The organism is Burkholderia sp. AU28863, assembly GCF_002223195.1.
Lineage (GTDB): Bacteria > Pseudomonadota > Gammaproteobacteria > Burkholderiales > Burkholderiaceae > Burkholderia > Burkholderia sola.
Genome location: NZ_NKFE01000003.1, coordinates 1,023,169 through 1,136,600, shown reverse-complemented (window position 1 = coordinate 1,136,600; position 113,432 = coordinate 1,023,169). Strand labels below are relative to the sequence as shown.

At 65.4% G+C, this 113,432-nt stretch carries 105 protein-coding genes, 7 tRNA genes and 1 pseudogene (2 of these 113 only partly in view); 39 read left to right on the top strand and 74 right to left on the bottom strand.

Annotation, left to right across the window (positions count from 1 at the left end; all coding sequences use genetic code 11):
• Positions 1-61: the 3' portion of a diguanylate cyclase gene (locus CFB81_RS07695; RefSeq protein WP_089434970.1), read on the top strand. Its footprint begins 911 nt before the window's first position; the window shows 61 of its 972 coding nt (coding positions 912-972); its start codon lies beyond the left edge, outside the window; its stop codon occupies positions 59-61.
• A gap of 72 nt (positions 62-133) precedes the next feature.
• On the opposite strand, the gene CFB81_RS07690 is transcribed toward CFB81_RS07695, so the two are convergent.
• The 4 genes from CFB81_RS07690 to CFB81_RS07675 form a co-directional block, all read right to left on the bottom strand.
• On the bottom strand, positions 134-607 hold the full coding sequence (locus CFB81_RS07690; RefSeq protein ID WP_069621427.1) for a VOC family protein: 474 nt from the start codon (positions 605-607) through the stop codon (positions 134-136).
• Between the two features lie 161 nt (positions 608-768).
• Positions 769-1,311, bottom strand: a complete 543-nt coding sequence (locus CFB81_RS07685; protein WP_069621426.1) for an aspartyl-tRNA synthetase — start codon at positions 1,309-1,311, stop codon at positions 769-771.
• A gap of 103 nt (positions 1,312-1,414) precedes the next feature.
• Positions 1,415-1,657, bottom strand: coding sequence for a hypothetical protein (locus CFB81_RS07680; RefSeq protein WP_089434969.1), 243 nt, complete (start codon positions 1,655-1,657; stop codon positions 1,415-1,417).
• A gap of 46 nt (positions 1,658-1,703) precedes the next feature.
• Positions 1,704-2,012: a hypothetical protein gene (locus CFB81_RS07675; RefSeq protein ID WP_011545327.1), complete on the bottom strand. Its 309-nt coding sequence runs from the start codon at positions 2,010-2,012 to the stop codon at positions 1,704-1,706.
• A 184-nt stretch (positions 2,013-2,196) separates the two neighbouring features.
• Here CFB81_RS07675 and CFB81_RS07670 point away from each other — a divergent pair, with 184 nt between their 5' ends.
• Positions 2,197-2,940, top strand: a complete 744-nt coding sequence (locus tag CFB81_RS07670) for a DUF695 domain-containing protein (RefSeq protein WP_089434968.1) — start codon at positions 2,197-2,199, stop codon at positions 2,938-2,940.
• A gap of 680 nt (positions 2,941-3,620) precedes the next feature.
• Here the strand turns inward: CFB81_RS07670 and CFB81_RS07665 are convergent.
• A complete protein-coding gene (locus tag CFB81_RS07665) occupies positions 3,621-4,031 on the bottom strand; it encodes a hypothetical protein (RefSeq protein WP_089434967.1) in 411 nt (136 codons plus the stop codon).
• A 280-nt stretch (positions 4,032-4,311) separates the two neighbouring features.
• On the opposite strand from CFB81_RS07665, the gene CFB81_RS07660 reads away from it, so the two are divergent.
• Positions 4,312-4,776, top strand: coding sequence for a hypothetical protein (locus tag CFB81_RS07660; RefSeq protein ID WP_069621422.1), 465 nt, complete (start codon positions 4,312-4,314; stop codon positions 4,774-4,776).
• Positions 4,777-4,870: 94 nt separating this feature from the next.
• Here CFB81_RS07660 and CFB81_RS07655 read toward each other — a convergent pair whose 3' ends face one another.
• From CFB81_RS07655 to ssuD, 9 genes are all read right to left on the bottom strand, one after another.
• On the bottom strand, positions 4,871-5,386 hold the full coding sequence (locus CFB81_RS07655) for a GNAT family N-acetyltransferase (protein WP_069621421.1): 516 nt from the start codon (positions 5,384-5,386) through the stop codon (positions 4,871-4,873).
• A gap of 716 nt (positions 5,387-6,102) precedes the next feature.
• Positions 6,103-6,178 (bottom strand) — tRNA-His (locus CFB81_RS07650).
• Between the two features lie 54 nt (positions 6,179-6,232).
• On the bottom strand, positions 6,233-7,219 hold the full coding sequence (dusA, locus tag CFB81_RS07645; protein ID WP_069621420.1) for a tRNA dihydrouridine(20/20a) synthase DusA: 987 nt from the start codon (positions 7,217-7,219) through the stop codon (positions 6,233-6,235).
• A 129-nt stretch (positions 7,220-7,348) separates the two neighbouring features.
• Positions 7,349-7,594, bottom strand: a complete 246-nt coding sequence (locus tag CFB81_RS07640) for a hypothetical protein (protein WP_069621419.1) — start codon at positions 7,592-7,594, stop codon at positions 7,349-7,351.
• A gap of 56 nt (positions 7,595-7,650) precedes the next feature.
• Entirely contained in the window at positions 7,651-7,848 is a 198-nt protein-coding gene (locus CFB81_RS07635) for a hypothetical protein (RefSeq protein ID WP_050012556.1), read from the bottom strand.
• A 145-nt stretch (positions 7,849-7,993) separates the two neighbouring features.
• Positions 7,994-8,209 carry a molybdopterin-binding protein gene (locus tag CFB81_RS07630; RefSeq protein ID WP_006476104.1) on the bottom strand — a complete coding sequence of 72 codons (216 nt, stop codon included), beginning with the start codon at positions 8,207-8,209 and terminating at the stop codon, positions 7,994-7,996.
• A gap of 57 nt (positions 8,210-8,266) precedes the next feature.
• Positions 8,267-9,226 carry an ATP-binding cassette domain-containing protein gene (locus CFB81_RS07625; RefSeq protein ID WP_089434966.1) on the bottom strand — a complete coding sequence of 320 codons (960 nt, stop codon included), beginning with the start codon at positions 9,224-9,226 and terminating at the stop codon, positions 8,267-8,269.
• Positions 9,223-10,035, bottom strand: a complete 813-nt coding sequence (gene ssuC / locus CFB81_RS07620; protein WP_059584307.1) for an aliphatic sulfonate ABC transporter permease SsuC — start codon at positions 10,033-10,035, stop codon at positions 9,223-9,225. Before ssuC ends, CFB81_RS07625 begins: the two co-directional genes overlap by 4 nt.
• A gap of 16 nt (positions 10,036-10,051) precedes the next feature.
• Positions 10,052-11,209: an FMNH2-dependent alkanesulfonate monooxygenase gene (gene ssuD, locus CFB81_RS07615; RefSeq protein ID WP_069621417.1), complete on the bottom strand. Its 1,158-nt coding sequence runs from the start codon at positions 11,207-11,209 to the stop codon at positions 10,052-10,054.
• Positions 11,210-11,550: 341 nt separating this feature from the next.
• Between ssuD and CFB81_RS07610 the strand changes: the two genes are divergently transcribed.
• Positions 11,551-11,979: a hypothetical protein gene (locus tag CFB81_RS07610; protein ID WP_006484223.1), complete on the top strand. Its 429-nt coding sequence runs from the start codon at positions 11,551-11,553 to the stop codon at positions 11,977-11,979.
• Positions 11,980-12,115: 136 nt separating this feature from the next.
• Here the strand turns inward: CFB81_RS07610 and CFB81_RS07605 are convergent, their stop codons facing one another.
• The 3 genes from CFB81_RS07605 to CFB81_RS07595 are packed head-to-tail and all read right to left on the bottom strand — an operon-like array spanning position 12,116 to position 14,141.
• Positions 12,116-13,270: an enoyl-CoA hydratase/isomerase family protein gene (locus CFB81_RS07605; protein ID WP_069621416.1), complete on the bottom strand. Its 1,155-nt coding sequence runs from the start codon at positions 13,268-13,270 to the stop codon at positions 12,116-12,118.
• Positions 13,271-13,301: 31 nt separating this feature from the next.
• Positions 13,302-13,634 (bottom strand): multidrug efflux SMR transporter, encoded by a 333-nt coding sequence (locus tag CFB81_RS07600; protein ID WP_371090929.1) that lies wholly within the window; start codon positions 13,632-13,634, stop codon positions 13,302-13,304.
• 9 nt (positions 13,635-13,643) lie between these two features.
• Positions 13,644-14,141 carry a heme-degrading domain-containing protein gene (locus tag CFB81_RS07595; protein WP_069621415.1) on the bottom strand — a complete coding sequence of 166 codons (498 nt, stop codon included), beginning with the start codon at positions 14,139-14,141 and terminating at the stop codon, positions 13,644-13,646.
• Positions 14,142-14,338: 197 nt separating this feature from the next.
• On the opposite strand from CFB81_RS07595, the gene CFB81_RS07590 reads away from it, so the two are divergent.
• The 7 genes from CFB81_RS07590 to CFB81_RS07560 all read left to right on the top strand — a co-directional run bounded on the left by CFB81_RS07590 (position 14,339) and on the right by CFB81_RS07560 (position 19,628).
• Positions 14,339-14,415 (top strand) — tRNA-Met (locus CFB81_RS07590).
• 183 nt (positions 14,416-14,598) lie between these two features.
• On the top strand, positions 14,599-15,144 hold the full coding sequence (locus CFB81_RS07585) for an NUDIX hydrolase (protein WP_006476111.1): 546 nt from the start codon (positions 14,599-14,601) through the stop codon (positions 15,142-15,144).
• Between the two features lie 10 nt (positions 15,145-15,154).
• Positions 15,155-15,919, top strand: a complete 765-nt coding sequence (gene aat, locus CFB81_RS07580; RefSeq protein WP_069621414.1) for a leucyl/phenylalanyl-tRNA--protein transferase — start codon at positions 15,155-15,157, stop codon at positions 15,917-15,919.
• Between the two features lie 33 nt (positions 15,920-15,952).
• Entirely contained in the window at positions 15,953-16,783 is an 831-nt protein-coding gene (locus CFB81_RS07575; RefSeq protein ID WP_050012550.1) for an arginyltransferase, read from the top strand.
• Between the two features lie 98 nt (positions 16,784-16,881).
• Positions 16,882-17,919 (top strand): quinone-dependent dihydroorotate dehydrogenase, encoded by a 1,038-nt coding sequence (locus CFB81_RS07570; protein ID WP_089434965.1) that lies wholly within the window; start codon positions 16,882-16,884, stop codon positions 17,917-17,919.
• A 99-nt stretch (positions 17,920-18,018) separates the two neighbouring features.
• Entirely contained in the window at positions 18,019-18,813 is a 795-nt protein-coding gene (locus tag CFB81_RS07565) for a cystine ABC transporter substrate-binding protein (RefSeq protein ID WP_089434964.1), read from the top strand.
• 122 nt (positions 18,814-18,935) lie between these two features.
• On the top strand, positions 18,936-19,628 hold the full coding sequence (locus CFB81_RS07560) for an amino acid ABC transporter permease (RefSeq protein ID WP_006484207.1): 693 nt from the start codon (positions 18,936-18,938) through the stop codon (positions 19,626-19,628).
• A 61-nt stretch (positions 19,629-19,689) separates the two neighbouring features.
• Here CFB81_RS07560 and CFB81_RS07555 read toward each other — a convergent pair whose 3' ends face one another.
• The 6 genes from CFB81_RS07555 to rnr form a co-directional block, all read right to left on the bottom strand.
• Complete coding sequence (locus CFB81_RS07555) at positions 19,690-20,676, bottom strand: Gfo/Idh/MocA family protein (protein WP_089434963.1); 987 nt, start codon at positions 20,674-20,676, stop codon at positions 19,690-19,692.
• A 101-nt stretch (positions 20,677-20,777) separates the two neighbouring features.
• Entirely contained in the window at positions 20,778-21,494 is a 717-nt protein-coding gene (locus CFB81_RS07550; protein WP_069621410.1) for a FadR/GntR family transcriptional regulator, read from the bottom strand.
• A gap of 282 nt (positions 21,495-21,776) precedes the next feature.
• Complete coding sequence (gene rpiA, locus CFB81_RS07545; protein WP_069621409.1) at positions 21,777-22,472, bottom strand: ribose-5-phosphate isomerase RpiA; 696 nt, start codon at positions 22,470-22,472, stop codon at positions 21,777-21,779.
• A gap of 92 nt (positions 22,473-22,564) precedes the next feature.
• Positions 22,565-23,437 carry an N-acetylmuramoyl-L-alanine amidase gene (locus CFB81_RS07540; RefSeq protein WP_089434962.1) on the bottom strand — a complete coding sequence of 291 codons (873 nt, stop codon included), beginning with the start codon at positions 23,435-23,437 and terminating at the stop codon, positions 22,565-22,567.
• Between the two features lie 114 nt (positions 23,438-23,551).
• Complete coding sequence (gene rlmB / locus CFB81_RS07535) at positions 23,552-24,295, bottom strand: 23S rRNA (guanosine(2251)-2'-O)-methyltransferase RlmB (protein ID WP_050012544.1); 744 nt, start codon at positions 24,293-24,295, stop codon at positions 23,552-23,554.
• 148 nt (positions 24,296-24,443) lie between these two features.
• A complete protein-coding gene (rnr, locus tag CFB81_RS07530; RefSeq protein ID WP_069621407.1) occupies positions 24,444-26,921 on the bottom strand; it encodes a ribonuclease R in 2,478 nt (825 codons plus the stop codon).
• A gap of 249 nt (positions 26,922-27,170) precedes the next feature.
• Here rnr and CFB81_RS07525 point away from each other — a divergent pair.
• The 4 genes from CFB81_RS07525 to CFB81_RS07510 all read left to right on the top strand — a co-directional run bounded on the left by CFB81_RS07525 (position 27,171) and on the right by CFB81_RS07510 (position 29,102).
• A tRNA-Leu gene (locus tag CFB81_RS07525) sits at positions 27,171-27,257 on the top strand.
• A gap of 180 nt (positions 27,258-27,437) precedes the next feature.
• A complete protein-coding gene (locus CFB81_RS07520) occupies positions 27,438-28,427 on the top strand; it encodes an aliphatic sulfonate ABC transporter substrate-binding protein (RefSeq protein WP_089434961.1) in 990 nt (329 codons plus the stop codon).
• 105 nt (positions 28,428-28,532) lie between these two features.
• Positions 28,533-28,619, top strand: a tRNA-Leu gene (locus CFB81_RS07515).
• Positions 28,620-29,015: 396 nt separating this feature from the next.
• Positions 29,016-29,102, top strand: a tRNA-Leu gene (locus CFB81_RS07510).
• A gap of 82 nt (positions 29,103-29,184) precedes the next feature.
• Here CFB81_RS07510 and CFB81_RS07505 read toward each other — a convergent pair.
• Positions 29,185-29,562 carry an OsmC family protein gene (locus CFB81_RS07505; RefSeq protein WP_089434960.1) on the bottom strand — a complete coding sequence of 126 codons (378 nt, stop codon included), beginning with the start codon at positions 29,560-29,562 and terminating at the stop codon, positions 29,185-29,187.
• Between the two features lie 298 nt (positions 29,563-29,860).
• On the opposite strand from CFB81_RS07505, the gene CFB81_RS07500 reads away from it, so the two are divergent.
• The 5 genes from CFB81_RS07500 to CFB81_RS07480 all read left to right on the top strand — a co-directional run bounded on the left by CFB81_RS07500 (position 29,861) and on the right by CFB81_RS07480 (position 35,832).
• Positions 29,861-31,108: an ROK family protein gene (locus CFB81_RS07500; protein ID WP_089435346.1), complete on the top strand. Its 1,248-nt coding sequence runs from the start codon at positions 29,861-29,863 to the stop codon at positions 31,106-31,108.
• The gene (locus tag CFB81_RS07495) at positions 31,095-32,648 is read left to right on the top strand and encodes a sugar ABC transporter ATP-binding protein (RefSeq protein ID WP_089434959.1); all 1,554 of its coding nucleotides are present in this window, start codon (positions 31,095-31,097) and stop codon (positions 32,646-32,648) included. Before CFB81_RS07500 ends, CFB81_RS07495 begins: the two co-directional genes overlap by 14 nt.
• A gap of 43 nt (positions 32,649-32,691) precedes the next feature.
• A complete protein-coding gene (locus CFB81_RS07490; RefSeq protein ID WP_089434958.1) occupies positions 32,692-33,729 on the top strand; it encodes a ribose ABC transporter permease in 1,038 nt (345 codons plus the stop codon).
• Positions 33,730-33,815: 86 nt separating this feature from the next.
• Entirely contained in the window at positions 33,816-34,760 is a 945-nt protein-coding gene (locus CFB81_RS07485) for an ABC transporter substrate-binding protein (protein ID WP_089434957.1), read from the top strand.
• A 133-nt stretch (positions 34,761-34,893) separates the two neighbouring features.
• Entirely contained in the window at positions 34,894-35,832 is a 939-nt protein-coding gene (locus CFB81_RS07480) for a carbohydrate kinase (protein ID WP_069621400.1), read from the top strand.
• Between the two features lie 22 nt (positions 35,833-35,854).
• Here CFB81_RS07480 and CFB81_RS07475 read toward each other — a convergent pair whose 3' ends face one another.
• From CFB81_RS07475 to CFB81_RS07465, 3 genes are all read right to left on the bottom strand, one after another.
• Complete coding sequence (locus CFB81_RS07475; RefSeq protein WP_089434956.1) at positions 35,855-37,585, bottom strand: SulP family inorganic anion transporter; 1,731 nt, start codon at positions 37,583-37,585, stop codon at positions 35,855-35,857.
• Between the two features lie 24 nt (positions 37,586-37,609).
• On the bottom strand, positions 37,610-38,236 hold the full coding sequence (locus CFB81_RS07470; RefSeq protein WP_069621398.1) for a ParB-like protein: 627 nt from the start codon (positions 38,234-38,236) through the stop codon (positions 37,610-37,612).
• Positions 38,237-38,361: 125 nt separating this feature from the next.
• Positions 38,362-38,904, bottom strand: coding sequence for a GNAT family N-acetyltransferase (locus tag CFB81_RS07465; RefSeq protein ID WP_089434955.1), 543 nt, complete (start codon positions 38,902-38,904; stop codon positions 38,362-38,364).
• 280 nt (positions 38,905-39,184) lie between these two features.
• Between CFB81_RS07465 and CFB81_RS07460 the strand changes: the two genes are divergently transcribed.
• The 4 genes from CFB81_RS07460 to CFB81_RS07445 all read left to right on the top strand — a co-directional run bounded on the left by CFB81_RS07460 (position 39,185) and on the right by CFB81_RS07445 (position 44,302).
• Positions 39,185-40,405 carry an MFS transporter gene (locus CFB81_RS07460; RefSeq protein ID WP_089434954.1) on the top strand — a complete coding sequence of 407 codons (1,221 nt, stop codon included), beginning with the start codon at positions 39,185-39,187 and terminating at the stop codon, positions 40,403-40,405.
• A gap of 216 nt (positions 40,406-40,621) precedes the next feature.
• Positions 40,622-41,443: a TetR/AcrR family transcriptional regulator gene (locus CFB81_RS07455; protein ID WP_069621395.1), complete on the top strand. Its 822-nt coding sequence runs from the start codon at positions 40,622-40,624 to the stop codon at positions 41,441-41,443.
• Between the two features lie 157 nt (positions 41,444-41,600).
• Positions 41,601-43,355 carry an AMP-binding protein gene (locus tag CFB81_RS07450; protein WP_089434953.1) on the top strand — a complete coding sequence of 585 codons (1,755 nt, stop codon included), beginning with the start codon at positions 41,601-41,603 and terminating at the stop codon, positions 43,353-43,355.
• A gap of 29 nt (positions 43,356-43,384) precedes the next feature.
• Entirely contained in the window at positions 43,385-44,302 is a 918-nt protein-coding gene (locus tag CFB81_RS07445) for a DUF1571 domain-containing protein (RefSeq protein ID WP_069621393.1), read from the top strand.
• Between the two features lie 27 nt (positions 44,303-44,329).
• On the opposite strand, the gene CFB81_RS07440 is transcribed toward CFB81_RS07445, so the two are convergent.
• Positions 44,330-44,611, bottom strand: coding sequence for a hypothetical protein (locus tag CFB81_RS07440; RefSeq protein WP_069621392.1), 282 nt, complete (start codon positions 44,609-44,611; stop codon positions 44,330-44,332).
• Between the two features lie 295 nt (positions 44,612-44,906).
• Here CFB81_RS07440 and hfq point away from each other — a divergent pair, with 295 nt between their 5' ends.
• Complete coding sequence (gene hfq, locus CFB81_RS07435) at positions 44,907-45,485, top strand: RNA chaperone Hfq (protein WP_069621391.1); 579 nt, start codon at positions 44,907-44,909, stop codon at positions 45,483-45,485.
• An 81-nt stretch (positions 45,486-45,566) separates the two neighbouring features.
• On the opposite strand, the gene CFB81_RS07430 is transcribed toward hfq, so the two are convergent.
• The 14 genes from CFB81_RS07430 to CFB81_RS07365 all read right to left on the bottom strand — a co-directional run bounded on the left by CFB81_RS07430 (position 45,567) and on the right by CFB81_RS07365 (position 59,472).
• Complete coding sequence (locus CFB81_RS07430) at positions 45,567-46,274, bottom strand: DUF2968 domain-containing protein (RefSeq protein WP_069621390.1); 708 nt, start codon at positions 46,272-46,274, stop codon at positions 45,567-45,569.
• A gap of 54 nt (positions 46,275-46,328) precedes the next feature.
• A complete protein-coding gene (locus CFB81_RS07425) occupies positions 46,329-47,720 on the bottom strand; it encodes a sigma 54-interacting transcriptional regulator (protein WP_069621389.1) in 1,392 nt (463 codons plus the stop codon).
• 108 nt (positions 47,721-47,828) lie between these two features.
• Complete coding sequence (locus CFB81_RS07420; protein WP_089434952.1) at positions 47,829-49,802, bottom strand: pilus assembly protein TadG-related protein; 1,974 nt, start codon at positions 49,800-49,802, stop codon at positions 47,829-47,831.
• Between the two features lie 96 nt (positions 49,803-49,898).
• A complete protein-coding gene (locus CFB81_RS07415; protein WP_069621388.1) occupies positions 49,899-50,252 on the bottom strand; it encodes a DUF3613 domain-containing protein in 354 nt (117 codons plus the stop codon).
• A complete protein-coding gene (locus tag CFB81_RS07410) occupies positions 50,249-51,091 on the bottom strand; it encodes a tetratricopeptide repeat protein (protein WP_069621469.1) in 843 nt (280 codons plus the stop codon). The genes CFB81_RS07415 and CFB81_RS07410 overlap by 4 nt, the downstream gene beginning before the upstream one ends.
• 18 nt (positions 51,092-51,109) lie before the next feature.
• Positions 51,110-52,102: a type II secretion system F family protein gene (locus tag CFB81_RS07405; RefSeq protein ID WP_089434951.1), complete on the bottom strand. Its 993-nt coding sequence runs from the start codon at positions 52,100-52,102 to the stop codon at positions 51,110-51,112.
• 4 nt (positions 52,103-52,106) lie between these two features.
• The gene (locus CFB81_RS07400) at positions 52,107-53,099 is read right to left on the bottom strand and encodes a type II secretion system F family protein (RefSeq protein WP_069621468.1); all 993 of its coding nucleotides are present in this window, start codon (positions 53,097-53,099) and stop codon (positions 52,107-52,109) included.
• A complete protein-coding gene (locus CFB81_RS07395; RefSeq protein WP_069621386.1) occupies positions 53,092-54,465 on the bottom strand; it encodes a CpaF family protein in 1,374 nt (457 codons plus the stop codon). Before CFB81_RS07395 ends, CFB81_RS07400 begins: the two co-directional genes overlap by 8 nt.
• 3 nt (positions 54,466-54,468) lie before the next feature.
• Complete coding sequence (locus tag CFB81_RS07390) at positions 54,469-55,743, bottom strand: fimbrial protein (RefSeq protein WP_089435345.1); 1,275 nt, start codon at positions 55,741-55,743, stop codon at positions 54,469-54,471.
• Between the two features lie 60 nt (positions 55,744-55,803).
• Positions 55,804-57,135: a type II and III secretion system protein family protein gene (locus CFB81_RS07385; protein WP_069621385.1), complete on the bottom strand. Its 1,332-nt coding sequence runs from the start codon at positions 57,133-57,135 to the stop codon at positions 55,804-55,806.
• Positions 57,136-57,200: 65 nt separating this feature from the next.
• The gene (gene cpaB / locus CFB81_RS07380) at positions 57,201-58,124 is read right to left on the bottom strand and encodes a Flp pilus assembly protein CpaB (RefSeq protein ID WP_069621384.1); all 924 of its coding nucleotides are present in this window, start codon (positions 58,122-58,124) and stop codon (positions 57,201-57,203) included.
• Positions 58,125-58,214: 90 nt separating this feature from the next.
• Positions 58,215-58,661, bottom strand: coding sequence for a TadE/TadG family type IV pilus assembly protein (locus CFB81_RS07375; RefSeq protein ID WP_069621383.1), 447 nt, complete (start codon positions 58,659-58,661; stop codon positions 58,215-58,217).
• A complete protein-coding gene (locus CFB81_RS07370; protein WP_069621382.1) occupies positions 58,658-59,158 on the bottom strand; it encodes a prepilin peptidase in 501 nt (166 codons plus the stop codon). The genes CFB81_RS07375 and CFB81_RS07370 overlap by 4 nt, the downstream gene beginning before the upstream one ends.
• 92 nt (positions 59,159-59,250) lie before the next feature.
• Positions 59,251-59,472: a Flp family type IVb pilin gene (locus tag CFB81_RS07365; RefSeq protein WP_089434950.1), complete on the bottom strand. Its 222-nt coding sequence runs from the start codon at positions 59,470-59,472 to the stop codon at positions 59,251-59,253.
• Between the two features lie 677 nt (positions 59,473-60,149).
• On the opposite strand from CFB81_RS07365, the gene CFB81_RS07355 reads away from it, so the two are divergent.
• From CFB81_RS07355 to CFB81_RS07340, 4 genes are all read left to right on the top strand, one after another.
• A complete protein-coding gene (locus tag CFB81_RS07355) occupies positions 60,150-61,739 on the top strand; it encodes a collagen-like triple helix repeat-containing protein (RefSeq protein ID WP_089434949.1) in 1,590 nt (529 codons plus the stop codon).
• Between the two features lie 40 nt (positions 61,740-61,779).
• Positions 61,780-63,120: a collagen-like triple helix repeat-containing protein gene (locus tag CFB81_RS07350; protein ID WP_069621379.1), complete on the top strand. Its 1,341-nt coding sequence runs from the start codon at positions 61,780-61,782 to the stop codon at positions 63,118-63,120.
• Positions 63,121-63,264: 144 nt separating this feature from the next.
• The gene (locus CFB81_RS07345; protein ID WP_089434947.1) at positions 63,265-64,950 is read left to right on the top strand and encodes a ShlB/FhaC/HecB family hemolysin secretion/activation protein; all 1,686 of its coding nucleotides are present in this window, start codon (positions 63,265-63,267) and stop codon (positions 64,948-64,950) included.
• A 174-nt stretch (positions 64,951-65,124) separates the two neighbouring features.
• Positions 65,125-65,586, top strand: coding sequence for a DUF2147 domain-containing protein (locus tag CFB81_RS07340; RefSeq protein WP_089434946.1), 462 nt, complete (start codon positions 65,125-65,127; stop codon positions 65,584-65,586).
• Between the two features lie 102 nt (positions 65,587-65,688).
• Here the strand turns inward: CFB81_RS07340 and CFB81_RS07335 are convergent, their stop codons facing one another.
• The 6 genes from CFB81_RS07335 to typA form a co-directional block, all read right to left on the bottom strand.
• Positions 65,689-66,099: a transposase gene (locus CFB81_RS07335; RefSeq protein ID WP_179234868.1), complete on the bottom strand. Its 411-nt coding sequence runs from the start codon at positions 66,097-66,099 to the stop codon at positions 65,689-65,691.
• Between the two features lie 149 nt (positions 66,100-66,248).
• Positions 66,249-67,346, bottom strand: a complete 1,098-nt coding sequence (zapE, locus tag CFB81_RS07330; RefSeq protein WP_059499047.1) for a cell division protein ZapE — start codon at positions 67,344-67,346, stop codon at positions 66,249-66,251.
• 100 nt (positions 67,347-67,446) lie between these two features.
• A complete protein-coding gene (lpdA, locus tag CFB81_RS07325) occupies positions 67,447-68,877 on the bottom strand; it encodes a dihydrolipoyl dehydrogenase (protein ID WP_089434944.1) in 1,431 nt (476 codons plus the stop codon).
• An 81-nt stretch (positions 68,878-68,958) separates the two neighbouring features.
• Positions 68,959-70,236 carry a 2-oxoglutarate dehydrogenase complex dihydrolipoyllysine-residue succinyltransferase gene (odhB, locus tag CFB81_RS07320; protein WP_059785457.1) on the bottom strand — a complete coding sequence of 426 codons (1,278 nt, stop codon included), beginning with the start codon at positions 70,234-70,236 and terminating at the stop codon, positions 68,959-68,961.
• A gap of 135 nt (positions 70,237-70,371) precedes the next feature.
• On the bottom strand, positions 70,372-73,236 hold the full coding sequence (locus CFB81_RS07315; protein WP_069621374.1) for a 2-oxoglutarate dehydrogenase E1 component: 2,865 nt from the start codon (positions 73,234-73,236) through the stop codon (positions 70,372-70,374).
• Positions 73,237-73,553: 317 nt separating this feature from the next.
• Positions 73,554-75,380 carry a translational GTPase TypA gene (gene typA / locus CFB81_RS07310; RefSeq protein ID WP_006490690.1) on the bottom strand — a complete coding sequence of 609 codons (1,827 nt, stop codon included), beginning with the start codon at positions 75,378-75,380 and terminating at the stop codon, positions 73,554-73,556.
• 304 nt (positions 75,381-75,684) lie between these two features.
• On the opposite strand from typA, the gene CFB81_RS07305 reads away from it, so the two are divergent.
• The 4 genes from CFB81_RS07305 (at position 75,685) to CFB81_RS07290 (ending at position 80,614) form a co-directional block, all read left to right on the top strand.
• Positions 75,685-76,176 carry a MarR family winged helix-turn-helix transcriptional regulator gene (locus CFB81_RS07305; RefSeq protein ID WP_069621373.1) on the top strand — a complete coding sequence of 164 codons (492 nt, stop codon included), beginning with the start codon at positions 75,685-75,687 and terminating at the stop codon, positions 76,174-76,176.
• Between the two features lie 87 nt (positions 76,177-76,263).
• The gene (locus CFB81_RS07300; protein WP_089434943.1) at positions 76,264-77,760 is read left to right on the top strand and encodes an efflux transporter outer membrane subunit; all 1,497 of its coding nucleotides are present in this window, start codon (positions 76,264-76,266) and stop codon (positions 77,758-77,760) included.
• Positions 77,761-77,811: 51 nt separating this feature from the next.
• Positions 77,812-79,026 (top strand): HlyD family secretion protein, encoded by a 1,215-nt coding sequence (locus CFB81_RS07295; RefSeq protein ID WP_069621371.1) that lies wholly within the window; start codon positions 77,812-77,814, stop codon positions 79,024-79,026.
• 28 nt (positions 79,027-79,054) lie between these two features.
• On the top strand, positions 79,055-80,614 hold the full coding sequence (locus CFB81_RS07290) for a DHA2 family efflux MFS transporter permease subunit (RefSeq protein WP_089434942.1): 1,560 nt from the start codon (positions 79,055-79,057) through the stop codon (positions 80,612-80,614).
• Between the two features lie 90 nt (positions 80,615-80,704).
• Here the strand turns inward: CFB81_RS07290 and truB are convergent, their stop codons facing one another.
• The 9 genes from truB to CFB81_RS07245 all read right to left on the bottom strand — a co-directional run bounded on the left by truB (position 80,705) and on the right by CFB81_RS07245 (position 92,809).
• Positions 80,705-81,637, bottom strand: a complete 933-nt coding sequence (gene truB / locus CFB81_RS07285) for a tRNA pseudouridine(55) synthase TruB (protein ID WP_089434941.1) — start codon at positions 81,635-81,637, stop codon at positions 80,705-80,707.
• 13 nt (positions 81,638-81,650) lie between these two features.
• On the bottom strand, positions 81,651-82,049 hold the full coding sequence (rbfA, locus tag CFB81_RS07280) for a 30S ribosome-binding factor RbfA (protein WP_050012484.1): 399 nt from the start codon (positions 82,047-82,049) through the stop codon (positions 81,651-81,653).
• Positions 82,050-82,163: 114 nt separating this feature from the next.
• Complete coding sequence (infB, locus tag CFB81_RS07275; RefSeq protein ID WP_089434940.1) at positions 82,164-85,085, bottom strand: translation initiation factor IF-2; 2,922 nt, start codon at positions 85,083-85,085, stop codon at positions 82,164-82,166.
• Positions 85,086-85,176: 91 nt separating this feature from the next.
• Positions 85,177-86,652 (bottom strand): transcription termination factor NusA, encoded by a 1,476-nt coding sequence (gene nusA / locus CFB81_RS07270; RefSeq protein WP_006476166.1) that lies wholly within the window; start codon positions 86,650-86,652, stop codon positions 85,177-85,179.
• Entirely contained in the window at positions 86,652-87,110 is a 459-nt protein-coding gene (gene rimP, locus CFB81_RS07265) for a ribosome maturation factor RimP (protein ID WP_089434939.1), read from the bottom strand. The genes nusA and rimP overlap by 1 nt, the downstream gene beginning before the upstream one ends.
• A gap of 434 nt (positions 87,111-87,544) precedes the next feature.
• Complete coding sequence (gene rluB, locus CFB81_RS07260) at positions 87,545-89,296, bottom strand: 23S rRNA pseudouridine(2605) synthase RluB (RefSeq protein WP_089434938.1); 1,752 nt, start codon at positions 89,294-89,296, stop codon at positions 87,545-87,547.
• Between the two features lie 60 nt (positions 89,297-89,356).
• The gene (gene scpB / locus CFB81_RS07255) at positions 89,357-90,367 is read right to left on the bottom strand and encodes an SMC-Scp complex subunit ScpB (RefSeq protein WP_089434937.1); all 1,011 of its coding nucleotides are present in this window, start codon (positions 90,365-90,367) and stop codon (positions 89,357-89,359) included.
• A gap of 272 nt (positions 90,368-90,639) precedes the next feature.
• A complete protein-coding gene (locus CFB81_RS07250; protein WP_089434936.1) occupies positions 90,640-91,842 on the bottom strand; it encodes a pyridoxal phosphate-dependent aminotransferase in 1,203 nt (400 codons plus the stop codon).
• 64 nt (positions 91,843-91,906) lie between these two features.
• Complete coding sequence (locus CFB81_RS07245) at positions 91,907-92,809, bottom strand: LysR family transcriptional regulator (protein ID WP_069621365.1); 903 nt, start codon at positions 92,807-92,809, stop codon at positions 91,907-91,909.
• Positions 92,810-93,240: 431 nt separating this feature from the next.
• Here CFB81_RS07245 and CFB81_RS07240 point away from each other — a divergent pair.
• Positions 93,241-93,636, top strand: a pseudogene (locus CFB81_RS07240) (transposase); the annotation flags it as partial.
• A gap of 202 nt (positions 93,637-93,838) precedes the next feature.
• Positions 93,839-94,090 carry a hypothetical protein gene (locus CFB81_RS36475; protein WP_069621364.1) on the top strand — a complete coding sequence of 84 codons (252 nt, stop codon included), beginning with the start codon at positions 93,839-93,841 and terminating at the stop codon, positions 94,088-94,090.
• A gap of 193 nt (positions 94,091-94,283) precedes the next feature.
• Here CFB81_RS36475 and CFB81_RS07230 read toward each other — a convergent pair whose 3' ends face one another.
• A complete protein-coding gene (locus tag CFB81_RS07230; RefSeq protein ID WP_069621363.1) occupies positions 94,284-94,601 on the bottom strand; it encodes a hypothetical protein in 318 nt (105 codons plus the stop codon).
• A gap of 160 nt (positions 94,602-94,761) precedes the next feature.
• Between CFB81_RS07230 and CFB81_RS07225 the strand changes: the two genes are divergently transcribed.
• The 3 genes from CFB81_RS07225 (at position 94,762) to CFB81_RS07215 (ending at position 96,366) form a co-directional block, all read left to right on the top strand.
• The gene (locus CFB81_RS07225) at positions 94,762-95,478 is read left to right on the top strand and encodes a YdcF family protein (RefSeq protein ID WP_089434935.1); all 717 of its coding nucleotides are present in this window, start codon (positions 94,762-94,764) and stop codon (positions 95,476-95,478) included.
• A gap of 221 nt (positions 95,479-95,699) precedes the next feature.
• Positions 95,700-95,972, top strand: coding sequence for a hypothetical protein (locus CFB81_RS07220; RefSeq protein ID WP_069621361.1), 273 nt, complete (start codon positions 95,700-95,702; stop codon positions 95,970-95,972).
• 136 nt (positions 95,973-96,108) lie between these two features.
• Positions 96,109-96,366 (top strand): hypothetical protein, encoded by a 258-nt coding sequence (locus CFB81_RS07215; RefSeq protein WP_006476176.1) that lies wholly within the window; start codon positions 96,109-96,111, stop codon positions 96,364-96,366.
• Between the two features lie 47 nt (positions 96,367-96,413).
• On the opposite strand, the gene CFB81_RS07210 is transcribed toward CFB81_RS07215, so the two are convergent.
• The 4 genes from CFB81_RS07210 to CFB81_RS07195 all read right to left on the bottom strand — a co-directional run bounded on the left by CFB81_RS07210 (position 96,414) and on the right by CFB81_RS07195 (position 99,513).
• Positions 96,414-96,704 carry a putative quinol monooxygenase gene (locus tag CFB81_RS07210; protein ID WP_089434934.1) on the bottom strand — a complete coding sequence of 97 codons (291 nt, stop codon included), beginning with the start codon at positions 96,702-96,704 and terminating at the stop codon, positions 96,414-96,416.
• A 534-nt stretch (positions 96,705-97,238) separates the two neighbouring features.
• Complete coding sequence (bamC, locus tag CFB81_RS07205) at positions 97,239-98,447, bottom strand: outer membrane protein assembly factor BamC (RefSeq protein ID WP_069621359.1); 1,209 nt, start codon at positions 98,445-98,447, stop codon at positions 97,239-97,241.
• A 140-nt stretch (positions 98,448-98,587) separates the two neighbouring features.
• Positions 98,588-98,664: transfer RNA gene (locus CFB81_RS07200), tRNA-Pro, on the bottom strand.
• Positions 98,665-98,799: 135 nt separating this feature from the next.
• Positions 98,800-99,513: a bifunctional 2-polyprenyl-6-hydroxyphenol methylase/3-demethylubiquinol 3-O-methyltransferase UbiG gene (locus CFB81_RS07195; RefSeq protein WP_089434933.1), complete on the bottom strand. Its 714-nt coding sequence runs from the start codon at positions 99,511-99,513 to the stop codon at positions 98,800-98,802.
• A 392-nt stretch (positions 99,514-99,905) separates the two neighbouring features.
• Between CFB81_RS07195 and CFB81_RS07185 the strand changes: the two genes are divergently transcribed.
• On the top strand, positions 99,906-102,116 hold the full coding sequence (locus tag CFB81_RS07185) for a hypothetical protein (RefSeq protein ID WP_089435344.1): 2,211 nt from the start codon (positions 99,906-99,908) through the stop codon (positions 102,114-102,116).
• 83 nt (positions 102,117-102,199) lie between these two features.
• Here CFB81_RS07185 and CFB81_RS07180 read toward each other — a convergent pair whose 3' ends face one another.
• The 12 genes from CFB81_RS07180 to CFB81_RS07120 all read right to left on the bottom strand — a co-directional run.
• On the bottom strand, positions 102,200-102,613 hold the full coding sequence (locus CFB81_RS07180) for a MerR family transcriptional regulator (protein WP_089434931.1): 414 nt from the start codon (positions 102,611-102,613) through the stop codon (positions 102,200-102,202).
• 52 nt (positions 102,614-102,665) lie between these two features.
• Positions 102,666-103,052, bottom strand: coding sequence for an integration host factor subunit alpha (locus tag CFB81_RS07175; protein ID WP_006486093.1), 387 nt, complete (start codon positions 103,050-103,052; stop codon positions 102,666-102,668).
• Positions 103,053-103,123: 71 nt separating this feature from the next.
• Positions 103,124-105,553: a phenylalanine--tRNA ligase subunit beta gene (pheT, locus tag CFB81_RS07170; RefSeq protein WP_089434930.1), complete on the bottom strand. Its 2,430-nt coding sequence runs from the start codon at positions 105,551-105,553 to the stop codon at positions 103,124-103,126.
• A gap of 95 nt (positions 105,554-105,648) precedes the next feature.
• Positions 105,649-106,662, bottom strand: coding sequence for a phenylalanine--tRNA ligase subunit alpha (gene pheS, locus CFB81_RS07165; RefSeq protein ID WP_006486107.1), 1,014 nt, complete (start codon positions 106,660-106,662; stop codon positions 105,649-105,651).
• Between the two features lie 149 nt (positions 106,663-106,811).
• On the bottom strand, positions 106,812-107,171 hold the full coding sequence (rplT, locus tag CFB81_RS07160) for a 50S ribosomal protein L20 (RefSeq protein ID WP_004192938.1): 360 nt from the start codon (positions 107,169-107,171) through the stop codon (positions 106,812-106,814).
• A 30-nt stretch (positions 107,172-107,201) separates the two neighbouring features.
• Positions 107,202-107,399, bottom strand: a complete 198-nt coding sequence (gene rpmI / locus CFB81_RS07155; protein ID WP_004191477.1) for a 50S ribosomal protein L35 — start codon at positions 107,397-107,399, stop codon at positions 107,202-107,204.
• 190 nt (positions 107,400-107,589) lie between these two features.
• Positions 107,590-108,114, bottom strand: coding sequence for a translation initiation factor IF-3 (infC, locus tag CFB81_RS07150; RefSeq protein ID WP_071734130.1), 525 nt, complete (start codon positions 108,112-108,114; stop codon positions 107,590-107,592).
• A 49-nt stretch (positions 108,115-108,163) separates the two neighbouring features.
• The gene (gene thrS, locus CFB81_RS07145; protein ID WP_069621354.1) at positions 108,164-110,071 is read right to left on the bottom strand and encodes a threonine--tRNA ligase; all 1,908 of its coding nucleotides are present in this window, start codon (positions 110,069-110,071) and stop codon (positions 108,164-108,166) included.
• 271 nt (positions 110,072-110,342) lie between these two features.
• Positions 110,343-110,419, bottom strand: a tRNA-Val gene (locus tag CFB81_RS07135).
• An 84-nt stretch (positions 110,420-110,503) separates the two neighbouring features.
• Complete coding sequence (locus tag CFB81_RS07130; RefSeq protein WP_089434929.1) at positions 110,504-112,738, bottom strand: bifunctional (p)ppGpp synthetase/guanosine-3',5'-bis(diphosphate) 3'-pyrophosphohydrolase; 2,235 nt, start codon at positions 112,736-112,738, stop codon at positions 110,504-110,506.
• Between the two features lie 39 nt (positions 112,739-112,777).
• The gene (locus tag CFB81_RS07125; protein ID WP_069621352.1) at positions 112,778-113,131 is read right to left on the bottom strand and encodes a RidA family protein; all 354 of its coding nucleotides are present in this window, start codon (positions 113,129-113,131) and stop codon (positions 112,778-112,780) included.
• A gap of 78 nt (positions 113,132-113,209) precedes the next feature.
• A protein-coding gene (locus tag CFB81_RS07120; protein ID WP_069621351.1) for an alpha/beta fold hydrolase crosses the window boundary here: on the bottom strand, positions 113,210-113,432 show its final stretch. 674 nt of this gene lie beyond the right edge of the window; 223 of the gene's 897 nt are visible here — the last part of the coding sequence; its start codon lies beyond the right edge, outside the window; its stop codon occupies positions 113,210-113,212.

The window sequence follows — 113,432 nt, the reverse complement described above, 5'->3', positions numbered from 1 at the left end:
TGCCTCGGCCGATCGGAGGATGTACGAACACAAGCAGCGCGGCAGGACGGCCGGCGCATGACCGTCGACGAGCCAGGCCGACGCGGCGCAATCAAGCCGCCGCGCCGCCGCCCGGCCGCGCTCGTGTGTCGGTTCAACTGCCGCAGGGCGGCGCGCTGGCCATTGCGTCCGCGATCTGCTCGGGTGTCAGATCGCGCTGATGCGTCGCCAGCGACCAGCGATGCCCGAACGGATCCTCGACCTGCCCGTAACGATCGCCCCAGAACATGTCGGCGGCCGGAATCGTGACCGTCGCGCCGGCCGCGACCGCCTTCTCGATCGCCGCATCGGTGTCGGGCACGTACAGATGCAGGCAGACGGGCGTGCCTTTCAGCGCCTTCGGCCCCAGCGCACCGTGCTCGGGCATTTCATCGACCAGCATCAGCGTCGAATCGCCAATCGCGAGGCACGCATGCGCGAGCCGGCCATCGGGCATCGCGAGGCGAAATTGTTCAGTCGCATTGAATGCACGCTTGTAGAAGTCGATGGCTGCGGTTGCGCCCGCACAGATCAGATGCGGGGTCAGCGTACGCATCCCTTCCGGGATCGGCTTGACGGACGTGGGCATGGTGTCGCTCCTTGAGTCGGTTGTCGTATCGAAAATCGGGACGGACGCGCGATGCGCACGCCTCCGATGCTACGACGGACGACTCCCGCGGAAATCGACACGGTGCCCGGGATTTTTTTGTTTGCTCAAGTGACGCGGCGCGCCGGACGCCGCGTCGGGCATCATCGGCCCGTTCGGTCGGCCGGTTCGTCCGGCGGGCCGAACTGCCGACGGCAAGTCTCCAGCAACGCGGCGACCGCGTCGAGCGGAAGATCGGCAAACCGGGCGATCGGCAGCATCACGCCGCCCGGCACCTTCGTACGGGAAGAATGTACGGAGAACTGGTAGCCGATGTAACGATTACCGGCGACGCTGACGATCCGGAATTCAGCGACGTCGCGCCACGGCGTGACGGTTTTTTCGCGGGCGGAACCGATCAGCCGGAAGCCCGTCTCGTCGACCTGCAGCGCCAGCTTGCGCCGCGACGAGACGAACAACGCGGCACTGGCAAGCCCCAGCAACGCGGCCATCGCCGCTACCGGCCAGAGCGTCGGGGCGGCCACGTAACCGCACAGGCTCGCCGCGGCCAGCCCCGCACATCCTGCCGCCCTGCTTTTCAGGCTTCGGCTGTCGACCGCAAGCGTCACCGGCAACGCGCCGATGACCGTTCCCGCAACGGGATCGACGTGCCAGCCGGAATCCGTCGTTTCGCGTTCGTCGTTCATTGCACGCCGGCTCGTGTCGACGGCCGCCGGTCCATCGACGCGGGCGGCATGTCGGGACTTCGATTCCGTTTGCACGCATCAGGCGTCATTGCGCCGACGTCGGTCAATGGCATACGTTGACGGTACCGTTGGTCGTGCATTGACCGACGGCCCAGTGGCTCTGCCCGGCCAGACGGGGCGCGACGCCCATGCCGCGAATCGGCGCGGCCGGCGGCGACGATGCGGGAACGGTCGTCGACGCAGTCTCGGGCGACGGTTGCACGGGCGTCGGCCCGGACGCGGTCTGGCAGGCGGCAAGCGCCAGACAAAGCGCGAATGCCGGCGGGAAGATGGCGAATCTGGACATGGTCGTGGGCGCGTTCGCGCGATTCGGTTTGGGTAACGGCTTGCGGTCAGATCTGCGGCAGATCGCGCAACGTGCGCGACTCGCTCGTTGCGTCGATGTCGAGCTCGATGCCTTCCGATGCATCGCGATACAGCACGCGTTTCAGCCTGGGCCCGATCGCCGTGGTGTCCGATGCCGAGAAGATCGCGCGGACATCGTTACCGGATGCGAGCGCGCGCGCCACGTCCGCCACCGGGGCCTCGCGGGGCGTCGCCGCCCACGAGCGATCGGCCGGGTTCACGGCCGCCCAGCGCACGTGCGTCACGCGCGCGCTGAGCGGATCGATTCGGACACCATTCACCGCGAACGTCGACATCGGCATCTCCTTTGAATTTTTTACGGCCGGCCGCATGCATGCGGCGCGCTGCGAACAGCCCGGATCCAGCGTGCGCGGCGCGCACGGCCCGCGATCAGGGGCGCGGGTCCGGCCAACGGGATTTTCGATGATACATTGGGACGCTTTGCAACCGTCAACAGACAATCGTGTACGGGAGAAACACATGAGCGACGCCTGGGGAACCTTCCCTGCCAGAATGGGCGACCATCAGGCTTTCATCAGCTTCAACCACGGCTTTGCGGAAATCGCCGAAGGCGATCCGCGCACGTCGCTGCTCAGCGTGCGCGTCCCCTTTGCGCGTCCGTCGCCCGAAGGTCTGCCGGCCGGCGACGAATTCGCCGATCTCGCGAAGATCGAGGATCTGCTCGACGCCGCGATCGTCGCGAAAGGCGGCGTGCAGGTCGGCCGTATCACCGTCGACGGCAACCGGGATTTTCTCTTCTACGTACCGTTCGACGAAGAGGCGGCCGCGGAGATCGTCGACTCGCTGGCCGACCAGACGACCTATGCGCTTCAGTACGCCCATCAGGACGACCCGGACAAGACGACATACTGGCAGACGCTCTACCCGACCGACGACGACTGGCAGATCATGCGCGACATGCGCACGCTGGATGCGCTGCGGCAGCAAGGCGACGCGCCCGACGTGAGCCGGCGCGTGATGCACTGGGCGTACTTTCCCGACCCGAGCGACGCGCACCAGTTCGCGGACTGGGCCGAAGCAAAAGGCTATCCGGTGGAGTCGGTGGCGCCGACCGAGGACGGCAAGTCGGCGGTACGGTTTTCGCACGAGGGCACGATGGCGCTCGCCGACATCACGCGCCACACGATCGCGCTCAATCGCGAGGTGCGCGCGCTCGGCGGGGACTACGACGGATGGGAAACCAGCGTCGAACAGGCGGGCTGAGCGGAGCGCCATGCCCATGACGCGCGATGTGACGTCATGCAGGCGACGCAAAAAACATCCCGGCAGCGCGGTGACGCGCCGCCGGGACAAGGCATCGCCGGCAAAGACCGGCGATGGGCCTGAGGGTTCGCTCAGGCACGAGGAAAGCAATTCGTACGGATCGGGCGAACGGATGTCGGGGTGCGAACGTGTGCCGTCGCGCAGCCCGCCGAACGCCTGTCCGGTTCCGCCGACGCAACCTTCCGGCGTCGGGGGGCAAAAAGCCCCCGCTCCTGCACGAGCGAGCGGGGAAATGGTTGACCGGGCCGGGGAAGAACGGCCAACCGGTCAAATTGTGATCGCGGGTCGCGCGACGGTCTGTGCGGCAACTCACCCTTTAGTGACAATGTGGCGGCAACCGGCATGCTCGCGTGCCGGCGAATACCGTCATGATTCAAGCGCGACGCCTTGTTTGCCGGCCGCTTTGACGAGGAGCCGGCGACAGCGTCGCCTTTTCATTTCAGCGTTTTATCTTGTTTTAATTCAAGTCGATCTTTCAGACCCGGGCGCAGTTTCCGGTAAGCCACGGATATTGTCAAAGCAGGATTATTCTATTTTTTGCGCAATGCAATTCTCGCCTCGTTTTTCGAACGGAATTTCTCGCGCGCAATGATCTGCGTCACGAAACCACGAGTTCGTCGCTACAACGCGCCACTGGAAAGCCAGTCGGCAACCATATCGATCCAGTCCAGATTGCCGACGATTTCAATAGCGGCGTCGCCGACGATTTCGGCGGTCGACAGATCTGCCGCCGCCACGCCGGTTGCCACCGCGCGCGCCTTCGCAATCTCGGTCGAAGGGACGGGCCTCGGATCGGCAAGCCGCGCCAGCCAGTCGATGATATTGGCACGCGCGTCCTCCTCATCGGCGAAGTCGTTTCGCTCGAGAAAACGATCGAACACGATCCATCCGAGCGTCTTGCCGCGCACTTCGGATTCGAGCTGCCTGTCGACAACGGCGGTACGGCCGGACTCCGTGATTTCGAGCGTTGCCGTGAAGCAGTAATCGAGATAGTCGATCTCGAGTTTCGACGACCTGGCCTCTCCGTTCAATGTGCCCTCTCAATTTTCATGATGCCCGTTGCCTGACGCGTGCTTCGCCACCCTGTATGAATCTTGCGTGAATTTCGCGCAGGGCTTCATTCTCGCTGGCCGTATCGCGATATTGTCGCGGCCTGTCGACGCGGACCGTCAACGGATGACCGCCCCATTCCTTTTTGCAGATCGAGCCGCAAGGCGCTCCGTTTTCGTATTTTTGGTCTCGACCTGCTGCGCAGTCGTCCGCGCTGCTAAACTCGAATCACGAAGACCGCTTGCGCCACCAGAGGAAATAATGACGCTTGCTCACGCACGACAAAGCGGCGTAGATGTCTGGATCGTCCAGCTTCCGGGGCACGTTCCCTATGCCTACACACACCTCAAGCGGGTATTCTCGTCCGACGACTCTCGCCATCGGGTCGTGACGATCGACCTGAGGAAACTGCTTGCCTGCGCGGACCGCGACACCACCGACTATGTGCTGCCGTCCGTCCAGTACTGGGCGCCTGGAAAAGCCGCGGGCATTCGCGAATTCCTCGATCCGAGCCGGGACCGGATTCCGGACATGCCGTTCATCACGTTTCGCGAGACGAGAACGCGAACGTTGCTCGGCATTCCCGGCCTGTCGAAAATCGGCGTCGCATCGTTCCGCAACGGCCAGCATCGCGCGCGCTATCTCGCCTATGCTGGCGCGACGATCTTGCCCGTCGAAATTCACGAGACCGAAGCCGATTTGCTTGTGCGGTATTGCGGCGAGTGATCGCAAAATCCGTTCGGCTTTCCCCTGACGCGATGCCATAGCGGCCGGCTGCGGCTGCACTCGCGTGCGGCCGAGCGCCGATGCCGACAAGCATTCAAGCGTGGATCGCGTAAATCCGGTCCGTGACTTCCGTCTGGCCGATGCGACACGTTTCGACACCGGCCAATTGCCAGCCGTTGTGTTCGTAGAACCCGATCGCACGCACGTTGTCCTCCAGCACCTGCAGATGGACCTTGGCCACGCCGATCGAGCGAGCCCATGCGCGAACGGCTTCGATCATGCGCTTGCCCGTGCCGCCGCCGTGATGCGAAGGATGAACGTGCAGGCAGTCGAGCAGCACACCCAGCGCCGGATCGACGGGGCGCTCTGCGCTGACGAAGCCGACGGGTTCGCCGTTCGACTCGGCGATCAGTACGAGGCCCCATTCACTCTCGTTGCGATCGAAATAGTTGCGCCACCGGACCGCGTGCTCAGTCGGCACCTCGTCGGACAGATAGGCGGCCGGAAGGATGTGGCTATAGGCGGTTTGCCAGCTCAGCGTGTGCAGGCGAGCGATGTGGTTCGCGTCGTGGGGCGTCGCGGCGCGCAGTGTGACCCGGGTGTCCGGCATCGGTAGCCACTCCTTGTGTAGGTTCTCTTGATCGGCCTGTGTCGTCGCAAAATATACCGTGCTTTGCGGGATGATATTTCGCAGGGCTTGTCGGCGGGTCGTCGGCGAGCGGGCAAAAAAAATCCCGACACCTTCTCCGGTCGTCGGGATCGAACGGCCCTGCAAAGCATGAGGGCACGAGGAAGGTCCTACATTACACGCATGTAAGACTGTTGCGCTTTGTCGGTTTGCGCCAAGCCCCTGTTCGATTCCGCCAATCAGCCGGTTACGAGCGGCCGTAAACGAAAAAAGCCTGCTCGCGTTTGGCGCGAGCAGGCAAGAAAACGGATCAGCATTCGAGGCACGAGGGCTGTCCAGAGAAGATAACGGCACGGCGAGCGGGAACCTTAGGCGGGAAGAGAAACGTCGCGGGAACAGGTGCGAACGTTGTCAGCACAACGACAAGGAAACGCGATACGAAGCAGGCCCGGGGGCCTCGTCGCATCGTCCGAGGTCTCATATTCGGTATCGAAGTCATATCGCCCGAGCGACTCGATTTATGCGAGAGCTCTTTTGACGCGCACGAGGCCGAAATGGCATCGTGGTTGATTCGTTGAATACGAGGATGCTACTTCGCTTCGTTAAAGACGTCATGACTAAGACACACGTTGGCTGTGTCAGAACGCCAGAAAGCAAAAAGCCCGGCTCATTGAGCCGGGCTTTTTGCTTGAATTTGTTGGGGTGGCTGATGGGACTCGAACCCACGACGACAGGAATCACAATCCTGGACTCTACCAACTGAGCTACAGCCACCACTGATACTGCTTGCTTTGTTTCGCTGTTGTGTTTCAGCAGCGAAGAACAAGATTATACGAACACTTTTGAATCTTGCAAAGCATTTTTTTCAAAAATTTCTTCGGCTGCGTTCAGATGCGCGCGTGCCTCGTCGAACACGGCCAGATCGCCGCGTGCGAGCTTCTTGTTGTCGGACAGCACGCGACGCCAGCCACGCGCACCCGGCATGCCGCGATACAGCCCGAGTGCGTGCCGCACGATCGCGCCGAGGTAGGTGCCGCGCTTCAGCTCGGCCGCGCAATACGCGATCAGTTGCGCTTCGGCCGCTTCGCGCGTCGGCACCGCTGCGCTCGATCCGTAGAAGCGCGCATCGACCTCCGCCAGCACGTACGGGTTGTGATACGCCTCGCGGCCGAGCATTACGCCGTCGACGTGCTCCAGATGCCGCGCGACTTCATCGAGCGTCGTGATGCCGCCGTTGATCACGATCTCCAGCGACGGAAAATCGCGCTTCAGCCGATACGCATAGTCGTACTTGAGCGGCGGGATCTCGCGATTCTCCTTCGGCGACAGCCCCTTCAGGATCGCGTTGCGGGCATGCACGACGAACGTTTCGCAACCGGCCTCGGCCACCGTGCCGACGAAATCGCGCACGAACGCGTAGTCCTCGACCGCATCGACGCCGATCCGGTGCTTGACCGTCACCGGCACCGACACCGCATCGCACATCGCCTTCACGCAGTCGGCGACGAGTTGCGGCTCGTTCATCAGGCATGCGCCGAACGCGCCGCGTTGCACGCGCTCGGACGGGCACCCGCAATTCAGGTTGATTTCGTCGTAGCCCCACTGCTCGCCGAGCTTCGCCGCGCGCGCGAGGTCGCCCCGCTCGCTGCCGCCCAATTGCAGCGCAACCGGCGATTCGCTCGGCGTGAACGCAAGATGCCGCTGGGCATCGCCGAACAACAGCGCGCCCGTCGTGATCATCTCCGTATACAGCCATGTATTGCGCGTCAGCGTGCGGTGGAACGACCGGCAATGACGGTCGGTCCAGTCGAGCATCGGCGCGACGGATACGCGGCGGGGAGGAAGCGAAGGCGAAACGGACATGGAATTCGGGTACAGGCCAGGCGGCACGGAAACAACCCGATATTTTACCGCAATACCGGCCATACCCACCCGACACGTGCGCTACCGGTCGTCCAGCTCCGCATCGACCGCCCGGCGTGCCTCGTCGAACACGCGCTCGATCACGCGCCGCTCGGTCAGCAGCACCCCGTCGATCTTGACCAGCCGCCAGTCGATCCGCACGGCATCGCCCCGCAGCACGCGGTAGTGCGCGTGCTCGCCGTCCCAGACCTGCTCGGTCTTCACCTCGATCTCGAAGCCGCGGTACGGCTCGCTGAAATCGCCGAGGTCGCTGCCTCTCGGTTCCATCGCACGCCTCCGTGGCGACGCCGCGCCGGGCCGCGTGCGCGGCCGGCGCCGCGCGCTCAATCGTATTCGTCTGACAAAAAGGACCGGCCATCGGCCGTCAGGTCGACCCGGTCGGCCGTCGCCTGATAGATCAGCCCGTCGTTCAGCAACGCGTAGATAACGTCATTGAACGCGGCGGGAACCGGCCGGCTGTCGCCGAACTGGTCGATCCATTTCAGCGCCTCGATGGCTTCGGGGGAAAGGATGGGGGTCATGCGTTCGCCTCCGGCATCGGTGTCGTTCCATCCTAGCACTTCGTCCGGCAGTCGAATACCGAGGCAAACGCGCTGCGCGAATGCAATGCGGCGCCGCCGGGCACGTTGCCTGCCCGGCGGCGCCGCACCGAGGCTCGACCCGCGCTCAGAGACGCGCGATCGAGACTTCCGTCGACTTCACGAGCGCGACGACTTCGGCGCCGACCTTCAGTTCGAGTTCATCCACCGAACGGGTGGTGATCACCGACGTGACGATGCCGAACGGCGTCTCGACGTCGACTTCGGAAACCACCGACCCGCGAATGATCTCCTTGACCTTGCCCTTGAACTGGTTACGTACGTTGATTGCGGTGATGCTCATCGGGATGATCGCTCCGAAGAAAAAAGTCTCAGAACGGGCGGCCGAAGCCGCCCGGAATTAAACGGCCCAGCGGATCTGCCCGACCGGTCGAACCTTGTCTGCTTCATGCTCCGTGTCTTGATCGACCGCGCCGGGCCCGCCGGCGAGCACGCGTTTCAGCACGCGGTCCTCGAGCGCCGCGAAGGCCGCCGACGCGCGGGCACGCGGCCGGTCGAGCGGCACCGGCTGGTCGAGCGCCACCCGCCCCTGCTCGATCAGCAGGATGCGGTCGCCGAGCGCCACGGCTTCCTGTACGTCGTGCGTGACGAGCAGCGCGGTGAATCGATGCTCGCGCCACAGGCGCTCGATCAGCGCGTGCATTTCGATGCGGGTCAGCGCATCGAGTGCGCCGAGCGGCTCGTCGAGCAGCAGCAGTTGCGGCCGGTGCACGAGCGCACGGGCCAGTGCGACGCGCTGCCGCTGCCCGCCCGACAGTTGCGCGGGCCAGTCGTTCGCGCGTTCCAGCAGCCCGACTTCGTCGAGCACCGCGCGGGCCTGGTCGCGCGCGCCGCGGCCGAGGCCCAGCATCACGTTCTGCAGCACGGTCTTCCACGGCAGCAGACGCGCGTCCTGGTACATGATCCGCGTATCGAGCACGCCGCCGCCCTCGCCGTGCGTCACGAGCGCGCCGCTGCTCGGCTGCTCGAGTCCCGCGACGAGACGCAGCAGCGTCGATTTCCCGCAGCCGCTGCGGCCGACGATCGCGACGAAGCTGCCGCGCGCGATGTTCAACTCGACGTTATCGAGCACCGTGCGGGCGCCGAAGCGCTTGCTGACGCCCGACAGCGTGACCGCATCGTCGGATGCCGGACCGCCCCCGCGCCGCCGCGCAAGCGGCACGACCGATGCGCTGCCGTCACGTTCGAGGATCGCCGCATCGCGCGCGTCGCCGTCCGCGACGCGGGCCTGCGCCAGTTCGGCCTCGAGGTCTGCGCCGGCGAGCGGCCCATAGGCGGCCGCTGAAGTCGTCGCGTTCATGCCTTTGCTCCTGATTGATAGGCGGGGTGCCAGCGCAGCGTCACGCGCTCGATCGATTTCGCCAGCACATCGGCCAGCTTGCCGAGCACCGCGTACAGCAGGATGCCGACCACCACCACGTCGGTTTGCAGGAATTCACGCGCGTTCATCGTCATGTAGCCGATGCCCGACTGGGCGGAGATCGTTTCCGCGACGATCAGCATCACCCACATCAGCCCGAGCGCGAAACGCACGCCGACGAGAATCGACGGCAACGCGCCCGGCAGGATCACGTCGCGGTACAGCGCGAAGCCGCGCACGCCGTAGCTCTTCGCCATCTCGATCAGGTTCGCGTCGACCGAACGGATCCCGTGATACGTATTGATGTAGACGGGGAAGAACACGCCGAGCGCGACGAGGAACAGCTTCGCCTTCTCGTCGATGCCGAACCACAGGATCACGAGCGGGATCATCGCGAGCGCCGGGATGTTGCGGATCATCTGGATCGTCGAGTCGAGCGCGACCTCGGCGGCCTTCGACAGCCCGGTCGCGAGCCCCAGCGCGAGACCGACGCCGCCGCCGATCGCGAAGCCGAACAGCGCGCGCCACGTGCTCACTTTCACGTTCGCCCACATTTCGCCCGACGTCACGAGCGACCAGGCCGCGCGCACGACCGCCACCGGCTCGGGCAGCACGCGGGTCGACAGCCAGCCGGTGCGCGCACCGACTTCCCACACCACCAGCAACGCGAGCGGCACGAGCCACGGCGCGACGCCGCGCCACGCGCGGGCGGCCACGGCGACGCCCGTCGTCGACGTTTTCGTTGTCATCGCAAGCCTCCGTCGCTCAGCTCTGACTCGTCTTCGGCAGATAGTTGTTGCCGACGATCTCGCCGAACGGCCCCGACAGCGGACCAGCCGCCTTCTCGACACCCTTGCCCTTGATCAGCGGGAACACGAGTTCCGCGAAGCGATACGACTCCTCGAGGTGCGGATAGCCGGACAGGATGAACGTCTCGATGCCGAGATCCGCGTATTCGCGCATGCGTTCCGCGACCTGCTCGGGATTGCCCACGAGCGCCGTGCCGGCGCCGCCGCGCACGAGCCCCACGCCGGCCCACAGGTTCGGATAGACCTCGAGCGCCTCGCGGCCGCCGCGCTTGCCGCCGTGCAGCGCGGCCATCCGGCGCTGGCCTTCCGAATCCATGTTCGCGAACGCCTTCTGCGCCCGCGCGATCGTGTCGTCGTCGAGCCGGCTGATCAACCGCTCGGCGTCACGCCATGCCTCGTCCTCGGTCTCGCGCACGATCACGTGCAGGCGGATGCCGAACTTGATCTTGCGGCCGCGCGCGTCGGCACGGGCGCGGATGTCGGCGATCTTCTTCGCGACGGCCTCGGGCGGCTCGCCCCACGTCAGGTAGGTATCGATGTGATCGGCGGCAATCGCGTGAGCGGCCGGCGACGAGCCGCCGAACCACAGCGGCGGATGCGGATGTTGCACGGGCGGATAAAGCGCCTTGCCGCCTTTCGACTGCAGGTGCTTGCCGATGTAGTCGAATCCGCCGTTGTCATGCGACGCGGTCAGCAGCCCGCGCCAGATGTTCAGGAAATCGTCGGTGATCTCGTAGCGCGTGTCGTGATCGGCGAACAGACCGTCGCCTTCGAGCTCGGCCGCATCGCCGCCCGTGACGACGTTGATCAGCAGGCGGCCGCCCGACAGACGGTCGAACGTCGCGGCCATCCGCGCGGCCAGCCCCGGCGAAGCGATGCCGGGACGCACGGCGACCAGGAACTTCAGGCGCTGTGTCGCCGGAATCAGGCTCGACGCGACGACCCACGCATCCTCGCAGGAACGGCCGGTCGGCAGCAGCACGCCGTCGTAGCCGAGCGTGTCCGCCGCCACGGCGACCTGCTTGAAGTAATCGTAGTCCGCGGCGCGCGCGCCTTCGGCCGTGCCGAGATAGCGGCTGTCGCCATGCGTGGGGATAAACCAGAACACATTCATCTGCTGCTCCTGCTTGACTGTCACTGCCGAAATTTGAAAAAAACATCGCCCTGCTCGCGTCGCGGATGAGCGACGCATGCATGGTGTGCATTCGAATCGGGATGGCTCGCCGGTCAGGCCGTGCCGCGGACGAGGACGCGATTGCACGGCTGTTTCTGGGAAATCAGTCTAGGGATCGGTACAGGGCTTTGGAACGATTTTTTTGAGCTTAGGTTTTCCGCTTTCGTGATTAGCACGACGCTGGAGCGAATATCGTCGCGGCCGGGCCCTATAATGGCGCACCTATCCGAATAACTCCGCGCGCCCGGCCCCCGCCGTGCGCGCCTGCGGTGCACTCATCGATGCAGAAAGTCATCCTGCCCTTCCTGTCCGGCTTCCTGGCCGCACTGTTCTTCCGCGAGGCCACGCTCGCCCTCCTTCACACGGCCGACCTGATCGCCGCAACCGGCTTCTCGACACAACCGTTCGCGCCGCTCGGCATTCCTGAATTCGTCGCGAATGCGCTGATCAGCGCGTGCTGCGCGATTCCGATGGCGTGGTTGCTGCGCGTGTCGCCGGAACGCGAAGCATCGTGGATCGGCGCGCTCGTGTTCGGCGGCATCGTGCTGACGGCCGCCCGCGTGTTCGCGATCGATCCGCTGCGCGGCATCTGGCCGTCGGGCAACATGATGCCCGTGCTCGCGGCCGGCTTCGCGGCGAATGCGGTGTGGGGTTTCGGCGCGCTCGTGTTCATGCGCGCGTTCATGTCCGACGACGCGGGCGACGAGTAACGCCGGCGCGGGCTGCGCGCCCTTCGGTCGCGCCCGCCCGACGTCGTTCATGAAAAAGGCCGCGTGCATGATGCACGCGGCCTTTTCGTTTCCATGTTGCGCGTCGATCGGCTCGCGCGCGTCAGCCTGATCGACGTCAGTCCTTCAGCTTGCGCAGCGGATGCGCGTCGGGCGTCCACGGGCTGTCGAACATCGCGAGCACGTCGGCGCGCCGGACGTCGGCAGCCGACTTGAAACGCCACACGGGCTGGTGATCCTTGTCGACGATCAGCGCGCGCACGCCTTCGATCACGTCGCCGCGCGCGAAGGTCGAGCGCGTGAGATCGAGATCGCGCCGCAGGCAATCGGCCATCGTCGCGCCGCGCGCGCGTTCGACGACTTCGAGCGACACGGCCATCGACAGCGGCGACAACTGCTCGCGCATCGCGTGGGTCGCCTTCTCGACCCACCCGTCGACCGCCGCGCAATCCTGTTCGGCGTCGAGCGACGCGAGGATCGCGTTGATGTCCGGCTGCGCGAAATGCCGGTCGATCCCGGCACGCGCATCGGCGAGCGCCGACGTGCCGGGCGTCGGCACGACCTTGTGTGCGGCAGCCGCGTCGGTCACGCACGCGACGGCCTGCGCGCCGCTGTCGATGCGCGCGGTGCGCAGCGTGTCGAGCAGCGCCGGCAGTGCGGCATCGGGCAGATAGACGTCGGCGAGTTGCGCGTACAGCGCACCGGCCGCGTCGAGCGTCGCGCCGGTCACCGCGAGATAGCGGCCGATCGCGCCGGGCGTGCGCGCGAGAAACCAGCTCATCCCGACGTCCGGGAACAGGCCGATGCGCGTTTCGGGCATCGCCATCTTCGTCGAGTCGGTCACGACGCGCAGGCCGCCCGTATGCCGCGCCGCCTGCGAAATCCCCATGCCGCCGCCCATCACGACGCCGTGCATCAGCGCGATGTACGGCTTCGGATACGTGAAGATCGCATGGTTCAGCGTGTATTCGTCGATGAAGAACGTGTCGACCGCGTCGCGGTCGCCGCGCTGCCACGCATCGTGGAAGAAGCGTACGTCGCCGCCCGCGCAGAATGCGCGCGGATGCGGGCTGTGCACGACGACCGCGATGACGTCGGGGTCGTCGCGCCACGCGTCGAGCGCCTGCTGCATCAGCCGGATCATGCCGACCGACAGCGCATTCAGCGCCTTCGGCCGGTTCAGTTCGAGAAAGCCGATGCGGTTCGCGACATACGCGAGCACATCGGGCTGGGCGGATTCGGCGGAAGCGGCGGCGGAAGAAGAATCGGTCATGAAGGTCGTCCGGCAAACGGCAGTCGCACGCTCAATGCGCCTGCATTTTCGAGAACAGGTTCAGCACCACGACACCGGCGATGATCAGCCCGAGGCCGATCACCGCCGGCACGTCCGGCACCTGGCGATAGAGCAGCATCGCGACGAGCGTGATCAGCACGATGCCGGCGCCCGACCAGACTGCATAGATGATGCCGACGGGCATCGTGCGTAACGTGAGGGACAGGCAGTAGAACGCGACGCCGTAACCGGCGACGACGAGCACCGACGGCCACAAGCGCGTGAAGCCGTCCGCCGCGCGCAGCGCCGACGTGCCGATCACTTCCGCGACGATCGCGATCGCGAGCCATGCGTAACCGGGCAATTGCATCGCTCAGCTCCGTGCGAGGGCCAGTACCGCGTAGTCGTGACCGAGCTCGGCGCACAGCGCCTCGACGACGAACTCGTGGTCCGCGCGCTGCGGCAGCCCGGACGCGGTAATCGAGCCGATCACGCCGGCGCCGGCGACGGTCAACGGAAACGAACCGCCGTGCGACGCATAGTCGGCGGCCGGCAGCCCGTGCTTGTCCGCGAGCGTCGCGCCGGCCTGCTGCATGCGCAGGCCGATCGCGTACGAGCTGCGGCGGAAATGCGCGACGACGTTGCGCTTGCGGCGCACCCAGTCGGCGTTGTCCGGCGTCGCGCCGGCGAGCGCGGCGTAGAACAGCGGCTGGCCGAACGTGACGATATCGATCGCGATCGCATGACCGCGGGACGTCGCGAGCGCATGCATCCGGTTGCCGAGCGCCCACGCGCGGGCCGGGTCGAAATGGGGAAACACGAGCGCCTGTTCCTGCGCGCCGATCGATTGCAGATCGTGAGCGATGTCCATGAATCCGTCGATGCAGTAATGAGAATCGCAGCGGCGCCGATGCGATCGCGCAGGGCCGCTGCCGGGATGGCGACACAAACCGCTCGATTCTAGCGCACGCGCCTCTCCGTACCGGCCCCACCCACGCTCGCGACGCGATCGTCAGAAAACAGTTGCGCGCATCCGGGTTAGCCCATATAATTCATTTCTTCGACGGACGCGGGGTGGAGCAGTCTGGCAGCTCGTCGGGCTCATAACCCGAAGGTCGTAGGTTCAAATCCTACCCCCGCAACCAACCGTCCAGAATGTCGCAAAAAGCCCGGCCTCGCGCCGGGCTTTTTGTTTTCGCGCGTCCGGACGCCGCGCGCGCTTCGCGCACGCGCGCGCCGTTTCGCCCGACACGCCGCCGCATGCGCAGGCGTTCAAGAATGCCGCGGCCCGGTGATACACTCGCATCACCTCGTCCCTTCCACTCGACATGAAATTCTGCTCCGTCTGCGGCCACGAAGTCCTCGCGCGCATTCCTCCGGGCGACAACCGCGAACGCTTCGTCTGCGATCACTGCGGCACGATCCACTATCAGAATCCGCGCAACGTCGTCGGCACGGTGCCGGTCTGGGGCGACCAGATCCTGCTGTGCCGCCGTGCGATCGAACCGCGCTACGGATTCTGGACGCTGCCGGCCGGTTTCATGGAAATGGGCGAGACGACCGCGGAAGCCGCCGCGCGCGAAACGCTCGAGGAAGCTGGTGCGCGCGTCGAGGTGCAGAACCTGTTCACGCTGCTCAACGTGCCGCACGTACATCAGGTCCACCTGTTCTACCTTGCGCGGCTCACCGATCCGGGTTTCGAAGCCGGCGAGGAAAGCCTCGAAGTGAAACTGTTCGACGAAGCCGACATCCCGTGGGACGAGATAGCGTTTCCGACCGTCAGCCAGACGCTGCGCTTCTTCTTCGCCGATCGGGCCGCCGGCGACTACGGCGTGCACACCGGCGATATCTTCCGCTCGCTGCGCAACGGCTGAGCCCCTGCCCATGGTTCCCTGGCTCGGCCCGGACGATCCGTTTCCGTCCATCGAACGCGCGCTCGGTCCCGCGACCGGCGCGCCCGGGCTGCTCGCCGCGAGCGCCGACCTGCTGCCGTCGCGCCTCATCGACGCCTACCGGCGCGGCATCTTCCCGTGGTACTCGGACGGCCAGCCGGTGCTGTGGTGGAGCCCCGACCCGCGCATGATTCTGGTGCCGGCCGAATTCAAGGTATCGCCGTCACTGCGCAAGACGCTGAAGCGCGTGCTGCGCGCGCCGGAATGGGAAGTGCGCGTCGATCACGACTTTCCCGGCGTGATGCGCGCGTGCGCGCAGGCGCCGCGCCGCGGGCAGCGCGGCACCTGGATCACCGCCGAGATCATCGACGCCTATACGTCGCTCTACCGCTCCGGCAACGCGCACAGCATCGAAACGTGGCGCGACGGACGCCGCGTCGGCGGCCTCTATGGCGTGTCGTTCGGCCGGATGTTTTTCGGCGAGTCGATGTATGCGGACGTGACCGATGCGTCGAAAATCGCGCTGGCCGCGCTCATCGCGCACCTTCGCGACCAGGGGCTGGAAATGATAGACTGCCAGCAGAACACGTCGCATCTAGCGTCGCTCGGCGGCCGCGAGATCGCACGCAAGGCCTTTGTCGCTCACGTGCGCAGCGCGGTAGCCGAACCGCCGATTCCGTGGCAGTTCGACAAGCGCGTGCTCGCCGCGCTGACGAGCCCCGCCGAAACGGCGGCGCCCACCGGGAGCGAGCGCTAGCGCGGCACTCCTTCCCTGCATCGAGAGCTGCCCATGACTCACCCGACTGAGCTGCCGCTTTCACCGCTTTCGGCGCTGCAATTCTATGCAACGGCGCCCTATCCGTGCAGCTATCTGGACGGCCGCATCGCACGCTCGCAAGTCGCGACGCCGAGCCACCTGATCAATTCCGACATCTACACCGAACTCGTGAAGGCCGGCTTCCGCCGCTCCGGCGTCTTCACGTACCGCCCGTACTGCGACGGCTGCCGCGCCTGCGTGCCGGTGCGCGTGCCGGTCGGCGAGTTCGCGCCGACGCGCACGCAGCGCAGGATGTGGAAGCGGCACCGCACGCTGGTCGCGACGGTGTCGCCGCTGCACTACGACGAAGAGCACTACGCGCTCTACATGCGCTACCAGTCCGCGCGCCACGCGGGCGGCGGCATGGATCGCGACAGCCGCGACCAGTATGAACAGTTCCTGCTGCAAAGCCGGATCAACTCGCGCCTCGTCGAATTCCGCGACCTCGACGCACCGGGCGGCGAACCCGGCAAGCTGCGGATGGTCAGCATGATCGACATCCTCGGCGACGGGCTGTCGTCGGTCTACACGTTCTTCGAGCCGGACGACCGGCACACGAGCTACGGCACCTACAACATCCTGTGGCAGATCGAGCAGGCGAAGAGCCTCGGGCTGCCCTACGTGTACCTCGGCTACTGGATTCGCGAGAGCCCGAAGATGGCCTACAAGGCGAACTTCCATCCGCTCGAGGGGCTGATCGACGGCCGCTGGAAGACGCTCGATCCGGAGCGGATCGACCTGCCGCCCGTCGACGCGGCGCTGGCGCGTGCGCCATTGCCGGGCGGACATTCCGGCTCGGGCTGACGCGCGTCGCGGCGGCTACGAAGCGAAGCACGCCCGTGCCGCACAACTCCCGGTAAAATAGCGGGTTGTCATTCATTTCGGCCGTCCGCCCCATTCCCGTGTTCAGTTCCCTCTATCCGCTGGCCCGCGCATCCCTGTTCAAAATGGATGCGGAAGACGCTCACCACCTTACGCTGCGCGCGCTCGGCGCGGCCGGCCGCACCGGCCTCGCCTGCGCGCTGTCGGCCCGCGTGCCCGACGCGCCGCGCACCGTGATGGGGCTCACGTTCCGCAACCCGGTCGGCCTCGCGGCCGGCCTCGACAAGGACGGCGCGGCCATCGACGGCCTCGCGGCGCTCGGCTTCGGCTTCATCGAGGTCGGCACGGTCACGCCGCGACCGCAGCCCGGCAACCCGCGCCCGCGGATGTTCCGGCTGCCGCAGGCCGAAGCGCTGATCAACCGGATGGGCTTCAACAACCATGGCGTCGACCAGTTCGTGAAGAACGTGCAGGCCGCCCGCTATCGCGGCATCCTGGGCCTGAACATCGGCAAGAACGCCGACACGCCGATCGAACGCGCGGCCGAGGATTACCTGTACTGCCTCGAGCGCGTGTACCCGTTCGCGAGCTACGTGACGATCAACATCTCGTCGCCGAACACGAAGAACCTGCGCCAGTTGCAGGGTGCAGGCGAGCTCGACGCGCTGCTCGCCGCGCTGAAGGACAAGCAGCGGCGCCTCGCCGACCTGCACGGCAAGCTCGTGCCGCTCGCGCTGAAGATCGCGCCCGATCTCGACGACGAGCAGGTCAAGGAAATCGGCGACACGCTGCTGCGCCACAAGATCGAAGCGGTGATCGCCACCAATACGACGCTGTCGCGCGCGGCCGTCCAGGGCCTGCCGCACGCGGACGAAGCCGGCGGCCTGTCGGGCCGCCCCGTGTTCGACGCGTCGAACGAAGTGATCCGCAAGCTGCACGCCGAGGTCGGCAACGACGTGCCGATCATCGGTGTCGGCGGCATTTTCTCGGGCGAGGACGCCCGAGCGAAGCTGGCGGCCGGCGCGGCGCTCGTCCAGCTCTATACCGGCTTCATCTATCGCGGCCCGGCGCTCGTGTCGGAATGCGTGAAGGCGATCGCCCACGAACGCAGCGCGTGATATAGCCATAAACAAACTGTATTTAGCCATCGATAGCGTTTTTGCTATCATCGCACCCATATCAGAATCATTGACCCGGACAGGGCAAGGACACACACGATGAAATTTTCGCTGTTGAAGAAGCTGCTGGTTGCCGGCGTGATCGGCACGTCGTTCGCTGCGGCAACCGCCCACGCGGCCGACCTCCTCGACCAGGTCAAACAACGCGGCACGCTGCGCGTCGGCCTCGAAGGCACGTTCCCGCCGTTCAACTCGAAGAACCCGCAAGGCGAACTCGTCGGCTTCGACGTCGACATCGCGAAGGCCGTCGCCGCGAAGCTCGGCGTGAAGGCCGAGTTCGTGACGACCGAATGGAGCGGCATCATCGCGGGCCTGCAGGCCGGCAAGTTCGACGTGATCGTCAACCAGGTCGGCATCACCGACAAGCGCAAGGAAACGCTCGACTTCTCGCCCGCGTACACGTACTCGTCCGCGCAACTGATCCAGCGCAAGGACGACACGCGCGAGTTCAAGTCGCTGGAAGACCTGAAGGGCAAGAAGCTCGGCGTCGCGCTCGGCACCAACTACATGGACATGGCGAAGTCGGTGCCCGGCATCGACGTGAAGACGTACCCGGGCGCGCCCGAGTACCTGCGCGATCTCGCGGCCGGTCGCCTCGACGCGGCGCTCAACGACCGCCTGATGCTCGCGTACCTGACGAAGAATTCCCAGCTGCCGCTGCGCCCGGGCGCGAACGTCGGCTCGGCGAACCCGTCGGGCATCCCGTTCAAGAAGGGCAACCCGAAGTTTCAGAAGGCAATCGACGACGCGATGGCGCAACTCGAAGCCGACGGCACGTTCACGAAGATCTCCGACAAGTGGTTCGGCATCGACGTGACGAAACCGATCAAGTAAGCACGCCTGCATTTCCCGCCCGACGGCGGGCCGGAAAGGGCGGCATCCGCAACGATGCCGCCCTTTGTTTTATCGGTCCGGTTTATGATTGCGCTTTCGCGCACGCATTCGCTTCGTATTCCATGTCGACAACGTCCCTGCTCGTCCAATCGCTGCCGGTGCTCGCCCAGGGTGCCGTACTGACCGTCAAGTTCGCCGTGCTGTCGATGGTGTTCGGCCTGCTTGGCGCGGTCGTGCTCGCGATGATGGGTATCCGGCAGAGCGAAGCACTCGACGGCTTCGAGCGCATCTGGGTCAATGCGCTCGCGTGGCTGGCGCGCGCGTACGTGAGCCTGATGCGCGGCACGCCGCTGCTCGTGCAGATCTTCGTCATCTATTACGGGCTGCCGAGCCTCGGCATCTCGCTCGACCCGACGCCGGCCGGCGTCATCGCGCTGTCCGCGAACGTCGCGGCGTACATGTCGGAAAGCATGCGCGGCGCGATCAACGGGATCGCGCGCGGCCAGTGGCTCGCCGCGTACAGCCTCGGGCTGTCGTGGGGCCAGACGCTGCGCTACGTGATCGGCCCGCAGGCGCTGCGCATCGCGGTGCCGAGCCTGTCGAACAGCCTGATCAGCCTGATCAAGGACACGTCGCTCGTGTCGGTGATCACCGTGACCGAACTGCTGCGCAGCGCGCAGGAAGTGATCGCCGCGACCTATCAGCCGCTGCCGCTCTATCTCGCCGCCGCGGCCGTGTACTGGATCCTGTGCCAGATTCTCGAATGGGTGCAGCGCTGGTACGAAAAGCGCCTGTCGCTGCCGTCGCGGCACTGAGCCACGCCGTTACGCCGGGCCGCGCTCGCGGGCCCGGCCCCCTCCTTCCCGCCTGCTCCGTCTATTCGCCTGAATAGCGCACGCCGAGCACGGCGCGCGCCGCATCGGTCATCGCGATCATCTGCCGCGAATGGTCGTGCGTCATGATCGGGCTTTCGGTCTCGCCCGCGCGCAGCAGGTCGCAGAAATGCGCGGTTTCGTAGTTCAGCCCGCCGCCCGCGGCCGGCGCGTCGAGTTCGACGGTGCGCCCGTCCGCATAGCGGATCGTCGCACGCTCGGGGTTCCACCACTTCTCGTGAATCGTCACGTGGCCGCCGGCGGCCGCGATCAGCGCGTCGCCGCGCCCCATCACGTCGAGCCCGCAAAAAAGCTGCGCGATCCCGCCGTTCGCATGCACGCTGTTCAGGCTCGCGAACAGGTCGACACCCGTCGCACCGACGCGGCCGAGCGTCTGCACGTCGCGCGCCGCGCCAAGCCAGTCGACGGCGAGAAACGCCTCGTAGATGCCGATATCGAGCAGCGCGCCGCCCGCGCGATCGAGCCGATAGACGGAATGATCGTCCGGCACCGACGACGAGGCGCAACCCGCCCGCACGAGCCGGATCTCGCCGATCGGATCGTCACGCAAGTGCGCACGCAGTTGACGGTACAGCGGGAAGAATGGCGGCTTCATCGCCTCCATGAAGAGCCGCCCGGCATCGCGCGCCGCGTGCAGCACCGTGTCGAGTTGCGCGGCGTTCAGCGCCGCGGGTTTCTCGCACAGCACGGCCTTGCCGGCAGCCAGCGCGGCCAGCGAGTACTGCGCATGACTGTCATGGAGCGTCGCGATGTAGACCGCGTCGATCTCGCTCGCGAGGAGCGCGTCGAAGCGCGCGGCGGGCGTGCCGCCGTATGTCTCGCAGAAGGCGGCCGCTGCATCGGCGCGGCGGGCCCAGACGCCGGCGAGCGTGGCGCCCGGCACGTGTGCAAGGCTTTGCGCGAAGCGGCGCGCAATGCCGCCTGCACCGACGATGCCGAAGCGCACCGGGCGATGGTCGTTGTCGTTCATCCTGATCTTCCGTGTCGGTCGTATGACGGTTGCCGGCACGCTGCCGGCCGGCCGTCATGATAAACGGCCCGGCGGCACACGGATGAGCGACGCGCATGACGTCAGGCGCGTACCGGCACGTCGACCGAGAAATCGCGCGAAATCTCGTCCGCGCTGAAATCGATCAGCGCGAGCGACGCCGCTTCGGCTTCGCGCGGGTCGCGCCGCTCGATCGCATCGACGACGCGCGCATGCGCCTTCACCGCGATGTCGTGCGCGCCTTCCTTCTGCACGACGCGCGGATTCACGAGACGCACTGCGCCGCGCACGATCGCCGCCATCTGCTGGAAGAACTGGTTGCCGCTCGCCTGGACGATCCGCGTGTGCAGCAGCTCGTCCGCCGTGTCGTAGCCGGCGTCGCCCGGCTGCAGCACCTTGAACGCATCGAACGCTTCGCGAATGCCCGCGATGTCGGCCGCCGTCGCACGCACCGCCGCCTGCGCGGTCGCACGCGGCTCGATCAGCATCCGGAATTCGATGACGTCGCGCATGAACTGCGGATCGGGCTTTGCCCGAAATCGCCAGCTCACGACGTCCTCGTCGATCATCCGCCAGTCGCGCATCGGCCGCACGCGCGTACCGACTTTCGGACGCACGTCGAGCATGTCGCGCGCAAGCAACATCGACAACGCTTCTCGCATGACCGTGCGGCTCACGTCGAACTCTTTCGACAGCACGTCCTGTGGCGGCAAGATGCCGCCGTACTTGTCTTCGACGATACCCGCGACAAGCCCATCCATCACTTTGGCGACCAGTGACCGGTCTTTGCCCTGCTCCATGACACCTCCCCGTGCGTCGATTTGCGAACACCTGCTCCGCAGTTCCGCCGGCCCTGGTTACTACTCTGTTCTTATGATCTATAAGTTGATGAGTTCGACGATATTTCGCTATCTGGTAAACACCTGACAGGGTTATCCCTCTTTTGAACGAGGTGATTTATACGGCTAAAAAAAAGGCCCGGGAAGCGCGCCGCGCCTGCCGGACCCCGGTTTCCACAAGATTTAACCATCCAATCCATGACGGCCGATACCGCGCCGTTACGGACTGCTTCTCATTCAGATTCAGCCAGCCGGATAAACGATCGTTTCGACGCCGTTTTCCGTGCCGAGCAAGCACAGATTCGCGCCGCGTTCGGCGAACAGGCCGACCGTCACGACGCCCGGCCATGCGTTCACCTGTGCTTCGAAACCACGCGGATCGGCGATCTGCAGGCCCTTCACGTCGATGATCTCGTTGCCGTTGTCGGTGATATACGGCGCGCCGTCCTTCGTCACGCGCAGCACGGGCACGCCGCCGAGCGCGGTCACGCGCCGGCCGATCGCCGTGCGCGCCATCGGCACGACCTCGATCGGCAGCGGGAACGCGCCGAGCACCGGCACGCGCTTGCTGGCGTCCGCGATGCAGACGAACGTGTCGGCCACCGACGCGACGATCTTCTCGCGCGTCAGCGCGCCGCCGCCACCCTTGATCATCGCGCCGCCGGCGTCGATCTCGTCGGCGCCGTCGACGTACACCTGAAGCGACTCGATCTCGTTCAGGTCGAACACCTTGATGCCGTGCGATTTCAGGCGTTCGGTCGTGGCGACCGAGCTCGACACGGCGCCGCGATAGCGCGATTTGACGGCGGCGAGCGCGTCGATGAAGCAGTTGGCGGTCGAGCCGGTGCCGACACCGATCACGGCGCCTTCCGGCACGTTCTGGATCACGTAATCGGCGGCGGCCTGGCCGACGAGGCGTTTGAGTTCGTCTTGAGTCATGGCGTGGTAATGCTGCGGGATGGCGAAAAACCGCCAGTTTACCGGAGTCGGTGGGCGCCCCCGCGTTTTTCGGCATGCGCCGCGCCGCGTATTCAGCGCGTGTCGGCCGCCGGTGCGGGGTCCGCCGCTGGCGCGCCGGGGAAGTACTTGTCGAGCAGCGCCTGCGCGATCGCGTCGCTTTCCGCGTCCGGATTGCCCGCGTAATCGGACGGCCTGAAATGCATCTGGAACGCCGCGAACACGCGTTGCGTGCGCGTGTCGAGCACGCCGTCGGTCGGCACGTCGTAGCCGTAGCGCGCGAGCTTGAGCTGCAGTTCGCGCACGTCGACCGGCGCGTGCGGGTCGCGCCCGCCGAGCCGCGCGGCGACGGTCGCGTCGTCCGGCCATGCGCCGACGCCGGCTTGCGCGAGCGCATGCCACGGAAACAGCGGCCCGGGATCGATCTTGCGTTGCGGCGCGATGTCGCTGTGCCCGACCACGCGCGTCGGCGCAATCCCGTAGCGCGCGACGATGTCCTTCGACAGACGGATCAGCGCGTCGACCTGTTCGGGCGGATACGGCTGCCAGGTGCGCCGCTGCGCGTCGAGCGGGCCGCGGTTCACGTTCTCGATGCCGATCGACACCGCGTTCAGCTCGGTCGTGCCCTGCCACTCGCTGACGCCCGCGTGCCACGCGCGCCGCGCCTCCGGAACGAGCTGGTAGACGACGGGCATCCCGCGCTCGGTGCGCGGCTGCGGCGGGATGACGTAATGCACGCTGACCGACTCGCCGGTCAGCGTGCGCAGCGATTTCGTCTCGTCGCTTTCGGTGTAATGCATCACGAGAAAGCGGATCCGCGAATCGGCGCCGCGCGCGTGCAGGCTCGTGTCGGCATAGTAGGCGTCGCGTTCGACGAGCGACGGCGACGTGCAGGCCGCGAGCAGGCCGAGCACGGCGCAGGAAACGCCAACACGAAACAGGGTCATCGGTCGCGAGTTCCGGAGAGCCGCGTGCCGCGTTGCATCGCGGCACGCGTCGTTCGGGTCATTCGACGCCCGCGCGTCGCGCGCGGGACGGATCGGGTCGGGGCAGCCGCGGGCTCAGCCCTTCACGCGCCGCTGGCGCACGGCTTCGTACAGGCACACGCCGCTGGCGACCGACACGTTCAGGCTTTCCACGCTGCCGGCCATCGGGATGCTCATCACTTCGTCGCAGGTGTCGCGCGTGAGCCGGCGCATGCCCTCGCCTTCCGCGCCCATCACGAGCGCGACGGGGCCGTCGAGCTTTGTATCGTAGAGCGTCGCCGATGCTTCATCCGACGTGCCGATGATCCACACGCCGGCTTCCTTCAGCTCGCGCAGCGCGCGGGCGAGGTTCGTCACCGTGATGTACGGCACCGTATCCGCCGCACCGCTCGCCACCTTGGCAGCGGTCGCGTTGAGGCCGACCGCCCGGTCGCGCGGCGCGATCACCGCGTGCGCGCCGGCCGAATCGGCGACCCGCAGGCACGCGCCGAGGTTGTGCGGATCGGTGACGCCGTCGAGCACGAGCAGCAGCGCGGGCCCGTTGATACCGTCGAGCAGCTCGGACAGGTTCTGCGCGAGCGGCATGTCCTCGACGCGCGCGACGACGCCCTGGTGGCGCTCGGTGTGCGCGAGGCCCCACAGGCGCGTTTCGTCGGCCGCGATCAGCCGCACGCCCGCTTCCTTCGCGGTGTGCAGGAAGTCCTGCATGCGGCGGTCGCGGCGCGTCTGGTCGTACAGCACCTCCGCCACCGTCGATGCATCGTGCCGCAAACGTGCGGTCACCGCATGAAAACCGTAAAGAACCTTCAGACGTGACATGACTGGAACAACCTTCGATCAAACGTGCGGCCGCGCGACATGCGCAGCCGCGATCCATGGAAAAGGAAAGCGCCGCGTGGCCGGCCGATGACCGGTGACGCGGCGTCTCTCGATACTGCGGGGCGGGCGCGTACGCCGCCCCGAACGCTCAATACTTCTTGCGGGCGCGGGCCTTCTTCGCGGTCGGCTTCGCGGGTGAGCCGCCGCCACCGCCGCCGCCCTTCTTCTTCGCGGCGCCACGCGCGGCGCGCGCTTCCTTCACCGCGACGCTCGGCGCGCTCGCGGCCGTCTTGCGACGCGGCACGGCCTCCTCGACCGGCGGCAGCGCACGCACGCGCGGGCCGCTGCCGTTGCGATCGACGCCGGCAGCCGGCACGGGCGACGGACGCGGCGCCTTCACCGGCGTATCGCGCACCAGGCGGAAATCGATCTTGCGCGCATCGAGATCGACGCGGCTCACCTGCACGCGCACGCGGTCCGACAGGCGATAGCGGATGCCCGTGCGTTCGCCGCGCAGCTCGTTCTTGATCTCGTCGTACTGGAAGTAGTCCGAGCCGAGCTCCGTCACGTGCACGAGCCCTTCGATGAACAGCGTGTCGAGCTGCACGAAAATGCCGAACGACGTCACGCCGTTCACCATCCCGCCGTACTCCTCGCCGAGCTTGTCGCGCATGAAGTAGCACTTGAGCCACGCTTCCACGTCGCGCGACGCCTCGTCCGCACGGCGCTCGTTCGCCGAGCAATGCAGGCCCAGCTCTTCCCAGATCGCCGTGTTCGAGCGCGAACGGCCGCGCGCGTCGTCGTCGGCCTGCTGCATCGCGCGGGCGCGCGGCGACAGCGCGGTATTCAGCTCGAAGCCTTCCGGCGCCTTCGGCGCGTACTTCTTGCCGGACAGGATCGCGTAGATCGCGCGGTGCGTGAGCAGGTCCGGATAGCGGCGGATCGGGCTCGTGAAGTGCGCGTACGCCTCGTACGCGAGACCGAAGTGGCCGATGTTGTCCGGGCTGTAGACCGCCTGCTGCATCGAGCGCAGCAGCATCGGCTGCAGCATCTGCGCGTCCGGCCGGTCGCGGATCTGCGCCATCAGCGCCGCGTAGTCGCTCGCATGCGGCTTGTCGCCGCCGCCGAGCGACAGGCCCATCCCGCGCAGGAACGCACGCAGGTTCTCGAGCTTCTCCGGCGTCGGCCCCGCGTGCACGCGGTACAGGCCCGGATGCTTGTTGCGCTTCAGGAAGTCGGCCGCGCAGACGTTCGCGGCCAGCATGCATTCCTCGATCAGCTTGTGCGCGTCGTTGCGCTGACGCGGCACGATCTGCTCGATCTTGCCCTGCGAATTGCAGACGATATAGGTCTCGGTCGTGTCGAAGTCGATCGCGCCGCGCTTTTGGCGGGCGGCGAACAGCGACTTGTAGACGCCGTACAGATCCTGCAGGTGCGGCAACAGATCGGCCCGGCGCGCGGCCTCCGGCCCCTTCGTGTTCGACAGCACGGCCGCGACTTCGGTGTACGTCAGGCGCGCCGCCGAGTGGATCACCGCCGGATAGAACTGGTATGCCTTGATCTCGCCGCGCGCGGTGATCACCATGTCGCATGCGAGCACGCAGCGGTCGACCTGCGGATTCAGCGAACAGAGGCCGTTCGACAATTTCTCCGGCAGCATCGGGATCACGCGGCGCGGGAAGTAGACCGACGTACTGCGCTCGAGCGCGTCGGTATCGAGCCCGCTACCCGGCTGCACGTAGTGCGATACGTCGGCGATCGCGACGATCAGCCGGTAGCCGTCGCCGCGACCGACCTTGACCGGCTCGCAGTAGACGGCATCGTCGAAGTCGCGAGCGTCCTCGCCGTCGATCGTCACGAGCGGCACGTCGCGCAGGTCGACGCGGAAACGCAGGTCGGCCGGCCGCACCTTGTCGGGCAGCGCGGCGGCTTCGTCGAGCGCCGGCTGGCTGAATTCGTGCGGCACGCCGTACTTGCGCACCGCGATTTCGATTTCCATGCCCGGATCGTCGATATCGCCGAGCACTTCGACGACACGGCCGAGCGGCTGCGAATGACGGCTCGGGAAATCGGTCAACTCGACGACGACGACCTGCCCGACCTTCGCCTTCTTCACGTTCTGCGTGATCAGGATGTCGTGGCCGATGCGCTTGTCTTCCGGCGCGACGATCAGCGCGCCGTTCTCGTTCAGCAGGCGGCCGATCACGCGCTTGTTCGCGCGCTCGGTGACTTCGACGACATGCCCTTCCGGCCGGCCGCGGCGATCGTAGCCGACGATCCGCGCGAGCACGCGGTCGTTGTGCATCACCTTCTGCATTTCGCCGTTCGGCAAGAACAGATCGTCCTGACCGTCGTCGCGGATCACGAACCCGTAGCCGTCGCGATGCCCCTGCACGCGCCCCGCGACGAAATTCGACGGATGGGTCAACTGGTAGTGGCCGCGCTTGTCGAGGCGGATCTGGCCGTCACGTTCCATCGCGGCGACACGCCGGAAGAACCCCTCGCGCTCCTGACGCTTGATCGACAGGGCTTCGGCGATGTCGTTGGCGGCCAGCGGCGCGTCGCTCGTACGCAGCACGCCGAGAATCTCTTCACGGCTCGGAATGGGGTACGGATATTTGCTCAAGGGTTTGTCGATGATTGTTCTCGTTGCGTTGACTGATGGTGCACGGCATCAACATAGAGGTGTCCGTCTGACAGTTCTATATTGACGGCGGCGGGTCATTCTATCACCCGCCCGTGTCGTCAAATGACGGAAAGGCCGCCGGCACGCGCAGCGGCAGCCGGTTTGCGCTGCATCGCAAAAAAGTGTTGACAGGAATAATTGGGGCGCTATAATTTCGCTTCTTTGCAGCAAGCAGCTACTGCAAAACGTGCCCAGGTGGCGGAATTGGTAGACGCACTAGGTTCAGGTCCTAGCGGTGGCAACATCGTGGAGGTTCGAGTCCTCTCCTGGGCACCATCTGTTTTTAAAAAGGTCGGCTTTATGCCGGCCTTTTTTCATTTCGGGCACCGTATTACCGGCACGCGCCTGCCATATGCCCACCACTCCGATCGATAGCAGAATTAATCGCTTATCGATTGCCGTCCCCGTTGGTACGTTAGCCGCCTCGCTTTCAACGAATCCAACGAGGCACCATCCATGATGTCGATGAACCGCCGTGCGTTCGCACGCGCGATGCTGGCCGCCGGTCTGAGCGCCGCCGGCATTCGAGCGCACGCCGAGAACACGCCCATCACGCTGCGCATCGGATACCAGAAATCGTCGACGCTCATCACGCTACTCAAGACGCGCGGCACGCTGGAGCAGTCGCTCGCACCGCTCGACCTGCGCGTGTCGTGGCATGAATTCGCGAGCGGCCTGCCGCTGACCGAAGCACTCAACGTCGGCGCGCTCGATTTCAGCGCCGACGTGGCCGACACGGTTCCGGTCTTCGCGCAAGCCGCGCATGCCCGTTTCGTGTACGTCGCACAGGAAGCGCCGTCGCCGAAGGCGCAGGCCATCATCGTCAAGCAGGACAGCACGCTGCGCTCGCTCACCGATCTCAAGGGCAAGCGGATCGCCGTCACGAAGGCGGCCGGCAGCCACTACCTGCTGCTTGCCGCGCTCGCACGCGCGAAGCTCACCACCAGCGACACCACCATCCACTATCTGACACCGGCGGACGGCCGCGCGGCATTCGAGCGCGGCAGTGTCGATGCCTGGATTACGTGGGATCCGTACGTCGCGTCGGTCGACGCGAATCCCGACGTGCGGATTCTGGCCGACGGCAGCGGCCTCGCGTCATACCAGCGCTATTACCTCGCGTCGAGCAGTTTTGCCGCCGCGCGCCCCGACGTCATCCAGATCGTGTTCGACCGGTTGTCGCAGGCAGGCGCGTGGCTGCGCGACCATCAGCAGGAAGCGGCCCATACCCTGGCGCCGATCTGGGGACTCGACGCAGGGACAATCGAGCGCGCGAATGCGCGACGCAGCTATCTGGTGCGCGCCGTTGCCACGCAGAATTTCGGTGAACAACAGAAGATCGCGGATACGTTTCTCGCAGCCGGCTTGCTGCCGGCCCGCGTCGACACGAGTGAAGCGCTGCGCTGGAATTTCACGGCCAAACGGGCGGAGCCGATCGGCGCGTGATGGCGCGGCGCGCAATATTTTTTGTCATCGATCGAATTGTGTTGACAGCGTTTCCAAGCACGCTATAATCTCTCTTCTTTGCAGCAAGCAGCTACTGCAAAACGTGCCCAGGTGGCGGAATTGGTAGACGCACTAGGTTCAGGTCCTAGCGGTGGCAACATCGTGGAGGTTCGAGTCCTCTCCTGGGCACCATCTGTATTTAAAAAGGTCGGCTTTTGCCGGCCTTTTTTCATTTCGCGCCCAGGAAGCAAAGCGCCTACTCGCTTTGCACGAGGCCTCGAAAGGCTGCGCTTGCAAGCGCAACCGGGTCGCACATGGTGACTGAGTCCTCCCTGGCACCCTCTGTTTTCCAAAAAAGGTCGGCTTCTAACCGGCCGCTTCACTTCCGGCGCCGAGTCGCGGTACGTACCGACAGACGCCCCCCCCTCACTCGCAACTCGAATCGACGATTGCGCACATCGACGCCGCGCACGCCCTTCCTCGCCGCAAAACGGTCCCGAATTATTTGCGTTCAAGACCTGAAATTGTGTTGACAGACTCCGCCAGCACGCTAAAATAGCGGTCTTCGCATCGCAGCAAGCGAAACGTGCCCAGGTGGCGGAATTGGTAGACGCACTAGGTTCAGGTCCTAGCGGTGGCAACATCGTGGAGGTTCGAGTCCTCTCCTGGGCACCATCTGTTTTTAAAAAGGTCGGCTTTATGCCGGCCTTTTTTCATATCCGCCGCCGCAAGCGGCGATCCCCCGGCGACATCGTGATTACACCGTCCCGGTCACGCGCACGACATGCCGAATCCCGCGCCGCGCCATCTTCGCGTACGGACAAATCGCCTCCGTCTCCGCGCCCCGCTCGCGCGCAGCATCTGCATCGACGCCCGGCATGCCGACCGCGACATCGGGCGCGATCGCAAACAGCCCATCCGCCGGATCGCGCTGAAACGTTGCGGTGGCCGCGATCGCGAGATCGGTCGGCAGGCGAATCCGGCGCCGCATCGCAACCAGCGTCAACGCGCCATGAAAGCATGCCGCGAAGCCGGCCGCGAACAACTGCTCCGGATTCGTACCGTCACCCGCGTCGTACGATGCATGGCGTTTCTCCCGAGTGCAGACGTGGACGCAGCCTCCGCCGTCCCGCACCCAATGAACGACCGACTCTGCCCCCCCGCATCACGCGGCGCCCGCAGACGTCGCCCTCTTCCGGCTGCGCTGTCGTATGCGGCCCGGCCGGCGATCATGACGCGTGGCCAACGGCAAATCCATCAGACGAATTCGCAATTGCAGGTCATCCGGCGTGCCGCGGGCGGCCGCGCCCGGCCGTCGTTCCCGGACACAACCGGGATTTCCCTAGGCTGACAGGCCGCCGCTCACGCGGTTAAATAAATCAACGTGATTTATTTAATGCGCCGCCGAGCGGTGCGACATGGAAGGAGACGCCATGAGAAGCCCGCACTTCGGCCAGGGAAGCAATTCGGCCAACGTGCGCCGTTACAACGAGCGCCTGCTGCTGAAAACGCTGCGCCGTGCGGGCAGCGCCTCGAAGGCCGATCTCGCCCGTCTCGCGAGCATGACGGGTACGGCGGTCGGCAGCATCATTGCGTCCCTCGCCGACGCGAAGCTGATCGAATTCGCGGGCCGCACCGAAGGCCAGCGCGGCCAGCCGGCTTCGCTGATCCGCCTCGATCCGCGCGGCGCGTTCGGCATCGGCGTCCATCTCGACCGGATGCGCATCGAGACGGCGCTCGTCAACTTCGCGGGCGACGTGCTCGGCCGCCGCTCGCACGACACGCTGCTCCCCGCGCCTGCCGAGGTGCTCGAGATCGTGCGTCACGACATCGACGCGATGCAGGCCCTGCTCCCCGACCATGAGCGTGCGCGCCTGACCGGCGTCGGCGTTGCGCAGCCGTACAACCTCGGCGCGTGGATGCGCGAGCTCGGCCTCGCGCCCGATACGTTCCGCGCGTGGGAAGACGTCGATTTCGCGGCCGACCTCGGCCGCACGCTGTCACTGCCCGTATTCGGCGAAAACGACGGCAACGCGGCCGCGATCGCCGAACTGTTCTACGGGTACGGCCGGCAGTGCGACGACTTCGTCTACCTGTTCATCGGGCCGGCGATCGGCGGCGGAATCGCGGTCGACGGCGACTGCCTGCGCGGCGTGACCGGCAATGCCGGCGACATCGCGGTGATTCCGGTGCCGCCTAGCCGGCTGGCGTCCGCGCCGCCGCCGCGCGGCCAGTGGGACATCCTGCTCGCGCGCGCATCGCTGCATGCGCTCGTGCGCCACCTGCGCCATCACGGCGAGACGGTCGAGAACCGCGCCGATCTCGAGGCATGCATCGCCCGCGGCCTGCCTGCCGTCGACGAATGGATCGACGACTGCGTCGACGCGCTCGCGCCGGCGTTGCGCGCGGTGCTGTGCGTGATCGATGCGCCGGTGGTCGTGCTCGACGCCGATACCGACGCGGGCCTGCTCGACGCGGTCACGACCCGCCTGCGCGCGGCGCTCGTGGCCACCGCGCCCGAGGCGCGCGGCACGCCGGTACTCGTGCGCGGCACGTTCGGCGCCGACGCCGGCGCGATCGGTGCCGCCACGCTGCCGATGTTTTTCAACTTCTCCCCGCGGGCCGGCATCCTCAAGGGCGCCCGCACCGATTTGCAGGAGGTCCACCATGTCGCGTTCTGAGTCGCCCCGCCCGCTGCTCGAGATGCGCGGAATCAGCAAGACGTTCCCGGCCGTGCGCGCCCTCGACAACGTCAGTCTCACCGTCTATCCGGGCGAGATCCATTCGCTGATGGGCGAGAACGGCGCGGGCAAATCGACGCTGATGAAGATCCTGTCGGGCGCCTACCGCGCCGACGCCGGCGGCGAGATCCTGATCGACGGCCAACGCATCGACATCGACGGCCCGCTCGCCGCGCGCGATGCCGGCGTCGCGGTGATCTACCAGGAGCTGTGCCTGTCGCCGAATCTGACCGTCGCGGAAAACATCTACATCGGCCGCGAACTGCGCCGCGGCAACCGGCGCTGGGGCACGATCGACCGCGCGGCGATGGCGCGCGGCTGCCAGGACGTGCTCGCGCGCCTGGGCGCCCCGTTCGGGCCCGATACGCTCGTCGACACGCTGTCGATCGCCGAGCAGCAACTCGTCGAAATCGCGCGCGCCGTGCACACCCGCGCCCGCATCCTCGTGATGGACGAGCCGACCACGCCGCTGTCGTCGCGCGAAACCGAACACCTGTTCCGCCTGATCCGCCAGTTGCGCGAGGAAGGTCTCGCGATCATCTACATCAGCCACCGGATGGCGGAGATCTACGAACTGTCCGATCGCGTGTCGGTGCTGCGCGACGGCACGTACGTCGGCACGCTGGAGCGCGCGGCGCTGTCGGCCGAGCGCCTCGTCGCGATGATGGTCGGCCGCGACATCTCCGGCTTCTACAAGAAGGAACACGCACCGTACGACCCCGGCCATCTGCTGCTGTCGGTGCGCGACATCGCCGACGACGCGCGCGTGCGCGGCTGCAGCTTCGACCTGCATGCCGGCGAGGTGCTCGGCATCGCGGGCCTCGTCGGCGCCGGCCGAACCGAGCTCGCGCGGCTGATCTTCGGGGCCGAGCCGCGCGTGCGCGGCGACGTGAAGCTGGGCGAGCGCACGTTCGGCGCGCACTCGCCGCGGGACGCGATCGATGCGGGGCTCGTCTACCTGACGGAAGACCGCAAGCGCCAGGGCCTGTTCCTCGACATGAGCGTGCGCGACAACATCAACATCTCGGTGTGCAACCGCGATGCGCGGCTCGGCGCGCTCGATCTCGCCCGCGGCGCCGAACGCGCGCGCGACGCGATTGCATCGCTGTCGATCCGCGTCCCGCATGCGAACGTCAACGTCGGCGCGCTGTCCGGCGGCAACCAGCAGAAAGTGCTGCTGTCGCGCCTGCTCGAGACGAAGCCGCGCGTGCTGATCCTCGACGAACCGACGCGCGGCGTCGACATCGGCGCGAAATCCGAGATCTACCGGATCATCAACGAACTGGCCCGTGCCGGCGTGGGCGTGATCGTGATCTCGAGCGAACTGCCGGAAATCATCGGCGTCGCCGACCGCGTGCTCGTGATGCGCGAAGGCGAGATCGCGGGCGAACTCGGCGGCCACACGCATACGCCGATCACGCAGGAAGCGATCATCGCGCTCGCCACCGGCTCGCAGGCCGAACTGGCCGACGCGCACTGAGCGTCGCCCCTTTTCATTTCACTCTCACCTTCAGGCTACCGAAATGATCAACCCGACCAAGCAGCGGAACCTCGCTTCCGCGACCGCCCATCCGGTCGCCAACCGCATGCCCCTGATGCGCGGCGCCGATCATCGCGCCCGCATGCAATCGCTGATCCGCACGGCCGGCATGCTGCCGGTGCTGCTGGTCCTGTGCGTCGGCTTCGGCTTCCTGACCGACGGTTTCTTCACGCTGCAGAACCTGTCGATCGTCACGCAGCAAGCGTCGATCAACATCGTGCTCGCCGCCGGCATGACCTTCGTGATCCTGACGGGCGGCATCGATCTGTCGGTCGGCTCGGTGCTCGCCGCGTCGGCCGTCGCGGCGCTCATCGCGTCGACCATTCCCGGCTGGGGCTGGCTCGGCGTGCCGTTCGCGCTCGTCGTCGGCCTCGTGTTCGGCGCGATCAACGGCGGGCTGATCTCGTTCCTGCGCCTGCCGCCGTTCATCGTCACGCTCGGCGCGATGACGGCCGTGCGCGGCGTCGCGCGGCTGATCGGCAACGACACGACCGTGTTCAATCCGCAACTGCCGTTCGCGTTCATCGGTAACGGCTCGATCCTCGGCGTGCCGTGGCTCGTCGTGATCGCATGCGCGGTGATCGCGATCTCGTGGTTCATCCTGCGCCGCACGGTGCTCGGGATGCGGATCTATTCGGTCGGCGGCAATCCGGAAGCCGCGCGCCTGTCGGGCATCAACGTGCGGGCGATCCAGATGTTCGTGTATGCGGCGTCGGGCCTGCTCGCCGGCCTCGGCGCGGTGATGTCGGCCGCGCGCCTGTATGCGGCCAACGGCCTGCAGCTCGGCCAGTCGTACGAGCTCGACGCGATCGCCGCGGTGATCCTCGGCGGCACGAGCTTCGTCGGCGGTGTCGGTTCGATCGTCGGCACGCTGATCGGCGCGCTGATCATCGCGGTGCTGACCAACGGCCTCGTGCTACTCGGCGTGTCCGACATCTGGCAGTACATCATCAAGGGGCTGGTGATCATCGGCGCGGTCGCGCTCGACCGCTATCGCCAGCGCGACTCGGCCCGTACCTGACACGCATTCCCCATAGTTCAACCATCTGGGCGCAGGCAGGTCCTCCTGCGCCCGTCCGCCAACGGCCCCTCCGGAGACACAACGACATGTTCAAGCACAAAACCGCCCTGACCGCCGTCGCCTGCGCGCTCGCCTTCGGCGCCGCCGCCGCCCATGCAGCCGACAAGCCGCTGAAATCGATCGGCGTCACGGTCGGCTCGCTCGGCAACCCGTACTTCGTCACGATCGTGAAAGGCGCAGAAGCGCGCGCGAAGCAGCTCAACCCGAATGCGAAGGTCACGGCCGTATCGGCCGACTACGACCTGAACAAGCAGTTCACGCAGATCGACAACTTCATCTCCGCGCACGTCGACATGATCCTGCTCAACGCGACCGATCCGAAGGCGATCGAGCCGGCGGTGAAGAAGGCGCAGGCGGCCGGCATCACGGTCGTCGCAGTGGACGTCGCGGCGGCCGGCGCGAACGCGACCGTGCAGACCAACAACGTGAAGGCCGGCGAACTCGCGTGCGACTATCTCGCGAAGAAACTGAACGGCAAGGGCAACGTGATCATCGAGAACGGCCCGCAGGTGTCGGCCGTGATCGATCGCGTAAACGGCTGCAAGGCCGTGCTCGCGAAAAACACCGGCATCAAGCTGCTGTCGAGCGACCAGGACGGCAAGGGCTCGCGCGAAGGCGGGATGAACGCGATGCAGGGCTACCTGACGCGCTTTCCGAAACTCGACGGCGTGTTCGCGATCAACGACCCGCAGGCGATCGGCACCGATCTCGCGGCGAAACAGCTGAATCGCCCGAACATCGTGATCACGTCGGTCGACGGTGCGCCCGACATCGAAGTCGCACTCAAGTCCAATACGCTCGTGCAGGCGTCGTCGAGCCAGGATCCGTGGGCGATGGCGCAGCAGGCCGTCAACGTCGGCTACGGGATCATGAACGGCCAGAAGCCGGCCAATCCGATGATCCTGATCGAGCCGACGCTCGTCACGCGCGACAACGTGAAGGCCTACAAGGGCTGGAGCTCGCCGCGCTGATCGCGGCGATCGCCCGCGAGACCGGGCGGTGCCGGGCCGCGTCGCCGCGCGCGACGGCCGGCACTGCCCGACCGTTCAGATTCAGATCAACCGCCGTACGGCCGCGCGCGACGCCGCGGCACAAGGTTTCAACATGACGACGACGTTTCCCCGCCTGATCGTTTTCGGCGAAGCGCTGACCGATTTCATCCGCGACGACGCGCAGCACTGGCACAGCATCGCCGGCGGCTCGTGCTGGAACGTCGCGCGCGTCGGCGCGCGACTCGGCGTGCCGACGGCCTTCGCCGGTACGGTCAGCCGTGACACCTTCGGCGACGAGCTGATGCGCAAGAGCGCCGACGCGGGGCTCGACATGCGTTTCATCCGGCAAGTCGACCGCGCACCGCTGCTCGCGATGGTCGTGTCGAAGCAGCCGCCCGACTATTTCTTCATCGGCGAAAACAGCGCCGATCTCGCATTCGATCCGGCCGACTTGCCCACCGGCGCGTTCGACGCAGCCGACATCGTGCACGTCGGCTCGCTCGGCGTCGTGCGCGAACCGCTCGCTTCGCGCCTGATCGCGCTCGCGCAGGCCGCTCGCGCGGCCGGCAAGCGCATCTCGTTCGATCCGAACTTCCGCGCGCCGATGGCCGCGCCGTCGTATCGAGACACGCTGCGCCGGCTGACCGCGCTCGCCGACTGGATCAAGGTATCCGACGAAGATCTGCGCGGGCTGTTTCCCGAGCTCGACGAAGCGGCCGCGCTCGCGCAATTGCGCACGTGGGCGCCCGACGCGACGATGCTCGTCACGCGCGGCGCGGCCGGCATGCAGCTGCTGCATCGCGATACCGTGCTGTTCCAGCCCGCGTTCCCGACCGACGTTGTCGATACAGTCGGTTGCGGCGATGCGAGCATCGGCGGCTGGCTCGCGAGCCAGCTTGCGCGGCCCGATGCGTCGGCCGCCGAACATCTGCGCTACGCGGCCGCGTGCGCGGCAGTCGCCTGTGAACATGCGGGCGCCTATGCGCCAACTGCCGCGGAAGTGGCCGGCATGATCGAGCGCACCGCCGCCGGCGCCGCCCTTTCGCAATAGACGGCGCCGACGCGCCTCGCCGTCACGCGGCGCCCGTGCCGTCGCTGCCGTTCGGCGGCCCGCCGGCCTGCAGCGATTGCAGGCTCTCGTCGACGCTCAGCTCCGACATCGCGTCGGCGTGCAGCGCACCGTCCGCCGCGCGGCGCAGCGCATGCAGCGCGTGCACCTTGAGCCGCACGAGCGCGAGCCGCAGCCCGCGCGCCGCGCATTCGGCCGCGAACGTGCGCAACGATTCGATCGTCGTGCCGTCGACATCCGGCGTTTCCTCGAGACTCACCATCACGGTATGCGTGTCCGGCGCGGCCTTCATCAGCGCCCGCACGCGATTGAGCATCCGGTCCGCGTTCGCGAAGAACAGCTGCGCCTCGGGCCGCACGATCAGCACGCCCGGTACCGGCTTCGCATCGGCATGGCTCGCGACGTCGACGAAATCGTGGCTGTCGCGCAGCCGGCCGAGCACGCTCACGTTCGGCTCGGACAGCTTGCGCAGCGTCAGCAGCAGGCTCACGCCGATGGCCGCGAGCAGCCCGTGCAGCACGCCGAGCACGAGCACCGCGAGCAGCGCCGCGATCACGACGAGCCGGTCGCGATGCCAGGCCCAGTACGGCCGGAACACGGCCGGATGCAGCGAATGGCTGACCGCGAAGATCACGATCGCCGCGAGCACCGGCTCGGGCGTGCGCGCGAGCTGCGGCAGCAGCAGCCAGACGATCAGCGCGACCACGCCGGCCGCCCACAGGCCGGCCGCGCGCGACTGCGCACCGGCCGCCTCGTTCGCCGACGTCGCCGAATAGCCGGCGCCGACCGGCATCCCGTGCAGGAGGCCCGACACGAGGTTTGCACAGCCGAGCGCGACGAGGTCGCGGTTCGGCGATACGGTATCGCCATGCTTCAGCGCGAAATTGCGGATCGATCCGTACGATTCCGCGTACAGGATCAGCATCAGCGCGAATGCGAGCTCGACCGTCTGCATCCATGCATTGCGATCGAGATGCGGCAAGCCGAATTCGAGGTGCCGGAAGTCGATATGGCCGACGATCGCGATTCCGTACCGCTGCCAGTCGATCGCATAACTCGCCGCGATCGACAGCACGATCACGACGAGCGTCGCGGGCACGCGCGAGCGGCGCCCGAGCCCGAACAGCAGCGCGAGTGCGGTCGCACCGAGCACGACGCTCGCGAGATTCGCGTGCGGCGCGCCTGCGAGCAGGTCGAGCGCGACGTGCGGCGCATCGCCGTGCTGCACGGCAATCGCGAGAATCTTCGGCAACTGCTTGATGACGATCGTCAGCGCGAGACCGAACGTGAAGCCGCGCAGCACGGGCCGCGCGACGAAATCCGACATGCCGCCGAGCCGCGCGACGCCGGCCAGGATGAACAGCACGCCCGTCATCGCGACGAGCGCCGCCGCGAGCGCGAGCTGCGCGGCCAGCGCCACCCCCGATTCGGCGAGCACGGTCGCGGCGAGCACCGCGGCCGACGACGACGTCGACGACACGATCGCGAAGCGGCTGCTGCCCGTCAGCGCATAGACGACGAGCCCCGACAGCAGCGCGATCAGGCCGGCCTGCGGCGGCAGGTTGGCGAGCCCCGCATACGCGACCGCCTCGGGAATCAGCAGGCCGGCAATCGACAGGCCGGCCAGCGCATCGAGACCGACGCGCCGCGTGCGCGGCGCGGCCGGCGCGTCGAGCGTCGCGAAATGGTCCGGATGTTGCGGGCCGGCGTCGGGGCGGATCGGAGCGGTCGTCATGGGGCGGTGCGCGCCGTGCGCCGGTCAGGGTTTGACGGCAATCACGCCCGACCAGCCGGGCAGATAGCGCGCATCCTGGTCGTGCGCGCGATGCAGCGCGATATCGAGCGCCTTCGCGAAGTTCTTGCGGATCTGCTCGAGCGACACGTGCTGGCGCAGATAGTCGGCCCACAGGAATTCGCTGAACGGCGTCGCATCCTTCGCATAGCCGCCCGCCGTGCGCAACTCGCCGGCGAGGCTGCGGTACGGATCGTCCTCGAGGCCCGTCAGCGCCTTCGGCAAATGCGCATAGTCGCGCCGCGAGCCGTCCGGGCCGAACGGATGCACCCACTGGTTGTGTTCCATCATCCGCCAGAAGATCGTGTCGTCGAGCCACGACAGGTCCTTCAGCAGCATGGCGTTCACGCGCGCCTCGCCCTCCTCGATCAGCGCGAGACCGAGATGATGATGATCGGTGATGTAGTGCAGCCCGTCCGGGCCGAGCACGGCCGGGAACCAGTGCGATTCGATCGCGGCCTTGCGGGCGCGCCTGTTCAGCGTCTTCCAGCGCTTGCGCTTCGCCTTGACTTCGCGATAGCCGACCGTCATCTGGGTCGGACGCAGCGCGTCGAGCCTGACGGGAATGAGATGAACGTCGTTGCCGAGTGCCATGGTCGTACCCCATGTAGCGAAATTCCGGCAACGATACTCCTGATCGCGCACGCCGTTAATCCGTCGTCACCGCGATCCGCCTTCGCTCAATGATCCGCGACGCCCGCTGCCTGCGCGACGCCGCGCTACGCACGCAAATCGTTGCGTTCGAGACGATGACGAATGTAGGGAATGTCGTCGTGCACGATGCTCACGCGCCGCATCCCGAGCTTGCGCGCCACGTTCAGCGAGCCGCTGTTGGCCTCCGCGATATCCGCGATCACGCGCGGCAGCCGCACGGTGTCGAACGCATGCCGCACGACGGCCGCCGCGGCTTCGCTCGCGATGCCGCGCCCCCACGTCGCACGCACGAGCCGCCAGCCGATCTCGACGTCGCGCGACCCTTCCTTGTAGTCCGGAATCAGCAGGATCCAGCCGATGAACACCTCGGGCGCGGCCTTCTCGAAAATCGACCAGTAGCCGAGACCCGGAGGATAGTCGCACGTGATCCGGTGCGTGACGAAGCGGCGATGCTCGACGGGGTCGTGCCACGGGCCCGCGATGTGGCGCGTGACCTCGGGATCGCGATCCATCTCGATGCACGCATCGAGATCGGCCAGCACGCGCGGACGCAGCCACAGCCGCGCGGTTTCGAGCATGGGCAATGGGTCGGCGGAACGGTCGTTCATCCGGACTCCTGATTCGGTGGCGATGCGCAGCGAGCGCATTACAGAACGGATACAAAAAGCCTTCCGCAATGATACAGAGTCCTGTCGCGGGCCTCGCACGGTTCCGTTTCCGTTTCCGAAACAGTGCATTTCGTAGGGATTATTCCCGATTCTCGGTTATCGCGCCCCACAGCGCGCGGCGCGCAAGCCTACACTCGATCAGTGCCCCGCGTCGCGCGCGAGCCGGGCCGGCATCCGCATGCACAATCGCGCGCGCGCAAGCCAACGAGGAGACCCGCACATGAGCTGGACCCGCGAGCAACGCAACGTCACGATCGCCGCCTACCTGGGCTGGACGCTCGATGCGTTCGACTTTTTCCTGATGGTTTTCGTGCTGAAGGACATCGCCGCGGAATTCGCGTCGACGATCCCCGCCGTCGCGTTCGCGCTCACGCTGACGCTCGCGATGCGCCCGCTCGGCGCGCTGATCTTCGGCCGGCTCGCCGACCGCTTCGGTCGCCGCCCCACGCTGATGGTCAACATCGCGTGCTATTCGCTGCTCGAGCTTGCGTCGGGTTTCGCGCCGAGCCTGACCGCGCTGCTCGTGCTGCGCGCGCTGTTCGGCATCGCGATGGGCGGCGAATGGGGCGTCGGCTCCGCGCTGACGATGGAGACCGTGCCGACCCACGCGCGCGGCTTCGTGTCCGGGCTGCTGCAGGCCGGCTACCCGAGCGGCTATCTGCTCGCGTCGGTCGTGTTCGGCCTGTTCTACCAGTACATCGGCTGGCGCGGGATGTTCATGGTCGGCGTGCTGCCTGCGCTGCTCGTGCTGTACGTGCGCGCGCACGTGCCCGAATCGCCGGCCTGGAAACAGATGGAGAAGCAAGCGCGCCCGGGCCTCGGCGCCACGCTGAAGCAGAACTGGAAGCTCACGATCTACGCGATCGTGCTGATGACCGCGTTCAACTTCTTCTCGCACGGCACGCAGGATCTCTATCCGACCTTCCTGCGCGAACAGCACCACTTCGATCCGCATACCGTGTCGTGGATCACGATCGTGCTGAACGTCGGCGCAATCGTCGGCGGCCTGTCGTTCGGCGCGATCTCGGAGCGGATCGGCCGGCGCCGCGCGATCTTCATCGCCGCGCTGATCGCGCTGCCCGTGCTGCCGCTGTGGGCGTTCTCCAGCGGCGCGATCGCGCTCGCCGCCGGTGCGTTCCTGATGCAGATCTCGGTACAGGGCGCGTGGGGCGTGATACCGGTTCACCTGAACGAGATCTCGCCCGACGAAATCCGCGCGACCTTCCCCGGCGTCGTCTACCAGCTCGGCAATCTGCTCGCGTCGGGCAATGCGACGATGCAGGCGTCGCTCGCCGTGTCGAACCACGACAATTACGGCTTCGCGCTCGCGCTCGTGGCCGGCATCGTGGCCGTCGCGATCGCCGTGCTGATCCTGTTCAGCCGCGAACGGCGCGGCATCGACATGACGCAATCGGTCAATACGCGTACCACCGCCGGGTGAACCCGCACGTTGCGGCACCGCGTCATCGCGCGCGCCCCGCCCCGTCGGGCGCGGGCGCCGGGGCTTTCCGCACCTGCACATCGAACTAGAGGAATTGATCCAGATTCCGCGCTTGCCCGGCCTACCCGCGATTTTTTATCTTAATAAAAACGACTGTTTGAATCAGATAATCAAATCACCTGTTCGCGGCCGGGAAACCGGCATGGGAGGCGGAACATGGCAGTAAGTCAGGAGGGGCGGCCATCTGCGGGACGGCCGTCGGGGGCACGATCATCCGGTACGCGGCAGACCGGCGGGACGAAGGCGCGCATTCTCGATGCGGCCGAGGATCTGTTCATCGAACATGGCTTCGAAGCGATGTCGATGCGGCAGATCACGTCGCGCGCGACGGTCAATCTCGCTGCAGTCAACTACCACTTCGGCAGCAAGGAAGCGCTGATCCACGCGATGCTGTCGCGCCGGCTCGACCAACTGAACCAGGAACGCCTCGGCATCCTCGACCGCTTCGATGCGCAACTCGGCACGCACATCACCTGCGAGCACGTGCTCGGCGCGATGTTCATTCCGGCGCTGAAGGCGTCGCGCAATCCCGAACGTGGCGGACCCGGGTTCCTGCGGCTGATCGGCCGTGCGTACACCGATCCTTCGCCGTTCGTGCGCAACTTCCTCACCGCGCACTACGCAAGCGTCGCGGGCCGCTTCTTCGACGCGTTCCAGCGCGCGCTGCCGCACCTGCCGCGCACCGAGCTCGGCTGGCGGCTGCACTTCGCGATCGGCGCGCTGTCCGGCGCGCTCGCGGGCGCCGAGACGGAAAGCCTGATCGACGAGTTCTCGCAAGGCCGCACGATGAACGACGTGCAGATGATCGCGCGGCTGTCGTCGCTGATCGTCGCCGCGCTGAAGGCGCCGATGCCCGACAGCGCACAGTTGTCGATCTTCGCGGCGGTGCTCGACGACGCGGGCGCAAGCGAAGCGTTCGGGCTGCCGCAGTCGGGCACGACAGCCGCCGAGGCGGCCACGCTGCATTCCACGAACTGAGCGCGCGAGGCCACGCGCGGCTTCCTGTTCACGATTTGATTGATACGCGCGGTCGGGCGCGGCGTCGAGACGCCCGCGTCGACCAGCCGCGAAGCACGGGGCATGGGCAGGCGTTCAAGCGCGGGCCCGCGCCGAGAGCCAAGACCGGAGACACGTCATGTCATCTTCCGCAGCATCCACCTCGGCCCAACTTCCGCCGAACACCGACGCCGTCTGGTACGCGTCGTACCCGCCCGGCGTTCCGCACGAGATCGACGTCACGCAATACGCGTCCCTCGTGCAGTTCTTCGACGAATGCACGACCCGCTTCGCCGACCGCGTCGCCTACGTGAGCGCCGGCGCGTCGATGACCTACCGCACGCTCGCGCGGAAAGTCGACGCATTCGCGTCGTATCTGCAAAGCATCGGCGTGAAGCCCGGCGATCGTGTCGCGATCATGCTGCCGAACACGTTCCAGTATCCGGTCGCGCTGTTCGGCACGCTGAAGGCGGGTGCGATCGTCGTCAACGTGAATCCGCTCTACACCGCGCGCGAACTCGCGCATCAGTTGAAGGACAGCGGCGCGCAGACGATCGTCGTGTTCGAGAACTTCGCGCGCACGCTGCAGGACGCGCTGCCGGAAACGCAGGTGAAGCACATCGTCGTCACCGCGCTCGGCGACCTGCTCGCCGACGGCTTCAACGCGAAAGGCCGCCTGATCAACTTCGTGCTGAAGCACGTGAAGAAGCTCGTGCCGGACTACCACCTGCCGCAGGCGATCCGGCTGCGCTCCGCCCTCGCGCTCGGCGCGCGCGGCAAGCCGCAACCGGTGCAGATCACGCGCGACGATCTCGCGTTCCTGCAGTACACGGGCGGCACGACCGGTGTCGCGAAAGGCGCGATGCTCACGCACGGCAACCTGATCGCGAACCTGCTGCAGGCGAAGGCCTGGATCGCCGACCAGGTGTCGGGCGACGTCGAAACCGTGCTCACGCCGCTGCCGCTCTATCACATCTATTCGCTGACGGTGAACGCGTTCATCTTCATGGGGCTCGGCGGGCGCAACATCCTGATCGCGAACCCGCGCGACATGAAGATGGTGATGAAGATCATCCGCCACGAGACGTTCACGGGAATCACCGGTATCAACACGCTGTACAACGCGTTCCTCGACAACGAGGAATTCCGCAAGCGCGACTTCTCGAAGCTCAAGCTCGCGATGGCGGGCGGGATGGCGATGCAGCGCGCGGTCGCCGAGCGCTTCCAGCAGGTGACGGGCCGGCCGGTGGTCGAAGGCTACGGCCTCACCGAGTGTTCGCCGATCGTCACGATGAATCCCGTGGACCTGAACGACATGGCCGCATTCAGCGGTTCGATCGGGCTGCCCGCGCCGTCGACCGTCGTGCGCTTTCGGCGCGAGGACGGCACCTGGGCCGCGATCGGCGAGCCGGGCGAGCTGTGCGTGCACGGCCCGCAGGTGATGCGCGGCTACTGGCAGCGCCCCGACGAGACGGCGAAGGTGATCGACGCCGACGGCTGGCTCGCCACCGGCGACATCGGCGTGATGGACGAGCGCGGCTTCATCCGCCTGATCGACCGCAAGAAGGACATGATCCTCGTGTCGGGCTTCAACGTGTATCCGAACGAGATCGAGGAAGTGCTCGTGATGCATCCCGGCATCAGCGAAGCCGCGGCGATCGGCATTCCGGACGAGGTCCAGGGCGAACGGATCAAGGTATTCGTCGTGCGGCGCGACCCGTCGCTGACGGCCGAGGACGTGCTCGCGCACTGCCGCAAGAACCTGACCGGCTACAAGATGCCGAAATTCGTCGAGTTCCGCGACGCGCTGCCGCAGACGAACGTCGGCAAGATCCTGCGCCGCGCATTGCGCGACGAGGAACTCGCCAAACTCGAGGCCGCGAAGCAAGGCTGAACGATCCATCGCTCCGGGAGTTGCCGTCGATGAACGAAGCAATGAAACGCCACGCGCGACATGTCGCTACGGCGGCCGCTGCGTGCGTACTGTCGCTCGCACAGGCGGGCCTGCATGCACAGGAAACGGCTGGCGCCGCGAGCGCGGCGCAGGCGGCCGCGCTGCCGGCGGAGCTCGCGAAGGTCACGCACGAGCCGCTCGCGCAACAGGCGCGCTGGCTGCGCACGGCGGCCCAGCGCGGCACGCTCGCGCAGCTCGACGACGCGACGCTCACCGCGCTCTTCAAGGCGCTCGATCCGCTCGCCGTGCCGCTCTACATCCGGAACGGCCCGAACGGCTATCCGTCGTACCAGTTCACGATGGTGCGCCAGGAGCGCATCAGCGGAAAATGGCCCGACACGCCCGACCGCATGCTCGTGAAGACGACCCGCGAGCCGCTGCGCGTGTATGCGAAATGGCTGCCGGGCGGCGCGCATGCCGGACAGGAGACCATCTACGACACGACGCAGCGCAAGGACGAGATGTACGGCCATCTCGGCGGCCTGCTCGGCAAGATTCCGCTGTGGACGGCGATCGACGGCGCGCTCGCACGCGCCCAGTCGAATCATCAGGTGAAGGATCTCGGCACCGAGTTCATCGCGAACCTGTACCTGACCGAAGGGAAGAAATACGTGGAGGCCGGCGTCCAGCGGCCGACCGATGTGGAGGCCAAAACGATCGACGGCGTGCGCGTCGTCGCGCTCACCTACGAAACGCCGACCGGCCGGCCGCAGTTCTATGCGAAAAAGGAAGTGCTGGGGCTCGACCTGCACGCCCCCTATTTCCGGACCGTCGAATCCTATGACAACGACGGCAGGATCTTCGAGCGGATCGTCATCGAGAAAATCGCGCCCACGCCGTTCGACGACACCGCATTCGACCCGAAAAACCCCGACTACGCGTTCTGACGCGCGTCGGCGGGGCTCGCCACGGGCTCAATCGTCATCGTCGTCATGGTGCCGATGCCAGTGCTTGTAATAGTGCTTGCGCCACTTGCGGTAGCGATCGTCGTCGTCATCGCCGTAATAGCCATATCCGTAGCCCGGATAGGCGACGACGGCGGGCTGCGGCGCGACATAGACGGGCGCCGGCTCGACATAGACCGGCGCGACGGGTACGCCGATGCCGACCGACAGATCCACGTGCCCCGCCACTGCACTACCGGAAACGAGCAACGCCATGCTCCCGATCACCGCTGCCACTTGCCTCTTGTTCATGCTCCGCATCCCTGATAAGCCGGCCCGTCCGGCTCGCGCGACCAATGTAAGCGCGGCGCGCGGACCGAGGTGATACGGGGTTGCGAGAGTCGTAACGCAGCGTAACGAAACGGCTTCGGCCGTTCGGCCTAATCGCGAAAATGCGCCGGAACGTCTATAGTGGGTTACGGTTCGACACAATCGCGACTGCGCGCTCCCCTATCGAACAGGGTAGAATTCCGCCAAACGCCTTGTGGACGAACACGCCACACACACGCACAACATATTCTCTGACGCAGGCTCCTGCCGCACCTCAATGGCCAATCCCGCAGAATCCCATCCGCAAAACGACTTCATCAATTCGGCGCGCAAGGAACGTAAGCGTGTTGAAATCTATCTCGTCAACGGCATTCGTCTGACGGGGTGTATCGAGTCGTTCGACCAGTATCTGGTGATGCTGCGCACCCCCGTGGGTCTGCAAGGCATCTACAAGCGCGCGATTTCCACGATCCAGCTCGACACGGGCGGCTCGCGGCCGGGCGGCGGCGGCCCCCGCGGCCCGCGCACCGGCGGTCGCCCCGGCGGCCGTGAAGGCGGCGGTCACAGCCCGTACGGCTCGCACGGCGGCTCGCGCGAATCGCGCGGCGACGGCGGCTACGGCTCCCGCGAGCCGCGTGAAGGCTACGGTTCGCGCGAACCGCGCGAGGGTTACGGCTCGCGTGAGCCGCGCGAAGGCTACGGCGCACCGCGCGAGCCGCGTGAACCGCGCGAAAGCTACGGCGCGCCGCGCGACACCGGCGACGCCTCGGGCAACGCCGCGCCGTCGGATTCCCGCGGCGGCAACGGTCCGGTCATCGTGACGCGCCGCCGGCGAATCGTGCCGGACGGCCAGTAAAACAAAAAGGGCAAGCCAGTCGGCTTGCCCTTTTCACTGGTGCGGCCGGCGCGGCACGTCGTCGCACCGCCGCTACCGCGTTCAGCGTGCCGTCGCCGGCAGGCCCGCGTCGGCCTCGCGCTGCAGCGAACGCACCTGCTGCTGCAACGCTCGCAACTGCGACTGAAGTTGAGCCTGTTGCGCCTGCAGCGTCGCCGTTTCGCTCCGCACGCTCTTCTGGCGATCCGCCACCGCCGCCTGCTGCTGGCGGGCGATCGAGATGTCCGCCTGCAGACGCCGCGCGCGGTCCTGCACGACTTCGATCTGCTTGTCCATCTGCGCCTTCTGCGATTCCAGCTTCGCCGCGCGCAGTTCGTCGACGGCCAGCCGCTCGGCCTGGTGCGAAAAATCGCGATAGATCGCTTCCGCCCGCGCTTCGTTGTAAGTCTTGATCACGCGCCAGAACGCCTTTTGCTGGAACAGCGCGACGAAGTACGCACCGTCCTTGACGTTGAATAGCAGGCTCGCGCCGTAGCTGCCGTTGTAGCTCGTGCGCATTTCCGTCAGCGCGTGCGACTGGATCTGGCGCTGCAGATCGTCAACCGTGCTCGGCCCCGTCGACTCGCCCGCTTGCGGCTGCACCGACGTCTGTGCCTGCGAATCGATCACCGGAATCGCGGCTACCGGCGCCGACGCCGGCTGCACCGCCGACGAATCGCTACCTGCCAGCCCCTGCGCGAACGCGCCTTGCATGCCTCCCACCAGGGCGAGCAATACGCTCACCCGCCCCAACCCCGTCATATGGCTCATGAAGTTTTATTCCCGCGCGGATCGTTGTCATTCCACGCGATTTTATCTCATTAATTACTCGCTTTCGCGGGTCTCGGGCTCTTCGTCGAAGATCTGGTACTTGCGCATTTTTTCCCACAGCACCTTGCGGCTGATGCCGAGCTGCTGGGCCGTGTCCTGACGCCGCCAACCGTTTGCGTCGAGCGCGGCGATCACGCGGTTACGCTCGTTCATGTCCCACTTGCTGCGATCGACGAACACCTCGGCCGCACTCTCCGCCGGCACCGGCTGGGCCGAACTGCGTGCGTGCGCGATCAGCCGCTGCAGCCGCGCGGCATCCCAGCCGCCCGTCTGCCGTACCGTCACGCCGACGCGCTCGGCCAGGTTGCGCAATTCGCGCACGTTGCCGGGAAAATAGCTGTCCGCCACCGAATCCGTGAGCCAGTACGGCAGGTCCGACAACTCGGCGAGCCGCTCCTCGCCGACCACCTGGGCGACGAACGACTTGAACAGCGCGATCTTGTCCACTGCACCGCGCTCTTCCAGCGACGGGATGCTCAGTTCGATCACCGCGAGCCGATAGTAGAGATCGGCGCGGAACAGCCCTTCCTTCACGAGCTGCGGCAGTTTCTTGTTGCTCGCCGCGACCAGACGGAAATCGACCTTGACCGGCGCCGTCGCGCCGACGCGCAGCACCGCGCCGTCCTCGAGCACGCGCAGCAGCTTGACCTGCTGGTACAGCGGCAGATCGCCGACTTCGTCGAGGAACAGCGTGCCGCCGGCCGCCTGCTCGAAATAGCCTTTATGCGCAACAACCGCGCCCGTGAACGACCCTTTCGCATGGCCGAAAAACAGCGATTCGAACAGGCCGTCCGGAATCGCGCCGCAGTTCACCGGCACGAACTCGCCGTGCCGATAGCGGGAATGCTTTTCGTGCAGCAGCTGCGCGATGCGCTCCTTGCCGACGCCGGTTTCGCCGTGCAGCAGCACGTTGGTGTCGCAGTCGGCGAACGTATCGACTTCGTGCAGCAGCGCCTGCATCGATTCGGAGTGCGCGACGAGTTCCGACGGCCGCAACGTTTCGGCGGCGTGCGCGCGCAGTTGCGTGACGAGCTTGCCGATCATGCCGCGCAGTTCCGCGCACGTGAAATCGAGCGGCAGGATGTGCGAATACTCGGGCGGATACTGCGACGCGTCGTGGTCGCGCGCCGCGCCGACCCAGACGACCGGCATGCCGATATTGGCCTGCCAGTCGCGCAGGAATGCCGCGCCGCCTTCGATCATCGTCACGCTGATGATCGCCAGCGATCGCCGCATCGCGGCGCGCTCGGGCGAGACCGTCGCGTTGTCGGCGCGGATCACTTCGACGTCGAAGCTCGCCATGCACCGGGCGACGCGGTCGACGATGTCCGCCTTGCCTTCCCAGACGTACAGGTCGAGCTCTTCGATTGCGGGCGTGGTTCTCATGTTTCGGGTGCGGCTTCAGTAATTGACGGGTTGCTTGGTGTTGCAGATCAGCGGCCAGCTGCGGGCGGCGACGATACCGGCTGCTTCGGTAACAGAACGTTCAGGCATTTATTGAACCAGCATGGGATTGCCGCATTTGATCGAATCCGGCGTGTTGGTGACATAGGCGTTCCCTAGGCTCAGGCCGAGCAGGCCCGTGACGGAAGTCAGGAGCGAATCGATCGGTTGCAGGAGGAGCGGAACGAGCGTGTTCCCGAGTGCGCTCAGAAGCGGTCCGAGAAGGTTACTCAACAACTGACTCAATACCCCGCTCAGATCGATGCCTACTGCTTTCAGCGCCCCAAGCAATCCACTGTCACCCAGCGTCAACGACACCGTCAGACCATTATTCGTGATGCCAGTCACCGCAGGCGACAGAAACTGGTCCGTTCCCGTGCCCAGCATGTACGGCGAGGGTGGATTCGGTGCAGCGGATGATTGAGAACCCGGATATGAGAACAGCAACGGCGTTGGACTTTGATTAGCGACGGGCACTGTCGTCATTTGCCCGGGCCGCAAGCCAATGTTGACCGAAATTGCGTTCAGATCGACGATACCTAGCGTCAGGGTCTTGATCAATACGGCCAGCGTAGACGACAGTCCGCCGAGGTTAAGCAGATTGAGCAAACTACTCAGATTGACGGTCACCAGCGGAATCGGCGCCGCGCTACCATCGGGTGAATACCCGGACGGAGCAGAGAGATTGATCTTCGTACTCGAAGCCCCCCCGATATAGACGGCGACTACTCCGGTCTGCACGTTCACTGTCGCGCTTTTCGTACCGTCCGCCAAACAGCTGACGGACGCCAGACCGGTCGTGGCGGGAGCCACATACGCCGTAATCGGCAATTGAACGGCGGCAAGCGGCGTCGGACTACCTGACGGACAACTACCGCCCGGAAAGACTAATCCACCGGTGGGACAGCTTGACAGCAGCGAGATAGACGTATTGAGAAACACGTTGCCCTGCGCGGTCGACGTGCTGGTCGTGCAATCGGACGTCCCGCAATTCAATGGCCCGGGCAGACCGCTCGCCGTGGACGGCGGATTGGCCCCCAACTTGACTGAACCCGATACGGTCACGTTCAGTAGCGGTGAGAGCGCGGTAGGCGTCTGAACCGTGACGCTGGGAATGTCGACCGAATTCGTGCCGTTCGCGATCTGCAATGCCGTCGACAGCAATCCGAGAGCATTGACGCTGGCATTGACAGCAGAGCTTCCCGTCGCAGTCGCAGCGGAAACCAGTTGACCGAGCGCGATCTGCGGCCCGCCACACACTCCCCCCGGACAAAGGGCGATGACTAGTGCGTTCAGCACCTTCAGGTTCGCCGCGGCTACGCTCTGCTGCGTCGCCGCCTGCACCGCGGCATTAGCCAGTTGACCGAGCGTCACGGTGCCATTCAGCACGCCTGTACTGGTGCCGACCGGGAGATTGGCAAGAATGCCGGCCAGCTTCAAGTTGACTTGCGCGAGTCCTTGATAGTCGACCAGTTGGAGATTCAGCGCATTGTCGTTTGACCTTGTCAGCGCCTTGAGCAATTGATTGGCCAATCCGCCGTTCAACGCTGCAAGAGACGTAGTCAACGTAAAAGTATCTGTCGGTACGCTCTTGGCAATGGCCGATCCGCCAATCGTGACGCCACCGCGAAAAATCCCGTCGACCGGCTCGGTCACCGTGACGCAAACGGCGTTGGTCGATTGGCCATTGACCGTTCCGGCAGAGAGCCCAGCGCACTGGCTACCGATAATCGGGTCGCCCGACACCCGTGTGAACTGCGCGCTGCTGCTGCCCTGAGGCGCTGTCCAGATGCCACACGACACGGAAACTTTCGAACCCGCCGGCAATGCATTCGTCGCCGGGTTCGCGATTTGACTGGCTGCGGTCCTCGCTGCCTGGCAAGTCGCGTCGGTCGTCACCTGAGAGACTGCCGATAACGCGGCCAAATCAGCCGCTGCTTGCATCCGGCGTCTTTCGGCATAGAAATGGCCGACGTCGATTGCGCCCAGAATAATGATCGCAACCAGCGTCCAGATCGTCGCCATGATCGCGACGCTACCGCGCTGGCGACTGATCCCGGGACTACCGGCGCTCCCCCGCCGTGCCGTGTGCGACTGATCTGCACGCATGGTCATCCCGCTTTATTGCCCGCCCTGTCCGCCGCCCGACATGCCGCCCACAGCGCCGAGTTGCGAACTCATCGAATCAGGGATCTTGTTCTTGAACGAATCGAGATAGCGTTGGTACGCAAGCGACGCGACGTCACCGAACACAGGTTGCGTCGGCGCCGCCGCGCGGTTGTCGCGTTGCATCGCGAGCCAGTCTTTGGTCGAGCGGCCAACGTCGGACGCACCCAGTATCACGGCATCTTGACCATATGCAGTGCCGGAATCCGTTACGATGCAGATGATCGCGACCAGCATCGCAATCCGGCCCGCGCATGCGCTTCGATTCCGTGTGTTGTCGCTCATGTCGTTCCCCGAATGCCTGTTCATTGTGAAAACCGTTGCAGCAGCGGCACAGTTTGGTCGTAACCGAAGTTGTTCGCCATCGGCGTGATTGGCGTCGTCGCGCCGGGCCGCGACACCACCGGCGGCGTCGCGATTGCGCGCTGCTGCGCACGCGCCGCCGCGGCGATCTTCGCGGCATCGCCACTGATGTCCTTTCGAATTTCCGGCGACAGATGCTGCTGGTTCATCAGCCGTTGCGCATCCTGCGCACGCCCTGCCGCAAACAGATACAGCGCAAGGTTGCTGACGATTTTCGGATTGCGCTGATCGAGTTCGGCAGCCTTCATCAGCGGCACGCGCGCACCGACGACGTCGCCGCTGCGCAATTTCGCATAAGCGAGGTCGGACAGTAGCGACGGATCCGTCGGCGCGAGCTCCGATGCTTGCGTCAACGCCTGCACGGCACGATCGAAATCGCCTGCGGCGCCCGCAAGCAACCCAAGCCCGCGATAACCGCGCGCCGCAAGTGGCGTCTTCAGCAACTGTGCATACACAGCCGCACTTGCGGCCGGCTGGTCGGTCATCCGCAGCGCATCCGCACGCAACAGGATCGATTCCGGCATGACACCGTATGTCTTGTCATATGCATCGATGTGCGCGAGCGAAGCATAATAGAGGCCCTGCGCTTGCATGCGCTGAATCAGACCCAGATACATCCCCGGCGTATCCGGCACGGACTGCTTCTGATCTGCGGCTTGCATCAGTGCCGCACGCTCGGTCTGTGCGCCGACGCCATACCCGCTTTCCTTGGTTGCGCATGCGCTGAGCAGCAGCGCCACCGCCAGCATGCCCGCCCGGGTTACCGCTTCGCCGATTCGCTTCATCGTCTGTCCTTCCATCCTTCAATGCTGCGACGACAACGCGCGCATCACTGCCAGCATGCCCGGCCCCGCCGTTACGATCAGCAGAGCAGGTAACAGCGTCAGCACCATTACGCCCGTCATCTTTACCGTCAATCTACCGATCCGTTCGCGCAGCATCGCTCGACGCGTCTCACGCAAACGGTCGCCGAACTGCTTGAGCGGTTCCTGCACCGCGCCACCATGCTTGTCGACCTGAATCATTAATCGCACGATCGCGCGCAGATCTTCGTTGTCGAATCCACTCGACAGCCGTTGCAGCGACTGCTCGCGCGTACGGCCTGCGGCGAACTGACGCTGCGCGATTCCCACCTCCGACGACAGTACCGGCAGCATCCCCCGAAAATCGTTCGTCACGACCTGCAGGCTTTGATCGAGCGACAGGCCGACACCCTGCAGCAAGCGCAGCATGTCAACGAGTAACGGCAGTTCGTCGACGACGCTCTGTCGCCGCGACGCGGCGCGGCGCTGCACATAGAGTTTCGGCAGCATGAAGCCGAGCGCGAAGGCACCGCACATGCCGACCATCCAGATACTGCCTTTCACACGCCCGCTCGCGAAGATTGCGAACAGCAGCGGCAACGCGATCCCGCACGCGACCCGTGCACTCAGAAACAGCCCACGCGTCCGTGCATCGACATACCCGCATTGCTCCAGGAGGCGACGATCTTCTTCCGCGACAGCATATTTGCCGAAGCCGGTATCCAGCCACCGCATGCCTGCCGCCGACAGGCGATCCAGCCAACGTTCGACACGCTGCCCGCCGCGCACGTTGGCTTTCGCCGGAGCCTCGCCATCCTGCGATGGTCGCGCCTTCGCCGCCTCCAATGCAGCCATGCGCCGATCCAGCGCATCGACCAATGCTCGTTCGGCGCGCGCCGCGGCATTCGCACGTAACGTCACGGCCATCCCGAGCAGCAGCACCCCGAGTGCACCCACGGCCAATGCAATCGCTCCGATTTGAGTCGCCGTCATAGCCTCACCTGAGCCGAGCCATTCGATACAGCCATATGCTGCCTACCACTTGAGCCAGGAACGCGATCATGAGCAGCGACCGCCCGCTCGGATCGCTCCACATTCCGTACAGATACTTCGGATTGGTCATCACGACAAAGCTGCCGATTGCAATCGGCAGCATGACGAGGACGAACGCGGACAGTCGCGTCTCCGACGACATCGCGGTCAATTCACGCTCGGCTTGCTCGAGATCGCGCATGAATACGGCCATCCGTTCAAGCATCACATCCGCGCGACCGCCATATTTGACCGACAAGCGCAGCACCGAGCCGACGAGCTCGAACTCTTCGGCCCGGTAGATCTTCGCGATGTGCATCATGGCGCGGTCGATCTCGATACCGCTCCGCAACATCCTCGACACGACGTCGAGACAGCCGCGCAGCGGCTCCTCGGTCGTCAACAGCGCGGACTGAAAAGCAGCAGGCACGCTGTTGCCGAGCGTCACGAGACGCACGATCCCGTCGAGAAACGACGGAATCTGCCGAACAATTTTCAGCCGCCGCCGCTGAATCCGCGATGCGAGCCAGACGCCGAGTATCGCGCTTCCGCAAATGAGTGCCGCGAAACACGCCAGCATGCCGCCGTGGCTGCCCGCGATGACCGCAGCCACGACAAGCACGACAAGCGCGACGACTGCCTTGCCGCGCGCATCGTCTATCCCCGCGCGGCTCGCAAGGTTGGACAGATATTCCGAGGCAGTCCCATACCAGTGCGCCCCGAAGGCCTCGGACGATACCTTCCGTGCCGTCCCCGGTTGCTGCACGGCGCGCACGGCCCCAGCCGCCGGCGCAGATGCCGCCGATGCGGGGACGCGTGCGCGAGGCTCGAGCCGGCTGTCAATGAAACGCTTCGCGTCGGTCCGTACGCGCCGGGTCTCCGCGTGATGCCACAGCACCATCGCAGCCGCGACACACAGCATCGCGATCGCCAGCGCCCATACCATTGCGCTATACATTGAAGCCCCCGCCGCCGCGGCCGAACCCACCACCGCCAAAGCCGCCCCCACCGAATCCGCCATCGCCGAACCCACCACTCGTCAGCGTCTGGCGAAAGCGTGCAAGCTTCGGCGAATGCGGATGAATGCCCAGGGTTTCCCAGTGGTCGACTTCCTCGCCCTCCGGTGTCACGCGCGCTTCATAGCGGTAAAGCTCCTGGGTCGCGATGATGTTGTCGGACAGCCCGGTCACTTCGGTGATCGATAGAATTCGTCGCCGCCCGTTCGACAGGCGTCCGATTTGCACGATGAAGTCGATGGCGTTCGCGATCTGCCGACGCAGGCTCGACTCGGTGCCCTGAAAACCTGCGAAACCGGCCAGCATCTCGAGACGGTACAGACACTCGCGCGGCGAACTCGCATGCACTGTGCCCATCGAGCCGTCGTGGCCTGTGTTCATTGCCTGGAGCATTTCCAGCACCTCGCCGCCGCGCACTTCGCCGACGATGATCCGGTCCGGACGCATCCGCAACGTATTGCGCAGCAGGTCGCGAATCGACACGACGCCGGTACCGTCGAACCCGCCCGGCCGGCTTTCGAGCCGCACGACGTGCGGGTGGTTTAGCGACAGTTCCGCCGTATCCTCGATTGTCACGACACGCTCGATCTCCGGAATATGGAACGCGAGCGCGTTGAGGAGCGACGTCTTGCCGGAACTCGTACCGCCCGACACAAGAATGTTGCAGCGCGCCTCGACTGCCGCCTGAAGCAACGTGTTGATCTCTTCGTTGAACGTTCCGTTGCCGAGCAGGTCGGACGGCTTCAGCGGATCCTTGCGGAATTTCCGGATCGACACGACCGGACCGTCGATCGACAGCGGCTCAATCACCACGTTGACGCGACCGCCGTCGGGCAGCCGTGCATCGACCATCGGGTTCGACTCGTCGAGACGGCGACCGATCGGCGCGAGGATCCGCCGCACGATCCGCAACAGGTGCGCGTTGTCGGTGAAGCGCACGGGCAGCTTGGCAAGGATCCCATGACGCGACACATACACGTCGTTGTAGCCGTTGATCAGGATGTCCTCGACCGCCGGGTCCGCGAGTAAATCCTCGATGGGCCCGAAACCCGCGAGTTCCTTCGTCAACGCCTCCGCAACCGTCCGTACCTCGTTCTCGTTGAGCGGAATGCGGCGCAGGCGCACGAAGCTGTCGATCTCGAGGTCGACGAACTGGTTGATCGCCTGACGGGACCATCTGCCGAACTCGGCGCCCAACTCTTCGATGCGCGTCAGCAAGTGTTCGTGTGCGGCATTCTTGATGTCGTGGAATTGCTGCGTCTGGGAAAACGGCGCTGAGCCGTCGGCAAATTGAATGTCGTGTGCCATCGCTTACGACCGCTTGGACGAAGGTTGAATGAAGCGCTTCAGCGCGGACAGGCCAGACGCCGGACGCGGTACAGCCGGACGAATCGACACGCCCGGCAACCGCGCGGCGAGCGAGTCGAGCGCACGCACGTACGGATCGCGCTCCGCCATATCGACGATGAGTCGGCCCTGGTTTGCCGCGTGGCCGATCGCGACGCGGCGCGAAGGCAACGTGCCGACCAGCGACAGTCCGAGTCTCTCCGCGATCTGCGCGGGCGTCAGATCGAGTGCAGGGTCGTACTGGTTGACGACGAGCCGTACACGATCGGTGTCGACACCCGCGTCGCGCAGCCCGGTGAGCAAATCGGCCGCCGACACGATCGATGCAACGCCCTGATCGCAGACAAGCCATGCTTCGTCGGCGGAACTCATGATCTGTGCAACGAATTCGCGGTTCGAAAAACCGCCGAGATCGACGATCTGCTGATCGAAGAATGCGCGAAACCGATTCAGCAAACCGGCGCACGACGCGTACGACACGTCGCGCAGCGCGCCGAGATCCGTCGGCAGCGTCGTCAACGCGACGCCGCTCTCATGCCGGGTCAGCGCGGTATTCACGAAGGTCCGGTCGATGCGACGAAGGTTGTGAACCGCATCGATGAAATGGAATTCGCAGCGTGTATTCAGGAACAACGCGCCATCGCCCGCTGGCAGGCCGAGGTCGACGAGCGCGGTCTGGCGACCGGCTGGCATCCCGCCGTTCGGCTCGCCACTCCCCTCCGGGCTCACCGAGCGCTTCTGCAACCATACGGCCAGATTCGCTGCGAGCGTGCTCACTCCCATGCCCGCGCGCGCGCCGAGCAGTGCAACAAGCTTGCCGTGGCGGCTCGCCGGCTCGCCGACGTTCGCCAGCAACCCGCGAGTCGTGCGCAACGCATCTTCCGCCGGAGCCGACACGTCGATGAAATCGCGGACACCGGCGCGCAATGCAGCGAGCGTGCTCTCCGGCTGTGCGAGCGAACCCAGCGCGACAATCGGCAGCCCCGGATGTGTGGCGCGAATCGCAGCCGCGGCGATGCTCGCCGCCGTGCTGCCGTCCGAGAAATCGATGAAGACGAGCGCCGGATTGAGGCCCGTAATGCGCTGCGCCAGCACACCCGGGTCGAGCGATGCGGCCTCGACCGCGCCGGCCGACACAAGCGTATCGGCCAGCCAGCGGACATGCGCCTCATGCGGCGACGCACAAACAAAATAGTCGGTCACGGCGGGTTCACACAATGATTGAATTCGTGCATTCATGTCGAACACCCCCGATTGCACAAGGCGTGGCGTTGCATCGCAAGCCGCGAGACATTCCACTCATTTCGAAAATCCGGGAGCAGCGTCGGGCGACGCAGCTCCGCCCAGATACGATTTCCAGACCGGCCCGTCGCGTTGCTCGGACAACTCGCCGGGTGTTGCAGGCAACACCGCACCCTTGGCAATCGGCGCGACGAGATGCGGCGTCACGATGATCAGCAGTTCCTTGTCGTTCTGCTGATAGCTCAGATTCTTGAAGAACGTCCCAATGATGGGCAGATCGCCGAGCAAGGGCACCTTGCTTACGTTCGACATCGTCTGGCGATCGATCAGGCCGCCGATCACGAAGCTCTCTCCGTCACCCAGTTCGACTGTCGTGTCCGCGCGGCGCGTCGTAATGCCGGGCACTGCGACGCCGCTGATCGTCACGCTGTTCACGAAGTCGAGCTGACTCGATTCGGGCGCGACCTTCAGCGCGATCCGGCTCGGACTCAAGACCGTCGGCGTCAACGAGAGCCCGACGCCGTATTGCTTCCACTGGATCGCCGTCGAACCCAGCCCCTGCGGCGATGGCACCGGAATCTCGCCACCCGCGAGGAAGCTCGCGCTCTGGCCGGACAGCGCGACCAGTGTCGGCTCGGCCAGCACGCGCGCGAGATTGTTCGCCTCCAGCAGAGACAGGTCGGCAAAGATGCCGCGCCCGGCCGCGTTCACGACCAAGTTGAATGCGGACGCGACTGGCGATCCGAGCGTCGGAACGTATCCCCCAGTCCCCGGGCCCGAACCGCCGCTATAAGATTGCACGCCACCCGGCGAAAACGATCCGAACGAAAAGCCGTTGCTTTGCTTGAAGAAATTGAACCCGACCTGCTTGAGCACCGAACGGCTGAATTCGACGACCCGAACGTCAACTTGCACGACACTCTTGCCGGGAACCGTCGAGCGATCGATCACGGCGCCCTTCCCGCTCATGTTCTTGCCGACCGCAGCCGCACGCGCATGCGCCTCGAGCGACGCGGCGGAACCTTGCAGCACAGCCGTGCCGCCGTATGCATTCACGCGCGGCGTAGTGCCGTCGAGCACGGCTTGCGCGGCCGCGTCGACAACCTCGACGTTCCAGATCGTTGGTTCATCGCGCCCGCGCTCCCACAGCATCACGTTCGTTGCGCCGGGAGCCTTCGCAATGAGCAGGACCGAACCCGAGCGGCTGCCCTTCATGATCAGCACGTCGGCAACTGCCGGATCACCGACCGCGACGCGCTGCAGGGTACGGCCCGCCGAAATCTGCCGTTGTGCACCGACGGCGAGTTCGATCGTAGCGCTGGCGCTCGCGAACGAGGTAAAGGTCACGGTGCAGATGGCAATCGCGAATGCAATCAGTATGTTTTTCATCGTTTGGTAGACCGGCGCGCGGCCTTTTGCTTGTCGTCGCTGATATCGATCGCCGTTTATCCGATTCAATAAGCAACCGTTTCCGAGCGGCCGCCGCGAATTACTTCGATGCCGCCGCCCCCGCTCGGCCGAGCAGGCGGCGGCAGATGCGACGGCAACGGCGGCAGGTTTGCGCTGGCTACCGGTGTTCTCGGTGTGCCGGACAGTTGCTGCAGCGAGACGCCTGCTGCGGCCAGCGCCGACGGCGACAGCTTGTTGTCCGTACGGACTGCAACCGTCTGCAGCGCAAGGTCGTCGTCACGCGGGTTACGCAATGCAAAGGTCAGGCGGCCGCTCGCCTCGCCGAGCGTCAGCGCGTCGACCTGCGCGGTCGGCACCGCGAGCACCGCGATGCGAGCGCCGGTCGGTTGCCCGTTACCACCGTTGTTGTTGCCGCTGTCGCGCTCGGCGGTCGCATCGCCGAACGACAGCACCCTGACCTTCGACAACAGCAGTCGCGCCTGTGTCTGCGAAACCTCACCGTCAAGCATCGTGCTGCCCACTTCTCGTTTCAGGTTCAGGAACACATCGACGAAATTACCGGGCCGCAGCCGGTTGCCGACCGCGTTCGTTTCGTCGACGCGAACCGCAACCGCGCGCTCGCCCGGCTGCACGTCCTCGGCAAGCCCTGACACCAGTGCATCAGCAACGACCGGAGTCGAGGCCGGAATGTCACGAGTCGGCACGCGACCAACCAGCGGAACAAGATCGCTGAAAGCGCCTGCCGGTGCCGGCGCCGTCGCCTGGATCTTCAGCGCATCAGCTGGGATCGGCTGTCCACTTGGCAAAGCACGCGTTGCAATCACGACAGGCACCGCAGTTGCGGACACCATCGGCTGTGCCGGCGCGGGACTTGAAGCGCTGCGTCCGAGCACCCATGCATAGATTCCGAGCAGAACGGCGATCCCAATCAGCAGCCCCGCGATGATCTTCGTTAAGTTGTTGGTCATGTTGTCGTATGGATGCCGGAATGAAGCCAACCAGTTTCTTCTTGTCGCGCGATTTGCGCGTGACATGTCTATCGCGTCACGATGCCCGACTCATAGCATCGACTGCGGAATTTGCACCACTGCCGTACCCGTCAGTGGTTTGGTCATGATCGCCCCGAGGAACGGCATGATCGTCATCCAGCTATCGGGCGCATAGCTGACCGTGACTGTCAGGCAGTACAGCAACGGCGTAGGCGTTCCGTTGTAGTTGCACTGCTGCGCCACCACGTTGGGCGGACTGCTGTTCAGCCAACCAAGAACGTTCTGCGTAGTCGTCTTGGCGTTCGCGACTCGCGCCGTGAGGTCCGGCGCATAGGCCAATCCTGCACGCGCGCCCTCGCTCGCGGCCAGCGTCAAGCTCTGCTGAATAACGAAAATCATCCCGAAACTCAGAATCGCGTAGAAAATCACGAAGAACAGCGGGAACACGATCGCAAACTCGACCGCTGTCGCTCCACGTTGCCGTCGCCGTCCCCCGCACGCGTTCTGTCGTTTCATCGCATGCCCCCGATTGCGACGAGATAGACCAACCAGACGGCAGCCGGCACCGCGAGGCATGCGGCATAAGGCGTCGCCCGATACCCGCCCACTGTCAGCATCGGTTCGCGCTGCCGCCACACGCCCCCGAGCGACGTGCGAGACAGCAGCATCAGTACGAGCGCGTGCAGCCCTGCAGCCAGACTGGCAGCTACCCAGAGCCAAAGCAGCGCATGCGCACCGCACCAGATGCCGAGCACGGCGAAAATTTTTACGTCTGCTGCGCCCATGACGCGCAGAAGGAAGAACGGCATCAATCCGATCAGGCCGACCAGCATGCCGACCACTGCCTGATGCACGGAAATGCCAAATGGATTCGCCGCCATGCATGCGCCGCCAAACCCAGCGATCAGTCCGGCCAGGACACGCGCGTTCGAAATACGGCGGAAACGAATATCGCTGACCACAACCGAGCCGGCCCAGGTCAGAAATACCCCGCTAAAAATGAGATGTCCCATCGCACCACGATCCGCAGCAGATGCAAGGGCGGGCGGATTACCGAAGTAGTCCGCCCGCTACCACGCCACGACGACTTCCAAGAACGAAGAAGTCAACCTTGAGGAGTATTGCCCCGAATCGCGTTGGCAGAACAGTTGGCAGCGGAAGGAGTGGACACGCAAGTGCCAAGATTAGTAAACATGGTACCGAGACTGCTGCCGATGTTCGTCACCCCGGCGACGATCGCAACAGCGATAAGACCCGCAATCAGCCCATACTCGATCGCGGTAACCCCGTCTTCTTCCTTAAGGAAACGCTTGATGATTGCTTTCATTTTATTCCTCGTGCCTGTATTTACGTTTTCTGGCCTTTTATACGTATCGATCCCCGCATATCTGGCCGTTTGCCCCAACCGTTCGCCACATCTGCTGTAACGTCAACCGGGTGCGCTTTCTTTATAGGTCGCCCCGAAGGGCATTGCTCACGATTTGATGCAAGTTAACATTCGCGATAGCGCTCCTCCTCGAACGTAGTGTACCGAACCGTACATTTCCTTACATCTGCTCCCGATTCTATATCCGATCCTATTTAAGTTCCAACCTCTTTTAACCGCTCTGACGGGAAAAAAAGACCAGGAGCACGACGTATTTGTACGGCGTTTCGGTACGACTTACACATAGGATTTACGATAGGTTAGATGTGCACACCTAATCCACCAGTAAAACCATTGCCGTGTCCACCAAGCCTGCGGGGGACCCACGTTACGCCGCACGCGTAACGCCAATGTTGTGACGTTACGTTACGAAACGGCCGAAACCGTTCTCATTCATCCACTCTTAAACAGATTCAACAATCTTTCAATTTCCGGAAGTCCCTTTTCCGACAAGGAATTGCCTCGTTTAAAACCCGTTGTCGAACCGTCGGCCATCGAAATGGCACGACAGTTGCAGAGTAGTCCTCGCATCACTCAACACAACGCAGTTCACAACACATTTTTAATGCGAGGAAGAAATGGACATTAAGGTTATCCCTCATGGCGTGTTCCGGACGACTCTGATCGCGGCCACCGTTGCAGCCATGCTCTCCCTCTCCGCGTGCGGCGGCTCCGGCTCCATCAGCCAGGGCCTCGGCGGCGGCTCCAGCTCGGGCGGCGGCGATACGATCTCCACGTCGGGCGGCAACGGCACGAGCGGCACCTCGGGTACGAGCGGCACCTCCGGCACCAGCGGGACCTCGGGCACGAGCGGCACGTCCGGCACCTCCGGTACCAGCGGAACCTCGGGTACGAGCGGCACGTCCGGCACCAGCGGAACGTCGGGAACGAGCGGTACGTCCGGCACCTCGGGTGTCTCGTCGAACGCCGTGGGAACTGTCCTCGCACAAACCAGCACGATCGCCACGGGCCTCGGCAGCACCGTCACGGGCCTCGGCACCGTCATCGCCGGCCAGTCGCTGCCGGGCGTCAATCCCGCCACCACGCAAGCCGCGGGCGGCATCGTGCAAAGCGTAGGCGGCGCTGTCACTGCGCTGGGCAACGGCCTCGGCAGCGGCCTCGGCCAGCTTGGCGCGACGAAGGACCCGGTCGGCACCACGGTCGCCAGCACCGGCGGCGTGGTCAATCAGCTCGGCGGCGCAGTCACGCAAACCGGCAATCTGGTCACGAGCCTCGGCAGCGGCCCGCTGTCGCCGCTCGCGCCTGTCACGGGCGCCGTCGGCGGCCTCGTATCGACGCTCGGCGGCGCCGTGTCGAACGGTGGCACCACGCTCACCAACGCGCTGTCGACCGGCCCGATCCAGCAGGTCACGCAAACGGTCAGCTCGGCCATCACGCCGATCACGACGATGGTCGGCCAGACGACCCAGACGATCGGCGCGGCAACCGGCCTCGGCGCACCGGTCAACACGCTGCTCGGCACGGTCGGCAATGGGCTGAACCAGGCCGGCGCCCTGCTCGCATCGACGGGCGGCAACCCGGTCACCACCGGCCTCGGCGGCACCATCTCGTCGACGGGCAACACCGTGAAGGCCGTCGGCGGCCTGCTTACGGGCAGCACCGGCGGCGCGACGAACCCGCTCGCCCCGCTCACGGGTCTCGTTTCCACGGTGACCGGCGCACTCGGCGGCGCAACGGGCGGCGGCAGCGGCCCGCTCGCTCCGGTCACAGGCCTTGTGTCGACCGTCACCGGCGCACTGGGCGGCGCAGCAGGCGGCGGCAGCGGCCCGCTCGCTCCGGTGACCGGCCTCGTCTCGACGGTCACCGGCGCACTGGGCGGCGCAGCAGGCGGCAGCGGCGGCCCGCTCGCTCCGGTGACCGGCCTCGTCTCGACGGTCACCGGCGCGCTCGGCGGCGCAACGGGCGGTACCAGCGGCGGCCCGCTCGCACCGGTCACGGGTCTCCTCGGCGCCGTCACCGGCGCACTCGGCGGCGTAACGGGCGGCGGCAATCCGATTGCAGCTCCGGTCCCCGCAGCCACCAGCACCGTCAGTGCGCCGGCGCTGAGCGGCAGCACGGGTGCCGTCACGAGCTCCGGCTCCGGCACGAACCTGCTCGCACCCGTCACGTCGCTGATCGGCGGCTTGCTCGGCGGCACGCACAAGTAATCCGACATCCATTCATCGACAAGACAGCGAGGAGTCCATCATGCCCCAGCGTTCCAACACGACGACCACCCTGCGCCAATGGCGCGTACCCCTTACCGTTTTCGCGACGGCCTGCCTGCTCGCCGCGTGCGGCGGCAACAGCGTCAGCGCGCCGCCGAGTGCCAGCACCAGCGGGACGAGCGGCACCAGTGGCACGAGCGGTACCAGCGGGACGAGCGGCACCAGCGGCACGACGACCGGTACCAAGGGCGCCGTCAGCACGCTCGGCCAGACCGCGACCGACCTTGGCAGCACCATCGGGAACGTCAGCCTGCCGGGCCTCGGCGACGGCGTGACGAAGGGCGTCGGCAGCACCGTGTCGAGCACCGGCACGATCATCGACGCGGCCGCCGATGCGTTGAGCAACGGGCTCGGCCAGACCGGCTCGATCAAGGATCCGGTCGGCACGACGGTCGCCGGTCTCGGCAACGTCGTCGGCGCGACGAGCAACACGGTGTCCGGCCTGAGCTCGACGGTCAAGGCGCTGGGCACGGGCCCGCTGGCGCCGCTCGCACCGGTCACGACGCCGGTCGGCTCCGTGCTCGACACGGTCGCCAACGGCCTGACGGCCGCCGGCACGACGATCGGCTCGACGCTGTCGTCGGGCGCCGTGCAGCAGGTGACGCAACCGATCAGCTCGGCGATCACGCCGCTCGTGATCACGGCCGGCCAGGTCACGCAGCAGGTCGGCACGACGACCGGTCTCGGCCAACCCGTGTCGGGCCTGCTCGGCCAGATCGGCGGCGCGATCAGCTCGGCCGGCAAGCAGGTCGGCGGGACGTCGAGCCAGCCGCTCGTCGGCGACGTCGGTCAGCTCGTGACCGCGGTCGGCAATACCGTGACCAACGCGGGCGGCCTCGTCAATCCGAACGGCCCGAACGGCGCAGCACCGATCCCCGGCCTGATCACGAGTCTCGTCGGCGGCTCGACGGCAACCGTCCAGAACGGCTCGTCGTCGGGTTCCGCTTCGACGAATCCGCTCGGCGGCCTGCTGTCGGGTCTCGGTTCGACACCGCTCGGCTCGCTCACCGGCGCAACGGGCGGCTCGGGCAGCGGCCCGCTCGCACCGGTCACGGGCCTCGTCTCGACGGTCACCGGCGCGCTCGGCGGCGCGACGGGCGGCGCAGGCAGTGCAAACCCTCTCGCGCCCGTCACCGGTTTGCTGAATACTGTCACCGGAGCAGTGGGTGGCGCAGCAGGGTCCGGGGGCTCGAGCCCGCTCGCGCCGGTCACGTCGCTGGTCGGCAGCGTGTCGGGTACGGCATCGTCGGGCGGCGCTTCGACGGGCCTGCTGGCGCCGGTCACGGGGTTGCTGGGTACGCTGGGTAGCGTCGGCAAGTAAGGAGGACGGTCGCCCCATCGCAGCCGGAGCGAATGGCGCGGCCGTACGAATACAACCGGCATGGCGGCACGCGGCGCGCGACACCCAGGTGTCGCGTGCCGGCATTACAAAGAAGACGAAAAGCAAGGCCTACGAGGAAGAACAATGAAATCCAGACTCGACAGATGGATGATGCTGCTCGCCATCGCGGCAGCAGGCACGGCACAGGCGCAAACGCGCGTCGGCGGCAACCCGCTCGATTCCCTTCCCCAGATCAACGCACCGAAGACGGGCCCGAACGTCACCGTTCAGGTCGCGCCGCAGGCGCCGCAATTACAGGAGCTGCTGTCGCGGCACCTGACGCCGAAGACGTTCCAGGTCGAAGGCGTGAAGTCGATACCGTTCGAGGAAATCACGCGCCGCTTCACGCCGCTCGTCGGCAAGGACATCACGATCGGCGAGCTGATCGAAACCGCCAACGGCGTGACGAAGCTGTACCAGGAACGCGGCTACGCGCTGTCGTTTGCGTTCGTTCCCGCGCAGACGTTCGAGAACGGCATCGTGCGCATCACGGTGGTCGAAGGCTATGTGTCGGACGTCAAGGTCACCGGCAAACCCGGCGCGATGGAACCGAAGATTCGCGCGATTGCCGCGCACATCACGGCCGATCGCCCGCTGCGCCGCGCGACGTTCGAGCGTTACGTGAACACGTTCGGGCTGTTGCCCGGCCTCACGGTGAAGGCGAACGTGCCGCCGCCGCAAACCACCGACGGCGCGACGACGCTCGAACTTGCGGTCGATCGCAAGCCGTTCAACGTCAGCACGGGGATCGACTTCAACCACCCGGGCGTCCAGGGCCTCATCACCGCGACCGAAAACGGCCTGACGCGTTTCGGCGAGCAGTTGAGCATTTCGGCGCTCGCGCCGCCGGGACGCGACAAACAGACCTACTTCGCGTTCAGCGGCGCGGTGCCGGTCGGCAGCAACGGCCTGATCACGCGCCTCGATGCCAGCACGTATCGTGGCAAGCCGACCGACAATCCCGGCCTGCCGTCGTCGGTCGAGCGCACGGTCAAGAACGAGAAACTGGGTCTTTCGGCTTCCTATCCGATCTTGCTGAACAATCAGCGCAGCCTGCTCGGCACCGTGTCCGGCTATGCGTCGCACAACGAAGACCGTTACCAGAGCAAGATCAACGGCAACAGCATCGACACGCGCTCGCAAGTCCGCGTGCTGCAGATGCAGCTCGACTACACGAGCGTCCAGCCGAAACAGGTGCAGAAGCTGAGCGTCAACGTCGCGAAGGGCTTCAACATCCTCGGCGCGTCGAAAGCGCAGGACATCACCATCGGTACGACGACGACCTCGGTGGACAGCCCGATCTCGCTGACCTTCGTTCGCACCGGCGCGACCTTCACGCAGACGAACGAATGGCCGTTCCGGATCGGCACGTCGGTTTCGCTGACCGGGCAATACAGTCCCGACTCGCTGCCGACGTCCGAACAGGTCTCGTTCGGCTCGACCCGTTACGCGCTCGGCTATCAGCCGGGCGAAACGTCGGGCGACTCGGGCTGGGGGATGTCGCTGGAAATCAACCGCGGCTTCACGCCGGGCTGGACGTATCTGAAATCGATCACGCCGTACATCGCGTACGACATGGCGCGCGTATATCTGCACGCGGGCACGCCATCGCCAAACCGCATGTCATCGGTCGGCATCGGTGTGCGGCTCACGGACAGCCGCTACTACAGTCTCGACCTGAACGTCGCCAAACCGGTCGGCGATGCGCCGGTCGAAAGCGCGTCACGCAGCCCGCGCATCAACGCGGCGTTCTCTTATCAGCTCAACTGATCGGTCACCAGAGTCACGAAACGGCCAGCGTCATGCTGGCCGTTTCGATTAGAGTCCCCTCTATCAAACGCGGCGTGCGGTTTCACGTATTCTGGCGAAGCTCGCAACATGCCCGCCCCATGCAGACGGTCGTGCGAGCGAATCGAACCGACATGCAAAACAAGGAGGACGACAATGATTCAACTGACCCGCCCGTTGCGCGCAATCGCCATCGCCGGCGCCCTGCTCGCATGCGCAGCCCCCACATTCGCACAAGCCGACAGCCCCGTCGGCATGTGGCAAACGATCGACGACAACACCCATCAACCGAAGGCACTCGTGCAGATCGCCGAGGACGGCGACGGCGCGCTGACGGGCAAGGTCGTCAAGGGCCTCGGCGCGAACGATACGCCCGATCGCCGCTGCACTGCGTGCACGGACGAGCGCAAGGATCAGCTCATCAAGGGTATGACGATCATCAAGGCGATGAAGAAGGACGGCGACCACTGGGACGGCGGCAACATTCTCGATCCGGAGAACGGCAAGGTCTACAAGTGCAAGATGACGCTTGAAGACGGCGGCCAGAAGCTCGTGGTGCGCGGCTACATCGGCGTGTCGCTGCTGGGCCGGTCGCAGACCTGGGTTCGCCAGCAATAACGCCGTACGCGCCAGAACGCGCGGCTCAATGAAAAATCGGCCTGCGACGACGTCGCCAGGCCGATTTCTTTTGGTGCGCGCACAACGAAAAACCGATGGGCCTCACGCCGCGTGCTTCATCGCATCCGATGGATAGCTGCCCGGCGCACGATACGCGGGTGCCGCGTTGCTACGCGCCTCCGCCGCCTTCGATTGCGTGTGCTTGCGCATCCGCGCGGACAGTTCATTGCAGAGATTCATGCCGGCGTCGCCATAGAGCTCACGCATCACGTTCATCAGCGTGCCCGTTTCGTGCCACACCTTGAAGCGTCGGTGGCATGTTTGATACGACGGGTAACGGCGCGGCATGGCCGACCATGTGGCACCACTGTAGATTATCCAAAGCACACCGTTCAGCACGGCCCGCGTATTGGCTAACGGCCGGCCGCGCAACTCGGTGCGCGGCTGCATTTCGGGCAGAAGCGGCGCGACGCGGCGCCATTCGTGGTCGGTCAAATCGCGATACGGTGTCATGGACATCTCCAGCCTTAATAACCATGACACCACAATATCGGCTCACCTCAACGATGAATATAAGACAAATCCGAAAATACCCGGGGATTCGCTGAATTTAACCGAAATTGACGTTTAAATGCCGCCAATTACCCAAACCAGCAATCGGTTCAGGTCAACGACGTATCGACGATGCGGCGCGGTGTTTCGAGATACTCCTTCGACTGCATCTCGACGATGCGCGACACCGTACGCGCGAATTCGTTGGCCATCGGACCTTCGACGTACAACGCCTCGGCCGGCACCGCCGCCGACATCAGCAGCTTGACCTTGTGGTCGTACAGCACGTCGATGAGCCACGTGAAGCGGCGGGCCTCGGACGCCATCCGCGGCGACATCTGCGGCACCTCGGACAACACGATCGCATGGAAGCGGCTCGCCAGCTCGAGGTAGTCGTTCTGCGAACGCGGACCGCCGCACAGCGTCGCGAAATCGAACCACACGACGCCATCCGCCTTGCGCAGCGCCTTCAGCTCGCGCTTCTCGATATGCAGGATCGGGCTCTCGTCGGGCACGGCCGCGAGCTTGCCGAATGCATGGCGCAATTCGCGATCGGCCTCCGCGCCGAGCGGCGTGTGATACATCTTCACCTGCGCGAGCGTGCGCTGGCGATAGTCGACCCCCGCATCGACGTTGAGCACGTCGAGCTTTTCCTTGATCAGCGCGATCGCCGGCAGCATGCGGTCGCGATGCAGGCCATCCGGATACAGGTCATCGGGATCGTAATTCGACGTCATCACGAACTGCACGCCGTTGTTGAACAGGCGGTCGAGCAGACGGTACAGGATCATCGCGTCGGCGATGTCCGACACGTGGAACTCGTCGAAGCAGATCAGCCGGTAACGCTTCGCGATGCGTCGCGCGAGTTCGTCGAGCGGATCGGCCTGCCCTTTCAGTTCCTCGAGCTCACGGTGCACTTCGCGCATGAATTCGTGGAAATGCAGGCGCGTCTTGCGCTGCACGGGCACCACCGCGTAGAAGCTGTCCATCAGGAAGCTCTTGCCGCGGCCGACACCGCCCCACATGTAGACGCCGCGCGGGAGATCCGGGTGATTGATGAGCTTCTTGAACGCGTTCGAGCGGCGCGCCTTGTAGTCGACCCATTCGTCGAAACAGCGCTGCAGGCGATCGACGGCCGCGCGCTGAGCGGGATCGGACTGATAGCCGCGCGTAGTCAACTCGCGCGTGTAGTATTCGGTGACGTTCATCAGGGCAAACCGGAAAAAACAAAGGCGAGCGGGAAAACCCCGCCCGCCCTCGTCATGAGACGGTTGCGCCAGCCGGTGGCCGGCCGGCGCTATACCGCGCTCAGCTGTTCAGCGAGCGCTTGTCGACCGCGAGCGCCGCTTCGCGCATCACTTCCGACATCGACGGGTGCGGATGGCAGATGCGGGCGATGTCTTCCGACGCCGCCTTGAACTCCATCGCCACCACGGCTTCAGCGATCAGGTCAGACGCGTTCGCCGCGATCACGTGCACGCCGAGCAGCTCGTCGGTCTTCGCGTCCGCGATCATCTTCACGAAACCGTCCGGCGCGTTCATGCCGAGCGCGCGGCCGTTGATCGAGAACGGGAACTTGCCCGTCTTGATCTCGCGGCCTTCGGCCTTCAGCTGCTGCTCCGTCTTGCCGACCCATGCGATTTCCGGGTACGTGTAGATCACCCACGGAATGCAGTTGTAGTCGATGTGCGGCTTCTGGCCGTCGATCACTTCCGCGACCAGCACGCCTTCGTCTTCCGCCTTGTGCGCGAGCATCGGGCCACGCACCACGTCGCCGATCGCGTAGACGTTCGGCACCGCCGTGCGGCAGTGGTCGTCCACGTCGATGAAGCCGCGCTCGTTCGCCTTCAGGCCGATTGCCTCGAGGCCGAGGTTGTCGGTGTTCGGCACGCGGCCGACCGACACGATCAGGCGGTCGGCGTCGAGCGTCTGCGCGTTGCCGTCCTTGTCCGTGTAGGCGATCGACACGCCGTCGGCACTCGTCTTCACGTCGCCGATCTTCACGCCGAGATGGATGTCGAGGCCCTGCTTCTTGAACAGCTTCGCCGCTTCCTTCGCGAGCGCTTCGTCGGCTGCGCCGAGGAATGCCGGCAGCGCTTCGAGCACCGTCACTTCGGCGCCCAGACGACGCCACACCGAGCCGAGCTCGAGGCCGATCACGCCCGCGCCGATCACGGCGAGCTTCTTCGGCACCGAGTCGAACGTCAGCGCGCCTTCGTTGTCCGACACGATCTTGTTGTCGACCGGGATGTTCGGCAGGTGACGCGCCTTCGAGCCCGTCGCGATGATCACGTTCTTCGCGGTGACGACTTCGGTTTCGCCCTCTCCGCTCACTTCGATCTGCACGCCGGCGTCCGTCTTGCCGGTGAACTTACCATGGCCCTTCAGCCAGGTGATCTTGTTCTTCTTGAACAGGAACTCGATCCCGCTCGTCATTTTCTCGACGATCGCGTCCTTGCGGCCGAGCATCTTCGCGACGTCGATCTTCACGCCGTCAACCGTGATGCCGTGGTCGGCAAGGTGATGCGACGTGTTCTCGAACTCTTCCGACGACGCGAGCAGCGCCTTCGACGGGATGCAGCCGACGTTCAGGCAGGTACCGCCGAGCTTCAGCGCGCCGGCCGGGTTCTTCCACTTCTCGATACAGGCAACGGTCTTGCCGAGCTGCGCGGCGCGAATCGCGGCGATGTAGCCGCCGGGGCCGGCGCCGATCACGACGACGTCAAATTCCTTGGACATGACAATCCTTTCTACTTGTACGCCCGCACGCTCGCGCAGGTGCGCGAGCGTGCGGGGCGGGTCAATGCAGTGAGACTCGGCTTACAGGTCGAGCAGCAGGCGGGCCGGATCTTCCAGCGCATCCTTCATCGCGACGAGCGACAGGACGGCTTCGCGGCCGTCGATGATGCGGTGGTCGTACGACAGCGCGAGGTAGTTGATCGGGCGAATCACGATCTGGCCGTTTTCGACGACCGGGCGCTCCTTCGTCGCGTGCACGCCGAGGATGGCCGACTGCGGCGGGTTGATGATCGGGGTCGACAGCATCGAGCCGAACACGCCGCCGTTCGAGATCGAGAACGTACCGCCCGTCATTTCCTCGATCGACAGCTTGCCGTCCTTCGCCTTCTGGCCGAATTCGGCGATCTTTTTCTCGATCTCGGCGAGGCTCAGCTGATCCGCGTTGCGCAGGATCGGCACGACCAGGCCGCGCGGCGAACCGACCGCGATACCGATGTCGAAGTAGCCGTGGTAGACGATGTCGTTACCGTCGATCGACGCGTTCACGAGCGGGAACTTCTTCAGCGCGTGCACGGCCGCCTTCACGAAGAACGACATGAAGCCGAGCTTCACGCCGTGTTCCTTCTCGAACTTGTCCTTGTACTTGTTGCGCAGTTCCATGACCGGAGCCATGTTCACTTCGTTGAACGTCGTCAGGATCGCGTTGGTCTGCTGCGATTCGAGCAGGCGCTCGGCGATACGCGCACGCAGGCGCGACATCGGCACGCGCTGCTCCGGACGGTCGTTCAGCCAGGTCGCTGCCGACGCCGGCACCTTCACTTCCGGCAGCGCCGGCTTCGCGGCGGCGGTCTTCGCCGGTGCGGCGGCCGGAGCCGCCTTCGGTGCGCTGCCTGCGGCCAGCGCGTCGCCCTTCGTGACGCGGCCGTCGCGGCCCGAACCTGCGACGTCGCCGGTCGACAGACCCTTCTCGGCCAGCAGCTTCGCCGCGGCCGGCGATGCGGCGGCCGAGCTCGATGCGGTTGCAGCGGCCGGTTGCGCGGCCGGTGCGGCTGCAGCAGGCGCTGCCGCCGGCTTGACTTCGGCGGCGCCTGCCGCGGCTTCGGCAGCACCTGCCTTCGCTTCGGTGTCGATCGTCGCGATCACCTGATCGGCGACCACCGTGTCACCGTCGTTCTGCAGCACTTGCGCGAGCACGCCCGCGGCCGGCGCCGGCACTTCGAGGACGACCTTGTCGGTCTCGAGCTCGATCAGGATTTCGTCCTGCGCGACTGCTTCGCCCGGCTTCTTCTTCCACTGCAGCATGGTGGCTTCCGACACCGACTCCGACAGCTGGGGGACTTTGACTTCTACGATAGCCATGTGATTTTCCTGGATGCTTAATCTGGGGTGTGACGAGGTTCGTGCGATTCCCTCGGCCGGTGCGGCGCGCGACGCGCCCGGCGGCCATAAGGGACGGGAAAGCGCCGCGCGCCTTCCCGTTTCGCTTGACGTCGGTTATTTCGCGATCGATGCGCTCTTCAGGCGGCCGAATGCACCTTCGATCAGGGCCTTCTGCTGCTCGTAGTGCTTCGCGTAGTAGCCAACCGCCGGCGAGGCCGAAGCCGGACGGCCGCTGTATGCCAGCTTCTGCCCTTCCTTCATGCCTTCCTTCAGGTGGTGCTCGACGTAGAACCAGGGGCCCTGGTTCTGCGGCTCGTCCTGCACCCAGACCACTTCAGTCGCGTTCTCGTACTTCTTCATTTCGGCTTCGAACTGCTTGTGCGCGAACGGATACAGCTGCTCGATACGGATGATCGCGACGTCGTTCGCCTTCGCTTCGCGGCGGTGCGCGACGAGGTCGTAGTACACGCGGCCCGAGCACACCAGCACGCGCTTGACCTTCTTCGCGTCGATGCCGCCGTCGGTTTCGCCCAGCACCGGCTGGAACGAACCCTTCGCCAGTTCCGACAGGTCCGACACCGCTTCCTTGTGACGCAGCAGCGACTTCGGCGTGGCGACGATCAGCGGCTTGCGGAACAGGCGGATCATCTGGCGACGCAGCAGGTGGAAGATCTGCGCCGGCGTCGTCGGCTGGACGACCTGCATGTTGTGGTCGGCACACAGTTGCAGGAAACGCTCGATACGCGTGGACGAGTGTTCCGGACCCTGGCCTTCGTAGCCGTGCGGCAGCAGCATCGTGAGCCCCGACACGCGGCCCCACTTCACTTCGCCCGACGAGATGAACTGGTCGATCACGACCTGCGCGCCGTTGACGAAGTCGCCGAACTGCGCTTCCCACAGCACGAGCGTGTTCGGCTCGGCGGTCGAGTAACCGTATTCGAAGCCCAGCACCGCTTCTTCCGACAGCACCGAGTCGATCACCGTGAACTTCGCCTGACCGTCGGCGATGTTCTGCAGCGGCACGTACGTGCCGTCGTTCCAGCGCTCGCGGTTCTGGTCGTGCAGCACCGCGTGACGGTGCGTGAACGTGCCGCGACCCGAGTCCTGACCCGTCAGGCGCACCGAGTAGCCCGATGCGACGAGCGACGCGAACGCAAGATGTTCGCCCATGCCCCAGTCGAGCGGCTGGTCGCCGCGCGCCATGTTGCGACGGTCGTTGATCACGCGCTCGACGAGCGGGTGAACCTTGAAGTTTTCCGGGACCGTCGTGATGCGTTCGCCCAGGCGCTTCAGTTCGGCGAGCGGCACGGCCGTGTCGGCTGCGTCCGTCCACTTGCGGTTCAGGAACGGAACCCAGTCGACCGCGTACTTGCTCTTGTAGTTCGACAGGACCGGATCGACGGTGTGGTGGCCGTCGTCCATCGCCTTGCGGTACGCCTTCACGTAGTTGTCGGCGTCTTCCGCGGTGATCACGCCCTGCTGCACGAGCTTCTCGGCGTACAGCGCACGGGTGCCCGGGTGCTGCGCGATCTTCTTGTACATCAGCGGCTGCGTGACCGCCGGCGTGTCCTGCTCGTTGTGACCCAGCTTGCGGAAGCAGACGATGTCGATCACGACATCCTTGTGGAACTGCATCCGGTAGTCGATCGCGATCTGGATCGCGAGCACGACGGCTTCCGGATCGTCGCCGTTCACGTGCAGCACCGGCGCTTCGATCATCTTGACGACGTCGGTACAGTACAGCGTCGAGCGCGCGTCGCGCGGGTCGGACGTCGTGAAGCCGATCTGGTTGTTGATGACGATGTGCAGCGTGCCGTGCGTGCCGTAACCGCGCGTCTGCGCGAGGTTCAGCGTTTCCATCACGACGCCCTGGCCGGCGAAGGCCGCGTCGCCGTGGATCTGCACCGGCAGCACTTGCAGGCCGTCTTCGTCGCCGCGACGGTCCATCCGCGCCTTCGCAGAACCTTCGACCACCGGGTTCACGATTTCGAGGTGCGACGGATTGAACGCGAGCGACAGGTGGACCGGGCCGCCTTCCGTCGACACGTCCGACGAGAAGCCCTTGTGATACTTCACGTCACCGGCCGGCAGGTCGTCGACGTGCTTGCCTTCGAATTCGGCGAACAGGTCGGCCGGCATCTTGCCCAGCGTGTTGACCAGCACGTTCAGACGGCCGCGGTGCGCCATGCCGATGATGATTTCCTGCACGCCGCGCTTGCCCGCGTGCTGGACGACTTCGTCCATCGCCGCGATGAAGCTTTCGCCGCCTTCGAGCGAGAAGCGCTTCTGGCCGACGTACTTGGTGTGCAGGTAGCGCTCGAGGCCTTCGGCGGCCGTCAGGCGATTCAGGATGTGCTTCTTCTTGTCGACCGAGAACGACGGCGTCGCGCGGGTCGATTCCAGACGCTCCTGCCACCAGCGCTTCTGTTCCGGGTCGCTGATGTACATGTACTCGGCGCCGATCGTGCCGCAGTACGTGTCGCGCAGGCCCTTGACGATGTCGCGCAGCGAAGCCTGGTCGAAACCGAAGTACAGGTTGCTGGCGCTGTACGTCTGGTCGAGGTCGCCTTCGGAGAAGTCGTAGAACGCGGGTTCGAGCTCGGGAATGGCGGGACGTTCGCGACGCTTCAGCGGATCGAGGTTGGCCCATTGCGAGCCGAGGAAGCGGTAGGCGCTGATCAGCGACTGGACGTGCACCTGCTTGCGTGCGGTCGCGAGGTTGCTCGTGCTTTCGCGCGGGATGAAGGCATTGGCCTTCGCGCGCTCGGCGAACGATTCGACGATCGGGAAGTGAGCGACGTCATTGGCGTTGGAGCCGTCCGTCGCGGGCACGTTCTGCAGCGCGTCGAAATACTCTCGCCAGTTCTCCGGCACCGATGCCGGATTGTTGAGGTATGCATCGTACAGTTCTTCAACGTACGAAGCATTGCCGCCGAACAGATAGGAGTTCAGCTGAAACTGCTTCATTACATCTGACATTTTACGCTCACCTTTCTTCGAGCTTCTCGAGAAATAGCGGGTTACTCAACCTTCCGCGACACGGCCTGACCGTTTAGCGGATTGCGAATCAAGTCTTGCTTGGAAGGACCTAAAACTTGCGTGCGCGCAGCATATCACAGAACCGATACCGGAGTTCACGGCGAAATGTGCCCGAAAGCACCGCGCGGCGGGGTTTTGCCGGATTGTCGCGACCCGCCGGAACAGTGTTTTGCAGGCAATCCGGTTGCGCGATGCGCGGATGCAAAAAAGGCTGCCCGAAGGCAGCCTTTTTCGTCGTGCTCGGGAACGGTCGATGCTTAGTCGACCGCGCCTTCGCGGCTCGCGCGGCGACGCTCGTGCTCCTTCAGGAAGCGCTTGCGCAGGCGGATCGACTGCGGCGTCACTTCGACGAGCTCGTCGTCGTCGATGAATTCGACCGCGTACTCCAGCGACATCTGGACCGGCGGCACGAGACGCACGGCTTCGTCGGTACCCGACGCGCGCACGTTGGTCAGCTGCTTGCCCTTGATCGGGTTCACGACGAGGTCGTTGTCGCGGCTGTGGATGCCGATGATCATGCCCTCATACAGCGCGTCGCCCGGCTTCACGAACATGCGGCCGCGATCCTGCAGCTTCCACAGTGCGTAGGCGACCGCTGCGCCGTCGTCCTGCGAGATCAGCACGCCGTTGCGGCGCTCGAACACCGAGCCGTCCTTGACCGGTGCGTACGAGTCGAAGATGTGGCTCATCAGGCCCGTGCCGCGCGTGAGCGTCAGGAATTCGCTCTGGAAGCCGATCAGGCCGCGTGCCGAGATCTTGTATTCCAGGCGCGTACGGCCGCGGCCGTCCGACGCCATGTCGAGCATTTCACCTTTGCGGCGGCCGAGCTCTTCCATCACGCCGCCCTGGTGTTCGTCCTCGACGTCGACCGTCAGCAGCTCATACGGCTCGTGACGCACGCCGTCGATTTCCTGCATCACGACGCGCGGACGCGACACGGCCAGCTCGTAGCCTTCGCGGCGCATGTTCTCGACGAGGATCGTCAGGTGCAGTTCGCCGCGGCCCGACACTTCGAACACCGTTTCGTCGCCGGTATCCTTCACACGCAGCGCGACGTTGTGGTTCAGCTCCTTCATCAGGCGGTCGCGGATCTGGCGGCTCGTCACGAACTTGCCTTCGCGGCCGGCGAGCGGCGACGAGTTGACGAGGAAGTTCATCGTCAGCGTCGGTTCGTCGACGGTGATCATCGGCAGCGCTTCCGGCGTGTCGACCGCGCAGATCGTCGCGCCGATGCCGACGTCTTCAATCCCGTTGATCAGCACGATGTCGCCCGCTTCGGCCGATTCGACCTGCACGCGCTCCAGCCCCTTGAACGACAGCACCTGGTTGATCTTGCGGTTCAGCACGTCGCCTTCCGGGCCGAAACGCATCACGACCGGCTGGCCCGGCTTGATGCGGCCGCGCGTGATGCGGCCGACGCCGATCCGGCCGACGTACGTCGAATAGTCGAGCGACGTGATCTGGAGCTGCAGCGGCGCTTCCGGATCGGCCGGGCGAACCGGCACGTGCTCGAGGATCGCCTCGAACAGCGGGCGCATGTCGCCTTCGCGCGCCGCCGGGTCGAGCGACGCATAGCCGTTCAGGCCCGATGCGTAGACGATCGGGAAGTCGAGCTGCTCTTCGGTCGCGCCGAGCTTGTCGAACAGGTCGAAGGTCTGGTTGATCACCCAGTCGATCCGCGCGCCCGGACGGTCGATCTTGTTGACGACGACGATCGGCTTCAGGCCGAGCGCGAGCGCCTTCTTCGTGACGAAGCGCGTTTGCGGCATCGGGCCCTCGACCGCGTCGACGAGCAGCAGCACCGAGTCGACCATCGACAGCACGCGCTCGACTTCGCCGCCGAAGTCCGCGTGCCCCGGGGTGTCGACGATGTTGACGTGCGTGCCTTCGTATTCGACCGCGCAGTTCTTCGCGAGAATCGTGATTCCGCGCTCTTTTTCGATGTCGTTCGAGTCCATCACCCGCTCCGCAACCTGCTGGTTGTCGCGGAAGGTGCCGGACTGGCGGAGCAGCTGGTCGACGAGCGTGGTCTTGCCGTGGTCGACGTGGGCAATGATGGCGATATTGCGAAGGGCGCGGGTCATAGAAACCTGGAAATCGTTTGAACGCGCAAACGCGCGCGCTCGTTTTTCACGGCGCGCGCGTTGCAGCTTGGAGAGCCTCAAATTATAGCACGTACTCGTGTCGACGGCTGACCCGCGCGCTGCAACGCAACAAAACGGGTTGCACCAACCCGCTTCACCCCGTCGGCGCCCGGACGAAAAACCTTATCGAGATAAGGGATTCTCGCCGTGCTGAGCACGGGCTTTGCCGTTCGATTAACATTTGCCGCGGCAAGCAATTGTACCTATACTGCTGCCTAGTCAACTATTGCAACTTCAGGGTTTTATGTCGGATTCTCCTACCCCACCGCCCGTTTCGCCGTTGTCCACGTATCAGATGAACGACAGCGTCGGTTATCTGATGTCGCGCGTGAAGTCCGTGATGACCAACCTCGTCACGCAACGCACGCAGGAAGAGCTAGGCATCACGGGCACGCAGGCGAGCATGCTGTTCATGATCGCGGTCGGCAAGTGCTCGACGGCCGCCGAACTGGCGCGCGAATACGGGATCGACGCAAGCGCGGTCACGCGCCTGCTCGACCGGGTCGAGAAACGCGGCCTGCTGTCGCGCGTGCGCAGCATCGAGGACCGGCGCGTCGTGCGCCTCGAACTCACCGACGAAGGCCGTGCGCTGGCCGAACGGCTGCCGCCCATTTTTCGCAGCGTGCTCGACCAGGTGCTGGACGGGTTTACGCCGGAAGAAGTCGGGTTCCTGAAGAGCATGCTGCGCCGCATTCTCAGCAACTATTGCGAAACGGCCGGCGGCAGCATCACGTAATAGTTGCCATAACAATTACTTTTGACAGATTAATGTAAGGAAATCCTTGCAGTGTCCATCATTCATTCCGAGTCAGGGGTTAGCGCGATGAAAACCTCCCCGTTGTCCGTGCGCGCCGGGTCGTGCCGCGCCGCCGTCGCCGCCGCGGTCGCCGCGCTGGCGCTGGCGGGCTGCGCGAATTACATCGGCATCAAGAGCGACAAGCAGATCGCCCCCGCGTCGCAATTCGAATCCGCCCAGAGCCTGCCCGCCCAGGGCGGCCAGTGGCCGGCGCTCGACTGGGCCAGCCAGTTCGGCGACCCGCAACTGCCGAAGCTGATCGACGAAGCGCTGCAGGGCAACCCGTCGATCGCCCAGGCGCAGGCGCGCATCGCGAAGGCGTCGTCGTACATCGAATCGTCCCGCTCGAACCTGATGCCGAAGGCCGAAGCCAGCTATTCGTGGACGCGCGAGCTGTATTCGTCGAACGCGCTGTTCCCGCCTCCGTACGGCGGCCAGTGGTACAGCGAGAACAATGCGCTCGCGAGCGCGTCGTGGGAACTCGACCTGTGGGGCAAGAACCGCGAACGCCTGCACACGGCCGTGTCGCAGGAAAAGGCCGCCGAAGCCGACATGCAGCAAGCGCGCATCACGCTCGCGTCGTCGGTCGCGCGCACCTACAACTCGCTCGCGCAGCTCTATGCGCTGCGCGACATCGCGCAGCGCGAGATCACCAACCGCGAGACAGTCGGCAAGATCACCGACGGCCGCGTCTCGGCCGGCCTCGACACCAACGTCGAACGCCAGACGGCCCGCGGCAACATCGCGACGACCCAGGCTTCGCTGTCGGACCTCGACGGCCAGATCACGACCGTGCGCTACCAGCTCGCCGCGCTGCTGGGCAAGGGTCCGGATCGCGGGCTGCAGATCGCGGCGCCCGTGATGAACCCGAGCGGCGACGTCACGCTGCCCGGCAACCTGCCGGCCGATCTCGTGTCGCGCCGCCCCGACATCGTCGCCGCGCGCTGGCAGGTCGAAGCCGCGATGCACGACGTGAAGGAAGCGAAGGCCGAGTTCTACCCCGACGTGAACCTCGCGGCCGGCTTCGGCTTCGATGCGTTCGGCTGGGGCAAATTCCTGAACTTCGCGAGCCGCCAGGCGCAGTTCGGCCCGGCGATCCACCTGCCAATCTTCGATGCCGGCGCGCTGCGCGCCCAGCTCAAGGGCCGCTACGCCGACTTCGATCTGTCGGTCGCGAACTACAACCAGACGCTGATCAGCGCGCTGAACGACGTCGCGACGCAGGTCGCGTCGATCCGCGCGGTCGATCGCCAGATGGGCGACGCGCAACGTGCGCTCGACGCATCGACGCGTGCGTACGATCTCGCGGTCATCCGCTACAAGGCCGGCCTGTCGCCGCAACTGCAGGTGCTGACGGCGGACAGCAACCGCCTCGCATCGGAGCAGACGGTGACCAACCTGAAGATGCGTCGCCGCGACATGCAGCTCGCGCTGATCAAGGCGCTCGGCGGCGGGTTCGACGCGACCGGCACGCCACTCGCCGCGCCCGATGCGGCCACGCCGACCAAACAAGCCGCCAACTGAGCCGGCGCCACACTACGCAGACACTCGAAATAACGGACGGAGAAAATCGCCATGAGCGACCAACAAAACGCCGCCAGCGCGCAGCCGCAGAACAACGGCAAGCGCAAACGAATGATGACGCTGCTCGTCGCGGTCATCGTGATCGCGGCCATCGCGTACGGCCTGTACTACTTCCTCGTCGCCCGCTTCCATGAAGACACCGACGATGCGTACGTGAACGGCAACGTCGTGCAGATCACGCCGCAGGTCACCGGCACCGTGATCGCCGTGAAGGCGGACGATACGCAGACGGTCAAGGCCGGCGACCCGCTCGTCGTGCTCGACCCGGCCGATTCGCAGGTCGCGCTGCAGCAGGCGGAAGCGAACCTCGCGCAAACGGTGCGCCAGGTGCGCGGCCTGTTCGTCAACGACGACCAGTACCGCGCGCAAGTCGCGCTGCGCCAGTCCGACCTGTCGAAGGCGCAGGACGACCTGCGTCGCCGCCTCGCCGTCGCGCAGACGGGCGCCGTGTCGCAGGAAGAAATCTCGCACGCCCGCGACGCGGTGAAAGCCGCGCAGGCATCGGTCGATGCCGCACAGCAGCAACTCGCGTCGAATCGTGCATTGACCGCGAACACGACGATCGCATCGCACCCGAACGTGATGGCCGCCGCCGCGAAGGTGCGCGACGCGTACCTCGCGAACGCGCGTAACGTGCTGCCGGCGCCGGTCACCGGGTACGTCGCGAAGCGCTCGGTGCAGGTCGGCCAGCGCGTGTCGCCCGGCAACCCGCTGATGTCGGTGGTGCCGCTCAATGCCGTGTGGGTCGACGCGAACTTCAAGGAAGTCCAGCTCAAGCACATGCGCATCGGCCAGCCGGTCGAGATGACGGCCGACATCTACGGCTCGTCGGTCACGTATCACGGCAAGGTCGTCGGCTTCTCGGCCGGCACGGGCTCGGCGTTCTCGCTGCTGCCGGCGCAGAACGCGACCGGCAACTGGATCAAGGTCGTGCAGCGCCTGCCGGTGCGGATCGAGCTCGACCCGAAGGATCTCGACAAGCATCCGCTGCGCATCGGCCTGTCGATGCAGGTCGACGTGGACATCAAGGACGAACGCGGCGACCAGCTCGTCAACGCGCCGAACACCGTCTACGAGACCAACGTGTTCGCGAAATACGGCGACGAAGCCGACGCCGAAATCGCGCGCATCATCGCCGAAAACGCAGGCGGCAACACGTCGGCGCCGGTCGCGGCGAAGCAGAACACCGCCGCGAAAATGATGTAACCGTTCCGACTCCGGAAAAACAATCGACATGGCACAGGCTCCTGTCTCCTACCCGCCCCTGCAGGGCGGGCAACTCCTGCTCGGGACGATCGCGGTATCGCTCGCGGTGTTCATGAACGTGCTCGACACGTCCATCGCGAACGTCGCGATCCCGACCATCTCGGGCGACCTCGGCGTGTCGTCCGACCAGGGCACGTGGGTCATCACGTCGTTCGCGGTCGCGAACGCAATCTCGGTGCCGCTGACCGGCTGGCTGACCGACCGTTTCGGGCAAGTCCGCCTGTTCCTCGCGTCGATCATCCTGTTCGTCATCTCGTCGTGGATGTGCGGGCTGGCGCCGAGCCTGCCATTCCTGCTCGCATCGCGCGTGCTCCAGGGCGCCGTCGCGGGCCCGATGATTCCGCTGTCGCAAGCGCTTCTGCTGTCGAGCTATCCGCGGGCGAAGGCGCCGATGGCGCTCGCACTATGGGCGATGACGACGCTGATCGCCCCCGTCGCGGGCCCGATTCTCGGCGGCTGGATCTCGGACAACTATTCGTGGCCGTGGATCTTCTACGTCAACATCCCGGTTGGCATCGCCGCCGCCGCCGCGACGTGGATGATCTACCGCAATCGGGAGTCCGCCGTGCGCCGCGCGCCGATCGACGGCGTGGGCCTCGCGCTGCTGGTCGTCTGGGTCGGCTCGCTGCAGATCATGCTCGACAAGGGCAAGGATCTGGACTGGTTCGCGTCGACGACCATCGTCGTGCTCGCGCTGACCGCCGTCATTGCTTTCGCGTTCTTCGTGATCTGGGAGCTGACCGCCGAGCACCCGGTCGTCGACCTGTCGCTGTTCCGCATACGAAACTTCACCGGCGGCACCGTCGCGCTGTCGATCGGGTACGGCCTGTACTTCGGCAATCTCGTGCTGCTACCGCTGTGGCTGCAGACGCAAATCGGCTACACCGCGACCGACGCCGGCCTCGTGATGGCGCCGGTCGGGTTGTTCGCCATCCTGTTGTCGCCACTCACCGGGAAGTATCTGCCGCGCACCGATCCGCGCTTCATCTCGACGGCGTCATTCCTCACGTTCGCGCTGTGCTTCTGGATGCGTTCGCGCTACACGACCGGCGTCGACGAATGGTCGTTGACGCTGCCGACGCTCGTGCAGGGCATCGCGATGGCCGGGTTCTTCATCCCGCTCGTGTCGATCACGCTGTCCGGCCTGCCCGGCCACCGCATTCCCGCGGCGTCCGGCCTGTCGAACTTCGTGCGGATCATGTGCGGCGGCATCGGCACGTCGATCTTCCAGACCGCGTGGGATCATCGGAACAACTTCCACCACGCGCAACTGGTCGAGCAGGCGAACCCGTACAACCCGACGTTCAACCAAGCCGTCACCCAGATGGGTAACCTCGGGCTCACGCGGGAGCAGGCACACGGCCTGATCAACAACATGGCCACGCAGCAGGCTGCACAGCTCGGCGTGAACGATCTGTTCTACATTTCGGCGGCGATCTTCGTGCTGCTGATCGGACTGATCTGGATCACGAAGCCCGAACGCGCGGGCGGCGGCGATGCAGGTGCGGCGGCGTCGGCCGCGCACTGAGCGCCACGTTCAACGCAACGTACCCAACAAAAAACCCGGTCGAGGTCGACCGGGTTTTTAATTCCGACGATGGCGCTTGCGCGCCTCGCATCACTCAGCCGTCACGACGAGCCGTTCCGGTGCGAGCACGCCATTCGCCTTGCGCGCGACACCGAGCAGCCGCGTTGCGTCGTACACGCGCACGCGCTCGCCTTCGGCCGCATCGATCGAATCAAGCGCCGACAGCGGGAGGCGCTGCCCGTGGAGGAAGCGCTTCGCGCTTGCTTCGTCGAGACGCACCAGCGGAAACGTCGACAGCAGCGCATCGACCGGCTGCAGCCATGCATCGCGCGCCGATTCGGCAGCGTCCGACAGCGCGTCGAGCGTCACCGCATGCTCGAGCGTCAGCGCACCGACACCCGTGCGACGCAGCATCGTCAGATGCGCGCCGCAACCCAGCGCCTCGCCGATATCCTCGGCCAGCGTGCGCACATACGTGCCTTTGCTGCAGGTCACGCGAAACGTCACGTCGGGCAACCCGCAAGAGAGCAGTTCGAGCGCGTGGATCGTCACGTTGCGACCTTCCCGCTCGACGGTCTGACCAGCGCGCGCATATTCATACAGCGGCTTGCCGTCGCGCTTGAGCGCCGAATACATCGGCGGCACCTGCACGATGTCGCCGGTGAAGCGCACGAGCGCGGCTTCCACCGCCGCCCGATCGCATTCGACCGGCCGCGTGTCGATTACGTCGCCTTCCGCGTCGCCCGTGGCCGTGCGCTGGCCGAGATGCATCGTCGCTTCATAGGTCTTGTCGGCGTCGAGCAAATCCTGCGAAAACTTGGTCGCTTCGCCGAAACACAACGGCAGCAGGCCCGAAGCCAGCGGATCGAGCGTGCCGGTGTGGCCGGCCTTCTTCGCACGAAGCAGGCGCTTCGCGCGAATCAGCGCATCGTTGCTGGACAGGCCGACCGGCTTGTCCAGCAGAAGAACGCCGTCCAGCACGCGCCGGGGCACGCGCGGACGTTGGGGTGCTGCATTCGTCATAGGCCCGTCGAGCTCAGTCGTCCTTGGCAGGCGCGTCGGCCTCGTCATCGTCCTTCGCGCGAGTCGAGTTCGCTTCCTTGATCAGGCGCGACATTTCGACGGCCTTCTCGATCGTCTGGTCGTAATGGAAATGCAGCGTCGGCACCGTATGAATGTGCAGGCGCTTGAACAGCAGGTTGTGCAGGTGACCCGACGCATGGTTCAGCGCCTCCTGCGTCTTGTCCGGATCGCCGGTGAGCGCCGTGAAGTAGACCTTCGCGTGCGCATAGTCCGGCGTGAGTTCCACGCTCTGGATGGTCACGATGCCGACGCGCGGATCCTTGACCTCGCGCATGATGAGTTCGGACAGATCGCGCTGAATCTGGTCGGCGATCTGAACGTTGCGATTGGGGGAAGTACGTTTCCTGGACATGATCGATCCGTGATCCGTTTATCAGGATGAAGCGACGGCCGCTTTCGGCACGCCACCATGAAAATGGGCGGGACAGGCCCAAGCCTGCCCCGCCCATGAGCCGATGCGCGACGATTACAGCGTACGCGCGACTTCGGTCACTTCGAAGACTTCGAACTGGTCGCCTTCGACGATGTCGTTGAAGTTCTTCACCGACATACCGCACTCGAAGCCTTGCTTCACTTCCTTCACGTCGTCCTTGAAGCGCTTCAGCGATTCGAGTTCGCCCGTGAAGATCACGACGTTGTTGCGCAGCACGCGCACCGACGACGAGCGCTTGACGATACCGTCCGTCACCATACAGCCGGCGACCGTGCCGATCTTCGGTACCTTGAAGACCTGGCGCACCTCGACCATGCCGGTGATGACTTCGCGCTTCTCCGGCGCCAGCATGCCCGACATCGCCGCCTTCACCTCATCCACTGCGTCGTAGATGATGTTGTAGTAGCGGATATCGATACCGTTCGCCTCGGCCAGCTTGCGTGCCTGAGCGTCCGCACGGGTGTTGAAGCCGATGATGACCGCCTTCGATGCCGTCGCGAGGTTGACGTCGTTTTCGCTGATGCCACCGACCGCGCTGTGCACGATCTGCACGCGCACTTCGTCGGTCGACAGCTTGAGCAGCGACTGCACGAGCGCTTCCTGCGAACCCTGCACGTCGGCCTTGATGATGAGCGGCAGGTTCTGCACTTCGCCTTCGCTCATCTGCTCGAGCATGCTTTCCAGCTTCGCGGCCTGCTGCTTCGCGAGCTTCACGTCGCGGAACTTGCCCTGACGGAACAGCGCGATTTCACGTGCCTTGCGCTCGTCCGGCAGCACGATCACTTCCTCGCCCGCACCCGGCACTTCCGACAGACCCTGGATTTCAACCGGGATCGACGGGCCGGCTTCCTTCGTCGGCTTGCCGTTCTCGTCGAGCATCGCACGGACGCGGCCGTAGGCCGTACCCGCCAGCACGATGTCGCCGCGGTTCAGCGTACCGGACTGCACGAGGATCGTCGCGACCGGGCCTTTACCCTTGTCGAGCTTCGCTTCGATCACGATGCCCTTGGCCGGCGCTTCGACCGGTGCCTTCAGTTCCAGCACTTCGGCCTGCAGCAGCACGTTCTCGAGCAGATCGTCGATACCCGCGCCCGTCTTCGCCGACACCGGCACGAACGGCGAATCGCCACCGTACTCTTCCGGCACGACGCCTTCCGCGACCAGCTCCTGCTTGACGCGATCGGGGTTCGCATCCGGCTTGTCGATCTTGTTGATCGCGACGACGATCGGCACGCCGCCCGCCTTCGCGTGGGCGATGGCTTCCTTCGTCTGCGGCATCACACCGTCGTCGGCTGCCACCACCAGCACCACGATGTCGGTCGCCTTCGCGCCGCGTGCACGCATTGCCGTGAACGCTTCGTGACCCGGCGTATCGAGGAACGTGATGACGCCACGCGGCGTTTCGACGTGATACGCGCCGATGTGCTGCGTAATGCCGCCCGCTTCGCCCGCGGCCACCTTCGCGCGGCGGATGTGGTCGAGCAGCGAGGTCTTGCCGTGGTCGACGTGACCCATCACCGTGACGACCGGCGGACGCGGCAGTTGCTCCGCATCGGTACCGGTTTCGCCTTCGACGAGCAGCGCTTCCGGATCGTCCAGCTTCGCGGCAACCGCGCGGTGGCCCAGTTCCTCGACGATGATCATCGCCGTTTCCTGGTCCAGCACCTGGTTGATCGTGACCATCTGGCCCATCTTCATCATCACCTTGATGACTTCGGAGGCCTTGATCGACATCTTGTGCGCGAGATCGGCAACCGACACGGTTTCCGGCACGTGCACTTCGCGAACGATCGGTTCGGTCGGCGCCTGGAACGACGATGCGCTGTCCTGGTGACGGCCGCGCCCCTTCGGGCCGCCGCGCCAGCCGCGGTCCACGCCGCCGCTCGAGTCGCCGCGCGTCTTGATGCCGCGGCGCTTCGATGCGTCGTCCTGCCAGCCGCCCTTGCCTGCGCCCGGCTTCTTGTTGCGGTCGCCCGCACCTGCCGGCGCCTGCGTGGTGGCCGGAGCCGCCGCACCAGCCGGCTTCTTCACGGCCGGACGCGCCTGTGCGCCTTCCGGCTTCGCCGGCTTGTGCAGCGTGCCCTTCGCTTCAGCCGGCTTCGGCGGCTCGACCGGCTTCGGCGGCTCGACTGCCTTGACCACGGCCTTGCGCGGCGTGTTCATCATTTCGCGGATCGCGCGTGCTTCGGCTTCTGCCGCCGCGCGACGCTTGCTGATCTCTTCCTGCTCGGCGCGCGCCTTGTCGGCTGCCTCGCGGGCAGCGTCCTCGGCCTTCTTCGCCGCTTCGCGCTGGGCCGCGCGTTCGGCGGCTGCGCGTGCTTCGTCCTGCGCGGACTGCGTCGGCGTCGCTTCCTGCTCGGCAGCAGCAGCCTGCTGCGCTGCCGCCTGCTGCTGGGCTGCGGCGGCTTCCGCCGCGGCACGCTTCGCCGCCGCTTCTTCCTCGGCGCGACGGCGCTCGGCCTCGGCCGCTTCCTCGCGGGCGCGACGTTCGGCTTCCTCGCGTTCGAGGCGTTCCTGACGCTCGCGCAGCTCCTGCGCCTGCTTCTCGAGCAGCTCGGCCTCGCGGCGCGCCTCTTCCTCGCGACGCTTCAGTTCTGCATCGTCGTCCGCTTCGGCGACCTGCGCCTGACCCTGTTCCGCACCATCGGCCACGTCGTCGCGCTTGACGAACGTACGCTTCTTGCGGACCTCGACCTGAATGGTGCGAGCCTTGCCCGTCGCGTCAGATTGCTTGATCTCCGACGTATGCTTGCGGGTCAGCGTGATCTTGCGCTTGTCGCCGTCGGTTGCGCCGTGCGACTTGCGCAAATGATCGAGCAGACGCGCCTTGTCCGTTTCGGACAGCGCATCGTCTTCACTCGCTTTCTGGACGCCCGCTGCCTGCAGCTGTTCGAGCAGCACACCAGCAGGCATTTTCAGTTCCGCGGCAAATTGGGCTACGTTGTTACTCGCCATTCATTCCTCTTAGTGCAAGGACCGATTCCTTGCGGTTAGCATCGGGTCAGGCCATACGGCCGCCATCAAATCAGTGCGCCATGGTCATTTCTCACTGGAACCAATGTTCACGTGCTTTCATGATCAACGCCTTAGCGGCATCCTCTTCCATTCCGGTCATGTCGACCAGTTCATCTACAGCCAGCTCGGCGAGATCGTCGCGCGTCTGCACGCCGTGTTCGGCCAGCTTCGCGAGCAGCTCCGGCGTGATGCCGTCGAGGCTCTTGAGATCCAGCGCTGCGTTCTCGACCTTTTCTTCGTTCGCGATCGCCATCGTCAACAGCGCGTCGCGTGCGCGGTTGCGCAGTTCGTGCACGGTGTCCTCGTCGAACGCTTCGATTTCGAGCATTTCGTTGAGCGGCACGTACGCGATTTCTTCGAGGCTCGTGAAGCCTTCGTCGATCAGGATGTCGGCAACTTCTTCGTCGACGTCGAGACGCGCCATGAACAGCGCACGCAGCCGGTCGCGCTCTTCGCCCTGCTTCAGCGCGGATTCGTCCGGCGTCATGATGTTGATCTGCCAGCCGGTCAGTTCGCCGGCAAGGCGCACGTTCTGACCGCTGCGGCCGATCGCGACAGCCAGTTCGTTCTCGTCGACGACGACGTCCATCGAATGCTTTTCTTCATCGACGACGATCGACTGGACGGCTGCCGGCGCGAGCGCGCCGATCACGAACTGGGCGGGATCTTCCGACCATAGCACGATGTCGATGTTTTCGCCACCGAGCTCGTTGCGCACGGCCTGCACGCGGGAACCGCGGATACCGACGCAGGTGCCGATCGGATCGATCCGCTTGTCGTACGCGATCACGCCGATCTTCGCGCGCACGCCCGGGTCGCGGGCGGCCGCCTTGATCTCGAGCAGGCCCTGCTCGATTTCCGGCACTTCCATCTCGAACAGCTTCATCAGGAACTCGGGCGCCGTGCGCGACAGCTCGATCTGCGGGCCGCGCGCGGTGCGGTCGACCTTCGCGATGTACGCCCGCACGCGGTCGCCGACGCGGAGGTTTTCCTTCGGGATCAGCTGATCGCGGCGCAGCAGCGCCTCGACCCGGCCCGATTCGACGATGAAGTTGCCCTTGTCGAGGCGCTTCACCGTACCCGTCATGATCTTTTCGCCACGCTCGAGGTAGTCGTTCAGGATCTGCTCGCGCTCCGCGTCGCGCACCTTCTGCAGGATCACCTGCTTCGCGGCCTGCGCGCCGATGCGACCGAATTCGATCGACGGAACGGGTTCCTCGACATACTCGCCGACTTCGACGTCGGGCTTCTGCTCACGTGCTTCGAACAGCAGGATCTCGCGATCCGGCTCCTGCAAGCCTGCCTCGTCGGGTACGACGAGCCAGCGACGGAAGGTTTCGTGCTCGCCGCTTTCGCGATCGATATGGACGCGGATTTCGGCGCCTTCGTCGAACAGCTTCTTGGAAGCGGACGCAAGCGCAGCCTCGAGGGCGCCCAGCACCACATCCTTGTCGACGTTTTTCTCGCGCGCCAGCGCATCCACCAGCATCAACACTTCGCGACTCATTATTTGCGGCTCCTAAAGTCAACTTGCGGAATCAGGCGGGCTTTGTCGATATCGGCCAGCGTGAAATCCAGCATGGCTGCCTCGCCCTTCTTCCCCTCAAATTCCAAACCGATCGTTTCGCCATTCGGCGCGTGCAGAATGCCCCGGTACGTCTTGCGCCCGTCCAGCGGCTTTTTCAAGGTCACGGAAACTTCGCTGCCGACGAAGCGCTCGAAGTCGGCCAGCTTCTTCAACGGGCGGTCGAGCCCCGGGGACGAGACTTCGAGCCGTTCGTAATCGATGTTTTCGACCGTCAAGACGTGCTGGAGCTGACGCGTGACCTTTTCGCAATCTTCGAGCGAGATGCCGGCAGGCTGATCGATATAGATGCAAAGCATGCCGCGCCCGGTGCGCTCGAGATCCACCAACTCGTAGCCGAGCCCGGTGACCGTGGTTTCTATCAGTTCCGTCAGTTGCACAGTGTCCTCTCAGGTGTTCGCGCCCGCCGCTCGCGATTCACCCGCGGGCGCGCGCCTTAGCCGGCGCAGGAAGCGCTACCCGAGATGCCTAACCGTTTCAGCAAAAAAAAATGGGCGGAACGCCCATCTTCTCTTACTGGTGGTCGCACCTGAGCCGCACATTGAATCCGTACGCCCAGCGACTCCGCGATTATAGCGATTTTTGGCGCAAACGCCAAGCCAGCCGGTAAAAGCAGCGCGTCGACTGCCTTTACGGGCCGAAAATGCGAAATCGGGCTGCCCGATCGACCGGCGCCACCTTACCGCACCTGTGATCGTCGCTGTCGCGGCACCCGACATGGCGGCAGCCGAAACCCGTCAACGCAATCCGCCGTGTCGCCCCAACCGGCCGGCGAACCGGCGGCGTAGCGCCGCCGAACGCCAATCAATAGTGCTCAGCGGCCGCGCGTACGACTGCGCTGCGGACGCTGACCGCCGCGCGGGCCGCCGTTGCCGGCGCCTTCGGCACGATTGCCGTTCGGGGTGCGATTGCCGCCGCCCTTGCTGCCGCCGCGCTTGCCGCCCGCGCCATCGCGCTTCGGACCCGCGCCATACGACGCGCGATTGCCGTCGACGTCGCGGCCGCCGCCTGCGCGGTTGCCGTCGCGGCCGCCGCCCGTGCGGTTGCCATCACGGCCGCCGCCCGCACGGTTGCCGTAACCCGACGGCGCGACCGGCAGGCTGCCGTAGCCGCTCAGGCCCGGCAGGCCCGGCCCGCCGCGTCGGCCGCCGCCGCGACGCGACTGGTCGAGTTGCCCGTGCGTCGTCAGCACCGGCTCGCGGCTGATGAAGCCCATCGACGTCTGCATCGGATCAGGCTGGCGACGCTCGGCCGGACCGGCAGCCCCGCGCTTGCCCTTCTCCTCGGCCGGCGCCTTCAGGCCGACGGTCGCCATCAGCTTGCGCACCTGCGCGTCGTCGAGCTCTTCCCAACGGCCGCGCTTCAGGCCGCGCGGCAGCGGAATCGGGCCGTGACGCGTACGGATCAGCCGGCTCACCATCAGGCCGACCGCCTCGAACATCCGGCGCACTTCGCGGTTGCGGCCTTCGGCCAGCGCGACGTGATACCAGTGGTTCGTGCCTTCGCCGCCGCCATCGCGGATGCGCAGGAAATTCGCCGGACCGTCGTCGAGCTCGACGCCGTGCAGCAGCTTCTGCCGCATGCCTTCGGCCAGCTCGCCGACGACGCGTACCGCGTACTCGCGCTCGACGCTGTAACGCGGATGCATGAAGCGGTTCGCGAGATCACCGGAAGTCGTCAGCATCAGCAGACCTTCCGTATTGAAGTCGAGGCGGCCCACTGCAAGCCATTTCGCCGTCTTCATCGGCGGCAGACGGTCGAACACCGACGGCCGGCCTTCCGGATCCGCGTGGCTGACGATCTCGCCCGTCGGCTTGTGATACAGCAGCACGCGCGGCGGCTTGTTCGGCAGCTTGCGCTTGACCGGCTTGCCGTTGATCCGCACCTGGTCGGTCGGCATGATCCGCTGGCCGATGTGTGCGGGCTCGCCGTTCACCGACACGCGGCCGGCGACGATCAGCTCTTCCATTTCGCGGCGCGAACCCATGCCCGCCTCCGCCAGCACCTTGTGGAGCTTCGGCGCGTCGTCGTCCGGCGACAGCACGCGCTTGTTCGCCGGCTGGCTGCGGCCGCGGCGCAGCATCGGCGCACGCACGCCACTGCCGCCCGCGGAGTTGTCCGCGTCGAAGGCAGGCGACGTCACGTAGGCGAACAGTTCGTCCTGGGACGCATCGCCTTCCGCTGCCTTCGCCGGGCCGCCTTCAGCCTTCGCCGCACCGCGACGGCCCTGCCCACCCTGGCCACCCTTGGGCGCGCCTTCGCGCTTGGCGGCCGGCTTGCGACCGCCCTTGGCCGCGCCTTCCTTGCGCGGCGCACGCGCCGGCTGCGCGTCGGCAGCGTCGGCCGGCTGCGCATCCGCGCCCTCGGCACCCGGCTGCTCGCCTTCGGCGCCCTTCGACTTGGCCGCCGCGCGACGCCGCGCGATCAGGCTGCGCGGGCCGCGCCGCAGACCGCGGCGAGGACGCTCGTCGCCACCCGCGGCCGAAGCATCCTGCTCCGGCGCATCGTCGGCACGCGCTGCCTGCACGGCAGGCGCGGACGATTCAATATCGTGGATATCTGTCAAAACAACCTCAAAATGTCAGGTCTCGCGCCCGGCGCGGGCGCGGCAAGAAGTTGGCCGCGATCAGGCGCGACGCTGTTCGGGTTCTGCTTCGTCGTCCGGCAGCGCGTCGGCGCCGATGGGCGCACTCGCGCTTCGCACGGCATCCGCGAGACTGTCGGACGTGTCGTCCAGCGTCTCGTCGTCCGCAGGACGGGAGCGAAATGCGTCGGCCTGATCGGCCTCGCCGGGCATGTCGCCGGCCGCTTCCGCTCCGTCTCCGGCAGCCGCTTCGGCGGCCGGCTTGCGATCTTCCTCGCTCCAATCCGCACGCTGCGGCTCGGGCTGCACATCGGTCGGCACTGCTTCGGCGCCAACCTGTTCCGTCTGTTCCGTTTGCCCGCGATCAGCATCGAGCGTATCGCGACTCGGAATTTCCTGCGTCGACGCGACGTGGGCCGCGGCATCGCCGCCCCCGTCGGCGGCTGCTTCACCCGCCAGCGCCTGCAGCGCGTCGGCCGACGGCATGTCGCCGTCGAAATCCATCGCCTGCTGCGCGAGCAGCGCGGCCTCGATGTTCGCGGCCGGCTCCTCGAGCGCGGGCAGGTCGTCGAGCGCCTTCAGGCCGAGATCGTCGAGGAACTGCTTGGTCGTCGCGTACAGCGCCGGACGCCCCGGCACGTCGCGATGACCGATCACCTCGATCCAGCCGCGATCCTCGAGTTGCTTGACCACCTGCGTATTGACCGTGACGCCGCGAATCTCTTCGATGTCGCCACGTGTGACGGGCTGCCGGTACGCGATGATCGCGAGCGTTTCGAGCACCGCGCGCGAATATTTCGGCGGCTTCTCGGGATGCAGGCGATCCAGATAATGACGCATCGCCGGCTTGCTCTGAAAGCGCCACCCGGTCGCCAGCGCCACCAGTTCGACACCGCGACCGGACCAATCCTGTTTCAGATCTTCGAGCAACGTGCGGACCGTGTCAGCCGACACGCCGTCGGCAAAGAGCTTGCGCAAATCGCCGAGCTTCAGCGGTTCCTGCGCACAGATCAAAGCAGTCTCGAGGACGATCTTCGCCTCTTGGGTATTCATGCAGCTAGGCCAGACCCTGTGGTCAAACGAACCGGATCAACAAACAGACGAAAGGAACGGAAGACGCGCTCGCCCGATTCTGATCGGTCATATTGATGGGAGCACGAACCGGGGGCGGCGAACCAACTTCAGGCCAGGCCCAAACCGGACGGAACAGCACGGCTCAACGACGGAACCGCGTGACTGAACGCCATATTACGCAAAATTGCCCGGTGCGTAAAGATGAGCGGAACAGGCCGCCGCCCGGGCGGCACACCCGCTCCGCCCCCGCTTCAGCGAGCGCCCGCGCCATGCGCGAGGAACCGGCGCAGCCGCTCGACGCCCGCGTCGAGCCGCGCCGGATCGCACGCATAACACCAGCGTACGAACCCTTCCCCCTCCGGGCCGAACGCGCGCCCGGGCGCCAGGCCGAGCCCCGCGTCGCGCACCAGCGTCTTGCAGAACGTCAGGCTGTCGGTCGCGCCCGGCAGCCGCAGGAACAGGTACATCGCGCCTGGAGGAGGCGGCACCTCGACGCCCGGCAGCGTCCGCAGCGCGGCGACCAGGTGGTCGCGCGCGTCGCGCAGCGCCGTGACGAACGACCGCACGAACGGCTCGCCGTCGCGCAACGCGACCTCGGCCGCGGCCTGCACGAAGCCCGGCGCGCACGACGTGTTGTATTCGACGAGCTTCGACAGGTCGCCCATCACCGACGCCGGCGCAATCAGCCATCCGAGCCGCCAGCCCGTCATCGCCCACGCCTTCGAGAAGGAATTCACGACCACGACGCGCTCGTCGCGCGACGCGATATCGAGGAACGACGGCGCGCCGCCGTCGTCGAAGGCAAGCCGCTCGTACACCTCGTCGGCGACCAGCCAGATGCCGTGACGACGGCAATGGGCGAGCACGGCCTGCTGATCGTCGCGGGACATCGTCCAGCCGGTCGGATTGTTCGGCGAGTTGATCAGCAGCATCCGCGTATCGGGCGTCAGCGCCGCGAGCAGCCGGCCGACATCGAGCTGCCAACCCGCGTCGCCGTAGCCGAGCGGCACGCAATCGACCTGGGCTCCCAGAATCTTCGGAATCTCGACGAGATTCGGCCACAGCGGCGTGACCGCGACGACACGCTCGCCCGGCCCGACCAGCATCTGGGCAGCCAGCATCAGCGCGCTCACGCCCGAACTCGTCACGGCGACCGTGTCGGCCGCCGTCGCACCGTGGCGCGCGCTGACGTAGGCCGCGATCGCGTTGCGCAGCGGCGCCGTGCCGAAATTGTGGGTGTAGAAGGTCGCGCCGTCGCGCAGCGCCGCCGCCGCGGCGTCGCGGATGAAGTCCGGCGTCACGCGATCGGATTCGCCGAACCAGAACGGCAGCATGTCCGGCACGCCGAAGCCGGCGTTCGCGACCTCGCGGATCAGCGACGGCCGCAGCGCGTGCACCGCGGTGCGCGCCGCCGGCTCGTCGTTCGCCGGGAAAAAACCTGCGGAATGCGTCATCGAAAACACCGCGGAGAAACACGATCCGCGTAGTGTACCGGCCAGCAAGCCGGACCGGCGCACGTCAGTCGAGATCCTCGGCCCTCGCCGGCATCTGCCGCACGAGCTCCCAAATCGCCTGCGCGGCGGGCGACAACGACCGGTCACGGCGGCGCACCAGCTCGACGGTCCGTTCGGTGCGCGGCGTGAGCGGCCGTGCGACCAACGTCGAGCCGGCAGGCAGCGGCAGCGACAGCCACGGCTGCACGCTCACGCCGATACCGGCCTCGACCAGCCCGAACACGGTCGCCGAATGCCCGAGCTCCTGCATGACCGTCGCGTTGACGCGATGCGCGGCCAGCGCCGCGTCGATCAGCGGCCGGCTGCCCGACGCATGATCGAGCAGCACGAGGCGCTCGCCGTCCAGCGCCGTCCACGGCACCTCGGCCCGCGCCGCAAGCGGATGGTCGGCGCGCGCGACGAGGCAGAACGAATCGGTCATCAGCGGCTCGCAGACGATATCGGCGACCGTCAGCGGCCCGATCACGACGCCGAAGTCGACTTCGCTCGACTTCACCTTGCGCAGCACGTCGCTCTGCACGTCGTCGCGCAGGCCGAGCGTCACGAACGGGAACTGGCGTTCGCACGACGCCACCACGCGAGGCATCAGCCTGCATGCGATCGTCGGGCTTGCCGCGACGATCACGCGCCCGCGACGCTGCTCCCCAATCTCGCGAATCTCGCGCAGCGTGTCGTCGAGATCGTCGAGCAGGCGCGACACGCTTGCGATCAGGTTTCCGCCGACGTCCGTCAGTTGCACGTCGCGCGTCGTGCGGTCGATCAGTTTCAACCCGAGTTCGGCCTCGAGCTCACGCACGCAACGGCTGACCGCGGACTGCGTGAGCCCGATCTCGTCACCCGCCCGACTGAAGCTCTTGAGCCGCGCGACCTCGATGAACACGCGAAGCTGGCGCAGCGTAACGTTCATGTCCCGACCTCATCAATCGCCGATATCGATGCGTGATTCTAATGTGCGAAGCCGTCTACGGTGAGCGAATCCGGCCCCCTTCGTCCATGTTTCGCTGCGGTGCAATACATTCGCAAACGCACGTGACATGGGCGAATTGCACAAGATTGGTGATTGTCCCGATTTGCTGACGGGTTATTTTGGCGTCTTATACGCCCCTAGCTGACTTAGCCGTTAGCTCGCTGCCAAGCGGCTCTCGAGGGATTCACCTCCGACATGGCACGCTTCGTGCATTACCTTGCGCACAGGGTGCAGGTTTCGTCGGACGGAAGAGCAGAAACGCCGCTGCCGGCCAACCGGACGCCCCCACCCGGCACTCGAGGATCGAGTGCTTGAAGAGTGCGCGGCGCAGGGCAGCGCACCGGAGTTAGCTTCGCTGAGGTGAGGACATGATGCTGTTCGACGATTTGAGAGATAACGAGTGGGCGCTGGTCGAGGGTCTGTTTTGCTCGGAGCCCGCGCGGAGCGAGCGGCGCGGCCGTCCCCGCGTGGAAGCCCGGTCGGTGGTCAACGCCGTGCTGTGGGTGCTGTCGACGGGTGAGGGCTGGTCGAAACTGCCGGGCCGCTATCCGTCCCCGCCGACCTGCCGCCGCCGCTTCGACGAATGGCAGGCGGACGGTACGCTCGCCGAAATCGTGAAACGACTCGGCACGAGCGGCCGGCAAATCTCGCTGCGCGGACGCATCGGCGCAAGCGCGGCGAAGCCGCCCGCGCCGCCGAGCCGCGACCGGCTGCGCGGCGCCTTCTGGACCAACCCGGAGTCCTGGCGCGCGCCCGTCAAGATGGCGTAACGAATGCTCGATCGGGCGGCTACGGCCGCCCGGTGTCTTTCTGCGATGCGACCTCATTGCAACGCATGCGTTGTCGTCGATTCCCGTTGTCGTGCCGCGAAACATCTATTTACCAATATTTACAGCAAGCCTGCACTCCCACGCTTACCTTAGCGTCATATCAACAGGCCGCACGGACGGCTTGAGAGGGAGCCCCGCCATGAAAACAATGTCACTGCTCGTTGCATGCGGCATTGTCGTTTCCGTGGCGCTGGCCGCCCCTGTCCATGCCGACGATCGCATGAAGCCGCCCCATCGCCAGCAGGATCACCGCAACACCCTCCGCCAGCCGCCGGCCGCGAATCCATCGAGCCGGCAAACCGTGCCGCGCGGCGACTTGCGCGGCGACATCGCGAGCAATGCTCGAGCGCGGATCGGCTCACAGCCGCCCGGCATGTCGCGTCATCCGTAGTCCTGCCGATTTCGAGATTTCGCCAAAGAAAATGCCCGGATCCGGGAACTGCACCGCCTGCGGCGAGTCACAACGTTGCCATGAGCACAGCGTGGCAGCAGCAAAAGTATCCGGTACGCCCGTATCCTCGCGATACGGGCTTTTTTTTGCATCGCCGGCCTGCGCGGCGACGCACGGGGCGGGATGAAGCCTGCTACAGGCGGCTTTCGAGAATCGCCACGGCGCCCGCTTCGCTCAATGCGTAGTCGTCCATGCGGCGATCAGTCCAGGAAAGTAATTTCTCGGCACGCTCGAGGCGCGAGAATTCGGCTCGACCGCTTTCGGTCAGTACGGCAATGTCAACCGGTGCATGAAAGCCCGGTGCGGGGGCAACGGTCTTCTGCCTGACCGTGTCCATCAGCCCGAGCGATCGGAGATACTCGAACACGCCCGGGCGGCGTGCCCACGGTACCTGGCGGTACTGCACTCGTCTCAATGCGTCGAGCACCGCTTCGTTGGAATACGTGGCCATCTCGATTCTTTCTTAAAGTGCAGCGACAATGCGAAGCGGCGCACCGGGCGGGGTCTCCGCCCGCCGAAACCGCCACCGATTCTGGAGGCCAACGTTGTTCGGCGTCGCGTCAGGGCCGTATCGTCAGCCGTCCATAAAAAGACACCATACCCCAATCAAATTGATTCTGTTCGATTCATTTGTACTTCTCTTCATCGGTTTCATGCTCTGCCGCAAGCAGCGTCGAACCCTTTCGATCGCCGCCGCCGCGCTGTTCTGGCTGCTCGCGACGGGCTGGCTCGCGGCGCCGCTGATCGCCTGGACCGAGGCCGGCGTCACGCCGGTCGAGCGCCCCGACATGCACGGGCGCACTACGCTGATCCTCATCGGCGCCGGCACGCGCCGCACCGACGCCGGATTGCAGCCGCCGCCCGACGGCGTCGCGCGCATCCGCAAGATCGCGGCGCTCTATCGCACGTGCCGGCAGCAGGCCGAGCGCTGTACCGTCGTGATGTCGGGCGGCGACCCGCAACATCACGGCGACACGGAGGCGGCCGTCTACGGACGCCAGCTCGTCGCACAAGGCGTGGCGCCCGCCGACCTCCTGCTCGAACCGAACAGCCGCACGACCTACGAAAACGCGAAATTCACTGCATCTATACTACGCTCACAGTATGACGACGCGCGCATTCTCGTCACGTCGTCGTATCAGATGCGCCGCGCCCTGCTCGATTTCCGCCGCTTCGGCATCGATCCGCAACCCGTTTATGCGAATCTCCGCCGCGCGCAGACGGGCTGGCTGCCGCGCTGGCGCAATGTGGTCAACGCCGAGCACGCGCTGCACGAGCTGGTGGGAATCGCGCAATTCCACGTGTATCGCTGGCTCGGCTGGTTTTGACGACACCAGGAAAACCGGCGAGAAAATCACGGCGCCACCCCGAATGGCTGACGCGTGACGAAGTACGCGAAGTGTTGCGCGACTTCAACGGGGCCTTGCGTCGCGCGACGATCCGGTGCACATTGATCCGTCACTTTTGTTACACTCGACACGCACTCGACTGCAGTCGCCAGACAAAACGGCAACACTCGGGTTCATCACCACTTAGCGGAGGTAAAGCAATGAAGAAGACGTCCCTGGCTATCCTGGTAGCGATGTCGGCGCTGACTGGCGCAGCGTATGCGCAAGAGAGCACGCAGATTCAAACCATCACCGATCCGGCCAAGATCGCCGAGATCGAGCAGCGTGCGCAAGCGCTGCAACAGCAACAAGCGGCCGAAGCGGCTCAGCCGGCGGCGCAGGAAGAGCACCACCACGGCAAGAAGGGCGCGCATCACAAGGCAGCGAAGAAGGCCGCCAAGAAGGCGAAGGCTGCAGACGCTGCCAGTCAGTAAGTTCGGCGGCACCGCACCAGCGAAAAGCCGAATCCGGGCAACCGGGTTCGGCTTTTTTGGTTGCGGCGCCTGCGCGCTGTGCTAAAGTCGCGCACCGAAATTTTCCACCCGTGCGCACCCCGGTGCGGAGGACAGCATGAGCAACATTCAACTCGACATCGAGTGGACCGAAGCCGCCACTCGCCAGATCAAGCAACTGATGCCCCGCGGCTCGGACGACGCGTTTCTCGCGCTGCCGCCGATCGAGTGCCTGCCGATGGAGGGCGACGTGCTGTTTCTCGGCCCGCAAGGCAAGCAGCAACCGTTCATCGTGGCCGAGCGCCAGTATCACCATGACGGCGACGCCGACTGGACGATCATCCTGATCCTGGACGTACCCAGCGCGTCGCACTGACGCGCCGCCGCGACCGGCCCCGTCCGGTCGCCCCGCCCGGCTCACGTTCAGACGAGCTTCGACAGCACGCGGATTTCGGAACGCTCGATCCACTCCGCGGCCGCTTCGCGATAAGCGAGAATATGCGCGGAACGCGCATGAGCAGCCAACGCCTCCTCGCTCTCCCAACGCTCGACGAATACGAACCGCGCGGGCTCCTTCAGATCCCGGTGCAGGTCGTACTGCAATGCGCCGGCTTCGTTGCGGGTCGGCTCGACGATTCCCTCGAGCACGGTGCGCAGTTGTTCCTCCGCGCCCGGCTTCGCCACGATCAGCGCCACGACTGCGATTTCCGCCATTCCCGCCTCCTTCGTCCGAAAAAGTCCGAGAATACGCGAATCCCGCAGCGCGCATCGGCTACGCCGATACGGCATGACGACGGCACAAAAAAAATAGCCCGCGCTTCAGAGAAGCGCGGGCGAAACCGTCGCCCTACGAGGATAGGCGACGGGGCCATCGAGATCCGCACGCGGGCGCGGATCGTCATCTGTTGTGCGGACGCTTGTCGCGTCGGCATGTGAAGGCGTCGAGACCGTTGTTCGGCGCACGCGGCGCACGCTCCGGACCCTGACGCCCAGCCTCCCTCTCCTAACGATTCAAACCTATAAAGCAGGTTGCGTGCCAAGCATGACATGCGCGACACTCCTTTGATTTGTAAGGACAATTTTTTGGATTGGCGACAATGTGACACGTGTTCTGTCGTCGTAACGCCCGGATGTTACGTAACGTCACGAGGCAGGCCGAACCACTAGAACAATCGCACGCGCCGGCGAGCGGCCATGAAAAAAGCCCGCCGAATGGCGGGCTTTTCAGGAGTGCGGGAAACGCCGGGGTCAGCGGAGCTGATTCACAAGCAACCCCATGATCTGCCGAGCCGGCGACGACGTATCGATCGCGCCCGCATCGTCGACGACCGCGACGCGCGTCTGATCGGCCGTGAGCGCCTTCACGTTGACGCGATACTGCTTCGCCTGCTTTTCCTTCTTGCCGTGGAACAACTGGCTCCAGAAGCCCTGCTCGGCCGAGCTCAGATCCTTCGGATCGACATAGCGCACGAAATACAGGCCCTTCGAGCGATCGCGATCGTCGACCGTGAAGTTCGCGCGATCGAGCGCGAGACCGACGTGCAGCCACGACCGGTCGTACGGCTCGCCGAGCGTGACTTCGGACGGCACGGCCGCTTCGGCCGCGTCGCTGCCTTGCGCCGACGTGCGCGACACGTTCTGCGCGGCGATTGCCGCAGCAGCCTTCGACGACGCGTCGGCATCGGCCTTCTTGTCCTTCGGTACCGCGTTGTCCTTGATGTTCGCGATCGGCGGTTCGCCGTTCTTCGCACGTTGCTCGTTCTGCGCGAGCACGGCCATCAGCCGCTTCAGGTATTCCGTCTCGAGCGCCGGATCGTTCGGCTTCGGTTCCCACTTGCTCGAATCGTTGTTCGCGCCGGTGATCGCCTCGCGCATCCCCTTCTGGCTGATGAATACGTAGGTGCCGCCGTTCGGCGCCGAATCGAGACGCGTACGGTACTTGTTGCGCTCGGCCGTCACGTACGAATTGCCCATCGCCTTCGAGATCACGCTGCGGATCAGGCCGTCGTTGATCTGCGGATGAGTTTCGTTCCAGTCGGTTTCCATCACGCCCTTGTCGCGCTGGTCGACGACGAGCAGGAAGCCTTGCTCCTGCCAGAAACGGCGAACCTGCGGCCAGATCGCGGCCGGTTGCTTGCCGTCGATCACGAGCCAGCTTTCGGTGCCGTCGCGCTGGATATGCATGCCGGCCACGGCCGGTGCGACGGTATCCAGCGCGGGCGCGGCCTGCTGGACCTGCTTGAGCGCGGACAGGGAAGTCGCGCCGCCCTGGGGCGGTAGCGAACGCTGATCGGCCGTCTCGTCGAGCATGTTGGGCGGCACTGCGAGCGACGCTTCCTTCGATTTCGAATCGCTCTTGTAGTCCACTTTCGTGGGCGACGACGTACCGCAACCGGCGACGAGCGCGCCGGTGGCGAGCACTGCAGCGAACCGCATGGTAAGACGAAGATCAGTCATGTTCGGGGAATCCTCTTCCGCTAAATCACGGCGCTTTCCGTGGATCAACCTTGCATTTTACCGGGGCCGCGCTGCGATGTGCAAAAAAGCGACGGCCAAGAAAAAACCCGCGTCAGCTTGAACTGACGCGGGTTCTTGTCTGGTCGGGGCGAGAGGATTTGAACCTCCGACCACCTGCACCCCATGCAGGTACGCTACCAGGCTGCGCTACGCCCCGAAAGAAAAAAATTATAACAGACAGTTTCCCGATTTAGAACGGGTCACATGCATTTTGTGCATGTTCTCGTGAAATTTTTTGGCGCGATCGCGCCGATGCAAGCAATCTGCGGCACCGATCCCGCATCCGTCACCATCATCGCTTGCGCGCGACGCAGATGACCGTCAGGCCGGCGACGCGATTGAAGCGGAACATCGGCAACTCGATGCGGCAGATCGTCTTGAGCAAACCGTTGACGAACGGATGATGACGGCGCAATTGCGACGCAGGCTCACGTGGATGCGAGCGCGCCCGCTCGCCCAGCCGCAGTGCGGCCGCGAGCGGAAACGTGAGGCCGAAATAATAGGCGCCGTGCTCGACGTCGAGCCCTGCGCGCCGGACCACGTCCTCCAGGCCGCCGAGCGTGTATCTGCGCTTGTGCTCGAGAAAATCGTCGTGGCCGCTCCACAGGAACTGGAACGCGGGAACCGTGATCAGGAACCGGCTGCCCGGAGGCGCGCCCTTCACGTACTGCGTCAGCAACCCGACGTCGTCGTCGACATGCTCGAGCACGTCCATCAGCAACACGAGATCGGCGTCGAATCGATCGACGGAACGCCGAAAGTGGATGGGCTTGCCGGCGGCCTCGCCGTCGCTGTCGTCGGCGTAGCTCGTGTCGACACACCATGCTTCCGTCGCCTGCGTGCGCTCGAGCAGATGCTTCGAGAAAAAGCCGGAGCCCGCACCGACGTCGAGTATCCGGTTCGCGCCCGACTCGCCCAGGAACCGGCGAATGGCGCTCGCCTTCGACGCGTAGTACCAGTGATCGCCCACCCCCGCACCCAGTACGTCGACTTCCTTCAGGTCCATGACGCTTCCCCGTGATGGCTGCCGTGTTGTGATGTCGAATTCGCCACTGATGCCGATCTTACCTCGCCGCCCTCCGCGATCGTATCCGTCGATGCCCGGGGCCGCGCCGCTTCGGCATCCGGTGAAACCCGCGCCGGCCATGGTCGACCGCGGGTTTTCGGGGGCGCGTCGAAAGACGCCGGCCGGCGGTCCGGACGAACCAAACGACCGTTTGATCCGCTCGCCCATCCACCGCGAAACCATTGTCCGGCAGCCCGCCGGCGCGCCGTGCCCGGGCGCCCGTTGTTTGGTAACGCCGCTCTAGCACGCTATGACACACTGCACGGTATCGACGCTCGCGCCGTGCAGTGGCGCGCGCCGCCGTCGATCAAGACAAGACATGGAGACAGACGATGCGGAATGCGGTCCGGCGCGGCCATCGCTCGCCTTTGGCAATTTTCGACCGGGTTGCCGGCCTGCGGCGCACGGCCGCCCGGGGGGCGCATATGCCCTCCCACGTGTTCGGCTGCGGCGCGCTGGCGCTCGCGCTGCTGTGCGCCGGCTGCGCGGAATCGGCCGCGCAGCGCGACAGCAACACGTCCATCGCATCGACGAAGATCGAACGCACGAAGGCCCAGCGCCTCGCGCGCGAGCAGCAAATCGCACGCACCGTGCCGTCGCTCGCATCGATCAGCCTCACGCAGCCGCGCGCGTTCACGCTGCGCGATTCGGGCCAGAACGGGGCGATGACGTTCCTGCGCGACGTCGATTTCCGCGTCGTCAACAATCTCGGCTTCTTCATCCATCAGTTATCGGCCACGCTCGTACCCACGCAGGCCGGCGCGCCGATCGTATTCGACGATCCGACGAGCTTCGAGATCGACGTACACCAAGGCACGGTGACGCTCGACAACGCGAAGCTGACCGCCCTCTTCAACACTTATATCTTCGGCTATCGCAACGCGCCGCTGCGCAAGCTCGCGGTATCGGCCGGCGACGGCGTGATCCATCTGCAAGGCGAGATGCAGCGCGACGGCTGGGTACCGTTCTCGCTGACCGGCACGCTCGCGCTCCGCGACGGCAGCCAGCTCGTGTTCCACCCGACCGGCGTACGCGTGTCGGGCCTCGACGCGCAGCCGGTGATGCGCGCGGCCAACGTGAAAATGGCCGACCTGCTGAAGGTGCAGACGCCGATCGCGCAACTCGCCGGCGACGATCTCGTGATGGCGGTCGACAAGCTGATGCCACCGCCGCGCCTGAAGCTCACGATCACCGCGCTGCGCGTGACGCCCGCGGGCCTCGAGCTGAAGCTCGACGACGGCACGCATGCCGGCTTCGCAATGCCCGCGAACGCGCCGCAGCAGGCGATGTATATCCGCGGCGGTGACGTGAAATTCATGCGCTCGATGCCGATGAACGCGGACATCCTGATCGGTCCGCTCGATGCGTCGAAGCGCGACCAGACGTTCGTGTTCGACCTGTATCACTATCGCGACCAGGTATCGGCCGGCTACTTCAACTTCGACGAAAGCGGCGCGATGGCGATCCGGATGCCTTCGTATACGGGCCCGGTCAGCGGCGCGCTGCTCGGCAACGCGGCCGCGCGCCTGAACGACAGCTTCCTCGCCGCGCAGCAGAATGCGCTGCGCGACGTGCGCCAGCACTGGGAAGCGTATGCGCTCGCGGCGGACGCCGCGCGGCCCGGCATGCAGAAGGTCGCGATGCGGCGCACGTCGACGGCGCCGTTCAACGAACGGCACGTGTCGAACCGCAACCCGACGATCCATCTGCGCAACGTCGACTTCAACCTGTCCGGCGATATCGGCTTTCATGTCGAGGATCTCGACGTCGAACTCGTATCGAAGCGCGCCGGCGAACCCGTCGATCTCGACGACCCGAACCAGTACGACATCCGCATTCTCGGCGGCACGGTCGTCGAGTCGTGGAAGGCGATGTCGGCGCTGTTCAACGACTACCTGCTCGACTATTCGCCGCGTTCGCTGAACGACCTGCAACTGAGCGCGGACGGGCAGAACCTGCGCGTCCAGGGCGGCATCAAGCTGTGGAATCACGTGCCGGGCGTCTGGCTGCCGACCGACATGACGGGCTCGCTGACGGTGCTCGACGACCGCCACCTCGCATTCAAGCCGTCGCAGGTGTCGGTGCTCGGTATCCCGCAAGCGACGCTGCTGCGCTCGCTCGGCATCGAGCTCTCGTCGCTGACACCGCTGCAGCGGCGCGGCGCGGAACTGCGCGGCGACACGCTCGTGCTCGACCAGTACACCGTGTTCCCGCCGCCCGTGCTGAACGGCAGGCTCGCGCAGGCGACGGTCGAGCGCGACGGCTTGCGTCTCACGTTCCGGCGTGCACCGGGCGCGCCCGCGCCGAAGCGGCCGCAGATCGATGCGCCGAGCTACATGTGGATGGAAGGCGGCGACATGAAGATGTTCAACGTGCTCGAACTGAACGTGCGCGCGCTGATCCGGAATTCGGCCGAGGCCGGACCGATGCGGTTCGACCTGTACGGGTACCGCAACCAGGTCGCGCAGGGCTCGGTGCGGATGCTGCCGGACGGCACGCTGGTCGTCGACATGGGCCAGAAGAATCCGCTCGCGTCGCGCTGATCCGCAAAAGACGCGACCCGCATGAAAAAAGCCCGGTGGCGGTCGCCAACCGGGCTTTCCCATGCATCCTGCGCGCCGTACGCTCAGTCGTGTTTCAGTCCGTCGATCACGTCCAGCAACGCCTGCCGCAACGCGGCAACATCGACGTTTGCGCCCGCCTTGGCCGCCCCGCGCGCATCGGCGGCGTGCACATCGGATTCGACCGGCTCCGCCGCGGCCCGCTCGCCGCCGGGCGAATCGAGCCGGTTGCGCGCGCCGTTGATCGTGAAGCCCTGCTCGTACAGCAACTCGCGAATCCGCCGGATCAGCAGCACTTCGTGATGCTGGTAATACCGCCGGTTGCCACGCCGCTTCACCGGCCGCAGCTGAGTGAACTCCTGTTCCCAGTAACGCAGCACATGTGGTTTGACCCCGCACAGTTCGCTGACTTCGCCGATCGTGAAGTAGCGCTTCGCGGGAATCGGAGGCAAGACGACTTTCTCAACCGTGGTGGTCATCGGTTAACCGTCGGTAAGGATGCGCGGTGGTCGCGCGGGGCGTGGGCGCGTATTACTCCGCGCCGTTTTCGACCAGCGCCTTCAGCTTCTGGCTCGCGTGGAAGGTTACCACCCGGCGGGCCGCGATCGGAATCGCCTCGCCCGTCTTCGGGTTGCGGCCCGGACGCTGCGGCTTGTCGCGCAGCTGGAAATTGCCGAACCCCGACAGCTTGACGCTTTCGCCGTTTTCGAGCGCATCGCGGATCACTTCGAAAAACGCCTCGACCATGTCCTTCGCTTCACGCTTGTTCAGCCCGACGCTGTCGAACAGCAGCTCCGCCAGTTCCGCCTTCGTCAGCGTCGGCGTCTCGGTGGACGCCGGCGCCGAAGCGTCGCGGTTCATGGCACTGCGTTGCGCCGTCAGGAGGGCTTCGAATTCACTCGAGGTCATGTCGTTCATATCTGCCATACAGCGCGTTGAATCAAAACTTACGATGGAAAAAGCCGCCCGCGAACGGGCGGGCCCTCTCCTTAGCCGCGCAGGCGCGCACCGGCACGAGCCATTCGCTCGACCAGCGTCTGGATCGCCTGATCGACGACCTCGTCCTGCAGCGTGCCCGCCGCGTCCTGCAGCGTCACGCGGAAGGCAAGGCTCTTCTCGTTCGCGGCAAGACCGCCGGAAGTATTTGATTTTGCACGAAATTCGTCGAAGAGTACAACCTTCTGAACGAATCGGCAGGCGTCTTCGGCAAGCGCCTTCTTCATTTCGTCGAAAAGTGCCTGAACCTCGACCGCCTGATCGACGACAACCGCGATATCGCGACGGACCGGCGGGAATTTCGACACGTCGGTCGGCGCGGGCAGTGCACGTGCAGTCAGCGCATCCGCGTCGATTTCGAACATCACCGGCGCGTGCGGCAGCTCGTACTTCTGCATCAGGCGTGGATGCAGTTCGCCGATCCAGCCGACCGCGCGGCCATCGACTTCGATGCGTGCGCTGCGGCCCGGATGAAGGGCCGGATGCTCGGCCTTCACGAAACGCGCGACCGCCGGCGCGAGCAGCGCCTCGAGATCGCCCTTCACGTCGAAGAAATCGACCGCGCGGGTCGTGATGCCCCACTGCTCGTCGAATGCCGGACCGTACGCCAGCGCGCCGACGCGCTTCGGCTGCGCATGACCTTCGACCGCCAGCTCGCCGGCCTTCACCGACGGATCGGCAATGAACACGCGCCCCGATTCGAACACGCGCACACGATCGGCGCGGCGGTTCAGGTTGTGGCGCAGCACCGAGATCAGGCTCCCGAACAGCGTCGTGCGCATGACCGAAAGCTGGCTCGCGATCGGGTTCAGCAGCCGGATCGGGTTGTCGTTGCCCGCGAAATCCTGCTCCCACTCCGCATCGACGAAGCTGAAGTTGACGGTTTCCGCATAGTCGCGCGCGGCGAGCGCATGACGGATGTCGTGGATCGAACGCCGCGTCTCGTGGGTCGCGCGCATTTCGCTCGTCGCGACCGGCGGCCGCGCCGGAATCTTCTCGAAGCCGTAGATGCGCGCCACTTCCTCGATCAGGTCTTCCTCGATCTCGATGTCGAAGCGGTACGACGGCGGCGTGACGAGGAACGCGTCGTCGTCACGCTCGAACGGCAGGCCGAGGCGCGTGAAGATGTTCGCGATCTCGTCGGCGTCGATCTTCACGCCGATGATGCGGTTCGCGCGCGATACACGCATCTTCACCGGCGCGCGCTGCGGCAGGTTCACCGCCTGATCGTCGACCGGGCCGGCCTTGCCGCCGCAGATCTCGAGGATCAGTTGCGTGATGCGCTCGACGTGCTCGACGGTCGTCGCGTAATCGACGCCGCGCTCGAAGCGATGGGCCGCATCGGTCGAGAAGTTGTACTTGCGCGCGCGGCCGCGGATGCTGTCCGGCCACCAGAACGCGGCTTCCAGGTAGATGTTGGTCGTATCGAGCGTGACGGCCGTGCTGTCGCCGCCCATGATGCCGGCCAGGCTTTCGACCTGCCGGTCGTCCGCGATCACGCCGATCGTTTCGTCGAGTTCGACCGTGTTGCCATTGAGCAGCTTCAGCGATTCGCCGCGCTTGCCCCAGCGCACTTCGATGCCGCCGTGGATCTTGTCGAGATCGAACACGTGCGACGGGCGGCCGAGTTCGAACATCACGTAGTTCGAGATGTCGACGAGCGCGGACACGCTGCGCTGGCCCGAGCGCTCGAGGCGCTCGACCATCCACTGCGGCGTCTTCGCATGCGCGTTCACGCCGCGGATCACGCGGCCCGAGAAGCGGCCGCACAGATCGGGGGCGGCGATCCGCACCGGCAGCGTTTCGTCGAGCTCGACGTTCACCGGGCGGATGTCGACCGGCGTCAGCGGTGCGCCGGTAATCGCGGCCGTCTCGCGCGCGATGCCGAACACCGACAGGCAGTCGGCCTTGTTCGGCGTCAGCTTGATTTCGAAGATCGTGTCGTCGAGATTGAGGGTTTCGCGGATGTCCTGGCCGACCGGCGTGTCTTCCGGCAGGATCAGCAGCCCGCTGTGATCCTCGGACAATTTCAGCTCGCGCGCCGAGCACAGCATCCCCTGGCTCTCCACGCCGCGCAGCTTCGACAGCTTGATCGCGAACGGCTTGCCACCCTCTTCCGCCGGCGGCAGTTCCGCCCCCACCAGCGCGACCGGCACCTTGATGCCGGGCGCTACGTTCGGCGCGCCGCAGACGATGTTCAGCGTCGCGCCGGTGCCGGCGTCGACCTGGCAGACATTGAGCTTGTCCGCATCCGGATGCTTGACGACTTCGAGCACGCGGCCGACGACGATCTTCGACGTCGGCGGCGCAGCCTTGCTCAGCGATTCGACTTCGAGCCCCGCCATCGTCAGCGCGTGCGACAGGGCGTCGGTCGTCAGCTGCGGGTCGACAAAGGTTCTCAACCAGGATTCAGGGAATTGCATGGATGTCTACGTTCGAAACAGGTTAGATCGACGCCCGGGCCCGTCGGAGACATCCGTCGGGCGTGCGCGGGCACAGGTCGGCGCGGCGAGCGGCGTTATGCGAACTGGCGCAGGAAACGCAGGTCGTTCTCGAAGAACAGCCGCAGATCCTGGACGCCGTAGCGCAGCATCGTCAGGCGCTCGAGGCCGCTGCCGAACGCGAAACCGATGTAGCGCTCGGGGTCGAGGCCCATGTTGCGGATCACGGTCGGATGCACCTGCCCCGAGCCGGAAATTTCGAGCCACTTGCCGGCGTTCTTGCCTTGCTCGAACATCATGTCGATCTCGGCCGACGGTTCCGTGAACGGGAAATACGACGGACGGAAGCGCACGAGGATGTCGTCGCGCTCGAAGAATTTTTTCAGGAAGTCGGTATAGACGCCCTTGAGGTCGGCGAAGCTGATGTTTTCGTCGATCCACAGCCCCTCGACCTGATTGAACATCGGCGAGTGGGTCGCATCGCTGTCGACGCGATACGTGCGGCCCGGCGCGATCACCTTGATCGGCGGACGGTTCATGCGCGCATAACGCACCTGCATCGGGCTCGTGTGCGTGCGCAGCAGCAGCTGCCGGCCGTCGGCGTCCTTGCCTTCGACGTAGAAGGTGTCCTGCATCGAACGCGCCGGATGGTTCTCCGGGCTGTTCAACGACGTGAAGTTGTACCAGTCGGTCTCGATTTCGGGGCCGTCGGCCACGTCGAAACCGATCGAGCCGAAAATCTGTTCGACACGCTCCCACGTGCGCATCACCGGGTGCAGGCTGCCTGCACCGGCGCCACGGCCCGGCAACGTCACGTCGATCGCTTCGGCGGTGAGGCGCTGATTCAGCAGCGCGTCGGCCAGGGCCTGGCGACGGGCGGTGAGCGCGGCTTCGACCTGCTGCTTCGCGACGTTGATGCGTGCGCCTTCGGTCTTGCGTGCTTCGGGATCGAGCTTGCCGAGGCCCTTCAGCAACTCGGTCAGCGCACCCGATTTGCCGAGAAATCGCGCTTTCTCGTTTTCGAGCGTGGTGATGTCGGCAGCCTGTTCGAAGGACTGCTGCGCGTCGGCGACAATCTGGTCCAGATCCATAGATCCCATCATTTCCAACGTCATTCGGTCTTGGCGAGCGAAATGGCCTCGCCAAACAAAAAAGGGGCTCGGAAGAGCCCCGTTTTCGCTGCAGCGGCCGAGACTACCGGAACCTCGCTGCAACTAACCACGCAGTGCTAATTTCGCAATTAGGCTGCAACGGCGGCTTTCACCTGCTTGACGATCGCAGCAAAAGCAGCCTTGTCGAACACCGCCATGTCGGCCAGCACCTTACGGTCGAGTTCGATCGACGCCTTCTTCAGGCCGTTGATGAACACGCTGTAGGTCATGTCGTGCTGGCGAACTGCCGCGTTGATACGCGTGATCCACAGTGCGCGGAACACACGCTTCTTGTTGCGGCGATCGCGGTACGCGTACTGACCAGCGCGCATCACCGCCTGCTTGGCGATGCGGTAGACGTTATTGCGGCGGCCGCGATAACCCTTGGCCAGGTTGATGATCTTCTTGTGGCGGGCCCGTGCGGTTACCCCACGTTTGACTCGAGGCATGTTTCTCTCCTTGGAGTATCAGTTGAGGGGTTACGCGAACGGGAGCATCGCGCGGACGGAGTTCAGATCGGAATCATGAACTGCCGTTGCGCCGCGCAGATGGCGCTTGTTCTTCGTGGTTTTCTTGGTCAGGATGTGACGCTTGAAGGCTTGACCGCGCTTGACGGTACCGCCCGGACGCACCACGAAGCGCTTTGCAGCGCTCTTCTTGGTCTTCATCTTAGGCATGACGAACAACTCCAGTTTATTAGATGGCGATGGGTGTGCGGTTGGCTTGCGCCCTTGACCCGCCCTTCGAAACCCAGTCCACTTGTGTACGGCGCACCGCTTGCACAGCCGCCGTCATCGTTGGCGCGCCGCCCTGACCGGGCAACGCGCCGAACCACTGTCGAACCTGCGCGCGACGCGCGCGGGCCCGTTACTTCTTTTTCTTCGGCGAGAGCACCATGATCATCTGGCGCCCTTCCATCTTCGGCATCTGCTCGACCTGGCCGACTTCCTCGAGATCCGTGCGCAGACGCTCCAGCATCCGCATACCGATTTCCTGGTGAGCCATTTCGCGGCCGCGGAAACGCAACGTGATCTTCGTCTTGTCGCCCTCTTCGAGGAAGCGCACGAGATTGCGGAGCTTGACGTTGTAATCCCCGTCATCGGTACCCGGGCGGAACTTGACTTCCTTGACCTGGATGACCTTCTGCTTCAGCTTCGCTTCGTGCTGCTTCTTCGATTCCTGGTACTTGAACTTGCCGTAATCCATCAGACGGCAAACCGGCGGCACCGCTTGCGGCGCGATTTCCACCAGGTCAACATCCAGTTCTTCCGATTTACGGAAAGCGTCAGCGAGTTTTACGATACCGAGCGGTTCGTTCTCGATCCCGACCAGGCGCACTTCCGGCGCAGTGATTTCACCGTTGATGCGGTGCGACGACTTATCAGTAGCGATGTTACGTTTCCTCTAAAAATTAAAAAAACGAGCCGCGCTGCCAGGGCGGTTACTTGAACGAGCGCAGGTCTTCCTGCAGACGCTCAACGAAGGCTTCGACCGGCATTACGCCAAGGTCGACGCCGCCACGGGCACGCACGGCTACCGTTTGCGCATCACGCTCCTTATCGCCCACGACGAGGAGATAAGGCACCTTTTCCAGCGTGTGCTCGCGTATTTTATAGCTAATCTTCTCGTTGCGCAAATCGGCCGCCACTCTAACCCCTTGTTTTTGCAACGATTGGGTCAGAGCCTGCGCATATTCGGCTTGACTTTCGGCGATATTGAGCACAATTGCCTGGTACGGCGCGAGCCAGACCGGCATTGCACCAGCGTGGTGCTCGATCAAAATGCCGAGGAAACGCTCCATCGAACCGACGATCGCACGGTGCAGCATCACCGGCCGGCGGCGGCTGTTGTCTTCCGCCACGTACTCGGCGCCGAGGCGCTCCGGCAGCACCATGTCGAGCTGCAGCGTGCCGCACTGCCACGAGCGGCCGAGCGCGTCCTTGATGTGGTACTCGATCTTCGGGCCGTAGAACGCACCCTCGCCCGGCAACTCTTCCCACGTGAGGCCGCAGGCGGTCAGCGCATCGCGCAGGCCCTGCTCGGCGCGATCCCACGTCTCGTCCGTACCGGCACGCTGATCGGGACGCAGCGACAGCTTGATGTCGATGTGATCGAAACCGAAATCCTTGTACACGCTCATGGCCAGCGTGTTGAACGCGATCGATTCCGAGATGAACTGGTCTTCCGTACAGAAGATGTGCGCATCGTCCTGCACGAAGCCGCGCACGCGCATCAGGCCGTGCAGCGCGCCCGACGCCTCGTTGCGGTGGCACGAGCCGAATTCCGCGTAACGCAGCGGCAGGTCCCGGTACGAGCGCAGGCCGTGCTTGAACACCTGGACGTGGCCCGGGCAGTTCATCGGCTTGATCGCGTAGTCGCGCTTCTCCGACTCCGTCGTGAACATGTTCTCGCGATAGTTCTGCCAGTGGCCCGACGCTTCCCACAGCGACCGGTCCATGATCATCGGCGTCTTGATCTCGAGATAGCCGGCGTCGTTCACGCGGCGGCGCATGTACTGCTCGACCTGCTGCCACAGCGCCCAGCCCTTCGGATGCCAGAACACCATGCCCGGCGACTCTTCCTGCATGTGGAACAGGTCGAGCTGCTTGCCGAGCTTGCGGTGGTCGCGCTTTTCCGCTTCCTCGAGCATGTGCAGGTACTGGTCCTGGTCTTCCTTCTTCGTCCAGGCCGTGCCGTAGATGCGCTGCAGCTGCTCGTTCTTCGAGTCGCCGCGCCAGTACGCGCCCGCGACCTTCATCAGCTTGAAGACCTTCAGCTTGCCGGTGGACGGCACGTGCGGGCCGCGGCACAGATCGGTGAAGCCGCCGTGCGAGTACAGCTTGATTTCGTCGCTTTGCGGAATCGATTCGATGATCTCGGCCTTGTACTTCTCGCCGATGCTGCGGAAGTAACCGGCCGCCTCGTCGCGCGACACGACACGGCGCGTAACCGGCTCGTCCTTCTTCGCGAGTTCCTGCATGCGCTTTTCGATCTTTTCCAGATCTTCCGGCGTAAACGGGCGGTTGTACGAGAAGTCGTAATAGAAACCGTTGTCGATCACCGGGCCGATCGTCACCTGCGCGTCCGGATACAGCTCCTTCACCGCATACGCGAGCAAGTGGGCGGTCGAGTGGCGGATGATGTCGAGGCCGTCGGCATCCTTGTCCGTGACGATCGCGAGCGACGCGTCGCGGTCGATCACCGTCGACGTATCCACGAGCTCGCCATCGAGCTTGCCACCCAGCGCAGCCTTCGCCAAGCCGGGACCGATCGAGGCCGCAACCTCGGCAACTGTCACCGGATGCTCGTATTGTCGAACTGAGCCGTCAGGCAAGCGTATCGAAACCATAGCACTCTCCGTGATGCCGACAGTGGGCGGCAGACCAGGTACGCGAGATCAAACTCTCGCGTGAAAATTTCGCGACAAAAAAAATGCGGCCCCGCTTTCGAGGGGCCGCATTCGATACTTCACTCAAACTGAAAGGGCGAAAACGTTCCTCGACTAGCGTCGCTCCGAAGTGGTTTCGGTCAACGTTCGCGGTGTCATAACCGTATTCGCCTTGTTCGCGTTGAGTTGTGTACTGCATCGAACACCCGGAGGCCGGGCATTCTCAATTCGTTGGTAGGCTCGATTGGATTCGAACCAACGACCCCCACCATGTCAAGGTGGTGCTCTAACCAACTGAGCTACGAGCCTAGAGAAGCTAAGATTATATGGGGCGGCCACCAGCTTGGCAAGTGTTTTATGCGGTCGCAGCAAAACCACGCGGATCCAACCCCATCAGGATTTTCGCCCTGCCCGCACGACGCCCTGCACCTCGCCGAGCAGCGTGCACGCGCGCTGCACCTGCGCCGAATTCGATACCTCGACCGTGAACTGCATGAAGGCCGCATTGCGGCGGCTTTGCGTCTTCACGCCCACGACGTTGATCTTTTCGCGCGCGAATACTTCGGAGATATCGCGCAGCAGCCCTTGCCGGTCGCTTGCCTCGATCATCAGGTCGACCGGATAGACGGATGCGCCGCGCCCGCCCAGCACATCGGCCGACCAGGTCGTCTGCAGTACGCGTTCCGGCGCGCGCTCGACCATCCGGCGAAACGTCGGGCAGTCGCTGCGGTGGATCGACATCCCCTTGCCGCGCGTGACGAAACCGCTGATCGGATCGGGCGGCGCCGGCCGGCAGCAGCGCGCCAGTTGCGTCAGCAGCGCGTCGACGCCCACCACCAGCACGCCGGTCGACGCGCCGTGCGCGACGCTCGCGCCGCTGCTGCGCTTCTCGAAATCGGCCGGCGCCTCGGGCGCCGGTTCCGGCGGCGGCGCATCGGACAGCGCGTGCTCGACGTTGCGCAGGCTGAACTCTTCCTTGCCGACGACCGAGAACAGCTCCTCGGGCGACTTGAAGCCGAGCTTCGCGGCGAGGCTGTCCAGGCTGACCGACGTCTTGCCCTCGCGCTGCAACGTCTTTTCGACGAGCGCGCGGCCGTGCGCGATGTTTTCTTCCTGCTCGATCGAGTTGAACCATGCACGCACCTTCTGCCGTGCGCGCGGACTCTTCAGGTAACCGAGCTGCAGATTGAGCCAGTCGCGCGACGGCCCGCCCTCCTTCACCGCGACGATCTCGACCGTCTGACCGTTCGCGAGCGGCGTGTTCAGCGGCACCATTACGCCGTCGACGCGCGCGCCGCGGCAGCGATGGCCGAGCTCGCTGTGCAGGTGGTACGCGAAATCGACCGGCGTCGCACCCTGCGGCAGCGCGATCACGCGTGCCTGCGGCGTCAGCACGTAGATGTGGTCGTCGTCGAGCGACGTCTCGCGCAGTTGCGCCCACGCCTGGTCGCCCGACACCTCGGTGCCGTCCTCGACGTCGTCCTTCCACGCGAGCAACTGACGCAGCCACGCGATCTTCTCGTCGTACTTGTCGCTCGCCGAGAACTGGCCGCCATAGCCACGCGCGCCGGCCTCCTTGTAGCGCCAGTGCGCGGCGACGCCGTACTCGGCGAAACGATGCATCTCCTGCGTGCGGATCTGCACTTCGAACGCGCGGCCGTCGTCGCCGATCACGACCGTATGCAGCGACTTGTAGCCGTTCGGCTTCGGCCGCGAGATGTAGTCGTCGAATTCCTTCGGCACCGGCTGCCACAGGTGATGCACGATGCCGAGCACCGCGTAGCAATCCTTGATGTCGGGCACGATCACGCGAAACGCGCGCACGTCGTACAGCTCGGAAAAATCGAGCTCCTTGCCGCGCATCTTGCGCCAGATGCTGTAGATATGCTTCGGCCGGCCGCTGACGTCGGCCTGGATGTGCGCTTGCGCGAGCTCGTGCTGCAGCCGCGCGATCGCCTGCGTGACGTACGCCTCGCGCTCGATGCGCTTCTCGTCGAGCAGCTTCGCGATCCGCTTGTAGGTGACGGGATCCTCGAAGCGGAACGCGAGATCCTCGAGCTCCCACTTCAGTTGCCAGATACCGAGACGGTTCGCGAGCGGCGCATAGATCTCGAGCGTCTCGCGCGCGACGTCGGGCGGCGGATCGAGCTTCGCGGCCGCGTAGTAGCGCAGCGACTGCAACCGCGACGCGAGCCGGATCAGCACCACGCGGATGTCCTGTGCGAACGCGAGCAGCATCTTGCGCAGCGCTTCGATCTGCGTACGCCGCTCTTCCGCCGCGTCGCGCCCGGAGTCGGGCCTCGCGTTCTGCGCGGCGCGCAGGCTGACGGTGCCGAGCCGCAGCAGCTTGCGCACGTCGGCCACGAGCCGCGCGACTTCGTCGCCGAAACGCTCGGTCAGCTCGCGTTCGGGGTCGCTCAGGTGCGGCGTCAGCACGAACAGCGCGGCGGCCTGCATCGCGGACGGATCGACGTTCAGCGTGCGCATGATCGCCGCCGTGCCGGCCGAGTGATCGGCGAGCAGCTCGCCCGACGACAGGCGCGCGTCGCCGGCCCGCTCGCGCACGAACGCGAGCACGTCGTCGAACGACGGCGCCGCGACGGGAGAAGCGGAAACGGATTCGGTCATTGCACGGCCTGCCGGAATACGGTCATCGTCGGCTGACGCTCAGCTCCGCTGCGCGGCGACGACCACGATCTCGACGAGCAGCGCCGGATCCGCGAGCTTCGCCTCGACGGTCGCGCGCGGCGGCGTGTTGCCTTCCGCAACCCATGCGTCCCACTCCGCATTCATGCCTTCGAAGTTCGCGAGATCCGAGATGTAGATCTGCACCGACAGCAGATGCGCCTTGTCGCTGTTCGCTTCGGCGAGCAGGCGGTCGATGTGGCCGAGCACTTCGCGCGTCTGGCCGCGAATGTCCTGCGTGGTGTCTTCGGCGATCTGGCCCGCCAGATACACGGTACCGTTGTGGATCGCGGTTTCGGAGAGACGGGCCCCGACGTGGTGACGAATGACTGCCATGAAATGTTCCGGTCGTGATGGGTAGGGATTCGGCGGCGGCACGGCCCGCGTGCCGCCGAACCGCATATTATGACGCGTTTATGCGTCGCCTTCGACGAAAAACCGCCGCGCGAGCGCAATCTGGTCCGCGCTGACGAACGCCGGCGCGTGCCCCGCACCCGGAATCTCGACCTGCGTCACATGCCGGCCGCGACGAACCATTTCGGCCGCCGTCTCGCGCGACAGCAGGTCGGACGTCTCGCCGCGCACGACGAGCAGCGTCGCGTCCGTCGTCTCGATCGCACGCCACAGCGCGGCCTCG

Coding starts and splice junctions, on each gene's coding strand:
- CFB81_RS07335 (WP_179234868.1), bottom strand. CDS start 66,099: ATGACACCGTATCGCGATTTGACCGACCACGAATGGCGCCGCGTCGCG.
- CFB81_RS07245 (WP_069621365.1), bottom strand. CDS start 92,809: ATGAACGTTACGCTGCGCCAGCTTCGCGTGTTCATCGAGGTCGCGCGG.
- rpiA (WP_069621409.1), bottom strand. CDS start 22,472: ATGACTCAAGACGAACTCAAACGCCTCGTCGGCCAGGCCGCCGCCGAT.
- CFB81_RS07400 (WP_069621468.1), bottom strand. CDS start 53,099: ATGTATAGCGCAATGGTATGGGCGCTGGCGATCGCGATGCTGTGTGTC.
- CFB81_RS07180 (WP_089434931.1), bottom strand. CDS start 102,613: ATGACCACCACGGTTGAGAAAGTCGTCTTGCCTCCGATTCCCGCGAAG.
- CFB81_RS07625 (WP_089434966.1), bottom strand. CDS start 9,226: ATGAACGCGACGACTTCAGCGGCCGCCTATGGGCCGCTCGCCGGCGCA.
- CFB81_RS07690 (WP_069621427.1), bottom strand. CDS start 607: ATGCCCACGTCCGTCAAGCCGATCCCGGAAGGGATGCGTACGCTGACC.
- lpdA (WP_089434944.1), bottom strand. CDS start 68,877: ATGTCCAAGGAATTTGACGTCGTCGTGATCGGCGCCGGCCCCGGCGGC.
- CFB81_RS07440 (WP_069621392.1), bottom strand. CDS start 44,611: ATGAACAAGAGGCAAGTGGCAGCGGTGATCGGGAGCATGGCGTTGCTC.
- pheS (WP_006486107.1), bottom strand. CDS start 106,662: ATGGATCTGGACCAGATTGTCGCCGACGCGCAGCAGTCCTTCGAACAG.
- CFB81_RS07670 (WP_089434968.1), top strand. CDS start 2,197: ATGAGCGACGCCTGGGGAACCTTCCCTGCCAGAATGGGCGACCATCAG.
- CFB81_RS07315 (WP_069621374.1), bottom strand. CDS start 73,236: ATGTCAGATGTAATGAAGCAGTTTCAGCTGAACTCCTATCTGTTCGGC.
- CFB81_RS07610 (WP_006484223.1), top strand. CDS start 11,551: ATGCAGAAAGTCATCCTGCCCTTCCTGTCCGGCTTCCTGGCCGCACTG.
- rpmI (WP_004191477.1), bottom strand. CDS start 107,399: ATGCCTAAGATGAAGACCAAGAAGAGCGCTGCAAAGCGCTTCGTGGTG.
- CFB81_RS07480 (WP_069621400.1), top strand. CDS start 34,894: ATGACGACGACGTTTCCCCGCCTGATCGTTTTCGGCGAAGCGCTGACC.
- CFB81_RS07680 (WP_089434969.1), bottom strand. CDS start 1,657: ATGTCCAGATTCGCCATCTTCCCGCCGGCATTCGCGCTTTGTCTGGCG.
- rplT (WP_004192938.1), bottom strand. CDS start 107,171: ATGCCTCGAGTCAAACGTGGGGTAACCGCACGGGCCCGCCACAAGAAG.
- CFB81_RS07350 (WP_069621379.1), top strand. CDS start 61,780: ATGCCCCAGCGTTCCAACACGACGACCACCCTGCGCCAATGGCGCGTA.
- CFB81_RS07605 (WP_069621416.1), bottom strand. CDS start 13,270: ATGACCGATTCTTCTTCCGCCGCCGCTTCCGCCGAATCCGCCCAGCCC.
- zapE (WP_059499047.1), bottom strand. CDS start 67,346: ATGAACGTCACCGAATACTACACGCGCGAGTTGACTACGCGCGGCTAT.
- CFB81_RS07560 (WP_006484207.1), top strand. CDS start 18,936: ATGTCGACAACGTCCCTGCTCGTCCAATCGCTGCCGGTGCTCGCCCAG.
- dusA (WP_069621420.1), bottom strand. CDS start 7,219: ATGCTCGACTGGACCGACCGTCATTGCCGGTCGTTCCACCGCACGCTG.
- ssuD (WP_069621417.1), bottom strand. CDS start 11,209: ATGAATGTGTTCTGGTTTATCCCCACGCATGGCGACAGCCGCTATCTC.
- CFB81_RS07425 (WP_069621389.1), bottom strand. CDS start 47,720: ATGAGAACCACGCCCGCAATCGAAGAGCTCGACCTGTACGTCTGGGAA.
- scpB (WP_089434937.1), bottom strand. CDS start 90,367: ATGAATACCCAAGAGGCGAAGATCGTCCTCGAGACTGCTTTGATCTGT.
- CFB81_RS07540 (WP_089434962.1), bottom strand. CDS start 23,437: ATGACCCTGTTTCGTGTTGGCGTTTCCTGCGCCGTGCTCGGCCTGCTC.
- CFB81_RS07495 (WP_089434959.1), top strand. CDS start 31,095: ATGTCGCGTTCTGAGTCGCCCCGCCCGCTGCTCGAGATGCGCGGAATC.
- CFB81_RS07125 (WP_069621352.1), bottom strand. CDS start 113,131: ATGGCAGTCATTCGTCACCACGTCGGGGCCCGTCTCTCCGAAACCGCG.
- typA (WP_006490690.1), bottom strand. CDS start 75,380: ATGACCCGCGCCCTTCGCAATATCGCCATCATTGCCCACGTCGACCAC.
- CFB81_RS07520 (WP_089434961.1), top strand. CDS start 27,438: ATGATGTCGATGAACCGCCGTGCGTTCGCACGCGCGATGCTGGCCGCC.
- CFB81_RS07370 (WP_069621382.1), bottom strand. CDS start 59,158: ATGGGACATCTCATTTTTAGCGGGGTATTTCTGACCTGGGCCGGCTCG.
- CFB81_RS07595 (WP_069621415.1), bottom strand. CDS start 14,141: ATGGACATCGCTCACGATCTGCAATCGATCGGCGCGCAGGAACAGGCG.
- CFB81_RS07660 (WP_069621422.1), top strand. CDS start 4,312: ATGACGCTTGCTCACGCACGACAAAGCGGCGTAGATGTCTGGATCGTC.
- CFB81_RS07585 (WP_006476111.1), top strand. CDS start 14,599: ATGAAATTCTGCTCCGTCTGCGGCCACGAAGTCCTCGCGCGCATTCCT.
- CFB81_RS07470 (WP_069621398.1), bottom strand. CDS start 38,236: ATGGCACTCGGCAACGACGTTCATCTCATTCCCGTCAGGCTCGACGCG.
- CFB81_RS07415 (WP_069621388.1), bottom strand. CDS start 50,252: ATGAACAGGCATTCGGGGAACGACATGAGCGACAACACACGGAATCGA.
- CFB81_RS07635 (WP_050012556.1), bottom strand. CDS start 7,848: ATGACCCCCATCCTTTCCCCCGAAGCCATCGAGGCGCTGAAATGGATC.
- CFB81_RS07450 (WP_089434953.1), top strand. CDS start 41,601: ATGTCATCTTCCGCAGCATCCACCTCGGCCCAACTTCCGCCGAACACC.
- CFB81_RS36475 (WP_069621364.1), top strand. CDS start 93,839: ATGAAAACAATGTCACTGCTCGTTGCATGCGGCATTGTCGTTTCCGTG.
- odhB (WP_059785457.1), bottom strand. CDS start 70,236: ATGGCTATCGTAGAAGTCAAAGTCCCCCAGCTGTCGGAGTCGGTGTCG.
- CFB81_RS07175 (WP_006486093.1), bottom strand. CDS start 103,052: ATGAACGACATGACCTCGAGTGAATTCGAAGCCCTCCTGACGGCGCAA.
- CFB81_RS07430 (WP_069621390.1), bottom strand. CDS start 46,274: ATGAGCCATATGACGGGGTTGGGGCGGGTGAGCGTATTGCTCGCCCTG.
- CFB81_RS07455 (WP_069621395.1), top strand. CDS start 40,622: ATGGCAGTAAGTCAGGAGGGGCGGCCATCTGCGGGACGGCCGTCGGGG.
- CFB81_RS07305 (WP_069621373.1), top strand. CDS start 75,685: ATGTCGGATTCTCCTACCCCACCGCCCGTTTCGCCGTTGTCCACGTAT.
- CFB81_RS07365 (WP_089434950.1), bottom strand. CDS start 59,472: ATGAAAGCAATCATCAAGCGTTTCCTTAAGGAAGAAGACGGGGTTACC.
- rbfA (WP_050012484.1), bottom strand. CDS start 82,049: ATGTCCAGGAAACGTACTTCCCCCAATCGCAACGTTCAGATCGCCGAC.
- CFB81_RS07220 (WP_069621361.1), top strand. CDS start 95,700: ATGAAGAAGACGTCCCTGGCTATCCTGGTAGCGATGTCGGCGCTGACT.
- rlmB (WP_050012544.1), bottom strand. CDS start 24,295: ATGTCACGTCTGAAGGTTCTTTACGGTTTTCATGCGGTGACCGCACGT.
- CFB81_RS07675 (WP_011545327.1), bottom strand. CDS start 2,012: ATGTCGACGTTCGCGGTGAATGGTGTCCGAATCGATCCGCTCAGCGCG.
- CFB81_RS07375 (WP_069621383.1), bottom strand. CDS start 58,661: ATGAAACGACAGAACGCGTGCGGGGGACGGCGACGGCAACGTGGAGCG.
- ssuC (WP_059584307.1), bottom strand. CDS start 10,035: ATGACAACGAAAACGTCGACGACGGGCGTCGCCGTGGCCGCCCGCGCG.
- CFB81_RS07290 (WP_089434942.1), top strand. CDS start 79,055: ATGGCACAGGCTCCTGTCTCCTACCCGCCCCTGCAGGGCGGGCAACTC.
- CFB81_RS07550 (WP_069621410.1), bottom strand. CDS start 21,494: ATGGAGCAGGGCAAAGACCGGTCACTGGTCGCCAAAGTGATGGATGGG.
- CFB81_RS07500 (WP_089435346.1), top strand. CDS start 29,861: ATGAGAAGCCCGCACTTCGGCCAGGGAAGCAATTCGGCCAACGTGCGC.
- nusA (WP_006476166.1), bottom strand. CDS start 86,652: ATGAGTCGCGAAGTGTTGATGCTGGTGGATGCGCTGGCGCGCGAGAAA.
- cpaB (WP_069621384.1), bottom strand. CDS start 58,124: ATGACCAACAACTTAACGAAGATCATCGCGGGGCTGCTGATTGGGATC.
- CFB81_RS07445 (WP_069621393.1), top strand. CDS start 43,385: ATGAACGAAGCAATGAAACGCCACGCGCGACATGTCGCTACGGCGGCC.
- CFB81_RS07395 (WP_069621386.1), bottom strand. CDS start 54,465: ATGGCACACGACATTCAATTTGCCGACGGCTCAGCGCCGTTTTCCCAG.
- CFB81_RS07340 (WP_089434946.1), top strand. CDS start 65,125: ATGATTCAACTGACCCGCCCGTTGCGCGCAATCGCCATCGCCGGCGCC.
- CFB81_RS07215 (WP_006476176.1), top strand. CDS start 96,109: ATGAGCAACATTCAACTCGACATCGAGTGGACCGAAGCCGCCACTCGC.
- CFB81_RS07405 (WP_089434951.1), bottom strand. CDS start 52,102: ATGACGGCGACTCAAATCGGAGCGATTGCATTGGCCGTGGGTGCACTC.
- CFB81_RS07410 (WP_069621469.1), bottom strand. CDS start 51,091: ATGAAGCGAATCGGCGAAGCGGTAACCCGGGCGGGCATGCTGGCGGTG.
- truB (WP_089434941.1), bottom strand. CDS start 81,637: ATGACGAATGCAGCACCCCAACGTCCGCGCGTGCCCCGGCGCGTGCTG.
- CFB81_RS07555 (WP_089434963.1), bottom strand. CDS start 20,676: ATGAACGACAACGACCATCGCCCGGTGCGCTTCGGCATCGTCGGTGCA.
- CFB81_RS07460 (WP_089434954.1), top strand. CDS start 39,185: ATGAGCTGGACCCGCGAGCAACGCAACGTCACGATCGCCGCCTACCTG.
- CFB81_RS07300 (WP_089434943.1), top strand. CDS start 76,264: ATGAAAACCTCCCCGTTGTCCGTGCGCGCCGGGTCGTGCCGCGCCGCC.
- CFB81_RS07355 (WP_089434949.1), top strand. CDS start 60,150: ATGGACATTAAGGTTATCCCTCATGGCGTGTTCCGGACGACTCTGATC.
- CFB81_RS07475 (WP_089434956.1), bottom strand. CDS start 37,585: ATGACGACCGCTCCGATCCGCCCCGACGCCGGCCCGCAACATCCGGAC.
- CFB81_RS07565 (WP_089434964.1), top strand. CDS start 18,019: ATGAAATTTTCGCTGTTGAAGAAGCTGCTGGTTGCCGGCGTGATCGGC.
- hfq (WP_069621391.1), top strand. CDS start 44,907: ATGGCCAATCCCGCAGAATCCCATCCGCAAAACGACTTCATCAATTCG.
- CFB81_RS07195 (WP_089434933.1), bottom strand. CDS start 99,513: ATGGACCTGAAGGAAGTCGACGTACTGGGTGCGGGGGTGGGCGATCAC.
- CFB81_RS07485 (WP_089434957.1), top strand. CDS start 33,816: ATGTTCAAGCACAAAACCGCCCTGACCGCCGTCGCCTGCGCGCTCGCC.
- infB (WP_089434940.1), bottom strand. CDS start 85,085: ATGGCGAGTAACAACGTAGCCCAATTTGCCGCGGAACTGAAAATGCCT.
- CFB81_RS07685 (WP_069621426.1), bottom strand. CDS start 1,311: ATGAACGACGAACGCGAAACGACGGATTCCGGCTGGCACGTCGATCCC.
- CFB81_RS07575 (WP_050012550.1), top strand. CDS start 15,953: ATGACTCACCCGACTGAGCTGCCGCTTTCACCGCTTTCGGCGCTGCAA.
- CFB81_RS07295 (WP_069621371.1), top strand. CDS start 77,812: ATGAGCGACCAACAAAACGCCGCCAGCGCGCAGCCGCAGAACAACGGC.
- CFB81_RS07640 (WP_069621419.1), bottom strand. CDS start 7,594: ATGGAACCGAGAGGCAGCGACCTCGGCGATTTCAGCGAGCCGTACCGC.
- CFB81_RS07230 (WP_069621363.1), bottom strand. CDS start 94,601: ATGGCCACGTATTCCAACGAAGCGGTGCTCGACGCATTGAGACGAGTG.
- CFB81_RS07130 (WP_089434929.1), bottom strand. CDS start 112,738: ATGACCGAATCCGTTTCCGCTTCTCCCGTCGCGGCGCCGTCGTTCGAC.
- CFB81_RS07630 (WP_006476104.1), bottom strand. CDS start 8,209: ATGAGCATCACCGCAATCAACGTACGTAACCAGTTCAAGGGCAAGGTC.
- CFB81_RS07420 (WP_089434952.1), bottom strand. CDS start 49,802: ATGGCGACGATCTGGACGCTGGTTGCGATCATTATTCTGGGCGCAATC.
- CFB81_RS07385 (WP_069621385.1), bottom strand. CDS start 57,135: ATGAAAAACATACTGATTGCATTCGCGATTGCCATCTGCACCGTGACC.
- CFB81_RS07465 (WP_089434955.1), bottom strand. CDS start 38,904: ATGAACGACCGTTCCGCCGACCCATTGCCCATGCTCGAAACCGCGCGG.
- thrS (WP_069621354.1), bottom strand. CDS start 110,071: ATGGTTTCGATACGCTTGCCTGACGGCTCAGTTCGACAATACGAGCAT.
- CFB81_RS07490 (WP_089434958.1), top strand. CDS start 32,692: ATGATCAACCCGACCAAGCAGCGGAACCTCGCTTCCGCGACCGCCCAT.
- CFB81_RS07185 (WP_089435344.1), top strand. CDS start 99,906: ATGCGGAATGCGGTCCGGCGCGGCCATCGCTCGCCTTTGGCAATTTTC.
- CFB81_RS07655 (WP_069621421.1), bottom strand. CDS start 5,386: ATGCCGGACACCCGGGTCACACTGCGCGCCGCGACGCCCCACGACGCG.
- CFB81_RS07345 (WP_089434947.1), top strand. CDS start 63,265: ATGAAATCCAGACTCGACAGATGGATGATGCTGCTCGCCATCGCGGCA.
- CFB81_RS07390 (WP_089435345.1), bottom strand. CDS start 55,743: ATGAATGCACGAATTCAATCATTGTGTGAACCCGCCGTGACCGACTAT.
- CFB81_RS07210 (WP_089434934.1), bottom strand. CDS start 96,704: ATGGCGGAAATCGCAGTCGTGGCGCTGATCGTGGCGAAGCCGGGCGCG.
- bamC (WP_069621359.1), bottom strand. CDS start 98,447: ATGACTGATCTTCGTCTTACCATGCGGTTCGCTGCAGTGCTCGCCACC.
- CFB81_RS07250 (WP_089434936.1), bottom strand. CDS start 91,842: ATGACGCATTCCGCAGGTTTTTTCCCGGCGAACGACGAGCCGGCGGCG.
- pheT (WP_089434930.1), bottom strand. CDS start 105,553: ATGCAATTCCCTGAATCCTGGTTGAGAACCTTTGTCGACCCGCAGCTG.
- aat (WP_069621414.1), top strand. CDS start 15,155: ATGGTTCCCTGGCTCGGCCCGGACGATCCGTTTCCGTCCATCGAACGC.